Origin of the sequence: Microbacterium sp. DWRC1-3 (assembly GCF_049896645.1) — a bacterium.
Lineage (GTDB): Bacteria > Actinomycetota > Actinomycetes > Actinomycetales > Microbacteriaceae > Microbacterium > Microbacterium maritypicum.
In genome coordinates this window covers 902,635-1,011,062 of the sequence record NZ_JAFCUS010000002.1, presented here as the reverse complement: position 1 = coordinate 1,011,062, position 108,428 = coordinate 902,635, and the positions used below count along the sequence as shown (strand labels likewise).

Genomic DNA, 108,428 nt, shown 5'->3' with positions numbered 1-108,428 from the left:
AAGCTAGACGAGGATAATTTGGCATTTGACAAGTGCACGCTGTTGAGTTCTCAAGGATCGGATGCTCCCACGACCCAGCCATCACAGCCAGGCCCGAAGGGCAACTTCTCTATCTTACCCACCTCGACCCGCTTGTCAAATCGGCGCGCCGTGCGAATCGAAGATCCGCAGCGCGGCTGATGACAGCCACAGAAGAGGTGGAGTCCCCATCCTAGACGCAAGCGCCTGTTCTCTCAAGTGAGAGTGGATCGGGAGTGGTTCTCCGCTTGAGGGGGGTGAAGCTCTTGGCTCCTCCGCTTCCCTGTGGGGCGAACAAGTAATAAGTTACGTGGATCCGCGGCTTCTGGCAAATCGGGCCACACCACCCGGGCGTGTCGCTCCGACCCCGCACTCGGTTTCCGCCGGATCAGCCGAGGTTTCTGCTCCGCGCTCGCCTCAGAGTACGATCGCGCCATGCCTGCGTCCACGGATGATCGTCGCTCCCCTCGTGCATCCGCGAACGGGGAATCCGACGAAGGTGGACAGCGTCGCGCGGGTGTCGACCTGCTCGCCCGCGTGCAGCGTGAGCTCGGCCTCGCGGGCGCGGAGGTGGCCTCTCCCCCGCACCGCGCCGTCCCTCTTCCGTCCCGATTGGCCACCGCTGATCTCGCCTGGGCGAGCGTCAGCGCAGCGATGCTCGCTGCCGGGCGCTCCCCCGCTTCCCTCGATCCCGAGCGCATCGCCACGGCCTACCGGAGCGATAGGGTTCTCACCATCAGCGGCGAGGCTCCCCCTGTCTGGTCCGTGTACTCAGGTTTCTGGCGAACGTCGGACGGATGGATCCGCACCCACGGGAACTACCCGCACCATGCGGCCGGCCTGCGCGCGGGGCTGCGTCTTCGGCACGATGCCGCAGTCGACGCTGTTCGCGATGCGCTCGGAGAGCGGACGACCACGGCCGCCGTCGCCGACATCACGACCGCGGGCGGTCTGGCGGTCGCGGTCGCCGCGGAGGAGCCCGCCGTCGATCGCGCACTCCGCGAGCATCCGCTGCTCGAGCTGGTTCGCATCGACACGACGCCCGCTTCGCATGCGCCCCGGGCTACGGCGGCGTCGACGCCGCCGGCTTCGCTCCCCCTCCAGGGCATGCGCGTACTCGATCTCACGAGAGTCATCGCTGGTCCGGTCTGTTCACGCACGCTCGCCATGCTCGGTGCCGACGTGCTGCGTATCGATCCCCCACATCTGCCCGAACCGGAGTGGCAGCACCTCGACACCGGACACGGCAAGCGATCCGCGGTGCTGGACGCGCGCACGTCTCGGCTGCAGGAGTTGCTCGCGCATGCCGATGCCGTCGTACTCGGCTACCGTCCCGCTGCTCTCGACAGGCTGGGGCTGCAGCCGGAAGTGCTCGCGCGCCGATATCCGCGTCTGGTCGTCGCGCAGCTCAGCGCTTGGGGCGTGGAGAATCCCGAGCGGGCAGGGTTCGACAGCCTCGTTCAGGCGGCGAGCGGAATCTCGTTCATCGAGTCGGCGGACGGCGACCGCCCCGGTGCGCTTCCGGCCCAAGCTCTCGACCACAGCGCCGGCTACCTGCTCGCTGCGGCGGTGACCGCTTTGCTGCGCCGCCGCCCAGAGGAAGGTTCGTGGATCGTGCGCGCCTCACTCCGTCGCGTCGCGGCGGAACTGCTCGGGATGCCCCGCAGCGGAGAACCCGCAGCCGAGGTCGAGTTCGACACACGGCCGCATGTGGCGCGATTCGATGTCGACGGAACGGCTCTCGTCACCGCTCGTCCTGCGCTGGCGGGCTTCGAGTATCGGGCGCCGCACAAGTGCGGTTCGGATCAGCCCACCTGGTGACGGCGCCCGCGCATCGAGAGAACGAGGCAGAGCACGAACGTGATCGCGCCCCAGATCGCACACGCCGGCGGGAGAACCCGGTAGGCGAGGTGCTGAACGGTGAACTCCGCATCCAGCGGACCGAAGACGACGAGTCCGCCGACCCACGCGCCGACCAGGATCACGGGGAGCGAGGCCCACCATGCCACGCGCATCCAGGTCGGTGAAGACTGCACGACGGTCGGTCGCGGGTCCTGTCGACGAAGCCACAGCAATGCCCAGATGCCGATGATCGCAAGGCCGATCAGGCTCGACCCGTGCTGCAGCCACTTGAATCCGGGGAGCGGGCCCCACATCTCCTCGAGTCCGGGAATCGCCTCGACACCCCAGCGTCCCTCATGCGTGAAGAGGTCCCACACGATGTGCGAGAGCACTCCGAGCACGAACGACACGGCGAGCAGGAACGGATACGCGCGCTTCTGCCCGACGCCGACCGCCGACCGCACCGCGGCGAAACCCCTGTCATCCCAGTCGTCGGGCAGGCGCCGCGCCAGCCACAGCGGAACCAGCTCGGGAACCGCCGGACGCAGGACGACGCGCCAGATCAGGAACAACACGAACGCGAGCAGTGCGGTCCACACGACATTGCCGAACGTGTGGGTGAACGAGTAGTTCAACCCCACGCCCCGCACGAACAGCGGGAGATCGGGTGTCATCGCGCCGATCGCGATCGCCGCCGGCACCAGCGGCGTACGGATGAACGGCAGCGCGACCAGTGCGTGGCTGGGAGTGAACGGCATCCGTCTCTGCTATCCGCTGGCCGGAGACTCAGCCGAGGAAGACGCCGGCGAGGGTCTTCTTGCCGCGGCGGAGTACGGACACGCCGCCGGGAAGTGTGCCCTGAACCGTGGCTGCCTCGTCTTCGACGCGTTCGCCGTCGAGCGTGACACCGCCCTGGGTGATCGCGCGCCTCGCCTCGGAGAGGCTCGCCACGAGCCCGGTCTCGACCAGCGCCTCGACCACCGGAGTACCGGCGGCGACCGTGGCGTGCGGGAGCTCTTCGAGCGCAGTGCGGAGCGTATCCGCATCCAGTGCGGTCAGGTCTCCCTGACCGAACAGCGCCTCGGATGCCGCGATCACGGCCGCAGCCGCCTCGACACCGTGCACGGTCGCGACCACCTCGAGCGCAAGGCGCTTCTGGGCAGCGCGACGGAACGGCTCCGTGGCCACGAGCTCCGCGTACTCCTCGATCTCGGCCCTGCTGAGGAAGGTGAAGACCTTCAGACGGTCGATCACGTCGCTATCCGCCGTGCTCAACCAGAACTGGTACATCCGGTACGGACTGCACATCTCGGCGTCGAGCCAGATGGCATTGCCCTCGCTCTTGCCGAACTTGGTGCCGTCGCTGTTCGTGATCAGCGGGGTACCGATGGCATGCACCGACACTCCCTCGGAACGACGGATGAGGTCGGTGCCGCTGGTGAGGTTGCCCCACTGATCCGACCCGCCCGTCTGCAGCACGCAGTCGTACTGCCGGTACAGCTCGAGGAAGTCCATGCCCTGGAGGATCTGGTAGCTGAACTCGGTGTAGCTGATGCCCTCGTCGGAGTTCAGTCGCGCAGCGACCGCATCCTTCTTGAGCATCGTGCCGACGCGGAAGTACTTGCCGATCTCACGCAGGAAGTCGATCGCACTCAACGGTGCGGTCCAGTCGAGGTTGTTGACGATGCGGGCGGCGTTGTCACCCTCGAAGCTGAGGTAGCGCTCGACCTGCGCCCGCAGGCGTCCGACCCACTCCTCGACGGTCTCCCGCGTGTTCAGCGTGCGCTCGGCCGTGGGACGCGGGTCGCCGATGAGTCCGGTCGATCCGCCGACGAGACCGAGCGGCTTGTGGCCGGCGAGCTGGATGCGACGAAGAGTCAGCAGCTGCACGAGGTTGCCGAGGTGCAGGCTCGGCGCCGTCGGATCGAACCCGCAGTAATACGTGATGGGGTCTCCCGCGAGCAGGGCGCGCAGCGCCTCCTGGTCGGTGGACACATGGACCAGGCCACGCCACACGAGTTCGTCCCACACGTTCTCGAACGTGTGGTCGATCGCCTGGGGTGCGGTCGTCAGAGCGGGAGTTGACACGCGTTCCAGGCTATCAGCGCACCGCAGCTCAGCTGTGCGCGGCCCACCACACGAGGAACGCCGCGCTGAGCGCGATCACCCAGCTCACCAGGCTGCCGACGAGGAAGTACTCGGCACGGGCGCCGGTCTCGCCGTCGCGGGAGATCTCGGGGAAGCGGACGATGCCCTTCGCCGCGAGCATCGCGGCCAGGATCGGATAGGCCGCAGCGAGCGTGAGGATCAGGACGAGGATGCGCTCCAGGGGTCCGATGAGCCTCCCGCCCTTGAATCCGCTGCGCGGGTCGCGCGGCGCCGGCACCACCTCGGTGGCGGCGTCTCCCTCGGTGGCGGCGTCTCCCCCGGTGGCGGCGTCGCTCCCCGCATCGGCGGCCACCGCGACTTCGGCACCCACAGTGGTGGGCGCCGTCGTCGGCGCCGAAGTCGGGGCCGACATCGGGTCGGTGGGACGCCAGGTGTGCTCGCCGTCGAGCGCCGCACGCACCACGAGGTTCGAGGACTCGAGGAGGAACACCCCGGCACCCAATGCCAGCATCGCGAGATCGAAAGGGACCTCTCCGAACGGCGATCGGAGTTGCCAGGTCGCGCCGATCAGACCGACGTCGGAGCGCGCACCGAGCCAGACGACGGCGCCGACGCTCACGACGGCGAGCAGCACGGCGGGCCAGAACCCCAGCGGCGCGGCACGTTCGGTGGGCATGCACCACACCCAGAGCGCTCCGACGACGAGCGCGAGGACCATGGGCAGGAGGGCATCGCTGACGCTGCCCAGCAGCAGGAGGATGACGGCGACGGAGAGGTAGCCGATCCATCGACGCGGTGCGAACTGACGCACCAGGTCGGCCGCGCCGACCGCCAGGAGGATGAATCCGGCGACGATCATGCGCGTTCCCCTCGGAGTGCAGCGACGCCCTCGATGAGCGCCGCCGCGCCGGCGGTGCGCAGCGACTTCGAGACGCTGGGCTGCGTGATGCCTTCTTCGGCCGCGAGTTCCTGCTGCGATCGTCCGAGCAGGCGGCCGTAGGTCAGGCGCCGTTCGCGCTCGCTCATCGCACCGACCAGCTCGTCGCGGACGAGGAGGTAGGCGTTCGAGGCGGCGATCGTGCTCTCCATGACCTCATCCTGCCGGGGGGCTCCGACAATCCAGGTCCGCGTGCGTGGCACGGCACGTCCCTCGCGCGCGTGCACGGTCTCGATCGCGGCCCGAGCCGCGTACCACCCCGGTCCGTCGGCGAGCTCGCCGTGGACGGATTCGACCGGCCGCACCTCGCCCACTCCGATGCCGAACCGGAAGGCGATGCCGTCGGGCAGCCTCAGCTGGATCATCAGGAGCGACACCAGCGCGTCACCCAGGTCGAGGTAGACACCCTGCTGCTCGTCTCCTACGGTGGGCGTGAGCGGCTGCGTCGCCAGCGGGAGATCGGCTTCGACTCCGGCGATGGTGTCGTCGAGGACGCGTTGCGCGGCAGTGCGATCGTCGAGCCGCCGAGAGCCCACGATGTCAGCGAGTACCGCGATGACCATGGGATAACCGTAACACGAATAACTCTCGACTTATGCTCTATCCGGCTATATGTTGAGAACATGCCTGAATCGCACATCATCCCCTGGTCCGACGGAACCTGGACGAACGCTCCCGCCTCCCCCTCCGAACTGCCGGCCGGGTCCGAACACCTCGACGTCACGGCTGTAGAGGGCAGCGACGCCTGGCGGCACACCGCCTACGGCTTCGTGCACGACACCGAACACGCGCTGCTCGCCCCGCTCGCCGTCGGAGAGGCGATGGAGGTCTCGTTCCGCGCGCCGTGGGACGGCCAGTTCGACCAGGCAGGGGTGTTCGTGCGCATCGACGACGAGCACTGGATGAAGACCGGTCTCGAATACGCCGACGACCATCTCGGGCTCGGTGCCGTGGTCACCGCCGGCGGCTCCGACTGGTCGGTCGGTCACGTCGACGAGTGGCTCGAGAGCGAGATCACGGTGCGCGTCAGTCGCTGGGCGGACTCGCTGATCGTGCGCGCTCGCGCCGACGACGACCCCTGGCGTCTCGTCAGGGTGGCACCGTTCGACGGACAGGCCACGGCTTCGGCCGGGCCCTTCCTCGCGGCGCCGACCCGCACCGGACTCACGGTGCGGTTCACCCGATGGGAGCGGTCGGCGGCCGACACCGAGCTGCACTGAGCTGCGGGCGGCCGCCGACTCGCGCGGCTAGAGCCCGAGAGCGTGGGCGGCGGCCTGTGCGCGCGCGACGAGCTCTGCCCGCTGCTCCCCGACCCGGACCGGGGCGGTACCGCCGACGCCGGTCCGGGACGCGACCGATCCCTCGATCGTGAGGACTTCACGCACCTCGGGCACGAGATGCGGAGACACCGAGAGCAGCAGTTCGTCGGAGGCGTCCTCCAGACCGATCCCCTGCTCCTCGCATGCACGCACGAGCGCGCCCGAGATCTCATGGGCGTCGCGGAACGGCACCCGACGCTTCACCAGCCACTCCGCGACGTCGGTCGCGAGGGAGAAGCCCTGCGGTGCCAGCGCCGCCATGCGCTCGGTGTCGAAACGCAGCGTCGCGATCATGCCTGCGAAAGCGGGGAGCACGACCTCGAGCGTCTGCACCGAATCGAACACCGGCTCCTTGTCCTCCTGCAGATCGCGGTTGTACGCGAGCGGGAGGCCCTTGAGGGTGGCCAGCAGCCCCGAGAGGTTGCCGATGAGGCGCCCGGACTTGCCCCGCGCGAGCTCCGCGATATCGGGGTTCTTCTTCTGCGGCATGATGCTCGACCCGGTCGAGTAGCCGTCGTCGAGAGTGACGAAGCCGAACTCGCGGGTGTTCCAGAGGATGATCTCCTCGGACAGGCGCGAGATGTCGACGCCGGTCATCGCCGTGATGAAGGCGAACTCCGCCACCACATCGCGGGCGGCGGTGCCGTCGAGCGAGTTCTCGGCGGGGCGGTCGAGGCCCAGCTCGGTCGCCACGAGTGCGGGATCGAGACCGAGCGTGGAACCCGCCAGCGCTCCCCCGCCGTAGGGCGAGACACCGGCGCGGCGACGCCAGTCCACGAGCCTCTCGAGCTCACGCACCAGCGGCCAACCGTGTGCCTGGAGGTGGTGGGCGAGCAGCACCGGCTGCGCATGCTGCAGGTGCGTGCGTCCGGGGAGGATCGCTCCCGGGTGCGCCTCGGCCTGGGCGACCAGCGCATCGATCACCCGCAGGATGTCGCGGGCGATCACTCGCGCGTGGTCGATCAGATACATGCGCACGAGAGTGGCGATCTGGTCGTTGCGGCTGCGACCGGCGCGCAGGCGTCCGCCCAGCTCCGGACCCAGCTCGGCGATCAACGCCTGCTCGAGTGCGCCGTGCACGTCCTCATCCGTCGGCACAGGGCGCAGGGTGCCGTCGGCGACCTTGCGCGCCACGGCATCCAGGCCCTCGTGCATCCGCTGCGCCTCATCGGGTTCGAGGTACCCGGCCGCGGCGAGCGCGGTGGCGTGAGCATGCGAACCGGCGATGTCGTACGGCGCGAGGATCCAGTCGAAATGCGTGGAGCGGCTCAGCTCCACCAGCTCGGGCGAGGGGCCCGTGGCGAAGCGGGCGCCCCAGAGCGCGCCCTCGTTGGTTCCTTCGTGCGTCGAATCGCTCATCACGCGTCCTTCTTGCCGAGAAGCCAGACCAGGAGCGCCTTCTGCGCGTGCAGCCGGTTCTCCGCCTCGTCCCACACCACGCTCTGCGGACCGTCGATCACGCTGGAGTCGACCTCGTAGCCGCGGTCGGCGGGGAGGCAGTGGATGAAGATCGCCTCGGGGTCGGCCAGGGCCATCGTCTCGGGGGTGACCTTGTAGCCGCCCAGATCGCGGATGCGCGCGATCTTCTCCTCTTCCTTGCCCATCGAGACCCAGGTGTCGGTCACGACGACGTCGGCACCGGCCGCAGCCTCGACCGGGTCGGTGTAGAGGGTGATCGAACCACCGGTCTCGGCCGCACGGCGATCGGCCGCCTCGATGACATCGGCGCGAGGGGCGTAGTCCTCCGGTGAGGCGATCCGCACGTGCATTCCCGCCGTGACCCCGGCGAGGGCGTACGAGTGCGCCATGTTGCTCTGCCCATCACCGAGGAAGGTGAGCGTGAGCCCCTTCAGGTCGCCCTTGTGCTCACGGATGGTGAGCAGGTCGGCGAGCAGCTGGCAGGGGTGGAAGTCGTCGGAGAGCGCGTTGATGACCGGCACCCGAGTGCCTTCGGCCATCTCCTCGAGCCCGGACTGCGCGTAGGTGCGCCACACGATGGCGGCGACCTGGCGCTCGAGCACGCGTGCGGTGTCGGACGGCGTCTCCTTGCCGCCGAGCTGGCTGCTCGCGGTCGAGATGATCAGCGGCGAACCGCCGAGATCGGCGATCCCCACCGCGAACGAGACGCGGGTGCGCGTGGAGGACTTGTCGAAGATGACCGCGACCGTCTGGGGACCGGCGAGGCTCTTGTCGGCCCACCGATCCTTCTTCAGCTCGATGGCGAGATCGAGGATCTCGGCCTGCTCGGCGGGGGTCAGATCGTCGTCACGCAGCAGGTGGCGGGTCATGCGGATACCTTTCCGGCAACAGAGGCCTGGACGTCGGCGAGAGCGGCCGTGAACAGCTCGCGGAACTCGGCGAGCTCGGTGTCGCCGATCGTGAGGGCCGGCGCGATGCGAACCGTCTCGGGGTTGGCGGCGTTGACGATGAGGCCGCGCTCCTGGGCGGCCGCGACGACCGCACCGGCGACCGGGGCGGTCAGAGCCACACCGACCAGCAGACCGCGTCCGCGCACACCCTCGATCAGAGGCGAGTCGATGCCGAGGATCATGTCGCGCAGCTCGACGCCGCGCTTCGCGGCGTTCTCGACCAGTCCGGCACTCTCGATCTCGGCGAGCACCGCGTCGGCGACAGCGGTCGCGAGCGGATTCCCCCCGAAGGTGGAGCCGTGCGATCCGGGCGTGAAGAGGGCGCTGGCGGCGCCGAACGTGACCAGCGCGCCGATCGGGAAGCCGCCGCCGATGCCCTTCGCGAGGGTGATCGCGTCGGGAGTGATGCCCTCGTGGCTGAACCCGAACCACGCGCCCGTGCGACCGGCGCCGGTCTGGATCTCGTCCACGATCAGCAGTGCACCGTGAGCGAGGGACAGCGAGCGCGCGGCGGCGAGGTACCCCTCCGGCAGCTCGACGACTCCGGCCTCGCCCTGGATGGGTTCGACGATGAGGGCGGCGACGCGGTCGTCCATCGCCTCGTGCAGCGCCTCGATGGTCGCCGGGATGTGCTCGACACCGGCCGGCATCGGCTCGAACGGCGCACGCATCGACGCCTTCGCAGTGAGCGCGAGCGACCCCATGGTGCGACCGTGGAAGCCGTTGTCGAGCGCGAGGATGCGCGGCCGCTCGGTGCCGCCGTGCAGCCGGGCGAGCTTGAAAGCGGCTTCGTTGGCCTCGGCGCCCGAGTTCGAGAAGAACACCCTGCCGTCGATACCGGCCCCCGCGAGACGCTTGAGCCGTGCGGCCAGGGCGAGCTGGGGCGGGGTGGCGAAGTAGTTGGACACATGGGCGAGCGTGGCCGCCTGGGTCGAGACCGCCTTCACGAAGGCCGGGTGCGCGTGTCCGAGAGAGGTCACGGCGATACCCGCCAGGAAGTCGAGGTGGCGTCGGCCGTCGGCATCCCACAGGTAAGAGCCCTCACCGCGGACCAGCAGTGCGAGCCGCTCCCCTGCGTTGAGCACGAGATCGCGTGCCGCATCCTCCTGCCAGACGGTCATCCCGTCACCTCCGACTTCCCCAGGACCACTTCGGTCCCGATTCCCTTGCTGGTGAAAAGTTCGACGAGCACCGAATGCGGCACCCGTCCATCGATGATCGCTGCCGCGTCGACGCCGCCCTCGACCGCGTCGAGGCACGCCCGCATCTTCGGGATCATCCCCGACTCGAGCTTCGGCAGCATCTCGATGAGCGCTTCCGATGTCAGATGCGAGACGAGCGAGTCACGGTGGGGCCAGTCGGCGTAGAGCCCCGGCACATCCGTGAGGATCACGAGCTTGCGCGCGTGCAACGACACCGCGAGGGCGGCGGCTGCGGCATCCGCGTTGACGTTGAGCGACTGACCGGGGTGGTCGAGGTCGGGCGCGATGCTCGACACCACCGGGATGCGCCCGGCTGCGAGGTGGTCGAGCACGGGGGTCGGATCGACCTCGACGACATCGCCGACGCGTCCGAGGTCGACCTCTTCCCCGTCGATCACGACACCGCGGCGGCGTCCGCCGAAGAGGCCGGCATCCTCACCGCTGAGACCTGTCGCGATCGGACCGTGCGAATTGATCTTGGAGACGAGCTGCGGGTTGACCTGGCCGGTGAGGACCATGCGCACGACGCTGATCGCCTCGGTGTTCGTGACGCGGTAGCCGCCCTTGAACTCACTGGGGATCTCGAGACGCTGCAGCATGTTCGAGATCTGCGGACCACCGCCGTGCACGACCACCGGCATCACTCCGACATAGCGGAGGTAGGCGATGTCCTGCGCGAAGGCGTCTTGCAGCTCCTCCGACACCATCGCGTTCCCGCCGTACTTGATGACGACGATCTGGTCGCGGAACTTCTTCAGCCACGGCAGCGACTCGATGAGGGTGGTGGCCTTCTGCGCGGCGACCTCGGCCGGGGTGTCCTGGATGTCGGTCATGAGGCGTACGCGCTGTTCTCGTGCACGTAGTCATGGGTGAGGTCGTTGGTGAGGACGGTGGCCGTCGCCTCGCCGACCTTGAGGTCGATCACGAGGTGCGTCGCGCGCGGGGTGAGGTCGACCTCTTCGCGAGGACGGTCGGGACCGCCCTCGGTGCACACCCGGACGCCGTTCATCCAGACGTCCACGTCGTAGGGGTCGAACTGCGCGCTCGTGGTGCCGATCGCCGCGAGCACGCGTCCCCAGTTGGGGTCGTTGCCGAAGATCGCGGCCTTGAAGAGGTTGTTGCGCGCGACGGAGCGGCCGACCTCGACGGCGTCCTGCTCCGACACCGCGTGCTGCACCTCGATCGTGATGTCGTGGCTCGCGCCCTCGGCATCGCCCTGCAGCTTGACCGCGAGCTCCTGGCACAGCTCGGTGAGCGCTGCGGCGAAGTCGTCGAGGTCCGGCACGACGTCGGATGCGCCGTTGGCGAGGAGGGTCACCTGATCGTTCGTCGACATGCAGCCGTCGGAGTCGAGGCGGTCGAACGTCCGGCCCGTCGCGCGGCGCAGCGCCTCGTCGGCCTGAAGCGGCTCGAGGACCGCATCGGTGGTGAGCACCACCAGCATCGTGGCGAGGCCGGGCGCGAGCATCCCCGCGCCCTTCGCCATGCCGCCGATCGTCCAGCCGTCGCGGCTGATGACCGCGGTCTTCGCGACCGTGTCGGTGGTCATGATGGCGTGCGCTGCGCTCTCGCCACCATCGGCGCTGAGCTCCGCGATCGCCTGCGCGGTTCCGGCGAGCACCCTGGCCCGGAACGTCTCATCCCCGGTGCCGATGAGACCGGTCGAGCAGATCAGCACGTCGCCGGCGCTCACGCCGAGGAGCTCGGCCGCCTTCTCGGCGGTCTGATGCGTGGTCTGGAACCCGAAGGATCCGGTGAAGCAGTTCGCCCCTCCGGAGTTGAGCACCACGGCCTCCACCACGCGGTCGGCGACGGCCTGCTGCGACCAGATGATCGGGTTGGCCTTGGCCCGGTTGCTCGTGAAGACGGCGGCGCCGACCTTGCGCGGTCCACGGTTGACGACCACGGCGACGTCCGGCTTGCCGGTCGACTTGAGCCCTGCGGCGACTCCGGCCGCTTCGAATCCTGCGGGGGCGGTGACGCTCACGGCGCGACTCCGTTCACTGAGAGGGCGCGGGCTTCGGGAAGCCCCAGCGCGATGTTCATGGATTGGATGGCTGCTCCCGCTGTGCCCTTGACGAGGTTGTCGACGGCGGTGACCACGGTCACCCGGTTCGCGGCACGATCGATGGCGAGGCCGATCAACGCGGTGTTGGCGCCGAGCACGTCGGCCGTGCGCGGGAAGCGTCCCTCCGGGAGCAGGTGCACGAAGGTCTCGCCGGCGTAGGTGCTCTCCCAGGCGTCGCGGATCTGCGCGTCGGTCGCGCCATCGACGATCGGCGCGGTCGAGGTGGCGAGGATCCCCCGGGACATCGGCACCAGCACGGGGGTGAACGAGATCCGGATCCCGTCGGCGTCCGCGCCGGAAGCCGCGGCGAGCGCCTGACGGATCTCCGGGATGTGCCGGTGCGTCCCGCCGACCGCGTAGGGGTTGGCGGTGCCGAGGATCTCGCTGCCCAGGAGGTTCGTCCTGAGGCTCTTCCCCGCTCCTGACGGGCCGACGGCGAGCACCGACACGATGTCGGAGGGGTCGATCACTCCGGCGGCGACGCCCGGAGCGAGGCTGAGGCTCACGGTCGAGGCGTTGCAGCCGGGGGCGGCGATGCGCGTCGCTCCCCGGAGGTGCTCGCGCTGCTTGACCCCGCCCACGACGAGTTCCGGCACGCCATAGGTCCACGGATCGTGGAAGGCGCCGCCGTAGAACGCATCCCATGCCGAAGCCGAGGTGAGCCGATGATCGGCCCCGGCATCGATCACGAGCGGGGCATCGCCCAGAGCGTCGGTGTACTGCCCCGACTGCCCATGCGGGAGCGCGAGGAACACGATGTCGTGGCCGGAGAGGATCTCCGGCGTCGTGTCCTGCAGGGTCAGGTGCGCGAGGGAGCGCAGGTGCGGCTGGTGGTCGACGAGAGGCTGTCCGGCGTTCGAATGCGCCGTGACGGTGCGGATCTCCATGTCGGGATGATCGGCCAGGAGGCGCAGAATCTCGCCGCCTGCGTAGCCGGATGCGCCGGAGACGGCGACGGAATACGTCATGCTTCTACCTTAACGGTCGGGCCCGCGAGGAAATCGGGGCCGGGGACGGGGCCGGAGGCGGCGACACCGGCACTCGACCGCCGTGCGGGCACAGGCAGGAGGGCGGGGTCGCCTACAGTCGGCGGCCGCGGCGTCGGCGCACAGCGATGACGCTCGGAGCGAGCGTCGAAGAAGCGGTGGCGGCCGAAGGCATGTCGCGACAGTAGCGCGGCCCCGGCGGCCACCGCAAATCCGCTCCGTCATCTGAGACGCTGCGGCTCCATCGGCGCAGCGAAGAACGCCAGCTCGTGCGCGCTCGACGCCTCGAACGCCCGGCGCATGCGTGCCCGTGTTCCAGGATCCGCCTGTGCCGCGGCGTCGGCGACGTAGGCGATCGCCGTCCGTGTGGCCTCCTCGAATGCCGGATCCGCGTACGTCGCGAGCCACGAGGCGTACGGATGCCCCGCATCTCGCGCGTACTCCCCGAACTCCCCCGCGTGCAGGCGCCGCCCGAGATCGGTGTAGAGCCAGAAGCACGGGAGGACAGCGGCGATGATCTCCGCATAGGCGCCGCCGAACGCGACGGAGCGCAGATGGTCGAGGTATGCGGTCGTCGCGGGCGCCGGTTGTGCCGCGAAGGTCGCCTCACTCACGCCGTGCGCGGGGGTAAGCCATGAAGCGTGCAGCTCGAGTTCGCCCACGATCGAGCCGCGGGCGGAGTCCGCCCAGAAGGCCTGCTCGTCGGATGTCGGTGCCAGCCGGGCCGCCTCGGCGAGCACACGCGCGTACTCCCGCAGATACAGGGCGTCCTGCGCGAGGTAGAACAGGAACGGCGCGCGCTCCAGCGTCCCGTCGGCGAGCGCGCGGATGAACGGCAGCTCCTCGATCCCCGTACGGATCGCGGCGATGCCCCGCCACCATTCCGTGGCGACCTCGCCCGCCGCGGGTCGGGTCTCGGCTCCCCCACGTTCCCAGAGTCCGGCGAAGTGGTTGATCGGCCCGTGTCCACGACCCACGCGCAGTGCGTCTCCTGCGCGCAGGGACTCGCGGAGCCAGTCCCGCGCGGCGCTGACGGCATCTCCGGGCTCTTCGCCACGAGCGAGCAGGGTCGCGAGCGCGGACGACAGCGAGCAGCCGGTGCCGTGCGTGTTCCGGGTCGGGATCCGGGGAGCGATGAACTCCTGGCGCAGCCCTCGCCGCGCATCGACCAGCGCATCGGGGGCCTCGTCGCCGGGAAGGTGGCCACCCTTGACGAGCACGGCTGCTCCCACCTCGGCGGAGAGCTGCTCGGCCGCGGAGATCGCGTCGTTCCAGTCGGCGAGGTCGCGCCCGGCGAGCACCGCCAGCTCGGCGAGGTTCGGGGTCACGAGCGTCGACAGTGCGAGGAGATCGCGCAGCGCCCGTTCGGCGTCCGGATCCAGCAGTCGGTCCCCCGAGGTCGCCACCATCACGGGATCGAGCACGACGACGGGCGGACGCACGGCGTCGAGCCAGGCTCCCACCGCGCGGATGACGTCGGCGTCGGCCAGCATCCCGATCTTCACGGCATCGATCACGATGTCGTCCGAGACCGCGTCGAGCTGCGCGCGGAGGAACTCCACGGGCGGAACGTGCACCGCTCGCACTCCCCGCGTGTTCTGCGCGGTCAGCGCCGTGAGCACGGCCATGCCGTATCCGCCGTTGGCGGCGATGGACTTGAGGTCGGCCTGGACGCCCGCGCCTCCCGAGGGGTCGCTTCCGGCGATGCTGAGCACCCTCGGGACGGAGCCGCTGAGCCAGCGTCGCCGGAACTGCCGGGCGGTGGTGGCGGGATCGTCGGCGGCACACAGCGCCGAGACCACGGCGAGCCCCGCCGCACCGGCCTCACGAAGGGCCTCGGTGTCATCCATGCCGACCCCGCCGATCGCCACGCACGGCAGCGCGCTTCGCGACACGAGGCCGCGAAAGCCCTCCACGCCGAGAGGGGCAGGGTGATCCGGTTTGGTGGTGGTCGGTCGGATCACCCCGACGCCCAGGTAGTCGACCGTGCCGGAGGGCAGAGCATCGACCGCGTCGAGGTGCGCCGGGCTGTTCGCGGTGAGGCCGATCAGAGCCTCCGGTCCGAGTACCTCGCGTGCACGCAGCACCGAGGCATCATCCTGTCCGAGATGCACGCCGTCGACCCGTGCGCCGCGCTCGCGAGCGGCCACGGCGGCATCCAACCGATCGTTCACGACCAGAAGAGCGCGGCCGTCGATCGCCTGCGACAGCGCCAGCAGCTGATCGACCGTCTCGGCGTCGCTTGCGTCCTTGTCGCGAAGCTGCACGATGCGCACGCCGCCCTCGACCGCGCGGCGGACGGTCTCGACGACGCCACGGTCTCCGCAGAGCGTCGCGTCGGTGACGAGGTAGAGCGAGAGATCGGCGTTCACAGGGCACCGCCTTCGACGCGTGCAGCGGCTCGGATGTCGTCGGCGCCCACCGCGGCGAGCGCATCCAGCAGGGCGACGGCGAAGCTGCCGGGCCCTGCCGATACCGCCGCCGCTCGTTCCGCCGCGATCGTGTAGACCAGGCTCGCCGAGGCCACGGCGCTGAGCGCGTCATGCGTCGTCGCTCTGGCCGCTCCGAGGAAGGCGGCCATCACCGCACCGAGAGCGCAGCCTCCGCCGGTCACTCGGGTCAGCAGTTCGTGACCGTTGGACACGCGCAGCACCCGCTCCCCGTCGGTGATGAGGTCGATCGGCCCCGAGACCGCGACGACGCCGCCCGTGCTCCGAGCCAGCGAGAGGGCTGCATCGGCCGCGGAGTCTGTGCTGTCGGTGGCATCCACCCCGCGACCGCCCGCGCTCAGCCCCGCGAGGGCCAGGATCTCGGAGGCGTTGCCGCGGATCGCGGTGGGGCGGTGCCCGACGAGCTGATGGGCGAGTGCGGTGCGAACCGGGAGCGCGCCGATCGCGACCGGGTCGAGCACCCAGGGCGTGCCGGACGCGACGGCACCGGCGACGGCCTCCAGAGTGGCCGCGCGCTGTTCGGGCGTGGGTGTCCCCAGGTTGATCAGCACCCCGGAGGCGATGCCGGCGAACATCCCCGCCTCATCGACGATGTCGACCATCGCGGGAGCGGCACCGAGAGCCAGCAGGACGTTGGCGGTGAACCCGGTGACGACCGCGTTGGTGATGCAGTGCGTCAACGGGGGCGCTTCTCGCAGCACCCCCAGCAGGGTCGCGGCATCGCCGGCGAGGTCGTGGGTGGTTTCAGGACGCAGAAGATCGCTCATCGCGACATCCCTTCGCTAGTACGAACTAGATCAGGTTCGACGGGTCTGTTCTCAGCCGCGGATTGCGGCACCCCGTGTCACTGCTCGCAGTCTAGCGATCGGCCAGCAGAGCCTTCTCCTGCGCCCGCGTGAGTCCGGCCCGGCGCTCCCTGTCCACGCCGCGCACCCGTTCGTCGGCGACGACGCGTCGAGCGGTGTCGGCGAGGGGGCGCAGGTGTCCCCCGCTGTCGTGGAATGCGCTGTTCGAGCGGGTCATGAAGCCGGACATCTCGGGAGGAAGCCACAGCGGAAGCGAGAGCGGACCGGCCCAGTGCGCGACGCCGTGTGCTCGCAGCCACTCCTCGTCGGCGACCACCGTCTCCCCGGTGTGCCCTGCCTCCTCGCGCACGGTCTGCAGCAGTTCGGCGAGGGGATGCTCGTCCCCGATCGCGTTGACCACCCCGCTCCGCGTGGCGGCGACGATGTAGGCGGCCACGTCGTCGACGTCGATCACCTGCGCACTGCGCCTCTCGAGCGGAGGCAGCAGCACGGGCTCCTCCCCGGCTCGGGAGAATGCCGCAGCCCAGTACCCGAAGCGGTCGCTGGGGTCGCCGTCCCCGACGATGAGTCCGGGTCGCACGATGAACGCGCGATCCCCCAGCATAGTGACGGCGTCTTCGGCCGCCGCCTTCTGCGGGCCGTACTCGTACTCGTCGCCGGGGCGGGCGGCAGGATGCCGCGGCGCCGATTCATCGGCGCCGACCGTGGCATCATCGGCGTACACCGAGAGGGAGGACACGTACGTCCATCGCGCCGTGCGGTCTCCGAGAGCCTCGACCGCTGCCACGACGTGCGCGGCCTGAGAGGAGATGTCGACGACGTGATCCCAGTCCTTCCGCGCGAGCGCGGCGTAGATCCCAGGGTCGTCACGGTCGCCGGTCACGAGCACCGCTCCTGCCGGCGCGAGGCGCTCGCCCCGGGCCAGACATGTCACGGCCGCTCCGGACTCGAGCCACCTCCGGGCGATCCGCCCGGAAAGCCACCCCGTCCCGCCGAGGATCAGAACATTCGTCATGGCTCCATGCCACCAGCAACCGCTGCGGGAGGGAAGCCCTCTCCGCTCAGGGCAGAGGGCCCCCTCCGGGACAGCGCATCGCTCAGTCGCGGAGCGCTGCTCCGAATCGCTGCGCGGCGACGTCGACACCCGCGAGCTTGGCCGCGGTGGCCTCGGCCGCCGTCAGGGTGCGATCGTCGGCGCGGAATCGCAGAGCGAAGGTGAGGCTCTTGGAACCCTCCGGCACGCCGTCTCCGCGATAGTCGTCCACGAGACGCACCGACTCCAACAGTGCACCGGCTCCCTCGGCGAGGGCGGCCTGCACATCTGCGGCCGGAACTTCGGCGGGCAGTGTGAGCGAGACGTCCTGCGTGGCGGCGGGGAACGTCGACAGCGATGCGGCGACGACGCGACCACCGGCGAGCGACAGGATGCGGTCGAGATCGAGCTCGAACACGGTCGCACGCCCGGGGAGGTCGGCCCCTTCGGCCACGGCGGGGTGCAGCTCGCCGACGTAGCCGACCTCTTCGCCCGCGACCAGGAGCGATCCTGTGCGTCCGGGGTGGAGTGCCGCACGCTTGGCCTGCACGACGTCGATCTCGACGCCGGCCGCTGCCGCGATCACGCGGACGGCATCCAGCGCCTCGACGAGACCGGCGGCCTCGGCGGGGCGGCCGGGCTGGCGCGGGGCGACGTTACCGGTCAGCAGCGCCGAGATGAACCGGTGCTGCGGCGGGATGGAGGCGTTCAACTGCGCGAGGGTCTCGTCGGACGGACGCTCGCCCAGCGGCGGCACGTCTTCCGTGCCGTAATCCACTCCGGGCTCCGGCAGGAAGACGACACCCGTCTCGAAGATCGCGAGGTCGGTGAGACCCCGCGAGATGTTGCGGTGCGCGGTCTGCAGCAGGCCCGGGATGAGCGATCGACGCAGGTACGGAGCCTGCCCGTCGAGCGGGTTCGCCAGACGGATGCTCGGCAGGTGCGCGCCCGAGGCGGATCCGTGCAGGTCGTTCTGCACATCGGTGGTGAACGGGAACGACGGCGTCTCGACGAGCCCTGCTGCGGCCAGCGCATCGGCCACCCGGCGGCGACCCTGCTGGTGCGCCGTGAGTCCGCGGCCGGACGGAGGCGTCGGCAGCACCGAGGGGATGCGGTCGAGCCCGTGGATGCGGGCGACCTCCTCGGCCAGCGTCCACTTGTCGGTGAGGTCGGGGCGCCAGGTCGGCGGGATCACGGTCCAGCCGGAACCCTCCTCCGACGCGGTGACATCGGCGCCGATGGTGGTCAGTGCGCCGGTGATCTCGTCGTCGGTGTAGTCGACGCCGATGAGCCCCTGCACGAAGCCGGTGGGAAGCTCGATCTCGCTGACGAAGACCTCGGCGAACAGTGCGCCACCCTCTTCGGTGAGCGTGCCTCCGGCGAGCTCGACCATGAGGTCGGCGGCACGGCGGGCGGCGACGAAGGGGATCAGCGGGTCGACGCCGCGCTCGAAACGCTTGGACGCCTCGCTGGGCAGCTTGTGCCGGCGCGCCGACCGGGCGATGGTCGTCGGGTCGAAGTTCGCGGCCTCGATCAGCACGTTCCGCGTGGTGTCGCTCATCTCGGTCGTGCCACCGCCCATGACGCCGGCGAGGCCGATCGGGCCGGACTCGTCGGTGATGAGGAGGTCTTCGACGTGCAGCGTGCGCTCGACACCGTCGAGGGTGGTCATCTTCTCGCCGGGGTTCGCGCGACGAACGGTGATGCCGCCGGCGAGCTTGTCGAGGTCGTAGCCGTGCAGCGGCTGACCCAACTCGAGCATCACGTAGTTGGTGATGTCGATCAGCACGCCCAACGAGCGCATGCCCGCGAGGCTGAGCCGCGCGACCATCCACGGCGGCGTCGGACGCGAGGGGTCGACGCTCCGGACGACGCGCGTCACGAACTCGCTCGCGCCGATGTTCCCGCGCACGGGGGCGACGTCCTCGACGACGGTGGTGTGTCCACTGCCGGGCTGCAGCTCGGCGAAATCACGCTCAGCAGGGTCGCGGAAGGTCGCTCCGGTGGCGTGCGAGTACTCGCGGGCGACGCCGCGCAGGGAGAAGGCGTAGCCGCGGTCGGGTGTGACGTTGATCTCCACCGCGACGTCGTCGAGACCGAGCAGCGCGATCGCGTCGGTGCCGACAGGCGCATCGATGCCGAGGTCCGAGAGCACGACGATGCCGTTGTGCTCATCCCCGAGGCCGAGCTCGCGGGCCGAGGCGATCATGCCGTCGGACACGTGACCGTAGGTCTTGCGCGCGGCGATCGGGAACGGACCGGGCAGCACGGCACCGGGGAGCGTCACGACGACCTTGTCGCCGGCGACGAAGTTGTGCGCGCCGCAGACGATGCCGCGGATGCCACCGTGCTCTTCGCCGACATCGACCTGGCACCAGTTGATGGTCTTGCCGTTGGACTGCGGTTCGGCTTCGAGCGAGACGACCTGCCCGACGACCACGGGACCCGTGATGTCGAAGCGGTGCACGTCCTCTTCCTCGAAGCCGACGGTCACCAGCGCCGCGAGGACATCCTCGGGCGTGGCATCCGCTGCCAGATCGACGTACTCACGCAACCACGAAAGCGGGACGCGCATCACACCACCATCCCGTACTGCTCGCTGAATCGGACATCGCCCTCGGCCATGTCGCGCATGTCCTGGACGTCGCTGCGGAACATCAGTCCTCGCTCGATGCCCATGCCGAACGCGAAGCCGCTGTACACCTCGGGGTCGATCCCGGCGGCGCGCAGCACGTTCGGGTTGACCATGCCGCAGCCACCCCACTCGATCCAGCGCGCGCCGCCCTTGAAGGTCGGGTGCCACAGGTCGAGCTCGGCGGAGGGCTCGGTGAAGGGGAAGTAGTTGGTGCGGAAGCGCGTCTCGGCCTCGGGGCCGAAGAGCTGCTTGGCGAAGTGGTCGAGCGTGCCCTTGAGGTGTGCCATCGTGATGCCCTTGTCGATCACGAGACCCTCGAACTGGGTGAACACCGGAAGGTGCGTGGCGTCGAACTCGTCGGTGCGGTACACCCGGCCTGGGCACAGCACGTAGATCGGCACCTCGCGGTCGAGCATCGAGCGCACCTGCACGGGGCTCGTGTGCGTGCGCATCACGAGGTGGCGCGAGGTCGGGTCGACGTAGAACGTGTCCTGCTCCTGACGGGCAGGGTGGTCGACGTCGAAGTTCAGGGCATCGAAGTTGAACCACTCGTGCTCGAGCTCCGGCCCCTCCGCGATCTCCCAGCCCATGCCGACGAAGATGTCGCAGACCTGGTCCTGCAGGAGGGTGAGCGGGTGGCGCGCGCCGACCCGCGTGCGCGAGGGCACGGCGGTGATGTCGACACGCTCGGCCTCGAGTCGCGCGGCGACCTCGGCCTCGGCGAGCTCGGCCTCCTTCGCGGCCAGCGCCTGGGTCACCTGCCCTCTCCCCTGACCCACGAGCTTGCCGAACGCGGCCTTGTTCTCGGGGGCGACCTGGCGCATCGAGGCGTTCAGGACCGCGAGCGGCGATCCGTCGGCGACGTGTGCGGCGCGAGCCGCTTTCAGCTCGGCGGTGTCGGCGGCTGCGGCGATCGCCGTGAGGGCGTCGGCGACAGCGGCTTCGACCGCTTCCGGGGTGATTTCAGGAGACTCTGACACGAGAATCGAGTCTACCGGGGGCACGTGGGTCCCTTTCGCGGATCAACGCGTCTTCTCGGACCCGTCTCCCTGCAGGACGATGAGCGAGGTGTTCGTCTCGCCGCCGTGCTGACGGGGATCCGGCACCGCCGGCCCGGCCTTCGGCGAGCGCTTGGCCCGACGCTGCAGGCGGTAGGCGATGTAGGACAGCAGCAGACACACGGCCACGTACATCGATCCGCCGACGATCGCTGCGGGGATCAGCGGCGACCCGTAGGGCGCCTGGTTGCCGATCTGGTTGATGACGTAGAGGAGCTCCTGGTACGTGATGATGAACCCGAGCGCGGTGTCCTTCAGCGCGACGACGAGCTGCGCGATGATCACCGGCATCATCGCTCGCACGGCCTGCGGGATCAGGATGAAGTACATCACCCCGGTCTTTCGCAGTCCGATCGCGTAACCGGCTTCCTTCTGCCCACGGGGCAGCGATTCGATGCCGGCACGCAGCACCTCGGCGAGCACGGAGCCGTTGTAGACGATCAGGGCGATCACGACGGCCCAGTACGGCGGCATCTTCACACCGATCACGGGGAGGCCGTAGTACAGCAGCATCATCAGGATGAGCACGGGCACCGCTCGCAGCACCTCGATGATCCACCGGACGGGCTCACGCACCCAGGCATGCTCCGACAGGCGCCCGATGCCGAGCAGGAAGCCGAGGGCGATGGATCCGACCCCGGCGACCGCGAATGCGGCCAGCGTGGCCACCAATCCCTCGCCGAACCGGACCCAGACGGCGGAGAAGGTGAAGATGTTCCACTTCTCCGCAGAGAACTGTCCCGTGGCGAAGAGTCTCCACACGACCCAGCCGAGCACGGCGAGGACGACGAGGACCGTTGCGGCTCCGATGAGCCGGTTGCGGACGACGGCACGAGGGCCGGGGACGTCGAAAAGGACGGAACTCATCGCGCGATCCTCCACTTGTTCTCGAGAACGCGCTGCACCCAGGCGAGCAGCAGCACCAGCACCACGAAGACGACCATGACCCAGAGCAGCACGGCCAGAGCGTTCTCACCCTGCTCGCTCAATGACGCCCGGATGGTGCCGAGGTTGGCGACGGAGAAGCCCGCTGCCACGGTGGTGTTCTTCATGAGAGCGATGAGCACGCTCATCATCGGCGGGACGACGGAGCGCGTCGCCTGCGGCAGCACCACGTAGCGCATGACCTGTCCGAAGTTCAGGCCGATCGCTCGCGCAGCCTCGGCCTGGCCGACCGGCACGGTGTTGATGCCGGCCCGCAGCGCCTCGGCGACGTAGGTCGCGGTATAGATGCCGAGAGCGGCAACCGCCAGAGGCAGGGGGTTCACCCGCTCCCCCAGCAGGATGGGGAGGCAGAACGCGAAGAAGAACATGACGAGGGTGAGCGGCGTGTTGCGGATCCAGTTCACATAGATGCCGCCGACGGCTCGTGCGATCGGAACCGGCGATACTCTCGCGGCCCCGACGATGAGTCCGAGAACCAGCGCGATGATGCCACCGCCCAGGAACAGCACGATGGTTCCCCACAGTGCCTCTCCCCAGAGGTCGAGGTGGTCGGTGATGACTCCCACAGCTGCTCCTGTCGATTCGAGTTCTCGGATGTTCCTGCCGATGAGCGGGGCGGTCGAACATGTCGACCGCCCCGCAGGAATCAGCCGATCGGGTCGACCTCGGGCTGCGTCGCCTTGACGCCGGAGGCACCCAGGTTGTTGTCGAAGATCTGCTGCCAGATCTTCGCGCCGTCGGTGAGCTGCGTGTTGAAGTACTCGACCAGCGCGTCATCGCCCTTGGCGAGTCCGATGCCGTAGCGCTCCTCGCTGAACGGCTCCCCGACGACCTTCAGCTTGTCCGGGTCCTGGGCCGCGTAGCCGATGAGGATCGCCTCGTCGGTCGTGACGGCATCCACCTGACCGTTCTTCAGGTCCTCGACGCACTTCGAGTACGTGTCGTACTCCTTGGTCGGCACGTCGGGGTAGTTCGTCTTGATGTTCTGGATCGGCGTCGATCCGGTCGCCGAGCAGACCGTCGTCTCGGCACTCAGGTCGTCGACGCTCTTGATGTCGCTGTCGGCGCCGACGAGGAGGCCCTGACCGGTGACGAAGTAGGGACCGGCGAAGGAGATCTGCTCCTTGCGCTTGTCGGTGATCGAGTAGGTGCCGACGTAGTAGTCGATGTCGCCGTTCACGATGGCCTGCTCGCGGTTCGCGGAGGCGATCGCCTGGAACTCGATCTTCTCCGGGTCGACACCGAGCGATGCCGCCATCCAGCGGGCGATGTCGACGTCGAATCCGGTGCGGTCGCCCGTCACCGGGTCGAGGTAGCCGAGGCCCGGCTGGTCCTCCTTGACGCCGACCTTGATCGTGCCGGAAGACTCGATCCGGTCGAACGTCGGGCTGCCGTCGATGCTGACGTCGGTCAGGACGGTCCACGGGGTGCTGCTGGAGGCCTCGCCCTCGTCGCCGCCCTCCGGAGCTCCTGTGCTGGACGGCGTACCGCTGTTGCAGGCGGTGAGCGCCAGCAGCGCGGCCGCTGCGATTCCGATACCTGCCAGTGTCCGTGTGCGTCGCATGTGCGTCTCCTTCGTGTGCTGTGTGTGCAGGGTCTGTGTGGTCGGTGCGTGGACGTCAGTGCGTGAGGAGCTTCGAGAGGAAGTCCTTGGCGCGATCGCTCTTCGGATGCGTGAAGAACTCCTCGGGAGTCGCCTCCTCCACGATCCGTCCGTCGGCCATGAAGACCACGCGGTCGGCGGCCTTGCGGGCGAAGCCCATCTCGTGGGTGACGACGATCATCGTCATTCCGTCGTGCGCCAGCTCGACCATGACGTCGAGGACCTCGTTGATCATCTCGGGGTCGAGGGCGCTGGTGGGCTCGTCGAACAGCATCACCTTGGGCTGCATCGCGAGAGCGCGGGCGATCGCCACGCGCTGCTGCTGGCCGCCGGAGAGCTGGGCGGGGAGCTTGTTCGCCTGCTGCGCGACGCCGACGCGCTCGAGCAGCATCATCGCCTCCTTCTCGGCGTCGGACTTCTTGATGCCGCGGACCTTGATCGGGCCGAGTGTCACGTTCTCGAGGATCGTGAGGTGGGCGAAGAGGTTGAAGGACTGGAAGACCATGCCGACGTCCGCCCGCAGATGCGCCAGGCCCTTGCCCTCGGCCGGGAGCTCCTTGCCGTCGATGCTGATGCTGCCGCTCGTGATCGTCTCGAGACGGTTGATCGTGCGGCAGAGCGTCGACTTGCCGGAGCCGGACGGGCCGATCACGACCACGACCTCCCCCGAGTTGACGGTCAGGTCGATGTCGGTGAGCGCCTGGAAATCGCCGTAGTGCTTCTGGACGTTCTCGACCACGACGAGCGGGGTATCAGAGGTCATCATTTCTCCAAACTAGCCACGTCGGACGCGGGTCTCCAGGCACCTCGGTGAGATTTACACGTTCGTAATCACCTGATCGCGGCACCAATGCAGCTGTGCATGGGTACCCCGCGGCCCGCCCCCACGGGCCGCGGAATCGTCCTGCTGCAGCACCCCAAAGACAGTTGAGCAGCAGGCGACGATCGTTCACGATCGACCTCACAATGACAGAGGGTGGACCCCGGTGTCAGACTTCTTGAGGATTTCTTGAGCAGTCAGCCGCGCAGGTCCCGGTAGTAGTCCACGGCCCCGGGGTGCAGAGGGACGGGACCGGTGAAGATCGCCGAACGACGGTCCAGCAACGCCGCGGTGGGCACCTCCCCCGCGATGCGCAGACGCGCGTCGAACAGCCCGGCGAGCACGTCGCGCACGACGGCGTCAGGGGTCGCGGCTGCCGTGACGAGATAGTTGGGCACCGCCATCGTCGGCGCGGAATCCACGAGGCCGTAGGTCCCGGCCGGGACATCTGCCGGACGGTAGGCGTGCGAGTACCGCTCGTTCACCTCGTTGACCCACTCCTGTTCGATCGGGAGCAGGCGAACCGGCGACCTCTCGGAGAGCTCCGCCACTCCAGGGGTCGGCAATCCGCCCACCCAGAAGAACCCGTCGATCTCCCCGCGCTCCATCGCGCCGATCGACTCGCTGAGGTCGAGCTGAGGGTTGCGGACAGACCCGATGTCGACGCCGGCCGCATCCAGCACGCGGGCGGCGATCACGTTCACCCCGGAGTTCTCCGCGCCGAGCGAGATCGTGCGGCCGGCGAGATCGCCGACGTCGTCGATCTCGGAGTCTCCCCGCACCACGACCTGCACGTATTCGTCGTAGAGCCGAGCGAGGGCCTGCACCTCCAGCGGCGCGTCGAAGGCCCCGGTGCCGGCCACCGCATCGGCGGCCGCATCACCCTGCGCGAACCCGATCAGGGCCTCCCCCGAGCTGACCCGCAGCAGATTGTCGACGGATCCTGCTGTCTCCTGCGCACCCATCCTGATATCCAGCGATGCGGACAGCTCTTCGGCCAGGTGACTCCCGTAGTCGTAGTAGACGCCGGTCGACCCGCCACTGGCGATCGCGTACTCCGCATCCGTCCACTCGCTCGCACGAGGATTGCACGCGGTGAGCACCGCCAGGAGCGTGATCGCGAGCGCTCCGGCGACGAGCCGCCGCGCGAGGGCCCTCACGGCGTCGTCCCGTCATGGAGCACGAGCGCGACGGCGAGGCCGCCGCCCTTCGCCGAGGCCACGGAGAGTTCCCCGCCGACCGTCGCGAGCAGGTCGCTCGCGATGGCGAGGCCGAGCCCGGATCCGGGAGTGTCTCCGCTCTCGGCGCTGCGCCAGAAACGGTCTGTCGCCGCGGCCGCCTCCTCCGCGGTCAGACCGGGACCGTGATCGCGGACGGTGATCCGGCAGAGCCGGCCATCGCGTCGCGCACCGATCTCGATCTGCGCCCCCTCAGGGGAGAACTTCACCGCGTTGTCGATCACGGCATCCAGCGCACTCTCCACGATCGTCCGATCGGTCACGCTCATCACCGACGAATCCCCCGTGGCGCGCAAGCCGACTCCGCGCTGTGCGGCGACGTCGCGCCACGCGTCGAGGCGCCGGGCGGCGAGGGTCGCGAGGTCGACAGCGGAGATGGCCGAATCCCCGCGTCCGCCGCGCGCGAGGCCCAGCAGCGTCTCGAGGATACGGGTCATCCGTCGCCCCTCCTCCCGTGTCTCCTCGACGTCGTGCTGCCACTGCGTCCCGAGTCCGGTGGCCAGATGCTCCACGCGCAGGAGGAGAGCGTTCAAGGGGTTGCGCAGCTCATGAGAGGCGTTGAGTGCGAACTCCTGCTGGCGTGTCATCACCCGTTCGATCTCGTCGGCCATCCCGTTGAACACCTGCGCCATGCGGCGCAGCTCCGGCGGACCGTCATCCGCCGCGACCCGCGCGTCCATCTCACCCCGCTCGATCGCGACCATCGCCTCATCGAGCCGGCGCACCGGCGACAGCACCCATCGAGCGAGGCGGAACACGAGGAGCACTCCGAGCGCGATGAGCACCAGCGCGATCGCGCAGATGAGCAGGAACTGCTGCAGGATCGCGGCACGCGGCGCCTCGACGTCACCGGTGACCAGCACGGCGCCGATCACGTCTCCGTCGTCGAACACCGGCTCGGCCAGCGCCGCATCCGTGACGGTCCAGGGGAACACGACCGTTGGCTGCTCGGCCCGCCGCCCGGAGAGGGCCAGCCTGACCCTCTCGGCGTCTTCCTCAGGAAGGACCGCCGGATCCTGCTCGCCTGCGGCCCACACGCTGCCGCCGAGATCGAAGACGGTGACCTCGATTCCGTAGACCTCACGGAAGCGCATCACCTCGGCGTCGATCACCGCCGCGCTGCCGGATCGCAGAGCCTGACGCGCGCTCGTGGCGAAGTACCCGAGGTCGCCGAGCTGCTGCGTGTAGAACGCCTGCTGCACGCCGTGGGCGGCGCTCCATCCCGCAGCCCCGCCGAGCGCGGCCAGGATGGCGACGAGCGGTACGAGGAAGACGATGATCAGACGGCGCCGCATGCGTCACGACCCCGCAAGCCGATATCCGACACCACGCACGGTCTCGATGACCCCGCGGACTCCGGTCTTCTTCCTGATCGCGCCGACGTGCACCTCGAGGGAGTGCCCGAACCCTCGCCAGTCGGTGTTCCACACCTCGCGGATCAGGCGCTCCTTCGGCACAGCCACCCCCGGGTATCGGGCGAGGACCGCGACGATGTCGAACTCCTTGCGCGTGAGGTCGATCGGTGTGCCGTCGACGAGGACCTGCCGTGCGACGAGGTCGATCTCCACACCACCGTCATGCAGCAGCACACGGGCATCGGCCTCGGGTCGCATCGGTCGTGTTCTTCTGGTCACGGCCTCGATCCGGGCCAGGAGCTCGTGCACGTCATAGGGCTTGACCACGAAATCGTCGGCTCCGGCCCGCAGCCCTTTGATGCGCTCGGCGACCTGATTGCGCGCGGTCACGATCACGATCGGAACCTCCGAGCGGCCACGGATGCGGCGGCACAGGTCGACACCGTCGATGTCGGGAAGCCCGAGATCGAGCAGGACGACCTCGGTGTCCGCACCCAGCAGGTCCAGAGCTGCCGCTCCGTCCGCCGCGCGCACGGTCGCGTATCCCGATCGAGCGAGGAACGCCTCGAGCGCGCCGGCGACGCGGTCGTCATCCTCGACGATCAGAATCCTCATCGACTCCGTCTCCTGCTTCCTTCGGGGCCGAGAACTCAGCCGGCGGACGTCGCCCGCTGTGCGAAGGCGCTCTCGTAGAGGCACACGCTGGCGGCCGTCGCCAGGTTGAGGGATTCGGCACGGCCGAAGATGGGCAGCTTGAGCACCTGGTCCGCGAGCGCGAGCGCCTCGTCTTCGAGCCCGCGCGCCTCGTTGCCGAAGAGCCAGGCGGTGGGCTCTTCGAGCACGCCCTCGGCGCGTGCTTTCAGCAGATCGTCGCCCTTCACATCGGCCGCGAGGATGCGCAGGCCTGCGGCATGGGCGCGCGTGACGACATCGGCCAGGTCTCCCCCGACCGACACCGGCAGGTGGAAGAGCGACCCTGTCGTGGCGCGCACGACCTTCGGGTTGTACGGATCGACCGTGCGGCCGGTGAGCACGACGGCATCCGCACCGGCGGCGTCGGCAGCCCGGATGATCGTGCCGAGGTTCCCGGGGTCCCGCACCTCCTCGCAGACGGCCACCAGCCGTGGCGAGGAGTCGAAGATGTCGCGGACGGAAGTCGGTGTCTGCTGCACCACCGCGACCAGCCCCTGCGGGGTGACGGTGTCGGCCATCGCGTTGAGGACGTACTCGGTCACGTATTCGACATCGATCTCGGCCTCGGCGGCCTTCGCACGGATGTCGGGGTGCCTCTCCCAGCCGTTCGGCGTCGCGAACAGCTCGACGATCGCCTCGGGACGGTAGGTGAGCGCCTCGCGGACGGACTGCGGACCTTCCAGAAGGAACAGGCCCGTCTCGGTTCTCGCGCTGCGCTTGGTCAGCTTCGCGACGGCTCGGACTCGGGGCGAACGGGGGTTCTCCAGCACGATCACAGTCTAGAGAACGCGCGACTGGTTCCCGCACCATCGGGATAGGGTGCCGGGATGAGCGACAGCCCCACGGTGAACAGCACCCGCCGACGGATCACCCTCGCCGTCGTTGCCGCCGTCACGGTAGGGATCGGTCTCGTCGTTCACCTCGGTGTGAGCGGGATGATCGGCGACATCGTGGGCGATGCCCTGTACGCCGTGCTCATCTACGTGCTCGTCGCGTTCCTCGCCCCACGCCGCCCTCGTCCCGCGATCGCGGTCGTGGCATTCGTGTTCTGCGCCGCCGTCGAACTTCTCCAGCTCACCGGGCTTCCCCGCGAGTGGGCAGCCCTGTTCCCGCCGATCCGTCTCGTCCTCGGCTCGGGCTTCGATGTCCGCGACCTCGCGGTGTACGCCGGCGCGGTCGCCGTGGCGGCCCTCGTCGACGTGGTCGTCACCCGCGCATACGCCGGTTCCGGGCCGACGAACGCCACAGGGCGCCCTCCCGAAGGAGAGCGCCCTGTGTGAAGAGATGCTTACGCAGCCGACTTCGGTGCGTTGACGTCGGAGGGCAGAGCCTTCTTCGCCGTCTCGACCAGCGTCGTGAAGGTCGCCGCGTCGTTGACCGCGAGGTCGGCGAGCATGCGACGGTCGACGGTGACACCCGCGAGGCCGAGGCCCTGGATGAAGCGGTTGTACGTCATGCCGTTCTGGCGAGCCGCAGCGTTGATGCGCTGGATCCACAGACGACGGAAGTCGCCCTTGCGCTTGCGACGGTCACGGTACGAGTAGACCAGCGAGTGGATGACCTGCTCTTTGGCCTTCCGGTACAGGCGCGAACGCTGTCCGCGGTAACCGGAGGCGCGCTCGAGGATGACCCGGCGCTTCTTGTGGGCGTTTACTGCCCGCTTGACTCTTGCCATTTTCCTGTGTTCCTATTCGTGCGTTCGGTGCGCGTCAGCGACCGAGAAGCTTCTTCGCGACCTTGGTGTCAGCCTTCGACAGCACCTGGTCCTGGTTCAGACGACGGGTGCGACGGCTCGACTTGTGCTCGAGGTTGTGGCGCATCCCGGCCTGCTGCTTCTTCAGCTTTCCGCTGCCGGTGATCTTGAAGCGCTTCTTAGCACCCGAGTGGGTCTTCTGCTTCGGCATCTTCTCTTCCTTCGTATGGCGCCTTCTCAGGCGACGGTGTCAACCCGCGGTGCGGGAGTTCTGGGGGCGGGGATCACTCCGCCGGAGCTGCGGCTGCGGGCGAATCGCTCTTCGCGTCGCGCGCCGCCTGCTTCTTGTCGGCACGCTGAGCATCGCGCACGGCGTTCTGCTCCTGCTTCGCCTCGGACTTGCTCTTGAGCGGAGCCACGACCATCACCATGTTGCGACCGTCGATGGTCGGGTTCGACTCGACGGTGCCGAACTCGGCGACGTCTTCGGCGAACTTGCGCAGCAGGCGGACGCCCTGCTCGGGACGCGACTGCTCGCGACCGCGGAACAGGATCATGGCCTTGACCTTGTCGCCGGCCTTGAGGAAGCCCTCGGCGCGCTTGAGCTTGGTCGTGTAGTCGTGCGCCTCGATCTTCAGACGGAAACGGACTTCCTTGAGGATCGTGTTCGCCTGGTTGCGGCGAGCTTCCTTTTCCTTCTGGGCGGCCTCGTACTTGAACTTGCCGTAGTCCATGATCTTGACGACGGGCGGCTTCGAGTTGGGGGCGACCTCGACGAGGTCGAGATCGGCTTCCTGCGCGAGGCGCAGCGCGGCCTCGATGCGGACAACGCCGATCTGCTCACCCGCGGGGCCGACGAGGCGGACCTCGGGGACGCGGATGCGCTCATTGGTACGGGGATCGCTGATGCGGAACTCCTTAGACGATGTGATTCGGCCACCGCGATGCTGTCTGCATCACGGGCGAAATCGGAATCGTCCCCGCCCACCGGCATTCAGACGCCGGCTCCGCACCCTACCTGCCGGGTCCGTCTTGCGAACGGAGCCGGTGGAGTGCAAGACCCGGTAGCCTTGAACGGCAAGCGCGGGTGGGAAGTGAATCCTCTTTCGATCCGGAGCATGACGCTCCGGAGCCCGCCAAAGTCTAACAGAAAGCAAGGCGAAGTGACGAACCAGGCACCGGACGAGGCTGCACGTGAGCGCGAAGAGCGCTGGGCACGGCAGGAGGAGGCCGCATCGTCGGCCACCCGAGACATCGCCGATGTACCCGCTGTCGAGGTGATCACCACCGCCGCCGTGCACCTCATGAGCGCCGCAGCCGTCAAGCTCGGACTCGCCGACGATCCCGACGCCGCGGCGCAGATCGACCTCGACGAGGCGCGCAAGCTCATCAACGCTCTCGCCGGCCTCATCACCGCCGGCGCTCCCGAGATCAGTGACATGCACGCCCGCTCGCTGCGTGACGGTCTTCGTTCGCTGCAGCTCGCCTTCCGCGAGGCATCGACGATTCCCGACCCGATCGGCAAGGGACCGGGCGAGAAGTGGACCGGTCCGGTCAACTAGTCAGGGCTGCAGGATCAGGGGTTCCGCGGTGGAGGGGCCGGGGCAGGCGCCTCCGGTGTGGGTCCAGGCAATCGCCTCTTCAGCCTCGTGGATGAGGGTTCCCTGCGCGTCGAAGAGACGGATGTCGACGTCTTCCGGCGTGGACATGTCGACCATGAGGCTCCACGTCCCGTCGTCCTGACGGAACGTGGAGAACATGTTGGTCGAGGAGGTCTCGTCCTCCCCCGGCGCCGGTGAGCACTCCGCGTCCACGCAGAACTGGACGGCCGCGACCGCGGGGAATGCGCTCACGTCGACGACCGCCCCGTTGATGTAGCCGATTGCCGGGCACGCGGTGAAACAGCCCGTAGTGCCGGTCGCGGCACCACACAGGAGCGCGACCACGGCGAGGACTCGCATCAGACCGCGGAACATGCCCCGATCGTAGCGAAAGCGGTCAGGCGCTGCGGCGGAGCTTCACCGTGAGCGAATCCGCGAGCACGGCGATGCGGTCGTCGGACGCCCAGCGCTGAGCGAGGCGAGAGAGCACGGCGTCGAGCACCTCACGCTCCAGACCGTCGACGAGCTCGAGGATCACGATCAGCTCAGGGCCCCGGAGCCGTGCGTCGGGATCGCCCGCGGCCACCGCCACGTCGATCACGGCCAGTTCGTGCGCCACGCTCTCCTGGAGCGCGGTGAACACCTCGGTGGAGAGGAAGCTCGGCTCCCAGCGGTGCTCCTGAGCGATCGCCCACACCGCGGGGCGCCGGATGACGAACTCGGTCTCGGAGGTCGGGTCGAGCACGATCAGGTCGGTGTCTTCCGCGGAGGCCGCCAACGCGGCGCGGACCGCCTCGACCGGAATCGGTCGCGCGGTCGGATCCCAGGCCTGCATGGCCTGGACGGAGGAGAAGACCGGCTGCACGCGGCGTCCGTCGGGAGCCGCCACCGTCACGATGGACAGCTCCTGCGTCTTGTCGACGGTGAGTCCGTTCGGCGCGACGCCCTCGTCGCCCTTCTCCGCGATGAGCGGCACCAGCACCCGCGCACCCCGGAAGGCGTCGACCACCTCAGCCTGGCTGCCCTGTCCCGCACGGAAGCGAAGGATCGCGGCCAGGAGAGCGGGGTCTGCGGAGCCGTCGTCCCCCGCGTGCGGGTTCGACTCGAAGCTGCGCCCCTCCCAGGGGACGCCGGCCGAATCGCCGTGGTTGTGCGACTCGGGCCCGCAGGCGTGCGCGTCAGTCTCCTGCGACATCCAGTGCCTCAGCCAGCGTGAACGCGCCGGCGTAGAGTGCCTTGCCGACGATCGCTCCCTCGACGCCCAGCGGCACGAGCTCACGGAGCGCGGCGATGTCGTCGAGGCTCGAGATCCCACCGGATGCGACGACCGGCTTCGGGGTGCGCGAGGTGACCTCACGCAGCAGTTCGAGGTTCGGGCCGCGGAGCGTGCCGTCCTTCGTGACGTCGGTGACGACGTACCGGCTGCAGCCGGCGTCCTCGAGTCGCTCGAGCACCTCCCAGAGGTCACCGCCCTCCTTGGTCCATCCGCGGGCGGCGAGAGTCGTGCCCCGCACATCGAGGCCGACTGCGATGGCCTCGCCGTAACGACCGATCACGTCGGCAGCCCACTCCGGGTTCTCCAGCGCCGCGGTGCCCAGATTGATCCGGGTGGCGCCGCTCTCCAGAGCCGCCTCCAGCGTCGCGTCGTCGCGGATACCGCCCGAGAGCTCGATGTTCACGCCCTTGAACTGCTTGATGACCTTGCGCAGGATCGGCGCATTGCTGCCGCGGCCGAATGCGGCGTCGAGGTCGACGAGGTGGATCCACTTCGCACCCTGCGCGGCCCACTCCCCCGCTGCATCCAACGGGTCGCCGTAGCTGGTCTCGGTGCCGGCCTCGCCCTGGGTCAGGCGGACGGCCTTGCCCCCGGCGACATCGACCGCGGGAAGGAGCGTGAGCGAGGGGGACTGCGCGAAGTCGTTCATGGGGTCCTTGGATCGGGAAGCTCTTCGGCCCGGTGCGGGCACGAGAACCGAGGGTAGTCCGCCGGACGGCGGGGAACAAAACGGATGACGCCTGCCGGCGTCGTCAGAGGCTCTGGACCCAGTTGCGCAGCAGCTGGATGCCGGCCTCGCCGGACTTCTCCGGGTGGAACTGCGTCGCTGAGAGCGGGCCGTTCTCGACCGCGGCGAGGAAAGGATCCCCGTAGGTCGTCCAGGTGAGGACGGGCTCGGGGAACGGCGGGATGACGTCGAGCTCCCAGGACTGCGCGGCATAGGAGTGCACGAAGTAGAAGCGCTCCTGCTCGATGCCTCGGAACAGCACGCTGTCGGTACCCGGCTCGACCGTGTTCCAACCCATGTGCGGAAGCACCGGTGCGTTGAGCTGGGTGACGGCCCCCGGCCATTCGCCGAGGCCCTCGGTGTCGTGGCCGCGCTCGACGCCGTGCTCGAACAGCACCTGCATCCCGACGCAGATCCCGAGCACGGGGCGACCGCCGGCCAGACGACGATCGATGATCTCGTCTCCGCCATGGGCGCGCAGGGCATCACGCACGGCCTGGAAGGCACCGACACCGGGCACGACGAGACCGTCGGCCTCGAGAGCGGTGGCGCGGTCGCGTGTCAGCACGGCATCCGCACCGGCGGCCACGAGCGCCTTGACCGCCGAATGGACGTTGCCCGACTCGTAGTCGAACACCGCGATGCGAGGTGCTGCGCTCACAGCGCACCCTTGGTGGAGGGGACGCCGTCGACGAGAGGGTCCAGCGCCTTGGCCTGACGGAACGCACGGGCGAACGCCTTGAACTCCGCCTCGGCGATGTGATGAGGGTCGCGTCCGCCGAGCACGCGCACGTGCACCGTCAGAGCCGCGTTGAACGTGATGGCCTCGAACGAGTGACGCACGAGCGAGCCCGTGAAGTGCCCGCCGATGAGGTGGTGCTCGAACCCGGCGGGCTCACCCGTGTGCACGAGGTAGGGGCGACCGGAGATGTCGACGACGGCCTGAGCGAGCGCCTCGTCGAGCGGAACGAGCGCGTCACCGTAGCGGGAGATGCCGGACTTGTCGCCGAGGGCCTCGAGAATCGCCTGGCCGAGCACGATCGAGACGTCTTCGACAGTGTGGTGCGCGTCGATGTGCGTGTCGCCGGACGCGCGCACGGTCAGGTCGGTGAGCGAGTGCTTGGCGAACGCGGTGAGCATGTGGTCGAAGAACGGTACCGACGTGTCGATGCGACTCGCACCGGTGCCGTCGAGATTCAGCTCGAGCTCGACGGTGGACTCCGACGTGCTGCGCACGCGGCTCGCTGTGCGCGGGGTCAGTGCGGGGGTGCTCATGAAGCCGATCCTATCGAGGCCAGGGCGTCGAGGAACGCGGTGGTCTCGGCCTCGGTTCCGGCACTCACCCTCAGGTGGCCGGGGATGCCGACGTCGCGCACGAGCACGCCGCGGTCGTAGAGCTGCTGCCACGTCGCCTTCGGGTCGGCGACTCCGCCGAACAGCACGAAGTTCGACCACGTCTCGTGCGGCTGATAGCCGAGCGCCTCGAGGGTGGCCGTGATCCTGTCGCGCTGTTCGACGATCTCCTCGACCATCCCGAGCATGACGTCGGCGTTGCGCAGTGCCGCGATGGCCGCTGCCTGGGTGAGGGCGCTCAGGTGATAGGGCAGACGCACCAGCCGCAGCGCGTCGATGAAGGCCGGATCCGCCGCGAGATAGCCGACGCGAGCGCCCGCGAACGCGAACGCCTTGCTCATCGTGCGCGAGACGGCGAGTCGCGGACGCCCTTCGAGCAACGTCAATGCGGACACCGCGTCGCGGGGAGCGAACTCCTGGTAGGCCTCGTCGACGATCACGATGCCCCGAGCCGCGTCGTAGACGGCTTCGACGACGTCGAGCCCCAGCGGCGTGCCGGTGGGGTTGTTGGGCGAGCAGAGGATCACCACGTCCGGGTCGGCGGCCCGCACCTGCTCGGCGGCCTCCTCCGGCGTGATCGTGTAGTCGGGCTGCCTGGTGCCGGCGATCCACCGCGCCCCGGTCCCCTGGGCGATCAACGGGTACATCGAGTACGTGGGTGCGAAGCCGAACGCCGTGCGCCCCGGCCCGCCGAACGCCTGCAGGATGTGCTGGAGCACTTCGTTGGACCCGTTGCCCGCCCAGATTTGTTCGGGGGTGAGCCCGTGCCCCAGATACTCGGCGAACGACTCACGAAGGGTGCTGAACTCCCGGTCGGGGTAGCGGTTGACGTCGCGGATCGCCACGGCGATGTCGTCGAGGATGTCGCTGGCCACTTCATCCGGGATCGGATGTGTGTTCTCGTTCACGTTGAGCGCGATCGGAAGGGGCGCCTGCGGAGCGCCGTACGGCGTCAGTCCGCGAAGATCATCACGTAGCGGGAGATCGTTGAGGGAGAGGGTCACCCTTCCCATGTTAAGCGGCGCCCCGAGTCGATGACGCAAAGTTGCTGCCGCGACGCTGCGGCAGGATCAGTTCACGTACTGGGCCGGGATGGCCAGTGTCTGACCGATCTGGAGCTCGCCGCCACGCAGCAGGTTCATCCGGCTGATCTCACCGATCACGTCGCGCGGGTCGGCGTCGGGGGCGACGCCGGTCGCGATCGACCAGAGCGTGTCGCCCGGCATGACCGTGACGGTCTCGACGCTGACGGCCGCGGCGTCTGCGCCCGAGGCGATCGCACTGCCACCGCTGAGCGCGGCGAACGCGATGCCGACCGCGAGCGGCACAGAGGCGAAGGCCAGCAGCACGGCGCGGCCACGCGTCGTCAGTCGGAGTCGCGTCGAAGGACGGGTCGACGCCGGAATGACTGCTGCGGTGCTGAAGCTGATGCTGCTCATGTGGTGCTCCTTAGCCTGTCCCGGAGCCGTGAAGCCACCGGGGAAGTTGGCGTAGCGTTCGCATTCCCGCCTCGGCCGGGAGCCGTGAATGCGAAGCTACGTACCGAAGATATCTTCGAGTTCGAACATCTGTCAAGTATTCTTCGAAACCCCACCGACGATTAGGCCGACACGCTCGAACAGATCTTCCAGATCGGCCCGATTCTCGGATACGGTTTCGATAAGGACACCCCACCACGGGCCTCCGACATTCGAAGAGGGACGTCGGATCACGCACTGAAGGAGCACCATGAGCGAGAACTCTGCCCCCGAGTCGGAGGCACCGCGCACGCGCCGCCGGAAGAGCCTCAGCCCGAAGCAGATGGCGATCCTCGAGGTCATCCAGAACTCGATCGCGCACCACGGCTACCCCCCGAGCATGCGCGAGATCGGCGACGCCGTCGGCCTCAAGTCCCTCTCCAGCGTCACCCACCAGCTCGGACAGCTCGAGCTCAGCGGCTATCTGCGCCGCGACCCCGGGAAGACGAGAGCCATGGAAGTGCTCATCGATCTGCCTGGCACCAGCACCGAGAGCCCCGCCGACGTGGCGACCCCGGTCGGAGACGCCGCGCTCGTCCCCCTCGTCGGGCGCATCGCAGCCGGCGTGCCGATCACCGCCGACCAGCAGGTCGAGGAGATCTTCCCCCTCCCCCGCCAGCTGGTGGGCAAGGGCGACCTCTTCATGCTCAAGGTCTCCGGCGAGTCGATGATCGATGCCGCCATCTGCGACGGCGACTGGGTCGTCGTCCGCTCCCAGAACAGCGCCGAGAACGGCGAGATCGTGGCAGCGATGCTCGACGGCGAGGCCACCGTGAAGGTGCTGCGTCGCCGCGACGGCCACACCTGGCTGCTCCCCCGCAACTCCGCGTTCGAGCCCATCCTCGGTGATGAGTCCGTGATCCTCGGCAAGATCGTGGCAGTACTGCGCGCGGTCTGAGACGAGACGGCACGATGAAGCCCCTCCCGGGAGCCGGGAGGGGCTTCGTGTCGTCGGGCGACGGATCAAGACCGCGATGCTCCCGTCCTGACGCACAGGCGTCCGCCTTCGACGCCTAGGCTCGAAGCATGTCGTCGTCCCCCTACGGTTCCTGGCCCTCGCCCTTCTCCGCGGCCTCCGTCGCGGCCTCCTCTCCGCGCATCGACGGAGCCCGCTTCGTCGGTGCGGAGATCTGGTGGGGTGAGTCGGTACCCGCCGAGAAGGGACGCGTGACGGTGCGGAGTTCTTCCGGCTCCGAGATCCTCCCCGCCCCCTGGAGCGCGCGCTCTCGCGTGCACGAGTACGGCGGAGGCGCCTGGACAGCCGATGAGCACGGCACGCTGTTCTTCGTCGACGCAGGAGACCAGCGGGTGCGCCGCCTGAGCGTCGGAGCCGAACCCGTCGCCCTTACCGCCCCGGGCCCCTCGCACGGCGGTCTGCGCGTGCAGAACGGCCGCCTGCTGGCCGTGCGCGAAGACCTCTCGACCACGCCGCACATCCGCTCGGTCGTCGAGATCCCGCTCGATGGATCCGCCGCCGAAGACCCGTCCGCGATCAGGGTGATCGTGCAGGGAGACGGCTTCTTCGCCCACCCCGCCCTCTCTCCCGACGGCACCCGCGCAGCATGGGTCGGCTGGGAGCGAGGACGGATGCCGTGGGAGGACGCGCACGTTCAGGTCGCAGAGGTCCCCGGCGGGACGCCGCACACGATCCCCTCGCGGGCGGCGCTGCAGCCCGAGTGGCTCAGCGACGCGGAACTAGTCTTCGCCGACGATCCCGACGGTCGCTGGGCTCTGCAGCGCATCACACTCGACGGGGTGACTCCCACCGGGCCGGCGCGACCGTTCGCCCCTGCCGGCGCTCCTGTCGATGCCGACACCGGCTACGGGCTGTGGGTGCTCGGCAACCGCTGGTACCAGCCGCTCGACGACGGCCGCATCGTCGCCGTCCGTACGAACGGCCGCGACGAGGTCGTCGTGATCGATGCCGACGGCGGCGTGAGCGTGATCGACCTCCCCGGTGACGGCCACGTGAGCATCGATGCCGTCGACGGCACCAGGGTGCTCCTCTCCGGCAACGGCTCTCGGGCGACGGCGGGCCTGTGGTGCGTCGACATCGAATCCGGCGAGTTCATCGCCGTGCGCGGCGGCGAGCCGGTCGATCCGGAGTGGATGCCCGCGTCCATCCCGATCGAGATCGAGGGTCCCCGCGGCGCGGTGCACGCATTCGCCTATCCTCCGGCCAACCCCGACACGTCGGCGCCCGACGATGAGCGCGCACCCTACGTCGTGCTGGTGCACGGCGGACCGACGGCGCACGTCACCGGCGCGGCGTCCGCGGCGATCGCCTTCTACACGAGCCGGGGCATCGGCGTGCTCGACGTGAACTACGGAGGATCCACCGGCTACGGCCGCGCCTACCGCGAGCGTCTCGACGGCCAGTGGGGCGTGGTCGACGTCGATGACGTGATCGCGGCCGCCCGCGGACTCGCCGACGCCGGACTCGCCGACCCCGCCCGCATCGCGATCCGCGGCGGTTCGGCAGGTGGCTGGACCGTGCTGTCGGCGCTGGTCCGCGGTGGTGCCTTCGCCGCCGGGATCAGCCGCTACGGCGTGGCCGACCTGCGCATGCTGGTGGCGGAGACGCATGACTTCGAGGCGTCGTACATCGACGGCCTGGTCGGACCGCTCCCCGAGTACGAGCATCTGTACATCGAGCGTTCGCCGCTCACCCACACCGATCGCATCGATGTGCCCGTGCTGCTCCTGCAGGGTGGGGAAGACCGCGTGGTTCCGCCGTCGCAGTCCGAGGCGATCCGCGATGCGCTCGCGACCCGCGGCATCGACCACGAGTACGTCCTGTACCCCGCCGAGGGGCACGGCTTCCGCAGCGCGGAGACGATCGTCGACGCCCTCGAACGGGAGCTGAGGTTCCTCGGCCGCGTCTTCGGGTTCGAGCCGCGCCTGTGAGGGCCGGGGACTACTCCCCTACGCGGTTGCGCAGCCGCATGGCGCGGTCGGCCTCGCGGGTGTCCTGACGCTCGCGCAGGGTCTGGCGCTTGTCGTATTCGCGCTTGCCCTTCGCGAGAGCGATCTCGACCTTGGCGCGACCGTCCGAGAAGTAGAGCTTCAACGGGATCAGTGTGTATCCGCCTGCTGACACCGCGTGCGCGATCTTGGCGATCTCCTCGCGGTGCAGCAGGAGCTTGCGGATGCGCTTGGCCGAGTGGTTGGTCCAGTGCCCCTGCGAGTACTCGGGGATGTGCACGGAGTCGAGGAAGACCTCGTTCCCCTTGACGAACGCGTAGCCGTCGCTGAGGTTGGCGCGTCCCTGACGCAGTGACTTGACCTCGGTGCCGGTGAGCACCATCCCCGCTTCGTACGACTTCTCGATGGTGTAGTCGTGACGTGCGCGACGATTGGTCGCGATGACCTTCTCTCCGCGTTCCCTGGGCATGATGCTCTCCTGTTGCCGTGATGAGCTCGATCGATCGATCCGACCGAGCAGCCTTTCAGGCTATCAGGTACGCAGCCAGCGTCGGATCGCGAAGCCGGCCGAGAGCGCGGCGAGGATGACACCGATGCCGATCAGCACGGGAACCACGAGCGCGGCATCCTGCATCGTCACCCATGTCGTGATGAACGGAACCCGGCCCCGAAGGTAGCCGTTCACTCCGAAGTGCACGCCGGCCACGACCGCGGCGCTGGCCAGGGCGGAGCCGAGGAAGGCCGCGAACACGCCTTCGAGGACGAACGGTGTCTGGATGAAGCGGTTGGACGCTCCGACCAGGCGCATGATGCCGATCTCCTTGCGTCGGGCATACGCCGACAGCCGGATGGTGGTTCCGATCAGCAGGGTGGCCGCGATGAGCATGAGGACAGCGATGCCCACCGCGATGTATGTCGCGACGGTCAACGCGGAGAACAACGGCTCGAGGTATTGGAGCTGATCCTTGACCTGCTCCACACCGGCCTGTCCGCTGAACGCCTCGGCGAGCACCTGCGACTGGCCCGGGTCCTTCATGGTGACGAAGAACACCTCGAAGGCTTGGTCGGGCGTGAGTACGCTCGCCTGGTCGGCGCCGAGCTGATCGACGAGCTTGGCGTAGGTCTCTTCCTTGGTGTCGAACGTCATCGAGCTGATGAGCGGCTTGAGCGCGTCGCCCTCGAGCTGTGCACGGACGGCGGCGACCTGCTCCTCGCTCGCGGCGCCGTCGAGGCAGGTCTCGGATTCCGAGACCGCCGAGCACATGTACACCGCGACCTGGGCGCGTTCGGCCCAGTAGCCGCGCATGACGCCGATCTGTCCCTGCATCAGGATCGCCGCACCCACGAACGTCAGGGAGACGAAGGTGACGAGCACGACGGAGATCACCATCGAGATGTTCCGCCGGAGCCCGCCCAGGGCTTCGGTCAGGATGAGTCCGATTCTCATGAGGTCGGGCCCACTTCCTCGTCGTCTTCATCGGAGAGGCCGAGGCGATCGGCGACTCCGAGCTCGGCGACGTCGACCGTCGGCAGCGTGATGGGGTGTGTTCGCGGGCGGATGACCGCCGGAGGTTCGACGGCGGCGGGAGGCTCCACGACGTTCGCGGCAGAATCAGCGGCCTGCGAACGTGCGGGCTCGGGGGGCTCGACCGTGCGCGGGGCCGGGGGAACCACGGTCTCCCCGTCGCGGTCGACCGCGGCCGCGGCCTTGCGCTGCGTGCTGAGCTCCTCCGCCAGGGCGGCACGCACCATGGAGAGGTCTGCGGTCTGACGCTGTACTTCCTGCACGGCGGTGAGCGCGGCCGCTGCCGCGGCCCCACGCACCTCCTCCGGGACGAGGCGCGGGATGTTGGAGGTGTCGCCGTACCCGCCGTGCACCTCATCGCGAACCATCTCGCCGTCACTCAGCTCGATCACGCGGCGCTGCATCTGGTCGACGAATCCGGCTTCGTGGGTGGCCATCAGCACGGTGGTGCCGCCGGCATTGATGCGGGCGAGCAGCTGCATGATGTCGACCGAGGTGGCGGGGTCGAGGTTTCCGGTCGGCTCGTCGGCGAGCAGCACCTGAGGACGATTGACCAGAGCGCGCGCGATCGCGACGCGCTGCTGCTCGCCGCCGGAGAGCTCGTGCGGCATCCGCTTCTGCTTGCCGTCGAGACCCACGAGCGCCAAGGCCTCCGGAACAGCCTGCTGGATGAAGCCGCGCGACGAACCCGTCACCTGAAGCGTGAAGGCGACGTTCTGGTAGACGGTCTTCGACGGCAGAAGTCGGAAGTCCTGGAAGACCGACCCGATGTGGCGGCGGAAATACGGCACCTTGCGGTTGGCGAGCGCCCGCAGGTCTCTGCCGAGCACAGCGACCCGCCCCGTCGTCGGGACGTCTTCGCGCAGGATCAGGCGCAGACAGGAGGATTTGCCGGAGCCCGAGGCGCCGACGAGGAAGACGAACTCCCCGCGCTGCACTTCGAAGTCGACACCGGAGAGGGCGGGCTTCGACGTCCCGCGGTAGCGTTTCGTGACGTTCTCGAACCGAATCATGGCGCTACGAGCCTAAGCGCGGGCTCTCCCCTGGCCGCGAGCGACACCCCGCACGACGCTTCCGTCCTCCGACCGGATGGGGATTGCTCCCCATCCACGACCCACTTCCACGTCGCCTGCCACTGCTATACATGAAGATGTCGGCTGCAGGAAGTGGCCGCCGAATTCTTTCAAGGGGGACCCATGACTACGCCCGCAGGATGGTACGACGACGGATCCGGTCGACAGCGCTGGTGGGACGGCCAGCAGTGGACCGAGCACTTCGCCCCGGAGACCACCGATGCCCCGGCCGTCTCCGAGGAGCAGGTCGTCGTCGAGGAGCAGGTCGCCGAGACCCCATCGATCGATGACACCGTCGTCCGTCCGTCCGACGAGACGCCGATCTCCCCCGAGTCGCCGGATCCGTCGCAGACGGCTTCCGCAGGTCTCACCGCTCAGGATGTGAATGATGCTCCCGGGGCGACGGCGGCGACGACCCCGCTCAGCGACGACCTCGGCGCATACTCCGCCCCTGCGGCTCCCGCCTACCCGGTCGGCGCAGCCGCGCCGTCGTCGGATTCCTACCCGGGCGCCGCGCCGACCTACCTCGGCAGCACGACGGGCTACCCCGCCGCCGCCGCATACGGGCAGCCCGGTCCCGAGGAGCCGAAGAAGGTGTCGGTCCTCGGACTCGTCGGACTCGGGCTCGCGGCGCTCGGCACGATCCTGGTCTTCATCCCGGTGATCGGCTTCATCGGCTTCTTCCTGCTCGCCGCCGGGTTCATCGTCTCCCTCGTCTCGGTCTTCCTCAAGGGGAAGAAGTGGCCGGGCATCACGGGGCTCATCCTCGCGGTCGTCGGGACGATCATCGGCATCGTGATGTCGTTCGTCTACCTCTTCGCCTTCGCGCAGGGAGTGAGCGAAGAGATCGACAGGATGCCCACCTCTTCTCCGTCGATCGAGGCGACCGCGCCGAGCGAGACCGAAGGAACCGACGGCACCGAGGGAACCGATGCCGGCGTTCGCCCGACCGCTCCCGAAGTGGCTCAGGGACTCACGGCGATCCTCGCTTCCACCGGAGCCGAGGGATACACCGAGCCTCAGATCTCCTGCCTCGCGGACCTGTTCGTCGCCTCCGACCTCGACAACGCGACGCTGCGCACGATCGCCGAGAGCGATGGCGCGCTGACCGACACCGATGCCCTGTACGGCTTCGCCGAGGTGCTCGGGGACACGGACGCGGTCGCCGCGTGCTTCACGCCCTGACCACCGCAGAGTGACGTCGAAGGCCTCAGGAGCATCGCGCTCCTGAGGCCTTCTTCGCGCGGTCGTCCTGTCATTCGACACAGGGCGCCCAGCGCCGCTACCGTCGTCATGACGGCCACACCGCTGAGGATCGGCCGGCGTAGCGAGAATGACCTCACCACGCATTCGCCGACCGAGAAAGACACACGGGGAAGCCTGATGACAACACCTGCCGGCTGGTACGACGACGGCTCCGGGAACCGACGGTGGTGGGACGGTCTGCAGTGGACCGAGCATGTCGTCACGGGGAGGCCGGCGCCTAGCGACGAGTCGACAGCGTCTGAACCGACAGTGCAGGAGCCGACGGCTTCCGAACGGGTGCCGGAGGCTCCTGTGCCGGCCGCACCCATCACCCCGCCCGCCGACGCCGAACCGGCACCCTTCGTCCCGCCGTACACGCTCGCGGGCCAGATGCCCGCGCCCGCTGCGACCACGTCCCCTGCCGGTATGACGTATCCGGCATACGGCGGATACCAGGCGGCGTCGTGGCCGGTCGCACCGTCTCCGCAGCCCGCGACCGGAGTGCCGGTGGTGGGGATCATCGGACTTGTCGCCGTGGTCATCGGCGTCGTCTGCGCCTGCTTCCCGGTGATCGCGATCGCGGGTTGGGCGCTGCTCGCCGTGGGCTTCGTGATGTCGCTGATCTCGCTCTTCCTGCGCGGACGGAAGTGGCCTGGCATCACCGGACTGGTCGTAGCCGTCGTCGGCGCGGTGCTCGCCGCCGCGGTCTCTTTCCTCGTGCTGGCGACGTCGTCGATCACGGAGAACGGCGACAGTCCGTTCGCCGCTCCCGGCGATCGCCCGTCGTCCGACGGCGATTCCTCCACCGGACGCGAGGATCCCTCCACCATCGAGGGTGCGGAGATGGTCCCCTTCGAGGAGCTCGAGGTCGGCGACTGCCTCCCGCTGGTCGAATACACCGACGACGACGTGATCTTCGATCTACCCGTCGTGCCGTGCGAGCAGCCCCACACCGACGAGATCTACCTCATCTTCGACGTCGAAGACGGCGAGTTCCCCGGGGACGACGCCCTGGGCGTCACGGCGTCGGACGGCTGCCTCGCGGCGTTCGAGTCGTACGTCGGCGTCTCCTACGACGTCTCCGAGCTCGATTTCTACTACTACCAGCCGACGAAGTCATCCTGGAACCACGCATCGGATCGCACCGTGCAGTGCATCCTCTTCAGCTACGAGGAAGTGACCGGAACCCTCAAGGGCGCGAACTACTGACCGACCACGCACACGAAGAAGGCCCCGGATCTCTCCGGGGCCTTCTTCGTGAACTCAGTCCTCGATCTTGCGCTTGCGCCAGCGGATGCCCGCCGAGATGAAGTCGTCGAGGTCGCCGTCGAACACGGCCGCCGGGTTGCCGGACTCCTGTCCGGTGCGGAGGTCTTTGACCAGCTGCTGGCCGTAGAGGAAGTACGAGCGCATCTGGTCGCCCCAGCTCGCGGTGATGTTGCCCGCGAGCTCCTTCTTCTTCGCCGCTTCCTGCTCCTTCTGAAGGAGCAGGAGTCGCGTCTGCAGCACACGCATCGCGGCGGCGCGGTTCTGGATCTGCGACTTCTCGTTCTGCATCGACACGACGATGCCGGTCGGGAGGTGGGTGAGGCGCACGGCCGAGTCGGTCGTGTTGACCGACTGCCCACCGGGGCCGGAGGAGCGGAAGACGTCGACGCGGATGTCGTTCTCCGGGATGTCGACCTCGGTGGCCTCTTCCATCAGCGGGATGACCTCGACAGCGGCGAACGACGTCTGGCGCTTGTCAGCGGAGCCGAACGGGCTGATGCGGGCGAGGCGGTGGGTTCCGGCCTCGACCGAGATGGTACCGAAGGCGTAGGGCGCATCGATCTCGAAGGTCGCAGACTTGATGCCCGCACCCTCCGCGTAGGACGTGTCCATGACCTTGACGGGGTACTTGTGACGCTCGGCCCAGCGCAGATACATGCGCATCAGCATCTCGGCGAAGTCTGTGGCGTCGTCGCCGCCGGCGCCGGAGCGGATCGTGATGATCGCGGCGCGCTCGTCGTACTCGCCATCGAGGAGCGTCTGCACCTCGAGCTGGTTGATGAGGTCGGTGAGAGCGGCGAGCTCGGCGCGGGCTTCCTGCGCGGAGTCCTCATCGCCCATCTCGTTGGCGAGCCCGATCAGGACCTCGAGGTCATCGAGACGCTGAGCGATGCCGGTGATGCGGGCGAGCTCGGACTGGCGGTGGCTGAGTGCGCTGGTCACCTTCTGCGCGTTCTCGGTGTCGTCCCAGAGGTCGGGGGCACCGGCCTCCTCGCTGAGACGCGCGATGTCGTCGCGGAGACGGGAGACATCGACGACCTCGCTGATGTCGCCGAAGGTGTGCCTGAGCGCCTGGATTTCGGCGGAGAGATCTAGTTCGAGCATGACACCTCAGCCTAACGTGCCGCCTGCCCGCGCGGGGACCCCGTCGTCGGAGACCTTTCCGCAACGGGAGTAGCGTGAAGCTGTGAGCAGTGCTTCGACGGTCCTTCGACAGTTCGGGCCCATGGTGTATCTGCCGACGATCCTCTTCGCCCTCGGCGAAGGCGCCGTGATTCCGCTCATCCCGGTGCTCGCCGCATCCATGGGCGCCGACGTGGCGTTCGCCGCCCTCGTGGCCTCCGCCCTCGTTATCGGTCAGTTGTGCGGCAATCTTCCTGCCGGCTGGGCCGTGGGCAAGATCGGCGAGAGGTACACGATGGTCATCGCCGGCGTGATCGCCATCGTCGCCGGACTCGGAATGGTGTTCGCGCCCTCGCTCGGCGTGCTGGCGGCCTCGGTCTTCCTCCTCGGGATCTGCGCGGCGGCCTTCGGTCTCGCCCGGCACGCGTTCATGACCACTCGCGTGCCGGTCGACTTCCGTGCGCGTTCGCTCTCGCTGCTCGGCGGCAGCTTCCGACTCGGCATCTTCATCGGCCCCTTCGTGGCCGCGGGGCTCCTGCAGCTGTTCGGGAGCGAGAGTGCGGCGATCTGGTTCTTCCTGGGCTGCCTGGTGGTCATGGTCGTGCTGGTGCTCTTCGGTCCCGACCCCGAGAAGATGATCCCGCCGGTACCGTCGACCACTCACGAGCGCTATCTGGAGGACTCCGGCGAGGCGGTGAGCGGGTCGATCCCGACGATCGAGCGCCTGGGCATCTTCCAGACCATGTGGCGTCAGCGCGCGGTGCTCGGCCGGCTCGGGCTCGCCGCCGCGTCGCTCTCCGCGGTCCGCTCGGCGCGACAGGTGGTGCTACCGCTGTGGGGACTGTCGCTGGGATTGGATGCCTCGACCATCGCCCTCGTGGTCGGCGTCTCGGGCGCCATCGACTTCGCGCTCTTCTATGCGAGCGGCCAGGTGATGGACCGCTTCGGCAGACTGTGGGCGGCGATGCCGGCGATGGTTCTCATGGGCGCCGGGTTCCTCGCCCTGTCGTTCACGCACGACGTGGATGCGGCGGTTCTGTGGTTCGGCATGTTCGCCGCCGTCCTCGGTGTCGGCAACGGCCTCTCGAGCGGCATCCTGCTGACCCTGGGCGCCGACGTCGCCCCGAAGCGGGAACCCGCGGCGTTCCTCGGATCCTGGCGCACGCTCACCGATGCGGGCGGGGCGATCGCTCCGCTGCTCGTCTCGGCCATCACGGCTGTCGCCGCCCTGCCGTTCGCGGCGGCCGCGATGGGCGTGGTCGGCCTCGTCGGCGCTCTGGGCTTCCTGCGGTGGATCCCGCAGTTCGTCCCGCGGGAGCGACCGGAATCCGGCGACGACTCCTCTGAGGGGGAACAGGAATGACCCAGGCTCTGGAGGCGGATGCCCACCGACTGGTCTCGACCTTCGTGCCCCGATCGGAACGAGACCGTGCAGCGCAGGCCGACTTCGCGTCGTTCTTCGCGGCAGAGGGTGGCCCGGTGCATCGGGAGGCAGGACCCGATCACCTCACCGCGTCGTGCGTGGTGTTCGACGCATCACTGCAGCACACGCTGCTCGTCTTCCATCGCAAGGGGCAGTTCTGGGTGCAGCCGGGAGGCCACGTCGAGCACGGCGATGATTCGGTCGTGGCGGGAGCTCTGCGCGAACTGCGCGAGGAGACGGGCATCGTGGTGGAGCCGACGCCCGCCCCTCTCGCCTACGACCTCGACCACCATGGGCTTTCCTTGCGCTTCGGCGCCTGCGCCTCGCACCTCGACATCGGCATCGCGGTCGTCGTCGACCGTGAGTCCGCGCTGACCGTGAGCGAGGAGTCGGAGGACGTGCGCTGGTGGCCGGTCGACGCCCTGCCCGCCGAGGTGCCGCCGCAACTCGTTCCCCGGCTCGACGGACTGCTCACGCAGCTGCGCGACCCTCGCTGAGCCGAGGCAACTGTCATCGCAGGGCCGTGCGGCTGGTGGCGGTCGATTCCAGCGGGACGCCGTCGGGCACGAACACGGACACCAGCGGCGGATGCCATTCCGCGGCGACGGTCACCCGGGCGGTGACGCCGTCGGGCGTGCCCGCGGCGGTGAGCGACGCCTCGCCCGGCAGCGTGCTCATGAGAGCGTCGGCCTGTTCCTCGACGCCGGCATCGGTCAGCTCGGCCCGCACGCTGTCGTCGTACACCGCCAGGGTGAAACCGTCCGCTCCGGCGAGCGCGGCGGAGTCGGCGAGTGCGTCCAACCGCTTCTGGGCGATGTAGAGATCGGTGGCGCAGACGCACACGAAGATCACGGCCAGAGCGAGCAGTACGTAGCCGAGAGTGAGCAGCAGCACGCTCCCCTCCTCCTGGTCGCCGACCGCGCCGTGAGCTGTTCGGGCCTGCCCCCTCATCCCGTCCCCCACAGCCGTGACACCTTCTGCACCGCTTCGGCCTGCACAGGGACGGCCGTCGAACGGTCGAGTCCGAGCACCTCCGGCACCAGCGGCAGCCGCACCCGCGTGGTGACGGTGACGACGATCGTCGTGCCGGCCGACGGGCACTCCGCTGCGGGCGGCGCGCAGGAGAGCATCACATCGACCGCGTCCTCATCGAGGCCGTACTCGTCCACGATCCCTGCGAGAACCGCGTCGCTGCGGTCCGCCGCGGTCGCAGCGTCTGGCGCTCGCGCGATCACGCGGGCGATGTGCCGTGCTGCCGCTTCCGCCCCGAAGGTCTGCTCCTGGATCGCTCCGAGCGCGATGACGAGATAGATCAGCGGCACCAGAAGGATCACCCCCACCGCGATGAACTCCAGGGCGGCCGATCCCTCGTCATTCTTCCCCGAAAGTCTCGGCAGGTGCATGAGCCTCCACCTCCATCGCGAGGGGAAGGCCGATCAGTCCGAGCAGCGGAAACGTCGTGCGGACCCGGACGTCGACCGTCTCGTAGGGCGGGGCGCCGGAGACGCCGATTTGGATGTCCTCGGCGTAGTCCGCGCCGACCGCGCGGGAGATGACGTCTCTGGTGCGTTCGATGCCCTCCTCCGGGGTCGTATCGGCGAGAGCCGCGTGGTAGGCGCCTTCGACGGCGGCGTCGTGCACCACGTTGCGCACGTACACCGCGAACGCGAGCTGCAGCACAGCGAGCGTGAGGGCGGTGAGGAGCGTTCCGACGAGCACGAACTCCACCGGGCTGGAGCCGCGATCATCCGCGCAACCACTCCGGTCGTCCATGTCAGAGCCCCGAGACCCTCTGGATCGCCTGCTCGAACAGCGAGGTCAGAGCGGGACCGGCGACGGCCCAGATGAGCACCACCAAGCCCGCGGTCATCAACGTGACGAGCACCCATCCGGGAACGTCACCCGCTTCGTCGTCGATGAAGGCGCGGAACCGGGTCTTGACGTCATGCCACCGGCGTCGCCGGTGCTCCTGTGTTCGTGCGGTCATGGTGGTCCTTTCGTCGGGCGGTCAGCCGATGCCGAGCCGGAGGATGAAGAGTCCCGGATACACGGCGAAGAGCACCGAGAGCGGAAGGATCAGGAAGACGAGCGGGAGGAGCATCAGGATCTCTTTGCGCCCCGCCTGCTCGATCAGTACGCGCTTCGCATCTTCGCGTGCATCGCCCGCCTGTGCATGCAGGACGGCGGCGAGCGGGGCACCGTGCTCGAGCGCAGCGATCACCTGGTCGACGACGCGAGACAGTCCGGGAAGCTGCAGCCGTCGCGCCATCTCGTTCAGCGCATCGGCCAAGGGGGATCCGGTGCCGACCGCGAGCACCACCTGGCGCAGCTCGGCGGTGAGCTCACCCGACCCCACATCGGCGACCCGGCGCAGCGAATCGAGGAACCCCTCACCCGCGGAGAGACACAGAGCCAGGAATTCGAGCGTCGTCGGAAGCTCATCGGTGAGCCGCGCCCGGCGGGACCTGGCGCGCGCGGAGAGCTGCACGTCGTATGCGGCGGCGGCCGCCGCGCCGCAGAGCAGCGGCATCGCGCCCGTCGGCACTGACAACCGGCCAGTCACCGCCAGCACGGTCAGCACAACCGCGCCCACACCGATCCCGGCGAGACCCCACCCCAGCTGCCGCCCGCGGAACGCAGCCGGGTCCGTGCGCAGACCCGCCTGCGCCAGCCGCTGCCGGAGAGCCTCTCCCCCGCCGAGCATCCTCTCGAACCCGCTTCGCGCGCGCTCCCACAGCGTCCGCCCGCTCGCTGGCAGTGCTCCCGCAGCGGGAAGAACCCCGCTGGGCAGCTGATCATCGGCGACGACGTCGCGCACGTAGGGCCCGATCCGCACGGCCAGAGATGCCGCCCTCCACCGCGGGAGGGCGGAGAGGATGCTCATCACTCCCGCGGCGAAGCCACCCCCGATCAGGATGGCGCTCGCGAGGACCGAGATCGCGCTCATCCGAACCACCGCCGAGGCTCGGGAAGCCGGCCGATGCGGACCATGACGTGGAAGGCGAGGACCGACACCGCCGCCCCCAGACAGATCACGATCACGCCTTCGGGAGTGCCGTATGCCGCAGCGCCCTCAGGTCGGAGCACCAGCAGACCGAGGATCACCCACGGCGCGACGGCTCCGAGAACCGCGGCACCGCGGATCCACGACTGCCGCGCCTCGACCTCGCCCCGGAGAGCCGCATCCGCCCGCACCGAGCTCGACAGGGCGCGCAGCACACTGATCAGTTCCGTGCCGCCGACCTGACGCGCCATCCGCAAGGTCTCGGCGATGCGATCGCCAATGGGGTCGGCCAACGTGGACTTGAGCCGATCGAGGCTCGACTCGAACCTTCCGCTCGCCCGCAGATCTCTCGCGAAGACGATGAACGCCGGCCTGAGCATCTTCGGTGCGGACTCCGCCAGACTCGCCACCGCGTCGGGGAGCGACAAGCCCACGCGGATCGATGCGATCAGGAGATCGCAGACGTCCGGCCAGAGCTGTCGCCGCAATCGTCGCAGTCGCGTGCGGCGCCCTCGGAGGAGCATGATCGGCGCCGCCGCCCCCGCAAGGCCTGCCAGTACGGAGAGCACGGCGATTCCGGTCAGAAGCCACACCACGGACGCCGCGACCAGCCCGGCCGCGATGATGACGGTGAGAAAGACACGTCGCGAGAGCCCGTCGAACCCCGCCTCCTCGATCAGACGGACGAGCCGACCCTGTCGCGGGAGCGGTTCGGCCTCGTCCGACAGGGGCCACATCCATGGCGAGAGGCACAGGAGCACACCCGCAGCGAGGACAGCGCCCACGAGCACCGTCACGATGCGGCCTCGATCGGACGCAGGTCCCCGCGCTCCCTGCCGAAATCGTCGCTCTGCCGGGTTCGCGCCCGGTAGACCGACCTCGTGCGCACCTTCCCCTCGTCGATGTCGCCTGTCGGAGCGATGATCTCCTGCACGTGTCGCCGTCCTGCCCGATCTCGGACGCAGTGCACGACCAGATCGATCGACGCGGCGAGCGCCGGTGCGATGAATGCACGATCGATGTTCCGTCCGGCCAAGAGCGGGAGGATCGTGAGCTTCTCGATGGCTTCGGTCGCCGAGTTCGCGTGCACGGTGCACGCCCCGGGTACGCCGGTGTTGAGCGCGAGCACGAGATCAAGGGCTTCGGCGTCGCGGACCTCGCCGACGACGAGACGGTCGGGGCGCATGCGCAGCGCCTCCTTCACCAGTCGACGCAAGGTGATCTCCCCGGTCCCCTCGAGACTCGCCTGGCGCCCCTGGAGCGAGACGAGATCTGGCCCCTCCACGGCCAGTTCGAACGTCTCCTCCACGGTGACGATGCGCTGCGTACCGGCGCAGGAGGCCAGCAGCGCGCCGAGCATGGTGGTCTTGCCCGCGTGCGTCGCACCCGAGACGATCACGCTGCGGCCGTCGTTCATGGCGGTCGTCAGCAGCTCCGCGACGTCGGTCGGCATCATCCCCTGCGCCGCGAGCGCGTCGAGGGATCGATACTTCGGCAGGAACTTGCGGATGTTGACGGCCCAGGAGCCGCGCACCACATCGGCGATCGCCACGTGCAGACGGGATCCGTCCGGCAACGAGGCATCCACGAACGGCTGGCTGATATCCACCCGCCGGCCGGTCGACTGCAGCATGCGCTCGACGATGTCGCGCACCGCGACATCGTCGAGACGAAGGCCCGTCCGCTCTGCCTCGCCCTCGCGGGCGATGTGCACATGGCCGGATCCGTTCAGCCAGATCTCCTCGATCTCCGGATCGTCGAGCAGCGGCTGCAGCGCACCGAATCCGCTGAGCGACGCCATGACCTCTCTCACGCACGCCGCTTCATCGTCGATCAGCGCCTCGCCGCGAGCGAGGGCGAGATCGTCGTGGCGGCGAACCTCGGCGTGGGTGATGCGCCAGGCCGCCTGCGGATCGATCGACGGGTCGATGCCCTCGGCGCGCAGACGCGACCGCACACGGTCGGCGACAAGGGCGGACGGATGACTCACCCAGGCATCCTCGCAACAATCGCCCTCCGCCCTCCGAAGTTATCCACAGCCGCTCTGGCGCGCCCGAGCGCTCAGGGGGAGACCGACTGCGGGCTGATCCCCAGACAGGCGGTTTCGACGATCAGTAGACTGTTTCCACCGCGCGGGAGTGGTGGAATTGGCAGACACGCAGGATTTAGGTTCCTGTGCCCCAGGGCGTGTGGGTTCAAGTCCCACCTTCCGCACGAGAGACGACGGCATCCTTCTCGGGTCGCCACGACATCGCTCTGTTCTACCGCCGACCATTCACGACCGACGGGACTCCCCCTGTGCTCGAAACCATGCTGCACGCGCCGACCGCTCTCATCCCCTGGCTCGACCCTGCGACGATCATCGGGACCGCCGGGCCGTGGGCACTGCTCGTGGTGTGCTTCATCATCTTCGCCGAGACCGGCCTGCTCGTCGGGTTCCTGCTCCCCGGCGACACCCTGCTCATCATCGCGGGGCTCCTGACACACACCAGCAACGTGTTCGGCGTGAACATCTGGGTCGTCTCGCTCCTGATCGCTCTCTCGGCCTTCGTCGGCGGCGAGGTCGGCTACCTGATCGGCCACAAGGGCGGGCCGGCGGTGTTCGAGCGCAAGGAGTCGGGCCTGTTCAGCAAGAAGAACGTGGAGCGCACGAACGCATTCTTCGAGCGCTTCGGCGGCCTCACGGTCATCCTGGCCCGTTTCGTGCCCATCGTGCGCACCTTCGCGCCGGTCGCAGCCGGAGTGGGCCACATGCCGTGGCGCCGCTACTCGCTCTACAACTTCATCGGTGCCATGATCTGGGGCTTCGGCCTCACGATGGTCGGATACCTCATCGCCTACATCCCGTGGGTGCGCGATCTCGTGGTCGAGTACATCGATGTGATCCTGCTGATCGCTGTCGGTGGCACGGCTCTCGTCACGCTGTGGCACTACTTCTCCGAGCGCCACAAGGCCAAGAAGGCCGCTGCGGCAGGCGAAGACGTGGTCACCGACGCCGAGGAGGCACAGGAGCTCGTGCTCGACGCCGACGTCTTCGACCGTTCTCCCGACCTGGACGGCGACGGCAAGCACTGATCGCGCATCGGGGCCGACTCCTCGGCACCCTATGATCACCCCGCGTTCTTGGCGCGCTCTTCCTTCGACCGCGCCACGCTCGCGCGCAGCGCTTCCATGAGGTCGATGACCTCGCCGCCCTCTGCCGCCTTCTCGGTTTCACCGAAGGTCTCGGCCACGTCGAACGTGTCGCCCGCCTCGATCTTCGCGTCGATGAGGGTGCGCAGTTCCTTCTGGTACTCGTCGACGAACGCCTCGGGGTCGAAGTCCGCCGAGTAGCTGTCGACGAGGGAGGCCGAGAGCTCCAGCTCCTTCTTCGAGATCCGCACGTCCTCGTCCAGCGCCGGGAACGCGGCTTCGCGCACCTCGTCTGCCCACAGGAGCGTCTGCAGCACGAGCACCTTCCCTCGCACCCGGAGCGCGGCGAGGCGGGTCTTCTGCCGCAGGGTGAAGCGCACGATCGCGGTGCGGTCGGTCTGCTCGAGGGTCTTCCTCAGCAGCACGTAGGCCTTCGGTGACTTCGAATCGGGTTCGAGGTAGTACGGCTTGTCGAGTGTGAGCAGATCGACCTGGTCGGACGGCACGAACTCGACCACGTCGATCTCCCGGCTCTTCTCCGCCGGAAGCGCCGCGAGGTCGTCTTTCGTCAGCACGACGGTCTGGCCCTCATCGACGTAGGCGCGATCGATGTCCGCGTAGGCCACGGTCTCGCCGCACACCTCGCAGGTGCGCTGATAGCGGATGCGTCCGCCGTCCTTCTCGTGCACCTGATGCAGCGGCACGTCGTGGTCCTCGGTCGCGGAGTACACCTTGACCGGGACGTTCACGAGCCCGAACGTCAGTGCGCCCTTCCAGATCGTCCTCATCACACCAGTAGACACCAGCCGCAGCCGTCACGACCAGCCCCTTGACCACCCGACCCCTCGACCACGCGGACCCTTGACTACGCTGGCCCCATGGTCACAGAAGGGCAGATCGTGCAGGTCGACGGCCGACGCCTGCGTGTGACCAACCTCGACAAGGTCGTGTATCCCGCGACCGGCACCACCAAGGGCGAGATCATCGCCTACTACACGGCCATCGCTCCGCTCCTGCTCCCCCTCCTCGACGGCCGCCCCGTCACCCGCAAACGCTGGGTGGAGGGCGTCGGGAGCGCGGAGGCCCCGGCTGACGCGTTCTTCACGAAGCAGATCGAACCGGGCGCGCCGTCGTGGATCCCCCGTCAGGCGATCCAGCACTCGGACGGCCCCAAGGAGTATCCCCTCGTCCAGGACGTCCCGACCCTCGTCTGGCTCGCGCAGGTCGCCGCCATCGAACTGCATGTGCCGCAGTGGCGCTTCTCCCCCGAGGGCCTTCCCGGCAAGCCCGATCGGCTCGTGCTCGACCTCGACCCCGGGGAGGGGGTGGGGCTGGAGCAGTGTGCCGAGGTCGCCCGCATCGCCCGCGTCATCCTGTCCGACATGGGGCTCGACCCCCTGCCGGTCACCAGCGGCAGCAAGGGCATCCACCTGTACGCATCACTGCCCGGCGAGCAGACGAGCGACGAGGTCTCGACCGTCGTCAGAGAGCTCGCGCGAATGATCGAGAACGACCACCCCGACCTCGCCACCAGCGTCATGGCGAAGGCGGTCCGTGGCGGCAAGGTGTTCCTCGACTGGAGCCAGAACAACGGCAAGAAGACCACGATCTCGCCCTACTCGCTCCGCGGCCGTGCGCAGCCCTGGGTGGCTGCTCCTCGCACCTGGGACGAACTCGACGACCCGGGCCTCGCCCAGCTCGACCTCGATCAGGTGCTCGCCCGCGCGGCCGCCGGCGTCGACCCCCTCGCGACGCTCCACCCGCCCGAGACCGCTGCGCTCCCGCAACCGGCGAAAGCCCGACGCTCCCACCGGTATCCCCAGAGCTCTCCCGCGCCCGCCTCCCCGCCGATCCCGGCATCGGTGGCGCCGATGCTCGCCGAGAGCGGCTTCCCCGGGGTCGCCCGCGCTCTGAGCGACCCCTCGTGGGTCGAGGTCAAATGGGACGGCATCCGCGCGATGGGCACCTGGGCGAACGGGCGGATGCTGCTGCACGCACGCAGCGGAATCGACATCACCGCCCGCTACCCCGAGCTCACAGCCGACGGAGCGCCCTTCCTGCCGGTCGCAGACGCGATCGTCGACGGGGAGATCGTCGCCTTCGACCCCCACGGCCGCCCGAGCTTCTCCCTCCTCCAGAATCGGATGCACCTCACCCGCCCGCGAGAGATCGAGCGCGAGGTGGTGCGCACCCCCATCGTCTACATGCTGTTCGACCTGCTGCGTCTCGACGGACACGACCTCACCGGCATGCCTCTGCGGGAGCGTCGCACACTGCTCGAGGATGTGATCGCCGACCTCGACGCCCCCGTGCAGATCCCTCCCGTGTTCGACGACGTCGACGCGGCACTCGCTGCAAGCAGGGAGTTCGGGCTCGAGGGCGTCGTCGTCAAGGATCCGATGTCGCGGTACCGCCCGGGGCAGCGCTCCCCCTCCTGGCTGAAGCTCAAGCACACCAGGATGCAGGAGGCGGTGATCGTCGGGATCCGCCCCGGCAAGGGCGACCGGGAGAGCACGCTCGGGTCTCTCCTGCTCGCCGTGCCCGACCCGAACCGAGGTGGGGGCGGCCTGCGCTACGTCGGACGCGTGGGGACCGGATTCACCGACCGCATCCTGCGCGATCTGCTCACGCGACTCGAACCGCTGCGGGTGGACGCCGCACCGCTCGACGGAGTACCCGCCCCGGATGCCTCCGACGCCCTCTGGGTGCGGGCGGAAGTCGTCGGCGAGGTCGAGTTCGCGAACTGGACTCCGGACGGCGTGCTCCGTCATGCCCGCTGGCGAGGTCTGCGCCCGGACAAGAGCCCGAACGAGATCTCCGTCGAGGCCTGAGGCTCGATCGAGCAGATCAGGCGTGGTGCGGCTCGCAGTCCGACTGCTCGGCCGGCTCGATTTGGAAGGTGGAATGCTCCACGTCGAAGTGATCGGCGAGGCACGCCTGCATCTCGGTGAGCAGTTGGGCTGAACGGCCGTCGGCGAACAGCGCCGGCTCGATGCTGACGTGGGCCGTGAACACGGGTGCTCCGCGTGTGAGCTGCCAGACGTGCACATCATGCACGCCGACGACGCCCTCGTATCCGAGAAGGTGGGTACGGATCTCGCTCACCGCCGTGCCCTTCGGCGCGGACTCGGCGAGAACCGAGAACACCTCCCGCAGCAGGGCGATGGCCCGAGGGATGATCATCGCCGCGATGAACAGCGACGCGATGGCATCGGCCGGCATCCATCCGGTGACGAGGATGACCACCGCTGCCACGATGACCGCCACAGAACCGATCAGATCGCCCATCACCTCGAGGTAGGCACCGCGCACGTTGATGCTGGTGCGCTGCGCGCGACTCAGCAGCCACATCGACACGGCATTCGCGAGCATTCCCACCACCGCGACGATCAGCATGAGGCCGCCGGCGACCTCGACCTCTCCCGGATCGATGAGTCGCCCGATGCCCTCGATCGCGACCCAGGTCGCGAGGGCGATCAGGATGACGGCATTGATCAGCGCACCGAACACCTCGGCGCGCTGATATCCGAAGGTGCGCCTGTCATCCGCCGGGCGCGCGGCGACAGTCGCGGCGATGAGAGCGATCACGAGGCCGGAGGCGTCCGTGAACATGTGTGCCGCATCGGCGAGCAGCGCGAGAGAACCGGAGAGCAGCGCGCCGACGATCTGGACGAGCATCACCGTCGCGGTGAGGGACAGCGAGATCGCGAGCAGGCGTCTGCTGCTCGCGGAGCGGATGCCGCCGGGGGCGGGTGCGTGATCGTGCATGCCCCCAGGCTAGACCGGGACGACGGCCCGGAAGGCCTGTTCCGGCTAGTCGGGAAGGGTAACGATTCTCAGCTTCAGCAGCGGTTTCTCGCGACCGAGAGCCGAGCGCGCTCAGAGCGCGGCGAGCAGCGGAACCAGTTCGGCGAAGGCGCGGGCGCGGTGGGACTGCGCCTGCTTCTCCTCGGAGGTGAACTCGCCCACCGACCGCTCCTCCCCCGCGGGCTGACCGTCCGGGACGAAGATCGGGTCGTACCCGAAGCCGCCCGCTCCCGTTGCCGCGTGGGCCAGGCGTCCCGGCCAGCGTCCCTCCACGACCTGCTCACGGCCGTCCGGCAGCACGAGGGCGATCGTGGAGGTGAAGTGCGCGGCCCGGTGCGGGTCCGCGATGTCACGCAGCTGGTCGAGCAGCAGCTCGAGGTTCGCCGCGGCGTCCTTCTTCTGACCGGCCCAATAGGCCGAGAACACCCCGGGAGAGCCGCCGAGAACGTCGACGCAGATGCCGGAGTCGTCGGCGAGAGCCGCGAGTCCGGTGTGAGCGGCGGCCGCCCGTGCCTTGATCAGCGCGTTCTCGGCGAACGTCACGCCGTCTTCGACCGGCTCGGGACCGTCGTAGCCGACGACCTCGAGATCGGGACGGGCCTGCGCCACGATCTGCTGGAGCTCCGCGACCTTGTGCGGATTGTGCGTCGCGAGCACGATCCGCATGGTCACTCCCCTGCCAGTGCGGCGAGCTGCGCGCCCTTCAGGTCGGCGCATCCGGCCAGACCGAGCTCGAGCAGCGCGTCGAGCTCCCGCTTGTCGAACGGAGCGCCCTCGGCCGTTCCCTGGACCTCGACGAAGAGTCCGCGGCCGGTGACGACGATGTTCATGTCGGTCTCCGCGCGTACATCCTCGACATATGCCAGATCGAGCATGGGCTCGCCATCGATGATCCCCACGGACACGGCGGCGACCGAATCGAGCAGCGGCGTGGAGTTCTTGCCGATGAACTTCTTCTCCCGGCCCCACTCGATGGCATCGGCGAGCGCCACGTACGCACCGGTGATGGCCGCCGTGCGCGTGCCACCGTCAGCCTGCAGCACGTCGCAGTCGATCACGATCGTGTTCTCGCCGAGCGCCTTCGTATCGACGACGGCACGCAGGGCGCGACCGATCAGGCGCGAGATCTCATGGGTGCGACCGCCGATGCGGCCCTTGACGCTCTCCCGGTCGTTCCGGCTGTTCGTGGCCCGCGGGAGCATGGAGTACTCGGCCGTGACCCATCCCTTGCCCTTACCGGTCAACCAGCGCGGAACGCCGTTGGTGAAGGAGGCGGTGCACAGCACCTTGGTGCCGCCGAAGCTGATCAGTGCGGATCCCTCGGCGTGCGCACTCCAGCCCCGCTCGATGGTGATCTCACGCAGCTGATCGGTGGAGCGGCCGTCGACGCGGACGATTTCGGACATGTGCTTCTCTCAGGTCGGGGTGGCGGATCGAGTCGGAGCGACTCGATCCGGATTACTCGAAAGCGTTCTCGGGAAGAGTGATCACGCCGGTCTGGACGAGCTGCACGTCGCGGACCTCACGGCCCATCAGACGGTTGGCCAGAGCGGTGAAGTCGTCGGTCGACGCTCCGGTGGCCTCGTAGACGTAGCTCGCGGTGGCATCCGGCGAGGCGAGCAGGTCTCCGCGGACGAGCTGGCGATAGACGTCGCCGGCGGTCTCGTCGTCGCTGGAGACGAGCGTGACGCCCTCTCCCATGACGTAGCTGATGGCGCCGCGAAGGAACGGATAGTGCGTGCAGCCGAGCACGAGCGTGTCGACGTCAGCATCGCGAAGAGGGGCGAGATACTCCTCAGCCACGGCGAGCACCTCCGGAGTCCCGGTGATCCCGGCCTCGACGAACTCGACGAAGCGCGGGCAGGCGGCGGTGAAGACCTGCAGCCTCTCGTTGACCTCGAGCATGTCCTGGTAGGCGCGTGAGCCGATGGTGCCGACCGTGCCGATCACGCCGACGCGCCCGTTGCGGGTCGTGGAGACCGCGCGGCGCACCGCGGGACCGATCACCTCGACGACCGGGATGTCGTAGCGTTCACGAGCATCGCGGAGCATGGCGGCCGAGGCGGTGTTGCACGCGATCACCAGCATCTTCACGCCCTGCTCGACGAGGGTGTCGAGCACCTCGAGAGAGTAGCGGCGCACGTCGGCGATGGGCTTGGGGCCGTACGGCGAGTGCGCGGTGTCGCCGATGTAGACGAACGACTCACGGGGCAGCTGGGCGCGGATGGCCCGCGCCACCGTGAGCCCGCCGACACCGGAGTCGAAGATCCCGATCGGCGCGTCGTTCATGACTCCCCAGCCTACCTGCGCGGGAGCTGCCGCGCGCATCAGCACGCTCACTAAACTGAGCGCATGACCACGTCGACGGCGCTGCTCACCGACCGCTATGAGCTGACGATGCTCGCCGCCTCCCTCCGGGACGGGACGGCATTCCGCCCCAGCGTCTTCGAGCTGTTCTCCCGGCGTCTGTCCGGGGGCCGACGCTTCGGTGTCGTCGCCGGCACCGGCCGCCTGCTCGGTCTCCTGCGCGACTTCCGCTTCGGTGACGACGAGCTGCGGTTCCTCAGAGACCAGAACGTCGTCGATGCGTCGTCGATCGCTCACCTCGAGGACTACCGGTTCTCGGGAACGATCCGCGGCTATCGCGAGGGTGAGCTGTACTTCCCCGGCTCCCCCATCCTCACCGTCGAGGGCACGTTCGCCGATGCCGTCGTACTCGAGACGCTCGCCCTGAGCGTGCTCAATCACGATTCCGCCGTCGCGACCGCTGCCTCTCGCATGAGCATCGCCGCCGGTGAGCGTCCGCTGGCAGAGATGGGATCACGACGCGCAGCCGAGCGCTCGGCCGTCGCCGCCGCCCGGGCTGCCTACATCGCCGGCTTCGGCGCCACGAGCAACCTCGAGGCCGGGCGAAGCTGGGGCATCCCCACCATGGGCACGGCCGCCCACTCCTGGACGCTGCTGCACGACTCCGAAGAGGAGGCGTTCCGGTCGCAGGTCGAGAGCATGGGCATCGGAACGACGCTGCTCGTGGACACGTACGACATCCGCACGGGCGTCGAGACCGCCATCCGGGTCGCCGGCACGGAGCTCGGCGGCGTGCGGATCGACTCCGGCGACCTCCCCATCGTCGCCGGAGACGTTCGCGCGCAGCTCGACGAGCTCGGGGCGACGTCCACTCGCATCACGGTGACCAGCGACCTCGACGAGTATGCGATCGCCGCCCTGGCCGCATCGCCGGTCGACGCCTACGGTGTCGGAACGTCGGTGGTCACCGGATCCGGGTATCCGACCGCGAGCATGGTCTACAAGCTCGTGGCACGACAGGATGCCACCGGATCCTGGATCGGTGTCGCGAAGGCATCGGCGGACAAGGCGTCGCACGGTGGTCGCAAGGCCGCTTTCCGGACCCTGGTGGACGGCGTCGCCACCGCCGAGACGGTCGTCGTCTCCGATGGTTTCGAAGAGCTCGACACCGCGGCGGAGCATCCCGACGGCCGCCCGCTGCAGGTGACCTTCGTCGAGGCTGGTGACATCGACTCGAGCTACGAAGGCGTCGAGGGCACGGCAGCCGCGCGGGCGCACCATCTGCGCGTGCGCGAAGAACTCCCGGTGCGCGCTCTCGCGCTCAGCAAGTCCGACCCGGCGATTCCCACCGTGTACGTCGAAGGAGACTGAGGTCAGCCCATCATCGACTCGTAGATCTCCTTGCACGTGGGGCAGATGGGGAACTTCTCCGGGTCGCGGCCCGGGGTCCACTTCTTGCCGCACAGTGCCCGCACCGGCTTACCGGTGATCGCGGACTCGAGGATCTTGTCCTTCTTCACGTAATGCGAGAAGCGCTCATGGTCGCCCGGTTCGAGATTCTCCTCACGGAGGAGCTCTTCCAGTTCGCGATCAAGCGTTGCCACGCCGCCCTGATCGGGGCTGTCCAGCGGAGTACTCATCCCGTGAGTCTAGCGGCGTCGAATGCCTCGTGGGCGGTCGTCACGCCGTCTCGACGAACTCCATCAGGCGCTCCCCGCTGCGCTCGAAGATGCGACCGCCGATGACCGCCCCCGCGGCCAACACCGCGAGGCCGCCGAGGAGCCCGACCCAGAAGGTCGCCGGGGCGTATGCGGAGCCCTCGAGCATCGTGGCCGCGAACAACCAGATGGTGGGGGCGCTCAGCACGATCGCTCCGAGGAACGCCGCTGCGGGACCGTATGTGCCTCGGGACGTGGGCCGTTGCGGCTGCTGGAACGGGCTGTCACCGGGTCGCGAGACCGCGTACGGGGCGACGACCGAGACGATGCTCGAGATACCCAGAGCGCAGAAGAGCAGGCTCGCGGCCACGCCGCCCATCGGCAGCAGCAGGCTCCAGTTGCCGACGAGGAGGAGCGACAGGGGAACCGCGATCGCGAGCACCGGAATCGCGACGAGAAGGACCGGCACCAGGCGTCCGAGACGGTCGGGAAGACCCCGGACGCCACTGGCCACGTGGGTCCACAGCGCCGTCGAGTCGTAGGCGACGTCGTTGTGCGGCAACCAGCCGAAGAACAGCGCCATCACGGGCACGGGCACGAGCGCTGCGACCTCCAACGGGACACCGGCGACGATGAGCGGAAGCACGGTGAGGACACCGGCCACCGGCACCACGATGATGTTCATGATGTAGCGACGGTCGCGAAGCCAGTAGACGAGGCTTCGAGCCGCGATCGCACCGAAGGCGTTCGACGGCAGCAGACCGAACCAGCCGAGGCCCGTGCGCTCCCTCAGCGTGACCGGACGCTCCGTCGTCGTGAGCAGACGCCGCACGAGCCAGGCCCATGCGATCCCGAGCAGAACGACCGTGAGGACCGCGATGACGCCGCTGACCCACGCCGAGGCGGTCGCCCCGGCTGCGGAGTCGAAGAGGAACGCGGGCGCCGCGGCGAACGGGCTGAAACCGAAGACGCTCGAGAGCGTCGCGAGCGACGGCGGCACGAGGCCGTCCCAGCGGAGCGATCCGAAGAACACCGCGACGGGGAACGCGATCACGATCAGCGCGAGCGCGAACAGCGCCGTGAGCTCTCGGGATCGGCGCTCCGGAAGAAGCAGAGCGTTGAGCGCCATACCGATCCTCGAGACCAGCATCGTCGTGATGACACCGATGATCGTCATCAGCACCGCCAGCGGCCAGGGAGTCCCTGCTCCGATCGCCACGATGCAGACGCTGATGTAGACCGCGAGAAGCGCCAGGCTGGGCACGCTGATGAAGGCGGCCAGCGTGAGCACCCAGGGCATCTGCCGCTCATCGACACCGAAGACCGCGAACCGTCGGGGGTCGAGCTGGTCGACGGCACCGACGAGGATCGGGCCGACGAGGAAGCCGATGAGGAGGGCGGCCCCGCCGAGCACGGTGACTGCGCGTGCCACCGGTACCGGGGCCGCCGCGAGGCTGAACACGGCGATGCACACCACGGCGGTGACGGCGATGACCGCCGCGAGCGAGATGAGCGTCCGGATCCGACGATCGCCGCGAACAGAGCCCAGCAGCAGCGCGAGCCTCAGCCGGAGAACGTATGCAGCCACTCGAGCCCCTCCACCTCTCCGCTGGAACCGGCGAGCTCGACGAAGCGCGCCTCGAGAGTCTGACCCGCGCGGACCTCGTCGATCGTGCCTTCGGCGAGAACCTCTCCGCCGACGATGATCGCGACGCGTGAGCAGACACGCTCGACCAGATCCATGCCGTGGCTCGACAGGATCACGGTGCCGCCGTGCGAGACGTAGGCGCGGAGGATATCCAGGATGACCGCCGAGGAGACAGGATCCACCGACTCGAACGGCTCATCGAGCACGAGCACGCGCGGCGAGTGGATCATGGCCCCGGCGAGCATGATCTTCTTCGTCATGCCGGCCGAGTAGTCGGAGACGACGCGGCTGAGGGCATCGCCGAGATCGAAGGCTCGCGCGAGGTCGGCGGCGCGCTTCTCGATCACATCCGCCGCGAGGCCGCGCAGCAACCCGTAGTAGTAGAGCAGCTGACGACCGGTGAGACGGTCGAAGGTGCGCAGCCGATCAGGCAGCACGCCCATCAGCCGCTTCGCCGCCAGCGGCTGCTTCGCCTGATCGATGCCGCAGATGACGACGCTGCCCGCGTCGGCGCGCAGAAGCCCGGCGACGATCGAGAGTGTCGTGGTCTTACCCGCGCCGTTGGGACCGACGACCCCGTAGAACGAGCCGGCCGGCACGGTCAGGTCGATGCCGTCGACGGCTCTGTTGTCACCGAACTGCTTGACGAGACCGCGAATGCTGATCGCCTCGCCGGCGGAGCCGGCATCGTGGGGATCCACGACCCCGGAAGCCGCATCGTCGGACTCCGCCACCGCCGCGGCGATCTCGACGGAACCATCGGGTTCGACTGCGGCAGCAGCCTCCGCAGGCCCGGCATCGACAGGATCGGCCTCGACGGGTTCCGAGGCGACGGTCGCTTCCGCGACGGCCGCGGTCTCGACGACGGCGGGCTCGACGACGGCGGGCTCGACGGCCACGGTATCGACGACGGTGACCTGCTCGATCGCCGCGGGAGTGGAATCGGCCGTCGGGGTGAGTTCCACCGCGGGAGCCGTCTCGACGGTCACCGGCTCGATGACGGGAGTCGCTTCCGGCGCCGCCGTGGCGGTGTCTGCCGCGGCCTTCGCCGCCGCATCGGCAGCCTTCTTCGCCGCGGCCGTCTTCGCAGCCGCCGCCTTCGCGGCCGTGGTCTTGGCCGCCGTGGTCTTCGCTGCGGCCGATCGCGCAGTGGACTTGGACGCCGCTGCCTTGGTCGCCGCCGTCCTCGCCGCTGCCGTCTTCGCGGCGGTGGTCTTGGCCGCGGTGGTCTTCGCCGCGGTGGTCTTCGCCGCCGCCGTCTTCGCCGCGGTGGTCTTCGCTGCCGCCGTCTTCGCTGCTGCCGTCTTCGCCGCAGTCGTCTTCACCGCGGTGGTGGTCTTCGCGGCGGCCGTGTTCTTCGCGGCGGCCGAGCGTGCGGCTGTCGTGCTGCGGGGGGAGCTCGTGGTCGACGACGGCTCACTCGTCTGGCCGGGCATCGCCTTCACCAGCGGTTCCACCACCACTTCCGCTGTCGGCGCCGCCTTCTCCGCAGCAGCCTTCGTGGCTCCGGTCTTCGCCGCGGATGCCTTTGCCGCAGCGGGCTTCCTCGCGGCGGAGGCCGTGGTCGTACGCGTGGTCGCCGGGCGCTTCGCGGCCGGCCTCTTCGCCGCCGGCTTCTTCACAGCCGGCGCGGACGAGGTCTCATCGGCGGCCGGTGCCGCGGTGGGGGTCTGCTTCTTGGCCGGCGCGCGCTTCGCCGACGTCTTCTCTTGCGCGATCTCGGTTTGGTCCACCTGGGCGGTGCGGTCGTCAGGGGAGGCAGTCACCGTCCTACGGTATCAACGGGTGGCTGTACGCCAAGGCCGCCGCGCAATAAACTGCCCTCGGATCGCGCAGATCCGCCGAGATCTCGAGGCGATCGGAACCCTGTGCATCCGGTGTGTAGTCGATCACGAAATGACAACAGGGGCCTCCTCACCCCGAGGTTCCCAGGCGGAATCGATACCATGACAACGGCACGACGAAGTGTCTGGTCGGTTAATCGACCGTGAACACAACTTCCTTTAGGAGCACTCGTGACTCTTCAGACCGTCATCCTCGCCGCCGGAATGGGCTCGCGCCTCGGCCGCGCGCTGCCGAAGCCGCTCACCGAACTGAGCGACGGCCGCACGATCATGGGCCAGCAGCACGACAACATCCGCGCCGCTTTCGGTTCCGACGCCCGCATCACCACCGTGGTCGGCTACCGCGCAGAGACCATCATCGACGCGTTCCCCCAGGTGAACTACGTCCACAACGAACGCTACGACGAGACCAACACCTCGAAGAGCCTGCTGCGGGCCCTCGGTGCGACCGGTCGCAGCGGAGTGCTGTGGATGAACGGAGACGTCGTCTTCGACCCGATGATCCTCGGCCGCGCGCTCGAGTACATCGAGCGCGACCAGTCCTTCGTGACGGTGAACACCTCCAAGGTCAGCGATGAAGAGGTGAAGTACACGGTCACGGCCGAGGGCTTCATCAACGAGCTGTCCAAGACCGTCAAGGGCGGTCTCGGCGAGGCCGTCGGCATCAACTACATCTCGTCCGCACACAAGAAGGCGTTCATGCGTCAGCTGCAGCGTGTCGAGGACCAGGACTACTTCGAGCGCGGTCTCGAGCTCGCGATCGCCGAAGACGGCCTGCTGCTCGAGCCGATGGATGTCTCCGACCTGTACGCGGTCGAGGTCGATTTCGCCGAAGACCTGGAGCGGGCGAACCTCTTCGTCTGATCGCCGGTCACGAAAGCCCGGTCCCTCCGAGGGACCGGGCTTTCGGCGTTTTCGCGGACTGGCTCCATAGGATCGCAGCATGGCTCCCAAGGTGCACAAGATCCATTCGCTCCCGGACGACGCCCCGTGGGACAAGGGGGTGCCTCCCACCGGATCGGCGGAGCATCCGATGATGGTGCGCGGCCTCGACCGCGTGCTGTCGATCCAGCGACCGCTCGTGCTGGCGCACATCCGGAGCATCCGCCTGCGCAATCCGCAGGCCTCGCCGGCCGAGATCATCCGCATCCTCGAGCGTCGCTACCTGGCGGCCGTGACCACCGGTGGAGCCGCGGTCGGCGCGACCGCTGTCGTCCCGGGCATCGGCACGGGTGTCACGCTCGCACTCTCCGGCGTGGAGACGGTCGGCTTCGTGGAGTCCACAGCTCTGTTCGCGCAGTCGGTCGCCGAAGTGCACGGGATCGCGGTCGCGAACCCGGATCGCGCCAGAGCGCTGGTGATGACGCTGATGCTCGGCAAGGAGGGCGTCGACCTGGTCGGACAGCTCGCCGGGCAGGTGGCAGGGCGCGGCGGGAGCAGATCGTCGTACTGGGGCGAGCTCGTCACGAAGTCACTCCCCCGCGCCGCCGTCGGACCTCTCGTCGACCAGCTCAAGAGCATGTTCGTGAAGCAGTTCGCTGCCAAGGGCGGCGCGTCGGTCATCGGCAAGGCCCTCCCGTTCGGGATCGGTGCCGCGATCGGAGGCGCGGGGAACAACATCCTCGGCCGCCGCGTGCTGACGACGTCCCACAAGGCCTTCGGTGCCGCCCCGATCGACCTTCCCCTCGAACTGGAACCCGTGCCCGGCGCCGAGAAGCTGGAGCTGCGGGTGCTGCGTGGCGCCCGCTACGCCGGCAATGCGGTGGCGGGAGCGGCCGGTACGACCGTCCGCGGGGTGGAGTGGGCGGGACGCAAGGCCCGCTCGATCGGCCGCCGCCCCAAGACCGACCCGGAACTCGAGTCCGGTGAGCCCGAGGGCTGAGCGCACCTCGCCAAAGGATCGGCCGACCCGTTGTGGCGAGCATCCAACAGCCGGAGGCGAGCCGACGATAGGGTGGAATCCGTGACGGACAAGCCCGACCTCTTTACCACCGCCGGCAAGATCGCGGATCTGCGCGCTCGCTATACAGAAGCCGTCGTCGACGCGGAAGCGAAGGCGAAGGAGAAGCAGCACGCGAAGGGCAAGATGACCGCCCGCGAGCGCATCGAGCTGCTCGTCGACCCCGGGAGCTTCGTCGAGTTCGACGAGTATGTGCGCCACCGCACCACGGCCTTCGGCATGGATCGTTCGCGACCCTACGGCGACTCGGTCGTCACCGGCGTGGGCACGATCAACGGCCGCACGGTCGCGGTGTACTCGCAGGACTTCTCGACCTTCGGCGGTTCGCTCGGCGAGGTCGCCGGCGAGAAGATCATCAAGATCATGGAGTTCGCCCTCGCCGGAGGGATGCCCTGCATCGGAATCCTCGACTCCGGTGGCGCGCGCATCCAGGAGGGCGTCGTCGCCCTCGGCAAGTACGGCGAGATCTTCCGCCTGAACACCCGTGCATCCGGCGTCATCCCGCAGATCTCCATCATCATGGGCCCGGCTGCGGGCGGAGCGGTGTACTCCCCCGCCCTCACCGACTTCGTGATCATGGTCGACAAGACCAGCCAGATGTTCGTCACCGGCCCCGACGTGATCAAGACCGTCACGGGCGAGGACGTGGGCATGGAAGAGCTCGGCGGTGCGTACACGCACAACACCCGCTCGGGCGTCGCGCACTACCTCGCTGAGGATGAGGACGACGCGATCGACTACGCGCGCACGCTGCTGAGCTTCCTCCCGGACAACAACATGGCGGAGCTGCCGTCGTACGAGAGCGCCTTCGAGTTCGAGACCACCGACGCCGATCGCACGCTCAACACGATCGTCCCCGATTCGACGAATCAGCCGTACGACATCCACACCGTCATCGAGCATGTCGTCGATGAGGGCGACTTCCTCGAGGTCCAGCCGCTGTTCGCGCCCAACATCGTGATCGGATTCGGACGCATCGAGGGCCGGTCGGTGGGCATCATCGCCAATCAGCCCTCGCAGATGGCCGGCACCCTGAACATCGAGGCCGGAGAGAAGGCGAGCCGGTTCGTGCGCTTCTGCGACGCCTTCTCGATCCCGATCGTCACGCTCGTGGACGTGCCCGGCTATCTGCCCGGCACCGACCAGGAATGGACCGGAGTCATCCGCCGTGGCGCGAAGCTGCTCTACGCCTACGCAGAGGCCACCGTGCCCCTCGTCACCGTGATCCTGCGCAAGGCCTACGGCGGCGCATACATCGTGATGGGCTCGAAGCAGCTGGGCGCGGATGTGAACCTCGCGTGGCCGACAGCGGAGATCGCGGTCATGGGTGGCCAGGGCGCCGTCAACATCCTGTACCGCGGCGAGATCAAGAAGGCCGAGGAGGCCGGTGAGGACGTCGCCGCCGTGCGCACCCGGCTCGCAAACGAGTACACCTACAACGTGGCGTCGCCCTTCCTGGCGGCAGAGCGCGGCGAACTCGACGGCATCATCGAGCCGGCGAACACCCGCGTCTCGATCGCCAAGGCGCTGCGCGCTCTGCGCGGCAAGCGTGCGGAGCTGCCTCCGAAGAAGCACGGGAACATCCCGCTGTGACCGCGCAGAACGCTCAGGACGGCACACCGGCCCCGGAGACCCCGGAGGCGCCGATGCTCGACATCACCCGCGGGGCGGCCACCGAGGAAGAGCTCGCCGCGCTCATCGCGGTGATCAGCGAGGCCTATGCGACGGAGGCGGCTGCCGCCGTCGCCGACGAGCCGTCCGTGTCGGCATGGACGCGGACGCAGCGACCGCTGCGACGCCCGCTTCGTCGCGACATCCCCTGGGGGCGCTTCTCCGGCTGACCGCCGCGCGCAGCTGCGGGACTCAGGCGTCTCGAAGGAATCCGACTACGTCTGCGTGATCCGTGAACCCTCCGCCTCACGAATCACGCAGACGATCGTCGCAGGACCCCCAGCGCCCTGCTCGGCGACGTTCCCCGTCGCCGCCTCGCCCTGCCCTGTGCAGGATGGGGCGTGTTCACCCCGACTCGGACCGGGACCGCTTCCCCCCTGCATGCCACGGTGCCGAGCATGCGGAGAGAGGGCGCAGTTCCGTGTTCCGACGATGAGGGAACCCTAAATATTACATCGATTAGACTTATGCCCGCAAGCCCTGATCCGTCGACGGCAGAGACCGGGACGGCGTCTCGGATCAGCTGTCGAGCAGCAGATCCGAGGCACGGGGACTGAGGACCGAGTCGAGGACCACGCACCCGGCACCCACCGCACCGACGTCGTCCCCCACCACCGTGCCATCGACAGGAAGCGTGCGCACCGCGCGCGTCGCACTGGCACGATCGAGCCTGGCGGGGATCTCCCGCAGGTACACGTCGGCGAGCCGAGCCCAGAAAGGCCCGCCGAACACGACCCGATCCACGTCGAGCATGTTGGTCAGCGCCGCCGTCAGCACGGTGATGTGCGCAGCCGCCTGTCTCAGCACCTCGACAGCCGCTTCATCGCCCTCGGCCGCTCGCTCGCACAGCCGACTGAATCTCTCATGCACGGCGGCGACGTCGCTCGCCTGGCGGTCGTCGCCGAAGACACCCGCACGCTCCGCCTGTTCGACGATCGCCTGCGGGGTGCAGACGACCTCGACGCACCCGCGGGACCCGCACGAGCAGGAGGGCCCGTCCGGGTCGACGATGATGTGCCCGATCTCGCCGATGTTGCGCGTGCTGCCACGCACCGCCTCCCCGTCTCTGGCCAGGGCCGCGCCGATCCCGGTGCCGAGGTAGACGAAGACGAACGAGTCGTCGGCCGACTCGCGTCGAGTCCACAACTCCCCCACCGCGGCAGACGTCGTGTCCTTCTCCAGCACCACGGGCAGCCCGGTGGCCTCCGCCAACACCTCGCGCAGCGGAACACGGTGCCAGCCGACGAGCTTCGGGGGATCGATGACCGTGCCCTTCTCCACGTCGAGCGGGCCGGGGGCCGCGACCCCCACCCCCGCGATCCGCGAGCGATCCACACCCGATCCCACGATCAGGGCGTCGATCGTCGTTGCCATGGCCTCGACGATCCGGTGCGGATCCTCGGCGGGCGTGCGCACGCTCAGGCGTCGAACGATGGCACCCGACAGGTCGAGCAGCACGAATGTCATGAGGGCGGGGTCGAGGTGCACTCCCACCGCGAAGCGGCTGTCTGCGACGAGCCTCAGGGTGACGCGCGGCTTGCCAGGCCCGTTGATCGTGCGCCCGGCCTCCCTGATGAACCCGTCATCGAGGAGCCTCCGGGTGATGTTCGTGACGGTCTGCGCCGAGAGCCGGGTCGCCGTCGCGAGCTCGATCCTGCTCAACCCCTCGCCGGACTGGCGGATGGCCTCGAGGATCACGGACTGGTTGAAGTCACCCATACGCGGGAGATTGGTGCCACGACGCGTTGCCATCGTCCAATGATCCACCATCGAGGCGGATTCTTGTCCCCCAAAATACCTACAGACAATGTTTGCGCAAGCCATCAGACTGAGGGAGACGCTTCGCGTTCGGCTGGTCTCTCTGTCCCAGGGTAGACAGACGCTGATCGGCCACCAGCGGACGGTTTTCGGGTAACTGTCCGCACGGAGAGGGGCAGGCGGATTCGCCGCCCCTCTCCCACTCTCATCATCCTCGACTCCGGTCGCCTCCCCCGGCCGGGGCCGAGGACGTTCGCGAACCGCGTCAGAGGACCGGCATTCAGCGCGGGATCTCGTGCCAGAGGTCGACCGCATCATCGTCGCCGGACGATCGCGAACCGGCGCGGCCGACCACGGTCACCGCGATACGAGGGTCCGGTGACGAGCGGATGATGAGTCGAGACGTCTGCGCCCGGCTGAGCACCACCGCCAGTTCGTCTCGGATCGCTTTGCGGCGCGCCTCGTCGATACCGTCGAAGCCGCCCTCATCGAACACGGTGACGACCACGCCGCGCCGTCGCGCCGCCTCGATCGCGTTGCGCACCGCGTCGTTGAGGAGGTCGGCTCCGCGCAACTCGTCGCGCAGCCGCCCCTCGGCGAGACGTGCATCCAGACGTTCCTGATCGTTCAGCGCGCCCCTCGCCGCCACGACCCTGCTGAGGACCGGGCCGGCGACGGCCAGGGCGAACTGCGTGCGAAGACGCCGCTCACGCTGCCGGACCCGCTGCGTGGCGTGCCATGCGGACACCGCCTGCTGGATCTCTGCGAGACGCTCGGTGTCGCGCACCGCCCGGTCCCAGAACATCACGAGCAGTCGCGCGACGGCCACCCACATGATGGAGCCGACCAGCCCGAGGTTGAGCGCCACGACGAAGCCCAGCGACGCGGACGCCGCCACCACGAGCACCACGAGCACGAGCCAGCCGATCAGGGACCGCCGGCGAACGACGCACACGATGCCGAGCAGGCCGAGAGCACCGATGTACCAGGTCGCGAAAGGGGCGGTGCGATCCGCCGGTTCGAGCGAGAAGGTGACGAGCACGGGGATCACCGCACTCGCCAGCAACGCGAGGATCGCCGACCACATCGGCATCTTCACCGAGGCGCCGTCGCCGAGGATCGCGATGTTCACGACCACCAGGTACACGGCGATCGCGAGGACCATCAGCAGCGGAGCGGTCGGCTGCTCGATCCACCAGATCCCGCGGGCGACGAAGTACAGTGCGAAACCGACGGCGAGAGAGGTGGCGACGCTGCGCACGGTGCGGTTCACGAGCGCACCCATCCCAGCGTCACGGTGGTGCCGTGCTCGTCGGAGACGATGTCGGCCGTGCCGGCGACGCCCGCCATGCGCGCGAAGATCGACGCGCGGATCCCGAGGCGGTCGGCACCGATCGAGTCGACATCGAAACCCGACCCGGTGTCCGAGACCGTCACGACGACCCCTTCGTCTGCATGCCCCTCGACAATGATGTGGAGCCCGCGCCCGTTGGCATGCGACACGGCGTTGCCGATGGCCTGCCGCGCGGCGAGCACCAGCGCACGAGCCGCCCGCCCGGGGAGGAGGCCGATTCCTCCGCGCTCCTCGACGATCGCGTCGGCACCGAGCTCGGACAGGGCCCGACGCAGCTCGACGACGATCTGCGCCGTGCCGACGGGCTCATCGCTGCCCTCCTGTGCGACGGCGGCCTCGGTGTTCGCAAGGCGGGTGAGAGCCTCCCGCGCCATGGCGACGGCCAGTTCCTCCGCACGCTCACCCTCGGCCCTCTCGGCGGCGATCAGCGCGGCGAGGACGCTGTCATGCATCAAGGCGGACATCGCCGCCCGCTCCTCTTCCGCTGCGGCCGCTGCGGCAGCCGTCGAGTACGAAGCCACCGCCTGCCCCCTGGCCTCGTCCACGCCGGCGGCGACGGAGCGGAACATCCAGCCGAGCGAGACGATGACGACACCGAGGATGAGGGTGAACGACACATCGAACGCGGTCGTCACCCAGAACTCACGGGAGAACTCCCCCTGGACGAGGCGCACGTAGCCGTAGACGAACGGCATCCCGGCAGCCCACGCGAACTGGAGCCACAGCGGGAACGCGAGCATGGCCGCGACGACACCGACGTTGACCAGGAAGAAGATCCAGGGCTGGTCTCCCGCGCCCTTGTCCGAGGGGTCGACGACGGTCGGCCAGGCGGCGAGCGCGAGGACGTAGACCACGGCGAAGATTCCGGAGAAGGTGCGAACACCCCGGCCCACCACACAGGCCAGCAGCATCGCAGCGAGCGGCACGAACACCACGATCAGCGTCACCAGGTGCGCAGGATCCGCTGCGGACAGGGAACCCATCGCGGAGATCAGGGCCTGCGCTCCGAGCACGGCCGAACCGATCGCGACGACGATCGCGAGGATCCGTTCCATGCGCTTGCCGGTGAAGCGCTCGTACGCCGTCTCCGTGCTGCCGGGAGAGGGGATCTTGCTCCAGGCGTCGCGGATGCTCAGCGGCTCAGCGGCCACCGGGTGCCTCGTCAGCCGTGACGATCCCGTCCTCCATCGCTCGGCGCAGGAGATCGACCTTCGTCGGCGCGGGGCGCCCGACCTCGACGTACTTCACGCGGATGCGGGTGATGTTCTCCTTGGCGGTGGAGTAGGCAACGCCCAGCTTCTCGGCGACGGCCTTCAACGGCAGGCCGGTCGCATACAGGCGGAGCACCTCGCGCTCCCGTGTGGCGAGCTGCGCATCGGCGAAGGCGCGGTCTCCGTCGACGGCGCTCGCCCACTCGACGTTGTTGAGGGCCTCGCCCTGCGCCACGGTGCGGATCGCATCGAGGACGTCGTCGAGGGCGGAGGACTTGCTCACCACTCCGGCGGCACCGGCAGCGAGCGCCTCGCGCACGGCGGCCGGCCGATCGGCGACGCTGTGGATCACGACGCTCGCACCGTCGTTCACGAGGGAGGTCACGTTCTCGGTCACGGTCGTCCCGTCGCCGAGAGTGAGATCGAGCACGACGACCTCGGCAGGCGCCGCCGCGGTGGCGCGGCGCCATTCGAGGTACGACACGACGGTGCTCCCGGAGAAGACGACGGTCTGCGAGTCACGCGCGCACGCGGCCTCGAGACCGAGGCGAACGGACTCGTGATCGTCGATGAGTGCGACCGTGCTCATCCCCTCAGCCTACTGAGTCCCCCGACGAGCCGAGGATCGCTCACCGGGTGAGCAACGCGACGACCTCGAAGTGATGCGAGTGCGGGAACAGATCGAAGCCACGAAGGCGATCCACGTTCCATCCGAGAGTCCGGAAGGTGCCGAGATCGCGAGCGAGGGCCACCGGATCGCACGCGACATACGCGATGGCATCCGGCGCGAGCGCGTGAATCGCCTCGACCACCTGACGACCGGCACCGGCGCGCGGGGGATCGAGGACCACGGCTCCTGTGCGCCCGCGCTTCTGCGTGGCCAGGAAACGATCGACGCGCGCCGTCACCGCATTCACCTCGAGGGGAGCGAGGTTCGCGGCCGCGTGCTGGGTGGCGCGGGCGCTGGACTCGACCGTCACGATGTCGGTGCCGCCGAGATCGGCGAGTGTCGCGGCGAACAGACCGACCCCTCCGTACAGGTCGTAGTGCGACTTCTGCTCGTCGACGTGCCCGTCGAGGATCCCGTAGACGGCGGCATCGAGCACTGAGGCCGCGCGCGGGTGCACCTGCCAGAAGCCCGTGGAGTCGACCTGGAAGCGCCGGTCGTTGACCATCTCGTGGATGACCTCGGGAGTGGGACGCTTGCGGAAGCCCCTCTGCACCCGTGGTGCGCGCTCGGTCTCCTCGCGACGGATGATGCGCACCGTGCCGTCGGCGGGCTCGACGAGTTCGATGCGACCAGGGGCCTCGCCCTGCAGTGCGAGTGCCGCTTCGGCGATCGCCGGCCGTGCGAGCGGGTGCGAGGTCACGGGGACGACGCGGTGGCTGCGAGCGGCGAACGGCCCGGCCACTCCCGTGTCGTCGACGTGCAGGGTGACGCGCGTGCGCCATCCGAGGCCGTCGCCCGACTCCACGGACTCGATCTCGGGGGCCGCGAGGCCGCTGCCCGCGAATCGGTCCAGCGATTCGGTCAGCACACGCCGCTTGAGATCGCGCTGGTGGTCCAGATCGATGTGGCCCAGGTCGGCGCCGCCCGGGCGGTCCGCCGGATCACGGGAGACGTCGGCCTCCGCCCACACGTGCGGGCGGCGGTGCTCCGAGGCCTCGAGCACCTCGATTGTCTCCGCCCTCCAGAAGCTGCGGGTCGACGCATCAGCGCCCTCCTGCGGGGCGATCACGCGGGCACGCACGCGCTCACCGGGGATCGCATCGGAGACGAAGACCACGCGTCCCTCGTGGCGGGCGACGAAGGTGCCCCCGTGTGCGATGCCGGTGATGTCGAGTTCGAGCACGTCGGCTGGGGAGGAAGTCATTCTTCGAGGATACGGTGGTGGACATGCGCGTCTGCCTCGCCTCCACCTCCCCCGCCCGACTCATGCTGCTCCGCCAGGCCGGCATCGAACCGCTCACGGTGTCGCCGGATGTGGATGAGGACGCCGTCGCCGCCGCCGCAGAGGCGGAACGAGGCGCATCCCTGCCGCCGGCGGAACTGGTGCTGCTGCTCGCCCGTGCGAAGGCCGCGGCCGTCGCGCACGGTCTCGCCGACGAGGGCACCTTCGACGGCCTGGTGATCGGCGGGGACTCGATGTTCGCCCTCGGTGGGCGGGTGTACGGCAAGCCCTACACCCCGGAGGAGGCGACCAGGCGCTGGCAGGAGATGCGTGGAGCGACGGGCATCCTGCACTCCGGGCACTCCGTGTTCCGGGTCGCTCCCGGATCAGAGCCCACCGAAGCCACCGCCGTCGCCGAAGCCGCCGTGACGTTCGCGCACGACGTGAGCGACGCGGAGATCGCCGCGTACGTCGCCTCCGAAGAGCCGCTGCACGTGGCAGGGGCCTTCACTGTCGACAGCCTGGGCGGCGCCTTCATCACGCGGGTGGACGGCGACCCCTCGACGGTCGTCGGCATGTCGCTGTCGACCGTCCGCCGCCTGGCGGCCGAGCTCGGTGTCCGCTGGACGGACCTCTGGTCGTAGACTCCCCTCCACGTTTTCTCGACTTTCTTGTGGGGAGTCGTCAAAGGGATCGGGATCGTTCTCGCTAGGCTGGCAAGCATGCCTGCTATCGCCAAGGTGCTCATCGCCAACCGCGGCGAGATCGCCGTCCGCATCATCCGCGCCGCCCGGGACTCCGGAATCGCCTCGGTCGCCGTCTACGCCGACCAGGATCGCGACGCTCTGCACGTCCGCCTCGCCGACGAGGCCTACGCCCTCGGCGGCTCGACCAGTGCCGAGACCTACCTCCAGATCGAGAAGATCCTCTCGATCGCCCGCCGCGCCGGTGCCGACGCGGTGCACCCGGGATACGGGTTCCTCGCCGAGAACGCCGAGTTCGCTCGCGCCATCATCGGTGCGGGGATGACCTGGATCGGCCCGTCGCCCGAGGCCATCGAGGCGCTCGGAGACAAGGTGACCGCGCGTCACGTGGCAGAGAAGGTCGGCGCACCTCTCGCCCCCGGCACTCCCGGTCCCGTGGAAGGCGCCGACGAGGTCATCGCCTTCGCGAAGGAGTTCGGTCTGCCGATCGCCATCAAGGCGGCCTACGGGGGCGGCGGACGCGGCCTCAAGGTGGCGCGTGAGCTCGACGAGGTCGCCGAGCTGTTCGAATCCGCCACCCGCGAGGCCGTCGCCGCTTTCGGACGCGGCGAGTGCTTCGTCGAGAAGTACCTCGACAAGCCGCGTCACGTCGAAACGCAGTGCCTGGCCGACGCCGAGGGCAATGTCGTCGTCATCTCGACGCGCGACTGCTCACTGCAGCGCCGCCACCAGAAGCTCGTCGAGGAGGCCCCCGCCCCCTTCCTCACGCAGGAGCAGAATGACCTCCTCTACTCGGCGTCGAAGGCCATCCTCAAGGAGGTCGGCTACGTCGGCGCCGGCACGTGCGAGTTCCTCATCGGCGCCGACGGCACGGTGTCGTTCCTCGAGGTGAACACCCGCCTGCAGGTCGAGCACCCGGTCTCCGAAGAGGTCACCGGCATCGACCTGGTGCGCGAGCAGTTCCGCATCGCGGCCGGCGGCACCATCCACTACGACGACCCGAAGCCGCAGGGGCACTCGATCGAGTTCCGCATCAACGGCGAGGACCCCGGTCGCGGATTCCTGCCCCAGCCCGGCCCGATCCACGTCTTCAAGACGTTCGGGGGTCCCGGCATCCGGCTCGACTCGGGCGTCACCGCCGGCGACGCGGTCTCGGGTGCGTTCGACTCGCTTCTGGCGAAGATCATCGTGACGGGCAAAGACAGGGCGGAAGCACTGGAGCGCTCGCGCCGCGCGCTCGACGAGTTCGAGGTCGCGGGGCTCCCCACCGTCATCCCGTTCCACCGCAAGGTCGTGCGCGATCCCGCGTTCACCGCGGAGAACGGCGAGTTCGGCGTCTTCACGCGCTGGATCGAGACGGAGTTCGTCAACGACATCCCCGCGTGGGACGGCGAGCTCGAGGCGCCGACGCCTGCGGAATCGCGTCACACGGTCGTCGTCGAGGTCTCCGGCAAGCGTCTCGAGGTGAGCCTGCCCGATCGCGTCGCGGTCGCGGCCGGCACCGCCGGGCGCCCTGCCGCCGTCCCGCCGTCGCGCCGCAGCCACGCCACCACCGCCAACGCCGGAGCATCCGGTGACGCGGTCAAGTCGCCCATGCAGGCCACCGTCGTCAAGATCGCCGTCGCCGACGGACAGCAGGTCGTCAAGGGCGACCTGGTCGTCGTGCTCGAGGCCATGAAGATGGAGCAGCCGCTGCAGGCGCACAAGGACGGCGTGGTCGGCAACATCAACGCGGATGCCGGCGCCACGGTCTCCGCAGGACACCAGCTGCTCACGATCAGCTGACGCACCGCATCGACGCGAAAGGCGCCCCACCGAGGTGGGGCGCCTTTCGCATGTCTGCGTGGATCAGGAGATGTTCACGAGGTGCATCGCCCTGCTCGCATCGGTGATGCTGCTGGACAGCGAGGGGTACGCCGCGAAGACCCGGGAGACCTGGTCGACCGTGAGACGGCGCTCGACGGCGACCGCGATCGGGTAGATCAGCTCCGAGGCCTTGGGAGCGACGATCACGCCGCCGATCACCGTGCCCGATCCCTTGCGCGCGATGAGCTTGACGAAGCCGTCCTTGATGCCCATCATCTTCGCGCGCGGGTTCGCCGCGAGCGGGAGCTTGTAGACCAGGCCGTCGGCCACGCCGTCCTCGACGTCCTTCTCGCCGTAGCCGACCGTGGCGATCTCGGGCGCGGTGAAGATGTTCGAGGTGATCTTGATCTGCTCGAGCGGGATCACGATGTCGCCCAGGGCGTGGAACACGGCCGTGCGGCCCTGCATCGAGGCGACGGAGGCCAGCGGGAAGAAGTTCGTGCAGTCGCCGACGGCGTAGACGTTGGGGACCGAGGTGCGCGCGACGCGGTTCACACGGACGTGCCCCGACTCGTCGAGCTCGACGCCGGCCTCCTCCAGACCGATGCCCGCGGTGTTCGGGATCGACCCGACCGCCATGAGGCAGTGACTGCCGTCGACGGTGCGTCCGTCGGACAGCGTGACCGTGACGCCCTCGTCGGTGACCTCGACCCGGTCGGCGCGGGACTTGGAGAGCACCTGCATCCCCCCGCGCTTGAACACCTTCTCGAGAACGGCTGCGGCATCCTTGTCCTCGCCGGGGAGCACCTGCTCGCGACTCGAGACGAGCGTGACCTTCGCCCCCAGGTTCATGTAGGCGGAGGCGAACTCCGCACCCGTGACACCGGATCCGACCACGATGAGGTGCTCGGGAAGGGCCTTCATGTCGTACAGCTGGGTCCAGGTCAGGATGCGCTTGCCGTCGGGCTTGGCCGAGTCGAGCTCGCGCGGCGAGGCGCCGACGGCCACGACGATCGTGTCGGCCTCGACCCGGTCGAAGTCGGTGCCGCCCTGGCCCGTCGACACGATGATCGCGGTGGGCCCCTCGAGGCGGCCGTGTCCGGACAGGATGCGCACCCCGGCTTCGAGGAGCGTGGCGCGCATGTCCTCGGACTGCTGACCCGCCAGTGCGAGCAGGCGCTTGTTCACCGCGGCGAGGTTGATCGCGATCTCCGGCTTGAGCGGCCTGGAGTGATCGCCCTTCGCGTAGAAGTTCACACCGAGGTCGCTCGCCTCGGAGATGGCGACGGCGGCATCGGCGGTGGCGATCAGGCTCTTCGAGGGCACAACGTCCGTGAGGACGGCGGATCCGCCGACTCCCACGCGCTCGACCAGGGTGACCTCGGCCCCCAACTGGGCAGCCGCGAGGGCCGCCTCGTAGCCGCCGGGACCGCCGCCGAGGACGGCGACGCGCTGAGTGCGCTCGAAAGTGGTGGAAGACATGGAATCCATTCTCGCGCAATCCTGGCACCCGAGCCTGCACCTTCCTAGAGTGGATCCATGCCCGAAACGCACAGCAACCCCCTCGACGACCCGACCGCGAACCCGTTCGAGGTCGCCGCGCAGGCCGCAGCCGACATCGCACGTCTGACCGGTGTCGAGAAGCACGACATCGCCCTCACCCTCGGCAGCGGCTGGGGCAAGGCCGCCGACATCATCGGTGAGACCGTCGCGACGATCCCCGCGACCGAGGTCACGGGCTTCTCCAAGCCCGCGCTCGAAGGCCACGTCGGCACCCTGCGCAGCATCCGCACCCCCGACGGCAAGAACGTGCTCGTCATCGGTGCACGCACCCACTACTACGAGGCTCACGGTGTGCGTCGCGTGGTGCACAGCGTGCGCACCGCCGCCGCCACCGGCGCCAAGATCATGGTGCTGACCAACGGCGCCGGCGGCATCCGCGAGACGTGGACGCCCGGTCAGCCCGTGCTCATCAGCGACCACATCAACCTCACCGCGGACTCCCCGCTCGAGGGCGCCACGTTCGTCGATCTCACGGACCTCTATTCGAAGCGCCTGCGCGACGTCGCCCGCACCGTCGATCCGACGCTCGACGAGGGCGTCTACACGCAGTTCCGCGGCCCGCACTACGAGACCCCGGCGGAGGTGCAGATGGCCAAGCACATCGGCGGTCACATCGTCGGCATGTCGACCGCGCTCGAGGCGATCGCCGCCCGCGAGGCCGGCATGGAGATCCTCGGCTTCTCCCTCATCACCAACCTCGCCGCGGGCATCCAGCAGACCCCGCTCAGCCATGGCGAGGTGATCGAAGCCGGACGTGAGGCCGAACCCGTGATCTCCGCGCTCCTGGCGAGGGTGGTCGAGGCCCTGTGAACGAGGAGCTGCTCGCGCAGGCCAGAGCCTGGCTGCGACAGGACCCGGATCACGAGACGCGCGACGAGCTGGCCGGTGTGATCACCCGTGCCGCCGCCGGCGACGAAGGGGCGATCGCCGACCTGGAGGACCGTTTCCGCACGCGGCTCGCGTTCGGGACCGCCGGTCTCCGCGGCGAGCTCGGTGCCGGCAGCAACCGGATGAACCGGGTGCTCGTCGCGCAGGCCGCCGCCGGCTTCGCCGCCTACCTGCGCGAGAAGTCCGACGGACGCCCGCCGACAGTCGTCGTCGGCTACGACGGACGCCGCAACTCCCGCGTGTTCGCGACGGACTCCGCCGAGCTGTTCGCCGGGGCAGGTCTGCGCGCGATCCTGCTCCCCCGGCTCCTCCCGACGCCCGTGCTCGCTTTCGCCGTGCGCCACTTCGGAGCCGATGCCGGCGTGATGGTGACCGCGAGCCACAACCCGCCGAACGACAACGGCTACAAGGTCTACCTCGGCGGCGGCGACCACGGGTCGCAGATCGTCGCCCCCGCAGACGCCGAGATCGCCGCGCACATCCAGCGCACGGCCGACGCGGGATCCGTCGCGACGCTCCCGCGCTCCACGGACTACGAGACCGCCGGTGAAGAGGTCGTCGAGGCCTACATCGCCGCGACCGTCGCCGTGGCCCCGGCCCCGGCGGGCACCACGGGGATGCGGTGGGTGTACACCGCGATGCACGGGGTCGGCTGGGAGACGCTGTCGCGCATCGTGAAGGATGCCGGCTACCCCCAGCCCTTCGTCGTCGACGAGCAGCTCACCCCCGATGCCACGTTCCGCACCGTCTCGTTCCCGAACCCCGAGGAACCGGGAGCGATGGATCTCGCCTTCGCGAGGGCCCGCCGGGTCAAGGCCGACTTCATCCTGGCGAACGACCCCGATGCGGACCGCCTGGCCGTTGCCGTGCCCGATGCCTCGACAGCGGACGGATGGCGACGTCTCACCGGCAACGAGGTCGGTCTCCTGCTCGGCGCACGGGCTGCCCGCGCGGCGGCAGGAACCCCTGGTGCATCGCTCGCGTGCTCCCTCGTCTCCTCCCCCGGTCTCGGTGCCGTCGCGGCGCACCACGGACTCGACTTCCACGAGACCCTCACCGGGTTCAAGTGGATCTCGCGCGCCCCCGGCATCGTCTTCGGCTTCGAGGAGGCACTGGGCTATCTCGTGAACCCGGAGACCGTGCGCGACAAGGACGGCGTATCGGCCGCGGTCGCCATCCTCGGCCTCGCCGCGGAGGCACGCGACCGGGGAGCCACGCTCGTCGATCTGCTCGATGAGCTCGGAGAGACCTACGGGCATTTCGCGAGCGGCCAGGTGTCGGTGCGCGTCGAGGACCTCGCGGTCATCGGCAACGTGATGCTCGCGCTGCGCACGCTTCCTCCGACGCACATCGCCGGACGTTCGATCGCCTCCGCCGAGGATCTTCTGCAGGCAGCGCCGGGCCAGCCGTCCGGCGACGTGCTGCGGTACCGTCTCGTCGACGGATCACGGGTGATCGTGCGCCCCAGCGGCACCGAACCGAAGCTCAAGGTCTACATCGACGCCCGCGCGGAGTCGGCGGAGAGTGCGCGCGAGGCGGTCGCAGAGCTCGAAGCCGGAGTCCGCGCCCTGCTCGACGAGCGTTCCTGAGCATGCCCGTCCGACACCTCGTCGTCAGCGCGCACAACGGTGCGCACGCCCGACCGGTGGCCGAGCTGGTACGACTCGCGCAGTCCCACACCGCTCCGGTGACCCTCCGCACGGGCGACGGCACGATCGTCGACCTGACCAGTGTGCTGGCGGTCATGGACCTCGGGATCGCCTCGGGGGATTCGGTCGTGCTCGAGACGGCGCCCTCAGCGACGGCTGAGGCCGTTCTCGATCAGCTCGCGGAGGTGCTCGCTCCCCGCGGATGACGGGTGACCGCGGTCAGCCGTCGATCACGGAGACGAGCTCGTCGAGGAACGCCTCGAAGGTCGTCCCCTTCCGGACGATCCGCTGCACGCTCTCGCGCTCACTGAACACTTCGACCAGCTGCTCGAACACGGTCTGGAACGCCGCACGATCGCTCTCGCTGAAGGCCGCGAGCGCGACGACCTGCACGCGTCCTCCGCCCCACGCCGCAGAGCCGTCGGCGACGCCGATGGCGATGGCGGTGCGGCTCGCGGTCATCTGGAGCGCGTGCGGGACCGCGAGCGCATCCGTGAAGGCGGTCGAGGACATCCGCTCGCGCACGATGGTGTTCTCGACGTAGTCCTCGCCGATCAGCCCCGCCTGGACGAGGAGCCCGCCGAGGCGTCGGATGATCGCCTCCTCCCCCTCGTCCGGCAGCGGGAACACGTAGGCGTCGGCCAGGAAGTAGCGGGCGAGCTCACCCCTAAGGCGCGTGAGACGTCGTCCCCGACGCACCCGAGCCGCCGCCTGCTGGATGCGGTCGACGTCGGCGTCGGTCAGGAACGGCTGGATGCGCACGAAACGGTCGCCGGAGGACCCAGGTTCGATCGTGCTGAGCACGAGGTCGGTGTCGAACGACGACCAGTCGGGGTCGACGTTCGTCACGACGGTCGTGACCTCGATCGCCGAGCCCAGCGAGCGGTCGACGCTGGAGCGGAGCAGCTCGTGCAGCTCGTGATACCCCGGGCAGACGATCGTGGCGGTGAGGATCGACTCCGCCTTCCGACTGCGTTCGAGGCGCCCGCCCACGTGCATCGCGATGTACGCGATCTCATCGTCGTGGATGGGCGTGCCGACGCGGTCGTGCAGGCCGCTCGCGATCGAGACGGCCACCTCGAAGATCATCGGGTAGGTGGTCTTGAGCGACCGGGTGAGCGGGTTGCGGGTGAGGGCGCTCTCCTCGGCTCGCCGCAGCAGGTTCTGCACGTGGACCGCGAGGCGGAGGACGAACGTCTCATCCACGAGGTCGACCTGGAAGTCTTCCGCGGCTCGTGCGATCTCCGCGCGCACGGCCGCCTCGACGGCCGGATCCACACCGCTGCGCGCGACCTCGCGCGTCGCATCCTCTCCCGGCGCGACGATGCGGGTGAGGACCAGGGAGGCGAGATGGCCGCTGTCGCCCTCGCCGAGGACCACGGAGAAGTGCTCGAAAGCAAGGCGGGCGATGACGGTTCCGACGCGCGGGATCTCCTCGCGAGTACCCGCCGGGCTCGACTCCAGGGTGTGCCCCGCCGCGACCCGCTCCGCCGCGATGGCGATGTGCAGCAGCACGTCGGAGATCGCGAGCTCGTTCACGTAGTAGCCGAGCTCGCCGAGCTCGCGCACCAGTGACGACTTGAAGGGTCCGACCGCGCTCGCAGCGACCGCGGAACCGGAGAGCGCGCGGCGGAATGTCTCGGGATGGAAGGAGGCGTCATCCATCTCGTCATGGGCGAGTCTGCTCAGAAGACGACGCTGCGCCGTCTCGTTGCCTCGCAGCCGCACGGTCTCGCGCTCTCGCTCGAGCACCAGATCCGTCCCGTCGAGCAGACCGCGCACGCGCACCAGGTCGGCCTCGAGCGTCGCCTCGCTGACGTGCAGATCCTCGGCGGTGTCGAACACGTCGATCCCTCCGTGCTCGTCGAGCAGGAGGCGCACCAGCGTGTGCAGGCGGTCGCGCGGTGCGGACTCTCCGCTCTGACGCATCCGCAGCGCGCCACGGGCACCGGATCCGGCGCGATAGCCGGCAGGGCCCGACTCGATCACCGCAGCCCCGGGAGCGCGGGCGTTCAGCGCCGCGACATAGGAGCGGATGCTGCGCGGCGTCACCCCCATGAGGTCGGCGAGGCTCGCGGCCGTCGCCCAGCCCTCCTGACGCAGCAGCGCCGCGAGGAGCTGGTCCTGGCGCTGGCGCGACATGGTCCTCCCCTTCCCGCGTGCTGACCGCACTGTCTCGACGTGTTCTCCATGATGTCAGGTGCCCTGCGTCCGCGGGCGGAAGAGCCTGTTCCGCAGGGGCGGAAAGGAACGTGTTGGCGCCGACCCCTCGGCGGTTCCCAGACTGTTCTCAGGAAGGGTGGGCATCGATGAGGATTCTCGTGGTGTGCGGTGCGGGCGCATCGAGCACGTTCGTCGCACAGCGGCTGCGCCGCGCGGCAGCCGCTGCCGGTCTCGATTGGGAGACGGCAGCGGGCATGGAGTCCTCCGTCGCCGGCTCCGCTCACGACCTCGTCCTCGTCGGCCCGCACCTGGCCGAACGCCTCGCCGCGATCCGCGACCAGGCGAGCGCGCCGGTCGCCGTGCTGCCGGACGACGTCTTCGCCGACCTCGACGGCTCACGCACCCTCGTCTTCGCCCGATCGATCCTCGCCGCTGACGGCGAAACCCCGAAAGGAACATCATGACCGCCACTCGCACCGTCCGGATCGGCTCCTCCCACGGACTGCACGCGCGCCCCGCGAAGCTCTTCGCGCAGGCGGCCAAGGACTCCGGCATCGCCGTGACGATCGCCAAGGATTCGGGCAAGGCCGTCAACGCCGCCAGCATCCTCGGGGTCATCGCGCTGGCGATCGAGCACGGTGACTACGTCACCCTCACGGCCGACGGCGACGGTGCCGAGAACGTGCTGGACACGCTCACCGAGCTCCTCACCACCGACCACGACCAGGACGCCGCCGGATGAGCGAGCTGCGCGGGGTGGGGATCGGCCTCGGGGTCGCCCAGGGACCGATCGTCCGCATGGCGGAGGCGATGCCCGCCCCGGAGAACACTCCCAGCACCGCGGGTGCGGATGCCGAACGCGCCAGGGTGCGCGACGCCGTCTCGATCGTCGCGAGCGAGCTCAACGAGCGCGGGGAGGCCGCGGGAGGATCCGCGCAGGAGGTCCTCGAGGCACAGGCGATGATCGCCGAGGATCCGACGCTCCAGGACGAGGTCGACACCCGGATCGACGCCGGAGCGACGGCGGAGTGGGCCGTGCACGATGCGTTCGCCGGCTTCCGCGCCACGCTCGAGGCCGTCGGCGGCTACCTCGGCGAGCGCGCGGCCGACCTCGACGACATCGCACAGCGTGTGCTCGCCCGCCTTCGTGGCGTCGAAGCCCCCGGCGTGCCGAACCCGGGACACCCGTTCGTCCTGGTGGCGCGCGACCTCGCCCCCGCCGACACCGCGCTCCTCGACCTGGACCAGGTGCTGGCGCTCATCACGACCGACGGCGGACCCACCTCTCACACCGCGATCCTCGCGAGGGAGAAGGGCATCGTCGCGATCGTCGGCGTCGCCGACGGCGAGATGCTCACCACCGGCGAGACCGTGATCGTGGACGCGGCTAGCGGCGTCGTCACGCGCGAGCCGACGGAGGACGAGAAGGCGCGCGCCACGGAGCGCGCGGCTGCTCGCCGGTCGGCCGATTCCGCCCCACCGACTCCCGGCGCCCTCGCCGACGGCACGCCTGTCGCGCTGCTCGCGAATCTGGGGAAGCCCGCAGACGCGGCCGATGCGGTCGTTCGGGGGGCCGAGGGCGTCGGGCTGTTCCGCACCGAGTTCCTGTTCCTCTCCGCGGCGCAGGCGCCGACGATCGCCCAGCAGCGCGAGTCGTACCGCGAGCTGCTGGCGGCGTTCCCCGGCAAGAAGGTCGTGGTCCGGATGCTGGATGCCGGCGCCGACAAGCCGCTGGCGTTCCTCAACGACGCACACGAGGAGAACCCGGCCCTCGGTCTTCGTGGCCTGCGGGCGCTGCGCGCGAGCGAGGACATCCTGCGCGAGCAGCTCACCGCTCTCGCCGAGGCCGATGCGTCCACCGAGGCCGACCTGTGGGTGATGGCGCCGATGGTGGCCACCGTCGAGGAGACGGTGTACTTCACGACCCTCGCCCGCGAGTACGGGCTGAAGACGGCCGGCGTCATGGTCGAGATCCCGGCGAGCGCGCTGCTCGCCGACCGCGTTCTCGCTCACGCCGACTTCGCCTCGATCGGCACCAACGACCTCACGCAGTACACGATGGCGGCCGACCGCATGCTCGGCTCGGTCGCCGGCTTCCAGGACCCCTGGCATCCTGCCGTCCTGCGCCTCGTGCGCGAGGTCGGCGATGCGGGCGCGCGTCTCGGCAAGCCCGTGGGCATCTGCGGCGAAGCCGCAGCCGACCCGCTGCTGGCCGTCGTGCTGGTCGGGCTCGGCGCGACCAGCCTCTCGATGGCCCCGTCGGCGCTGGCCGATGTGCGACACGCGCTGTCCGAGCGCACCCCGTCCGAGGCGCGGAGCCTCGCTGCGGCCGCCCTGGCTGCCGACGATGCCTCCTCCGCCCGAACCGCCGTGGCAGCTCTCGCCGCGGAACTCCCCCTCCACAAGAAAGAGACGACATCATGACGACGACGTCACCTGCCGCCACCAGACCCGGCGGCCTCCGCGTAGGAGTGCAGCGCTTCGGCACATTCCTCTCGGGCATGATCATGCCCAACATCGCAGCCTTCATCGCCTGGGGCTTCATCACGATGCTCTTCATCCCGAAGGGCTTCTTCGGCGCGGAGAGCCCCTTCGGCTGGCACTGGGCCGGTGTGGCCGAGATCGTCGGCGGTGGCGGCGATTCCGCCGTCATCGGCTGGCAGGGCGCCATGACCGCAACCGCCGAGGCAGCCGACGGCAACATCCTCGCCTACGTCGGCCTCGTCGGCCCGATGGTCACCTACCTGCTCCCGCTGCTCATCGCCAACACGGCCGGCCGTATGGTCTACGGCGAGCGCGGCGGTGTCGTGGCCACGATCGCCACCGTCGGCGTGATCGTCGGAACCAACATCCCGATGTTCCTGGGCGCCATGATCATGGGCCCGATCGCTGCGTGGATCATGAAGAAGGTCGACAGCATCTGGGACGGCAAGATCCGTCCCGGCTTCGAGATGCTCGTGAACAACTTCTCCGCCGGCATCCTCGGCATGATCCTCGCGATCGTGGGCTTCTTCGCCTTCGGTCCCGTCATGCTCGGTATCAGCGCGGCTCTCGGCGCGGCCGTCGACTGGCTCGTCGCGCTGCAGCTGCTGCCGCTCGTGTCGATCATCGTAGAGCCGGCGAAGGTGCTGTTCCTCAACAACGCCATCAACCACGGCGTGTTCACCCCGCTCGGCATCGAGCAGGCGGCGGAGACCGGCAAGTCGATCCTGTTCCTCATCGAGGCGAACCCCGGCCCCGGCCTCGGCCTGCTGCTCGCCTTCACGTTCTTCGGCGTCGGCGCCGCCAAGGGATCCGCACCGGGCGCGGCCATCATCCAGTTCTTCGGTGGCATCCACGAGATCTACTTCCCGTACGCCCTGAGCAAGCCGACCACGATCCTCGCCCTCATCGCGGGTGGCGCGGCCGGAGTCACCACGAACATGGTCCTCGGCGGCGGTCTGGCCTTCCCGGCAGCGCCGGGCAGCATCATCGCGGTCACGTTCGCAGCCCTCGGGGCCGGCGTCGGCAACCTGGTGGTCGTGTATCTGTCGGTGCTGATCGCCGCCACCGTCACCTTCCTCATCACCGGCGTGATCCTGCGCGCGTCCCGCAAGCGCGACCTCGAGGCCGAGGGTGACACCTTCGGCGCCGCGATCGCACAGACCGAGGCGAACAAGGGCAAGTCGTCGGCAGCCATGGATGCGCTGCGCTCCTCGACGTCGAGCACGACCGCCGAGGCCGTTGCCACCCCGAGCTCCACGGCGGTCGCGACCGCGCCGATCGAGCGCATCGTGTTCGCGTGCGATGCCGGCATGGGATCGTCCGCGATGGGCGCCAGCGTGCTGCGCAACAAGCTCAAGAAGGCCGGCATCGAGGACATCACGGTCACCAACCAGGCGATCGCGAACCTCGACGGAACGGCCGACGTGGTGATCACGCAGCAGCAGCTCACCGAGCGCGCCACCGCGAAGTCGCCGAACTCGGTCCACGTGTCGGTCGACAACTTCATGAACTCGCCCAAGTACGAAGAGGTCGTCGAGATGGTGCGACAGCAGCGAAAGGAAAGCGAATGAGCGTTCTCACCCCCGAACAGGTCCGCATCCACCCCGGAGGCGCATCGCGGGACGAAGCTCTCCAGGAGGCGACCGACATCCTCGTCGCCGCCGGAGCCGTCACCCCGGCCTACGTCGACGCGATGCGACAGCGCGAGGAGACCGTCTCGACCTTCATGGGCAACGGGCTGGCGATCCCGCACGGCACCAACGATGCGAAGGATACGATCCTCGCCTCCGCGCTCTCCGTCGTCCGCTATGACGGCGGTGTGGACTGGTCCGGCGACCCGGCCACGTTCGTGATCGGCATCGCCGGAGTGGGCGACGAGCATCTGGAGATGCTCTCCCGGATCGCGATCCTGTTCTCGGAGGAAGACGATGTGGCACGGCTCTCCGCGGCGAAGACCTCGGAGGAGCTCTACGCCCTCCTCTCGGAGGTGAACGAAGGATGAAGGCGGTCCACTTCGGGGCGGGCAACATCGGGCGCGGATTCGTCGGTCTGCTGCTGCGCGAGGGCGGGTACGAGGTCGTGTTCTCTGACGTCGCCGATGCGCTGGTCGATGCGATCAACGCGGTCGACTCGTACACCGTGCACGAGGCCGGCCCCGGAGGGACCGATCAGGTCGTCACCGGATTCCGGGCGGTGAACAGCCGGACGGACCCCGCCGTCGTGGCCGAGGAGGTCGCATCGGCCGACGTCGTCACCACAGCGGTGGGGCCGACCGTGCTGCGCTTCGTGGCCCCGTCGATCGTCGCGGGGCTCGCCTTGCGCTCCCCCGATGCCGCACCTCTGCAGGTGATGGCGTGCGAGAACGCGATCGGCGCCACCGATCTGCTCCGCCGTGAGATCGTGACGGCCGCAGGACCGGATGCCGAGACTCTGCTCGCCCGAGCGGTCTTCGCGAACACGGCGGTGGACCGCATCGTCCCGGCGCAGCCGGAGGGGTCGGGCGTCGACGTCACGGTCGAGCCCTACTTCGAATGGGCCATCGAGTCGGGACCGTTCGGTGCGAACCTGCCGAACATCCCCGGTGCGCACTTCGTCGACGATCTGGCCCCGTACATCGAGCGCAAGCTGTTCACGGTGAACACGGGCCATGCGGCTACCGCGTACTTCGGAGCCCGCGCCGGCATCGAACGCATCTCGGATGCTCTGGCGGACCCCGCCATCGCGGCGAGCGTCTCGGCGGCTCTCGAGGAGACGTCGGCGGTTCTGGTCGCCGAGCACGGCTTGGACCCGGACGATCTCGCCGGCTACCGTGCGACGATCCTCGACCGGTTCCGCAACCCCGCGCTCATCGACACCGTCCAGCGCGTCGGTCGCCAACCGCTGCGCAAGATCTCCCGGCACGAGCGCTTCGTGGGTCCTGCCGCCATGGCCGCGGAGCGCGGCCTGCCCACCGAGGCTCTGGTCGCGGCCGTCTCGGCGGCGCTCGAATTCGACGACCCGGCGGACGAGCAGTCGGTCGAGCTGCAGCAGTTGCTGCGGACCGAGGACCCTGACGCTCTCACCACGAGGACGACGGGCCTCGACCCCGAGCATCCGCTGTTCCGCTCGGTCCGCGACGCCGTCGCCGCCCGGCAGCACGGCCTCGAGGTCGCCTGACCCACAGCTCATCCACGCCCCCGCGCTGCCGATACGATCGGTGGGCGGGGGCGTTTTTCGAGCACGACGATGTGCGGGGAGCCAGATGAACAGATATGCCGTGATCGGCGCGGGGCCGTCGGGCCTCGCCGCAGCACGTGCGTTGCACACGCGCGGGATCACCGTCGACGGTTACGAGGCGTCGCACGGCGTCGGCGGGCTGTGGGACATCACCAACCCCCGCAGCACGATGTACGAATCCGCACACCTCATCTCCTCGCGCACGACCACCGAGTTCGCCGAGTTCCCGATGCGCTCTCGCGTCGACTACCCCGGTCACCGGGTGCTCAAGGAGTACTTCGACAACTACGCGGAGCACTTCGGACTCGCCGAGCTGTTCCGGTTCGACACCAGGGTCACCCGCCTCGAGCCGCGCGACGGCGGCTGGGACCTGACCAGTGCCGGCCCCACGGGGAACGAGACCCGCTGGTATGCCGGAGTCGTCCTCGCGAACGGGACGCTCGCCGAGCCGAACGTGCCGACGTTCACCGGGGAGTTCAGCGGCGAGCTGCTGCACACGAGTGCCTACAAGTCGCCCGAGCAGCTGAAGGACAAGCGCGTGCTGCTGATCGGCGCAGGCAACTCCGGCTGCGACATCGCGGTGGATGCCGTGCACCATGCGGTCTCGGTCGACATGAGTGTGCGGCGCGGGTACTACTTCGTACCCCGCTACCTGTTCGGCAGGCCCAGCGACACCCTCAACCAGGGACGCCCACTGCCGGCGCGCATCAAGCAGGCGGTCGACAGCCGCGTGCTACGGGCCTTCACGGGTGACCCCGTGCGGTTCGGGTTCCCCCGGCCCGACTACCGCATCTACGAGTCGCACCCGATCGTGAACACACTGATCCTGAATCACCTCGGGCAGGGCGACCTGCGCATCCGGCCGGACATAGCCCGATTCGAGGGGACGACGGTGCACTTCCGCGACGGCAGCGCCGACGACTACGACCTGGTGCTGCTCGCCACCGGGTACACCCTCGACTACCCGTTCGTGGACAGGGAGCACCTGCACTGGCGCGGCGCCTCGCCCCGGCTGTTCCTCAACGTCTTCCCCGCATCGTTCAACGGCCTCTACGTGATGGGCATGATCGAGGCCTCCGGCATCGGCTGGCAGGGCCGCTACGAACAGGCCGAGCTGCTCGCGGCCTACCTCTCCGCCGTCGAGGAGGACCCCGCGCGCGCCGCCCGTTTCCGCGAGCGGGTGACCGGAGCACCCTGGCCCGATGTGACCGGCGGCTACCGCTACCTGGGCCTGGACCGGATGGCGTACTACGTCAACAAGGACGCTTACCGGGGCGCTGTGCGACGCGAGAAGATGGCGCTGGAGGTGTCGGCGTGAACGTCGACGACGTGGTCCTGTCCTTCACGCCGGGCACACTCACGATCCTCAACGTCGTGCTCGGCCTGATCATGTTCGGCATCGCCCTCGACACCTCGCCGAGCGACTTCCGCGTCGTGGCGAAGCATCCGAAACCGTTCGTGATCGCGATCCTCGCACAGCTGCTCCTGCTGCCGATCGCCACCTTCGCACTCACCCTCGTGCTTCCCGTGCCGCCGTCGATGGCGCTGGGCATGCTCCTGGTCGCGTGCTGCCCACCCGGGAACATCTCGCAGGTGCTCACTCACCGCGCCGGCGGCAATGTCGCCCTCTCGGTCTCGCTCACGGCGGTCGGGAATCTGATCTACATCTTCGCGATGCCGCTCAGCATCACCTTCTGGGGATCGCTGCACCCGACGGCACGCACGCTGCTGCGTGACGTCGCCGTCGATCCCTGGCGCATGCTGCTCGAGGTCCTGCTCATCGTGGGGCTCCCGTTCGCGCTGGGACTGCTGCTGCGTGCCGGCGCTCCGCGGTTCAGCGCCCGTGTGCAGCCGTTCGTGAAGTGGTTCAGCCTCATCGCGCTGCTCGGGTTCATCATCGCCGCGCTCGTGGGCAACTGGGCGGTGTTCGTGCAGGTCCTCGGCATCATCCTGATCGTGGTCGCGGTGCACGACGCTGTCGCCCTGGCCCTCGGCTACGGCACAGCGGTGATCGGCGGGCTCGGCACCCGCGAGCGCAAGGCCATGACGTTCGAGGTCGGCATCCGCAACGCCGGCCTCGGCCTTGGGCTGGTGTTCCTGTTCTTCGACGGGCTCGGAGGCATGGCCGTCGTCGCCGGCTGGTGGGGCATCTGGGACATCATCGCCGGCCTCGTGCTCGCCGGGCTCTGGGCGCGGCACACCAGAAGACGAACTTGCTCCTCGTCCGGCGACGCGAGCGGCCGCACGAAGGCGGAGGCTGCCTGATGCCGCGCGTGCTCATCACGGGAGGAAGCGGGTTCCTCGGTTCGCATGTCGCCGCGGCCCTCGCGGCCCGCGACGACGTCGAGCTGGTCGTCTGCGGCGATCTTCGACACGGGGTGCCTCGCGACGGCATCATCGACGAGACGCTGGATGTGACGGACTCAGCCGGCCTCGCCCCGCTCCTGCGACGGCACGCGATCGACACAGTCGTGCATCTGGCAGCCATCGTCAATCCCGGTCGCGATGTCGAGCAGGAGTATCGCGTCGATGTCACCGGGTCCGCGAACGTGCTCGCCGCGTGCGTGGAGGCAGGTGTCCGGCGGATCGTGGTCTCCAGCTCCGGGGCCGCCTACGGCTACCATGCGGACAACCCCCGGTGGATCGACGAGGAACAGCCTCTGCGCGGCAACGACGCCTTCCCGTACGCGCGGCACAAGCGCCTGGTCGAGGAGATGCTCGCGGAGCACCGGGCTGCCCACCCCGAGCTCCAGCAGGTGGTGTTCCGCATCGGCACGATTCTCGGGCCGACCGTGCAGAACCAGATAACGGCGCTCTGGGATGGACGACGGATACTCCGGATAGCCGGATCCGCATCGCCCTTCGTCTTCATCTGGGTGGATGACGTGGCTGCGGCGATGGTGCGCGCGGCGACCGACGGCCCACCGGGCGTCTTCAACGTCGCCGGAGACGGATGCCTGACCGTTACCGAGATCGCCGAACGCCTGGGGAAGCCGCAACTCGTCCTCCCGGCGTGGGCGTTGTCGGGGGCCCTGCGCATCGGGCGGATGCTGCGTCTCACGGAGCACGGACCGGAGAAAGTCCCCTTCTTGCGGTACCGGCCGGTCCTGGCCAACGGAGACCTCAAGAGGGTGTTCGGCTACACCCCGCTGCGCACGAGCAGGCAGGCCTTCGAGGAGTACCTCCGCACGCACCCCACGATCGCCCGGGAGAGACGCCGGGCGCAGTAGCGTGGAGCCATGCAGAAGAAGCGTGGACGCCGGATCCTGAAGCGTGTTCTGTGGAGTGTCGCGATCGTGCTGGTGCTCGCCGTCGGCGGCGTGCTCGCGTGGTCGCAGATCGGCGTCATGGCCGCCGAGCCGGAACCGCTCGCGGCCGTGCGAGAGAACCCGGCGATCACCGTGACCGACGCGGACGAGGGCATCGTCCTCGCCCCGGCCGACGGCGCGTCGGAGCGCGGACTGGTGTTCATCCCCGGAGCCAAGGTCGACCCCTGGGCATACGCCGCGATACTGCAGGGGCTCGCAGAGGACGGGGTCACCGTCGTGATCACCCGACCCTGGCTGAACCTGGCGTTCTTCGATCCGCGCGGCCTCGATGCCTTCACAGCTGCGGCCCCCGACGTCGATGTCTGGAGCGTCGGCGGTCATTCCCTGGGCGGCGTACGCGCCTGCCAGCTCGCCGCCGATGCCGATGCGCTCGTGCTGTTCGCCTCCTACTGCGCGAACGACCTGTCCGAGAGCGGGCTCCCCGTCCTCAGCCTGTCCGGAAGCGAGGACGGGTTGTCCACCCCGGAGAAGATCGCCGACGCACGGGACCAGCTGCCCGCCGACGCCGACATGGTCGAGATCGACGGCGCTTCGCACGCCTCCTTCGGCGACTACGGCCCGCAGGACGGGGACGGCACTCCCACGATCTCTCGCGAGCAGATGCACGCAGAGGTCACGCGTCTCACCGAGAGCTTCCTCGCGCCGCTCGCCCCGTGAGGGTCACTCCCCCGCCGTCCCGAGGATCGGGTCGAGCAGCGGATGCAGGTGCCGTGTGCGCAGAACCGATGCCGCAGCTCGGGCCCCTGCTTCAAGTGCGGCGGTGAGGTCCGCCCCGTCGAGACGCGCATCGAGCACGCCGGCCAGGAAGGCATCACCGGCGCCGTTCGTGTCGACGACCTCCACGGACGCAGCCGGAACTCGGTGCAATTCTCCGTTCCCGTCGATCGCCACCGCCCCGTCGGCGCCCAGGGTGCACACGGCGAGGCCGGCCCCCGCCGCGATGCGTGAGCGCAGGAACGCGACCGGGTCATCGAGGCGGTCCGCATTGCAGAACACGGCGTGAGCGGCGTCGAGGAACGGCCGGTGGAAGGGCGCAGTACCGTCGTAGTCGTGCACGTCCACCCAGATCGGAGTGCCGGTCGCTCGAGCGACCGGCAGCAGCCGCAAGGGCTCCGCCGCGAGATCGAGCACGATGGCATCGGCCGCCGTCATCTCGTCGCGCACCTCTTCGTCATGCTCTCCTCGCGTCTCCTGCGGCGTCGACAGGTACAGCGACACGCGCTCCCCCGCCCGCGTCATCAGGTTCAGATGCCGTTCGGTGATGCCGTCGCTCCACCGCGTCCGCACACCGGAGGCACGCAGGGCTTCGCGGATGCGTCGGCCCTCCGCGTCCGTCCCGGTGATGCCATGGAGCCGCGTCGTGCGGCCCAGTGCGGTCAGGCTGAGCGCTTTGCCGGCGCTGGTCCCGCCGACCGTCTCCCACGTGTCCTCGGCGAACTGCATGTGCGGCTCCGGTTCCGGCAACCGATCGAGCACGACGATACGGTTCCACGACGCGGGGCCGACGATGAAGACGGACGCGGGTTCGGAGGCGGGAGGCATGACACCATCCTGCCGTGCGGTCCCCTCAGCCGATGCGGGAGACCAGCGCGTCCAACCCCATGCCGTAGTCGATGCGCACCACGGGAAGAGCGAGCTTGTCCGTGCCGATCTTCACGTATCCGGGTTCGATGGTGCGACCCATCTCGTAGCCGGCCTGGGCGACGCCCTGCTTGGTCGTGTCGTTGTAGTGCCCGTAGGGGTACGCGACCACCTGACCCACGCCGAGGATGTCGGCCGAGGTCGTGAGGTCGGCCGCGATCTGATCGGCGCTCCAGTTGACCATCCGGCCCTTGCCGTTGTCGCCGGCCTGGTGCATGTCGTGGGTGTGCGAGCGGCGCTGCACGTAGATCGACGGCGCCGGATCCTGCCGATAGGCCGTGATCATGAACGACGTCGAGAGCACCTTGTATTTGTCGACGACCGGTACCGCGAGGTCGAACCACGTCTGATCGGCGTCGTCGTCGGTGATGATCACGCTCTTCGCCGGCAGCGAGAGCCGTCCGTCGATGAAGGCGCTGAGCTCATCCCACGTCGGCAGATAGAAGCCCGTGGTCGCGATGTGGTTCATCTGCGCGTCGAAGTCTCCGATGTACGCGTAGTTGCCGCGCAGCCAGCCCTTCTCGCCCTCGGGGTCGGCCGTGAACTGGTGGTACATGAGGATGGGCACCCGCACGTCTTCCGCGGCGTTCTCCTCCGGCGTCTTCCAGGCGGCGAAGAGCTCGACCTGCTGATCCACGCACACCACGGGGTCGGCGCCGTTCACGCGGGCTGCGACCGCGAAGGCTCCCGCATCAGCCGCGCTCGGGTACCAGCCGGCGAATACCCGGCCGTCGAGCTGCGGGATCGGCAGTCCCTGATACAGAGATTCCTGGAACTGCAGCATCGGCTCCGCAGGAGCACCTTCGCCCGTGAACGTGACCGCACACGCACGCGGGTCGTTCGCGTCCGCCACGATCTGCTCCGCCGGCGTCAGCGGATGCTCGATCGCCTCGGACTGCGCCTTCGGGACCGTGTTCTCCGGCGTGCGGGTGAACCACACGAACGCGGCTGCCGCTCCTCCGACGACGACGACCGCCACGGCGGCGCTGATGATGATCGCGGCGCGCGAGCGCCGCTTCCCCCCGGAAGCCATCATCAGGCGTCGAAGCCCTCGGCGATCATCTCGACGAGCTCCTCCCGCTCCTCGACCGGGAGGAATGCTGCGGCTGCGGCGTTGAACTGGAACGTCTCGAGGTCGTCGAGATCGTACTCGAACGCCTCCACCAGCAGCGCGAGCTCACGGGTGAGAGAGGTGGCGCTCATGGTGCGGTTGTCGACGTTCACGGTGACCGCGAATCCGAGCTGGTACAGCAGGTCGAAGGGGTGATCCACCATGGTGTTGCCCCACGCGGCGATCGCACCGGTCTGCAGGTTCGACGACGGCGAGAGCTCGAGCGGGATCTCACGGTCGCGGACCCAGCGCGCGAGGTCGCCGAACTGCACCTGCACCTCGTCGCCCTCCTGCGTGATGACATCCAGGTCCTCCGCGATGCGCACACCGTGTCCGAGCCGCAGTGCGCGTCCGTCCAGCAGAGCCGAGCGGATGGAGGCGGGGCCTGCCGCCTCTCCCGCATGCACCGTGACGGGGAAGAAGTTCTCGGCGAGGAAGTCGAACGCCTTGCGGTGGTTCGACGGCGGGAAGCCGTCTTCGGGACCGGCGATGTCGAAGCCCACGGCGCCGCGGCCGCGGAAGTCGACCGCGAGCTCGGCGATCTCGAGGGCACGGTCGGTGTGCCGCATGGCGGTGATCAGCTGGCCGACACGGATGCTGCGTCCCGCGCGGTCGGCGGCATCCTCGCCTTCCTCGATGCCCTGCTGCACGGCTTCCACGGTCTGCTCGAGGGTGAGGCCGCGAGCCAGGTGCTGCTCGGGAGCCCAGCGCACCTCGCCGTAGATCACGCCGTCGGCCGCGAGGTCCTGCACGAACTCGCGCGCCACCCGGGTGAGGCCTTCCTGCGTCTGCATCACCGCGGTCGTGAGGTCGAACGTCTTGAGGTACTCGACCAGCGAGCCGGAGTCGCTCTGCTTCGCGAACCACGACCCGAGAGCAGCCGGCTCGGATTCCGGCACCTCCAGGCCGATCGCGTCCGCGAGCTCGATGATCGTGGCGGGCCGCAGCGCGCCGTCGAGGTGGTCGTGCAGCGAGACCTTGGGCAGGCTCCGCAGGGAGACGCCCTGAAGCGTGACGTCGCCGTTCGCATCGATCGACATGGTGATCCTCTCGGTCGCGGATGTGCTCAGTTCAGGCTAGCGGTCGAAGGTCACGCCGTGATGCGCTCGCGGACGATAGGACCGGTGACCGGAGCCTCGTCTCCGATCGCCCAGGAGCCCTCGAGAGCGTCGAGCGCCCTGCCGAATCGGGCGTCGTCCGCGGCGGAGAGCGTGAAGAGCGGCTGGCCGGCGACGACGCGGTCACCCGGCTTCGCGTGCAGATCGATGCCCGCCTCGAAGATCACCGGGTCCTGTGCCCTGGCGCGCCCCGCACCCAGACGCCACGCGGCGACGCCGAACGGGAGGGCGTCCATGCGCGTGACGATGCCATCGGCCGGTGCGAGCACCTGGTGGGTCTCGCGAGCCGTCGGAAGAGCGGCATCCGGGTCGCCGTCCTGGGCGCGGATCATCGCCTTCCAGGTGTCCATCGCGCGTCCGTCATCGAGGGCAGCCTCCACGTCGGCATCCGGCTGCCCGGCGAGGGCGAGCATCTCGCGTGCCAGGGCGATCGTCAGCTCGCGCACATCCGACGGTCCGCCGCCGGCGAGGATCTCGACGGACTCCCTGACCTCGTTGGCGTTGCCGATCGCGAGCCCGAGCGGCACATTCATGTCGGTCAGCAGCGCCGTCGTCGCGACACCCGAGTCGGTGCCGAGCGCGACCATCGTGCGTGCCAGCTCGCGGGCGCGATCGATGTCCTGCATGAATGCGCCGGATCCGAACTTCACGTCGAGCACGAGAGCGTCCGTGCCCTCGGCGATCTTCTTGGACATGATGCTCGATGCGATCAGCGGGATCGCCTCGACCGTGCCGGTGACGTCGCGGAGTGCGTACAGCTTCTTGTCCGCGGGGGCGAGCCCGGAGCCGGCCGCGCAGATGACCGCGCCGACGTCGCCCTGCATCTGCGCGAACATCTCCTCGTTGCTGAGAGCGGCGCGCCATCCGGGGATCGACTCGAGCTTGTCGAGCGTGCCACCGGTGTGGCCGAGTCCACGACCGCTCAGCTGCGGAACGGCCACGCCGAACGAGGCGACCAGCGGCGCGAGGGGCAGAGTGATCTTGTCACCCACGCCACCGGTGGAGTGCTTGTCGACGGTGCGCTTGCCGAGAGAGGCGAAGCTCATCCGCTCCCCCGAGGCGATCATCGCGTCGGTCAGCACGCGGATCTCATCGCGCTCCATGCCGCGCTGGAAGATGGCCATCGCGAACGACGCCATCTGCGCGTCGGAGACGTAGCCGCGCGTGTAGGCGTCGACCATCCAGCGAAGCGCGGGCTCCGGCACGGCACCGCCGTCGCGCTTGGCGCGGATCACATCGATCGCGTCGAACGGTTCGATGGCTCCCTGAGCCTGTGCAGCGGTCATCGTGCTTCCTCCAGGTCGCGCGGCCCGAATGCGTCGGGCAGCACCTCGTCGATCGTGCGGATGCCGGAGACGGTCTCCAGCAGCATCCCGGGCATCGCGTGCTCGAACAGCAGCTGGCGACAGCGTCCGCACGGCATGATGGTCTGCCCCTCGTTGTTGACGCACACGAACGCGACGAGCTGGCCGCCGCCGGACATGTGCAGGTCGCCGACCAGAGCGCACTCGGCGCACAACGTCACGCCGTAGGAGGCGTTCTCGACGTTGCAGCCGGCCACGATGCGGCCGTCGCTGACCAGGGCGGCCGCACCCACGCGATAGCGGGAGTACGGCGCGTACGCCTTGGTCATGGCGTCGGTTGCGACCTGGCGCAGTTCATCCCAGTCGATGTCCGTCATTGCGATGTTCTCTCTTCCCTGCAGGGCTACGACTTGATGTAGGGCTTGCCGTCGGCGGCAGGCGCCTTGATCTGCCCGGCGAACCCGGCGACCGCGAGCAGCGTCACCACGTAGGGCAGCATCAGCATGAACTCACCCGGGATGGGCGTCTTCAGGATCGACAGCAGGTTCTGCAGGTTGGTGGCGAATCCGAACAGCAGCGCCGCGAGCGTCGCGCGGATCGGGTCCCAGCGTCCGAAGATCACCGCGGCAAGGGCGATGAAGCCGAGCCCGGCCGTCATGTCCTTTCCGAACTGCGGGACCGAGACCAGGGTGAAGTACGCGCCGCCCATGCCTGCGATCGCGCCGGCGAGCAGCACGTTCCAGAACCGGGTCGGGTTCACCTTGATGCCCACGGTGTCCGCAGCCTGCGGGTGCTCACCGACGGCACGCAGCCGCAGACCCCACCGGGTGCGGTAGAGGCCCCAGGCCACGACGCCGACGGTGATGAACATCAGGTACCCGATGAACGTCTGGTTGAACAGCACCGGTCCGATGATCGGGATGTCGCTGAGCACCGGGATCTCGACGCGCGGGAAGCGCACCGGCCTGTTCAGCGTCGCCTCGTTCGGAGCGAGCAGAGCGCCGTACAGGAAGCCGGTGAGTCCGGTGACGAGCACGTTGAGCACGACACCGACGATGACCTGCTCGACGAGGTACTTGATCGCGAATGCGGCGAGCACACTCGCCACCAGGACGCCGCCGATCATGGCGCCGACGAGACCGACGAACGGGTTGCCCGTGATGCTCGACAGGAGCGCCGCGGAGAACGCGCCCAGGAGCAGCTGCCCTTCGATCGCGACGTTCACGACGCCGGCACGCTCGCCGATGACGCCGCCGAGAGCTCCGAAGACCAGAGGCACCGAGAGCGAGACCGCACCGAACAGCAGGCTCGTGACCGGCACGAGTCCGCCGGCGGCCGCCCAGACGAGGAACGCGAACACGGCCAGCACGCTGAACGCGATCACCAGCCACAGCGAGGGCGCACGGTAGGTCCATGCCCGAAGGAACGCCCCCACCGTCAGCACCACGAGGATGCCGATCACGACCCAGAAGGTCGAAGCCGTGGGCAGCGCCACGTCCGGCAGCGCGAGCGCCGAGGACTGGTCGGAGAGGCGGAACGTGCTGGTGCCGTCGCGCGGCACGAACAGGAACAGCAGCGCGAGGAGCACGGTGGCGCCGGCGAGGACGATCGGCGCCTTGAGGTGCCGTTCCTTCACGGTCGCCAGCTGGACCGTGCCGTCGGCGGCCTGAGTCTGCACGAGGGACATCATGCCGCCACCGCCTTCTTCGCGGCCTTGGCTCTGAGCCTGGCCGCCTTCTCGATATCGGTCTTCGGGAGGAAGAACACCGCGCGCAGCAGCGGCGGCGCGGCGATGAACAGCACCACGAGCGACTGCACGACGAGCACGATGTCGACCGGGATGTCCTGCGCCTGCATGGAGAAGGAGCCTGCCTTGAGCGCGCCGAACAGGATGCCGGCGGCGAACGTGCCCCAGGCGCGACTGCGGCCGAGGAGGGCGACGGTGATCGCGTCGAAGCCGATCCCGGCATCGATGGTCTCGGTGACGCCCGTGGTGACCGCGCCCTGGATCTGGTTCATGCCCGCGAGACCGGCGAGGCCACCGGCGAAGAGCATGGCGTAGACGTAGACGCGCTGGACGCTGATGCCCGCGGCGCGCGCGGCGTGCGGGTTCTCCCCCACGGCGCGCATGCGCATGCCGAGCGACGAGCGCTCGATGAGCCACCAGACGAACAGTGTCGCCACGATCACGATCACGAAGCCGAGGTCGAGCAACGGGAACTGCGGTCCGAGCAGCGTCGGGAACTGGGCGCTCTCCGGCGTCGCCGATCCGAGCGCCTGGTTCGTCCCCGGCTTCTGCAGCAGACCCGGGGTGCGGATCATCCACAGCAGCAGGTAGTACGCGATGTAGTTCAGCATGATCGTGAGGATCACCTCGTGCGCACCCGTGCGCGCCTTGATGAGTCCCGCGATCGCGCCCCAGAGCGCACCGCCCGCGATGCCGGCGATGAGCGTGACCGGGATGTGCAGCCAGATCGGCAGGTCGAGCGAGAACGTCAGCAGTGCGGCGACGGCCACACCGATGAGCATCTGGCCGCGAGCACCGATGTTGAACAGGCCGACGCGGAATGCCAGCGCCACGCCGAGGCCGGCCGCGATGAGCGGCGCCGCGAAGCCGAGCGTGTTGGTCAGCGGTCGGATCTGCGCCGCGAAGTCCGCGCCGCGGGCGTTGAAGATCGCTCCGCGGACCAGGGCCTCGTACCCGTTGTAGACGGCGTTCCACGCGGCGGCGAACGTATCACCGGGCTGTGCGAAGAAGTAGACGGATGCTTCCAGCACGTCTTCGTTCGTGAAGGCGATCAGGACGCCGCCGACGATGAGTGCCAGCACGATCGCGAGGATCGTGGTGACCGCATTGCCGCGGAGGATCTCTTTGAGGATGACGTTGCCGCGCGGGGGCGGCGGCACATCGGAGGGGTCGCGCGGGACCGTGCCGGTGCTCGTACTGAGCTCCTGCGGCGGAATCCCCTTGGTCACATCTCCTGCGCCGGGTGTCGCTCCGCTCACGCGGCCACCTCCCCTTCGGCCGCTCCGGCCATCATGAGTCCGAGCGTCTCCCGAGGCGTGTCGCCGGGGACGATGCCGACGATCGTGCCGCGGTACATGACCGCGATCCGATCGGCGAGAGCTGCGACCTCGTCGAGCTCCGTGGAGACGACGATCACGGGCACACCCGCGTCGCGCGTCTCGATGATCCGCTTGTGGATGAACTCGATCGAGCCGACATCGACACCACGGGTGGGCTGCGCCGCGACGAGGAGGCGCAGATCGCGGCTCATCTCCCTGGCGATGACGACCTTCTGCTGGTTTCCGCCGGACAGCGTTCCTGCGGCCGTCTCCGGACCCTGGGTGCGGATGTCGTACTCCTTGATGCGCGCACGGGCGAACTCGTCGAGCACCGAGCGCCGCAGTGTTCCCGCGCGACTGAACGCCGGGTCGTCCGAACGGTCGAGGATCAGGTTCTCCGCGACGGAGAAACCGGCCACCAGGCCGTCTTCAGTGCGGTCTTCCGGCACGAAGCCGACTCCGGCGTCGAGGATCGCGCGCACGCTCTTGCCGACGAGTTCGTTGCCGTCGAGCTCGATGCTGCCTTCGACGCGGGCGGCGAGGCCGACGATGGCCTCCACGAGCTCGGTCTGGCCGTTGCCCTGGACACCCGCGATCGCGAGCACCTCTCCCGGTCGGACGGCGAAGTCGACACCATCGACGACGATGGCCCCGGTGGGAGTGAGCACGCGCAGTCCCTTGACTTCGAATCCGCCCTCGCCCAGGCGCGGCGGTTCCTTGTGCACGGTGAGCTCGACGGCTCGGCCGACCATGAGCGAGGCGAGCTCGCCGTTGGTCGCGGTCGGGGACGCCTCGCCGACGACGCGGCCGAGACGGATGATGGTGATCTTGTCAGCGACCTCGCGGACCTCGCGCAGCTTGTGCGTGATGAACACGATCGCCGTGCCCTCGTCGCGCAGCTGGCGCATGATGCTCATCAGCTCGTCGGTCTCCTGCGGCGTGAGCACGGCCGTGGGCTCGTCGAACACGAGAACCTTCGCGTCGCGCGACAGCGCCTTGATGATCTCGACGCGCTGCTGCACGCCGACGGGAAGGTCTCCGACGAGGGCGTCGGGGTCGATGTCGAAACCGAAGCGGGCGGCGACCGATCGCACGTGCTCTCGCGCCTTCGCGATGTCGAGCGTGCCGAGGGCCTTGGTCTGTTCGTGTCCGAGCATCACGTTCTCGGCCACGGTGAACACCGGGACGAGCATGAAGTGCTGGTGGACCATGCCGATCCCCGCAGCCATCGCGTCACCGGGACCGCGGAAGCGCTGCACCTCGTCATCGAGGAGGATCTCGCCCTCGTCGGCCTGATACAGGCCGTAGAGCACGTTCATGAGGGTGGACTTGCCTGCGCCGTTCTCACCGAGGAGCGCGTGGATCTCACCCGGTTCGACCACGAGATCGATGTGGTCGTTGGCAACGAGGGTGCCGAATCGCTTGGTGATGCCGCGAAGTTCGAGCTTCATATCTGCACCTTATCCAGAAGAGTTGTCCAGGAGAATCATCGTCCGTCCACGACACGGGGCGAGTGGCATCCTGCTCACCACTCGCCCCGTGCGGGAACTGCGACGGAATTACTTGGAGGTCGGGGAGTTCGGGGACTCCACCTTGATGTCGCCGGCGATGATCTGCTCCTGCAGAGCCTTGAGCTCGTCGGTCAGACCCTCCGGCAGCTTCGACTCGAAGTCACCGAAGCCGGAGAGCTTGACGCCCTCGTTCTCGAGCGTGCCCACGTACGGGGCCGGGTCGAACTCGCCCTTGGCCGCAGCCAGGGTCGCGTCCTTCACGGCGACGTCGATCGCCTTCATGATCGAGACGAGCGTGATGCCGGCCACCTCGGGGTCGGCGACGGCGAGGTCGCTGTCGACACCGAGCATCAGGGTGTCCTTGCCGCTGTCGGCGATCGCCGCAGCCGCGCTCTGGTAGACGGGGCCGCCAACCGGGAGGATGACGTCGACGCCCTGGTCGAGCACACCCTGTGCGGTCTGCTTGGCGGTGTCGTTCGCGTCGAAGCCGCCCGTGAACGAGCCCTTCTGCGTGGCCTCGTCCCAGCCGAAGACCTCGACCGCAGCGGACTTGTCCTCGTTGTACTTCTCGACACCGAGCTGGTAGCCGTCCATGAACACGGCGACCGACGGGATCTGCATTCCGCCGAACGTGCCGACCTTGTTCACACCGCTCTGGGCAGACCACGATGCGGCAGCGTAGCCGCCGAGGTATGCGGCCTGAGCCGTGTCGAAGACGAGGGGCTTGATGTTCGGGGCATCGACGGTGCCGTCGAAGTCGTTGTCGGCCCAGTCGTCGATGATCGCGTAGTCGATGTCGGGGTTCGCGAGAGCGGACTCGACCGTGGCGGCGGACAGCTTGAAGCCGACCGAGACGATGAGCGAGCAGCCCTCGGAGACCGCGGTCTCGAGGTTCGGCGCGTAGTCGTTGTCATTCGCCGACTCGAACTCGAGGGGCTTGATGTCCAGCTCCTCGGCGGCGCTGTCCATGCCCTCCTTGGCGGACTGGTTGAACGACTTGTCGTTCCATCCGCCGGCGTCGGAGACGAGGCAGGGAAGGAAGTCGGAGGCGACCGGCTCGCCGGAGCCGGCGGGCTTGTCTGTCGGTGCCTGGCCGCAACCGGCGAGTGCGAAGACGACGCCAGCGGCGACGGTGACGCCGAGCAGCTTCTTGGTGGTGGAGATGGTCAACTGATGCCTCCCTCAACGAAACCGCGGCCATCGCGGATCGATCAAAGTTACCTACTGTTTCGGCTTTTGTGCACGCCCGCCCCGCATGTGCTGGCCAATGGTTACCAAGCTGAAATCAAGACAGCCGATGAGCGTGAGAGCGTGCTCATCGGAGCAGGCATCAGAGCACGTCTCCGCGACCGGTGAGCTTGAGCGACTCGACCACGCCCTTGACCCGCTGCGCGTGCTGCACGGTGGTGACCAGCAGCGCGTCGGGGGTGTCGACCACGACGATGTCCTGCACCCCCACCAGGCTGATCACGCGCGAGGTCTGGCTGACGAGGATTCCGCTCGCGCCGTCGGTGAGAACGCGCGCGTTCGGGCCGAGAACGGCGAGATCGTTCTTGCGACCGTTGGTGATGAGCTTGGTCAGCGAGGCGAAATCGCCCACGTCGTCCCAGTCGAAGTGGCCGGGGACGACGGCGAGGCGTCCGCGGCGGGCGGCGGGTTCGGCGACCGCGTAGTCGATCGCGATCTTCTTCAGGCGCGGCCAGATCCGATCGACCGCCGGTCCTCGACGATCGCGGTCGTCCCATGCCTCGGCGAGTTCGAGCAGACCGGCGTGCAGTTCGGGCTCGTTCACGGCCAGCTCCTCCAGCAGCACGCTGGCCTTGGCGATGAACATGCCCGCGTTCCAGAGGTACCCGCGATCAGCGATGTAGGACTTCGCCGTCTCGAGATCAGGCTTCTCCACGAAACTCTCGACGAGAGCGGCCTCGCGCGCGCCTTCGACCACGAGCTCGGGCCCCATCTTGATGTAGCCGAAACCGATCGCCGGCTCGGTCGGCGTGATGCCGATCGTGCAGATGTACCCCTCCCGCGCCACCTCGACGGCGTCGCGCACCGCGAACTCGAACACGCGTGTGCCGCGGATCACGTGGTCCGCGCTGAACGAGCCGATGATCACGTCGGGATTGCGGCGGTGCAGAATCGCCGCGGCGAGTCCGATCGCCGCCGCCGACTCGCGCGGCTCGGACTCCAGGAAGACGTTCAGGTCGGGGATGCCGGGCAGCTCCGCCTCGACGGCCGCGCGATGGGCACGGCCGGTGACGACGGCGATCCGGTCCGCCCCGGCGAGCGGGACGAGCCGATCCCAGGTGTCGCGCAGCAGCGAGTGCCCGGACCCTGTCAGGTCGTGCAGGAACTTCGGTGCGTCCGCCCGGGAGAGCGGCCACAGCCTGCTGCCGATGCCGCCGGCGGGAATGACTGCGTAGAAATCCTTGATGGGTGCGCTCACCCTGCCAGGGTAGCCGCAGAGGACGAGCCGACATCGAGAGACTTAGGCTCCCCTTCGTCGCTCCCAGTGATCTGACAGGAATAAGATGGACAGCGATCGGGCGTGCCTGAGACTTCGCCAGGCTCACACTTGAACGAGAGCAGTGCACGCGACCGAGTCACATCGATCCAGGGAGGACGACCGTGTCCACAAGCGCCCGCTTGACACCGTCGATTTCGGAAACCACGTCCAAGACCCCACGCGGCACCCTCTATCGGGGTCGCGAAGGCATGTGGTCGTGGGTGCTTCACCGCATCACCGGAGTCGCCATCTTCTTCTTCCTGTTGGTGCACGTGCTCGACACGGCGCTGATCAGGGTGTCGCCGGAGGCGTACAACGCCGTCATCGGCACATACAAGAACCCGGTCATGGCCCTCGGTGAGGTCGTGCTCGTCGCCGGCATCGTGTTCCACGCGATGAACGGCCTGCGCATCATCGCCGTCGACTTCTGGTCGAAGGGCGCCAAGTATCAGCGTCAGCTGTTCTGGGGCGTCCTGCTGGTGTGGGGCATCATCATGGCCGGCTTCGTGCCCCGCCACCTGATGCTCGCGTTCGCCGGGTTCGGAGGGGGACACTGATGTCTGCACAGACCATGGCGACCGCCCCGGTGCGCCGCCGCCGCGGAGTCAACCTCGAGAAGTGGGGCTGGATCTTCATGCGCGTCTCGGGCGTCGTGCTCGTCGTGCTGATCTTCGGCCACCTCTTCGTCAACCTCATGGTGGGCGAAGGCATCCACGCCCTCGACTTCGCGTTCATCGCCGGCAAGTTCGCCACGCCGTTCTGGCAGTGGTGGGACGTGCTGATGCTGTGGCTCGCACTCATCCACGGCGCCAACGGCATGCGCACGATCGTGAACGACTACGTGACGAACAGCACGGCGCGCAAGGCGCTGGTCTGGGCGCTCGGGCTGGCCGCCGGCCTGCTCATCATCCTCGGCACGCTCGTGGTCTTCACGTTCGACCCGTGCCTGGGTGTGACCGAGGACAGCGTCCTCTGGTCCGAATGCGCCGCGATCGTCGGGAACTAGAAGAAGGCATACGAGAAGTGACTACCGAGACGCAGGATTCCGTCGTCCGTGACGGCGTGCACTACCACCAGTTCGACATCGTCATCGTGGGAGCCGGTGGGGCGGGCATGCGTGCCGCCATCGAGGCGGGCCCCGGGGCGAAGACCGCCGTGATCTCCAAGCTCTACCCCACGCGCTCGCACACCGGTGCGGCGCAGGGCGGTATGGCGGCGGCCCTCGCGAACGTCGAAGAGGACTCCTGGGAGTGGCACACCTTCGACACCGTCAAGGGCGGTGACTACCTCGTCGACCAGGACGCGGCCGAGATCCTCGCGAAGGAGGCCATCGACGCGGTCATCGACCTCGAGAACATGGGCCTCCCCTTCAACCGCACGCCCGAGGGCAAGATCGACCAGCGCCGCTTCGGCGGGCACACCGCAGAGCACGGCAAGACCCCGGTCCGCCGCGCCTGCTACGCCGCCGACCGCACCGGCCACATGATCCTGCAGACGCTGTTCCAGAACTGCGTCAAGCTCGGCATCAACTTCTTCAACGAGTTCTACGTCCTGGATCTGCTCACGGTGAAGGACGCCAACGGCAAGACCCAGGTCTCGGGCGTCGTCGCCTACGATCTCGCGACCGGCGAGCTGCACGTCTTCCAGGCCAAGGCCGTGATCTTCGCGACCGGCGGTTTCGGCAAGATCTTCAAGACGACCTCGAACGCGCACACCCTCACCGGCGACGGCGTCGGCATCGTGTGGCGCAAGGGACTCCCCCTCGAGGACCTGGAGTTCTTCCAGTTCCACCCGACCGGCCTCGCCGGTCTCGGCATCCTCCTCACCGAGGGCGCACGAGGAGAGGGCGCGATCCTGCGCAACGCCTCGGGTGAGCGCTTCATGGAGCGCTACGCCCCGACCATCAAGGACCTCGCCCCGCGCGACATCGTCGCCCGCTGCATGGTGCAGGAGGTCCTCGACGGCCGTGGCGCCGGTCCCCACAAGGACTACGTGCTGCTGGACTGCACGCACCTGGGAGCCGAGGTTCTCGAGACCAAGCTCCCCGACATCACCGAGTTCGCCCGTACGTACCTCGGCGTCGACCCGGTCGTCGAGCCCGTGCCCGTGATGCCCACCGCGCACTACGCCATGGGCGGCATCCCGACCAACAACGACGGCGAGGTGCTCGCGGACAACACCACCGTCGTCCCCGGCCTCTACGCCGCCGGCGAGTGCGCCTGCGTCTCGGTGCACGGCGCGAACCGCCTCGGCACCAACTCGCTCCTGGACATCAACGTCTTCGGCAAGCGCGCCGGCCGCAACGCCGTCGAGTACGTCAAGACCGCCGAGTTCGTGCCGCTCCCCGAGAACCCGGCGGCATTCGTGTCGGGCATGCTCGAGGACCTGCGCAACAACCAGGGCACCGAGCGCATCGCCGTGCTCCGCAAGACCCTGCAGGACGAGATGGACAAGGGCGCGCAGGTCTTCCGCACGCACGATTCCCTCCAGCACGTGCTCGGCGTGATCGCCGAACTGCGTGAGCGATACAAGAACGTCCACGTCGACGACAAGGGCCAGCGGTTCAACACCGACCTGCTCGAAGCCGTCGAGCTGGGCTTCCTCCTCGACATCGCCGAGGTCGTCGTCTACGCCGCGCAGAACCGCGAGGAGAGCCGCGGCGGACACATGCGCGACGACTTCCCGAAGCGCGACGACGAGAAGTACATGAAGCACACCATGGCCTACCTGACCGGTGACCCGCACTCCTCCACGCCGAGCGATCACATCAAGCTCGACTGGAAGCCGGTCGTCTTCACGAAGAACGAGCAGGGCGAGTTCAACTACCCGCCGATGGAGAGGAAGTACTGAGCATGTCGACCGCCATCGCAGAGGCACCTGCCGACACGACCGAGGAGACCGGCATCCAGTCCTTCGTCGTCACGTTCAACATCCGCCGGTTCAACCCGGAGGTCGACGCCGAGCCGCACTGGGTCGACTACGACGTGGAGCTCTACTCCACCGACCGTGTGCTCGACGCCCTGCACAAGATCAAGTGGGAGGTCGACGGCTCCCTGACCTTCCGCCGCTCCTGCGCCCACGGCATCTGCGGCTCCGACGCCATGCGCATCAACGGCCGCAACCGCCTCGCCTGCAAGACGCTGATCAAGGACCTCGACATCTCGAAGCCGATCTACGTCGAGGCGATCAAGGGCCTGCCGCTGGAGAAGGACCTGGTCGTCGACATGGAGCCGTTCTTCGCGTCGTACCGCGAGGTGCAGCCGTTCCTGGTCGCCAGCTCCGTGCCGGAGAAGGGCAAGGAGCGCGTCCAGTCCATCGCCGACCGCGAGATCTTCGACGACACCACCAAGTGCATCCTGTGCGCCGCGTGCACCTCGTCCTGCCCTGTGTTCTGGACCGACGGGCAGTACTTCGGCCCGGCCGCGATCGTCAACGCCCACCGCTTCATCTTCGACTCCCGCGATGACAACGCAGCGGTCCGCCTCGACATCCTCAACGACAAGGAAGGCGTGTGGCGCTGCCGCACCACCTTCAACTGCTCCGAGGCATGCCCCCGTGGCATCGAGGTCACCAAGGCCATCGCCGAGGTCAAGCAGGCCGTGCTCCGCGGGCGTCCCTGACGACGCTTCTGCAGTCACATGCGAACAGGCGGTCCCTTCGGGGGCCGCCTGTTCGCGTATCCGCCACCACTCTCCTCGCCCCCACCTCTTGGGTAGGGTGGGGAGGTGTCCGAACCCGATGGCTCCGAGGCCGAGTCCGGTCGCCTCGATGCGGCCGTCGAGCGCGCGACCGCACTGACACAGCGCACCCTCGGTCTGTTCCCGGTGCGGGTCTGGCGCCACTTCCTGCAGCACAACGGATTCCTCCTCGCTGCGGGCGTGAGCTATCAGGCGCTGTTCGCGATCTTCGCGGCGATCTATCTCGTCTTCGCGATCGCCGGGCTCTGGCTCGGTGGCAGCGAGGAGGCGGTGGATGGCCTGATCGCCATGATCAACCGCTACATCCCCAATCTGATCCTCCCCGAAGGCGGTGTCTTCACGCCCGCACAGGTGCAGGAGATCGCGGTGAACACCACGGGGCTGCTGAGCGTGACCGGTCTGATCGCCCTCGGCACCGTGATCTGGACGGCCATCGGATGGGTCACGTTCTCGCGTCGGGCGACGAGGGACATCTTCGGCCTGCCGCCGGACCGGCGCAGCTACGTGCTGCTGAAGGCCAGGGACCTGCTGGCGGCCGTGATCTTCGGTGTCTCTCTCGTCGTCGGCTCACTGCTCAGCTCCGCCAGCGCGGCGGTGCTGAGCTGGCTCCTCAGCCTGCTGGGGTGGGACTCCGGCTCCGACGGGATCAACATCAGCATCCGCATCGGCACCGTGCTGGTGTCGTTCGCCCTGATGTCCGGGGCGCTGGCGGCGATGGTGCGCTTCCTGACGGGAACGTCACTGCACTGGCACGTGATCTGGCCGGGGGCGCTTCTCGGCGGCGGCGCGATGACCATCCTCCAGTACGGGGCCGGATTCCTGCTGAGCTACACGCCCTCCAACCCACTGCTCGCCACGTTCGCCATCTTCATCGGTCTCCTGCTGTGGTTCCGCGTGAACGGGGTGGTGATGCTGGTGGCGTCCTCCTGGATCGCTGTCGCCGCGCAGGATCGCGATCTGCCTCTGTTGACGCTCACGGATGCCGAACGCCGCGTGACCGAGTATCAAGCGCTGTTGACGGCGGCGCGCATCCGGGTGCGCAAAGCCCACGCCGCCCGCGAGAGTGCGCCGTGGTACCGCGCCTGGGCTGCGGAGAGGGCCGTGCGCGACGCGGAGCAGGAGCTCGCGGACCTCGAGGCCTCTCCTCCCCCACCCGACGACCCGCGCGGCCCGCTGGCCCAGCGCCTGCT

At 68.8% G+C, this 108,428-nt stretch carries 106 protein-coding genes, 1 tRNA gene and 1 riboswitch (1 of these 108 running past the window's edge); of the genes, 38 read left to right on the top strand and 69 right to left on the bottom strand.

Annotation, left to right across the window (positions count from 1 at the left end; all coding sequences use genetic code 11):
* Positions 1 to 453 precede the first annotated feature (453 nt).
* Entirely contained in the window at positions 454 to 1,839 is a 1,386-nt protein-coding gene (locus ACP699_RS17540) for a CoA transferase (RefSeq protein WP_426172554.1), read from the top strand.
* Here ACP699_RS17540 and ACP699_RS17535 read toward each other — a convergent pair.
* Genes ACP699_RS17535 through ACP699_RS17520 form a run of 4 tightly spaced genes read right to left on the bottom strand, consistent with a single transcriptional unit; the run spans position 1,824 to position 5,469 of the window.
* Positions 1,824 to 2,618, bottom strand: a complete 795-nt coding sequence (locus ACP699_RS17535; protein WP_400644891.1) for a DUF4184 family protein — start codon at positions 2,616 to 2,618, stop codon at positions 1,824 to 1,826. The genes ACP699_RS17540 and ACP699_RS17535 overlap by 16 nt on opposite strands.
* A 28-nt stretch (positions 2,619 to 2,646) precedes the next feature.
* Positions 2,647 to 3,948 (bottom strand): tyrosine--tRNA ligase, encoded by a 1,302-nt coding sequence (gene tyrS, locus ACP699_RS17530; RefSeq protein WP_426172551.1) that lies wholly within the window; start codon positions 3,946 to 3,948, stop codon positions 2,647 to 2,649.
* A gap of 28 nt (positions 3,949 to 3,976) precedes the next feature.
* Positions 3,977 to 4,828 (bottom strand): hypothetical protein, encoded by an 852-nt coding sequence (locus ACP699_RS17525; protein ID WP_426172549.1) that lies wholly within the window; start codon positions 4,826 to 4,828, stop codon positions 3,977 to 3,979.
* Entirely contained in the window at positions 4,825 to 5,469 is a 645-nt protein-coding gene (locus tag ACP699_RS17520; RefSeq protein ID WP_055877828.1) for a SatD family protein, read from the bottom strand. The genes ACP699_RS17525 and ACP699_RS17520 overlap by 4 nt, the downstream gene beginning before the upstream one ends.
* Positions 5,470 to 5,529: 60 nt before the next feature.
* Between ACP699_RS17520 and ACP699_RS17515 the strand changes: the two genes are divergently transcribed.
* Positions 5,530 to 6,126, top strand: coding sequence for a DUF1349 domain-containing protein (locus tag ACP699_RS17515; RefSeq protein WP_426172547.1), 597 nt, complete (start codon positions 5,530 to 5,532; stop codon positions 6,124 to 6,126).
* 27 nt (positions 6,127 to 6,153) lie between these two features.
* On the opposite strand, the gene argH is transcribed toward ACP699_RS17515, so the two are convergent.
* The 19 genes from argH to ACP699_RS17420 form a co-directional block, all read right to left on the bottom strand.
* On the bottom strand, positions 6,154 to 7,584 hold the full coding sequence (argH, locus tag ACP699_RS17510) for an argininosuccinate lyase (RefSeq protein WP_426172545.1): 1,431 nt from the start codon (positions 7,582 to 7,584) through the stop codon (positions 6,154 to 6,156).
* Positions 7,584 to 8,513 carry an ornithine carbamoyltransferase gene (argF, locus tag ACP699_RS17505; RefSeq protein WP_017828583.1) on the bottom strand — a complete coding sequence of 310 codons (930 nt, stop codon included), beginning with the start codon at positions 8,511 to 8,513 and terminating at the stop codon, positions 7,584 to 7,586. Before argF ends, argH begins: the two co-directional genes overlap by 1 nt.
* Positions 8,510 to 9,715, bottom strand: coding sequence for an acetylornithine transaminase (locus tag ACP699_RS17500; protein WP_055877819.1), 1,206 nt, complete (start codon positions 9,713 to 9,715; stop codon positions 8,510 to 8,512). Before ACP699_RS17500 ends, argF begins: the two co-directional genes overlap by 4 nt.
* Positions 9,712 to 10,629 carry an acetylglutamate kinase gene (gene argB, locus ACP699_RS17495; protein ID WP_017828581.1) on the bottom strand — a complete coding sequence of 306 codons (918 nt, stop codon included), beginning with the start codon at positions 10,627 to 10,629 and terminating at the stop codon, positions 9,712 to 9,714. The genes ACP699_RS17500 and argB overlap by 4 nt, the downstream gene beginning before the upstream one ends.
* On the bottom strand, positions 10,626 to 11,783 hold the full coding sequence (gene argJ / locus ACP699_RS17490; protein ID WP_055877816.1) for a bifunctional glutamate N-acetyltransferase/amino-acid acetyltransferase ArgJ: 1,158 nt from the start codon (positions 11,781 to 11,783) through the stop codon (positions 10,626 to 10,628). The genes argB and argJ overlap by 4 nt, the downstream gene beginning before the upstream one ends.
* Entirely contained in the window at positions 11,780 to 12,832 is a 1,053-nt protein-coding gene (gene argC, locus ACP699_RS17485) for an N-acetyl-gamma-glutamyl-phosphate reductase (RefSeq protein ID WP_426172541.1), read from the bottom strand. The genes argJ and argC overlap by 4 nt, the downstream gene beginning before the upstream one ends.
* A 239-nt stretch (positions 12,833 to 13,071) precedes the next feature.
* Entirely contained in the window at positions 13,072 to 15,222 is a 2,151-nt protein-coding gene (locus ACP699_RS17480) for a bifunctional hydroxymethylpyrimidine kinase/phosphomethylpyrimidine kinase (RefSeq protein WP_426172539.1), read from the bottom strand.
* The gene (gene thiM, locus ACP699_RS17475; RefSeq protein WP_426172537.1) at positions 15,219 to 16,067 is read right to left on the bottom strand and encodes a hydroxyethylthiazole kinase; all 849 of its coding nucleotides are present in this window, start codon (positions 16,065 to 16,067) and stop codon (positions 15,219 to 15,221) included. The genes ACP699_RS17480 and thiM overlap by 4 nt, the downstream gene beginning before the upstream one ends.
* Positions 16,058 to 16,152: riboswitch (TPP riboswitch) on the bottom strand. Its footprint overlaps the gene before it by 10 nt.
* A 6-nt stretch (positions 16,153 to 16,158) precedes the next feature.
* Positions 16,159 to 17,121 carry an NAD-dependent epimerase/dehydratase family protein gene (locus tag ACP699_RS17470; protein WP_151487215.1) on the bottom strand — a complete coding sequence of 321 codons (963 nt, stop codon included), beginning with the start codon at positions 17,119 to 17,121 and terminating at the stop codon, positions 16,159 to 16,161.
* Positions 17,122 to 17,203: 82 nt separating this feature from the next.
* Entirely contained in the window at positions 17,204 to 19,714 is a 2,511-nt protein-coding gene (gene pheT, locus ACP699_RS17465; protein ID WP_426172534.1) for a phenylalanine--tRNA ligase subunit beta, read from the bottom strand.
* The gene (pheS, locus tag ACP699_RS17460) at positions 19,714 to 20,754 is read right to left on the bottom strand and encodes a phenylalanine--tRNA ligase subunit alpha (protein ID WP_055877798.1); all 1,041 of its coding nucleotides are present in this window, start codon (positions 20,752 to 20,754) and stop codon (positions 19,714 to 19,716) included. Before pheS ends, pheT begins: the two co-directional genes overlap by 1 nt.
* A 42-nt stretch (positions 20,755 to 20,796) precedes the next feature.
* Complete coding sequence (locus ACP699_RS17455; protein WP_055877961.1) at positions 20,797 to 21,699, bottom strand: amino acid ABC transporter permease; 903 nt, start codon at positions 21,697 to 21,699, stop codon at positions 20,797 to 20,799.
* On the bottom strand, positions 21,696 to 22,343 hold the full coding sequence (locus ACP699_RS17450; RefSeq protein WP_288967728.1) for an amino acid ABC transporter permease: 648 nt from the start codon (positions 22,341 to 22,343) through the stop codon (positions 21,696 to 21,698). The genes ACP699_RS17455 and ACP699_RS17450 overlap by 4 nt, the downstream gene beginning before the upstream one ends.
* An 80-nt stretch (positions 22,344 to 22,423) precedes the next feature.
* Positions 22,424 to 23,341, bottom strand: coding sequence for a glutamate ABC transporter substrate-binding protein (locus ACP699_RS17445; RefSeq protein ID WP_055871044.1), 918 nt, complete (start codon positions 23,339 to 23,341; stop codon positions 22,424 to 22,426).
* A gap of 55 nt (positions 23,342 to 23,396) precedes the next feature.
* Positions 23,397 to 24,146: an amino acid ABC transporter ATP-binding protein gene (locus ACP699_RS17440; RefSeq protein ID WP_371861286.1), complete on the bottom strand. Its 750-nt coding sequence runs from the start codon at positions 24,144 to 24,146 to the stop codon at positions 23,397 to 23,399.
* A 251-nt stretch (positions 24,147 to 24,397) separates the two neighbouring features.
* The gene (locus tag ACP699_RS17435; RefSeq protein WP_426172530.1) at positions 24,398 to 25,360 is read right to left on the bottom strand and encodes a TAXI family TRAP transporter solute-binding subunit; all 963 of its coding nucleotides are present in this window, start codon (positions 25,358 to 25,360) and stop codon (positions 24,398 to 24,400) included.
* The gene (locus ACP699_RS17430; RefSeq protein ID WP_426172528.1) at positions 25,357 to 26,733 is read right to left on the bottom strand and encodes a sensor histidine kinase; all 1,377 of its coding nucleotides are present in this window, start codon (positions 26,731 to 26,733) and stop codon (positions 25,357 to 25,359) included. The genes ACP699_RS17435 and ACP699_RS17430 overlap by 4 nt, the downstream gene beginning before the upstream one ends.
* Positions 26,734 to 26,736: 3 nt before the next feature.
* Positions 26,737 to 27,408, bottom strand: coding sequence for a response regulator transcription factor (locus tag ACP699_RS17425; RefSeq protein WP_055877792.1), 672 nt, complete (start codon positions 27,406 to 27,408; stop codon positions 26,737 to 26,739).
* 35 nt (positions 27,409 to 27,443) lie between these two features.
* Positions 27,444 to 28,256 (bottom strand): TrmH family RNA methyltransferase, encoded by an 813-nt coding sequence (locus ACP699_RS17420; RefSeq protein ID WP_426172525.1) that lies wholly within the window; start codon positions 28,254 to 28,256, stop codon positions 27,444 to 27,446.
* A gap of 57 nt (positions 28,257 to 28,313) precedes the next feature.
* Here ACP699_RS17420 and ACP699_RS17415 point away from each other — a divergent pair, with 57 nt between their 5' ends.
* The gene (locus ACP699_RS17415) at positions 28,314 to 28,766 is read left to right on the top strand and encodes a DUF2809 domain-containing protein (protein ID WP_288967726.1); all 453 of its coding nucleotides are present in this window, start codon (positions 28,314 to 28,316) and stop codon (positions 28,764 to 28,766) included.
* 8 nt (positions 28,767 to 28,774) lie between these two features.
* On the opposite strand, the gene rplT is transcribed toward ACP699_RS17415, so the two are convergent.
* The 3 genes from rplT to infC form a co-directional block, all read right to left on the bottom strand.
* Complete coding sequence (rplT, locus tag ACP699_RS17410; protein WP_017202428.1) at positions 28,775 to 29,161, bottom strand: 50S ribosomal protein L20; 387 nt, start codon at positions 29,159 to 29,161, stop codon at positions 28,775 to 28,777.
* A 34-nt stretch (positions 29,162 to 29,195) separates the two neighbouring features.
* Positions 29,196 to 29,390 carry a 50S ribosomal protein L35 gene (gene rpmI / locus ACP699_RS17405; protein ID WP_017828564.1) on the bottom strand — a complete coding sequence of 65 codons (195 nt, stop codon included), beginning with the start codon at positions 29,388 to 29,390 and terminating at the stop codon, positions 29,196 to 29,198.
* A 73-nt stretch (positions 29,391 to 29,463) separates the two neighbouring features.
* Positions 29,464 to 30,087 carry a translation initiation factor IF-3 gene (gene infC, locus ACP699_RS17400; RefSeq protein ID WP_127482140.1) on the bottom strand — a complete coding sequence of 208 codons (624 nt, stop codon included), beginning with the start codon at positions 30,085 to 30,087 and terminating at the stop codon, positions 29,464 to 29,466.
* 255 nt (positions 30,088 to 30,342) lie between these two features.
* Between infC and ACP699_RS17395 the strand changes: the two genes are divergently transcribed.
* Positions 30,343 to 30,741: a DUF1844 domain-containing protein gene (locus ACP699_RS17395; protein WP_017828562.1), complete on the top strand. Its 399-nt coding sequence runs from the start codon at positions 30,343 to 30,345 to the stop codon at positions 30,739 to 30,741.
* Here the strand turns inward: ACP699_RS17395 and ACP699_RS17390 are convergent, their stop codons facing one another.
* From ACP699_RS17390 to ACP699_RS17360, 7 genes are all read right to left on the bottom strand, one after another.
* The gene (locus tag ACP699_RS17390) at positions 30,742 to 31,155 is read right to left on the bottom strand and encodes a hypothetical protein (RefSeq protein WP_426172521.1); all 414 of its coding nucleotides are present in this window, start codon (positions 31,153 to 31,155) and stop codon (positions 30,742 to 30,744) included.
* Positions 31,156 to 31,177: 22 nt separating this feature from the next.
* Positions 31,178 to 31,975: an SseB family protein gene (locus ACP699_RS17385; RefSeq protein WP_055871027.1), complete on the bottom strand. Its 798-nt coding sequence runs from the start codon at positions 31,973 to 31,975 to the stop codon at positions 31,178 to 31,180.
* Positions 31,959 to 32,705 (bottom strand): bifunctional 1-(5-phosphoribosyl)-5-((5-phosphoribosylamino)methylideneamino)imidazole-4-carboxamide isomerase/phosphoribosylanthranilate isomerase PriA, encoded by a 747-nt coding sequence (priA, locus tag ACP699_RS17380; RefSeq protein WP_017828559.1) that lies wholly within the window; start codon positions 32,703 to 32,705, stop codon positions 31,959 to 31,961. Before priA ends, ACP699_RS17385 begins: the two co-directional genes overlap by 17 nt.
* Positions 32,706 to 32,808: 103 nt before the next feature.
* On the bottom strand, positions 32,809 to 33,444 hold the full coding sequence (gene hisH / locus ACP699_RS17375) for an imidazole glycerol phosphate synthase subunit HisH (RefSeq protein WP_426172518.1): 636 nt from the start codon (positions 33,442 to 33,444) through the stop codon (positions 32,809 to 32,811).
* Positions 33,441 to 34,058 (bottom strand): imidazoleglycerol-phosphate dehydratase HisB, encoded by a 618-nt coding sequence (gene hisB / locus ACP699_RS17370; RefSeq protein WP_055877783.1) that lies wholly within the window; start codon positions 34,056 to 34,058, stop codon positions 33,441 to 33,443. The genes hisH and hisB overlap by 4 nt, the downstream gene beginning before the upstream one ends.
* Positions 34,055 to 35,140, bottom strand: coding sequence for a histidinol-phosphate transaminase (locus tag ACP699_RS17365; RefSeq protein WP_055871018.1), 1,086 nt, complete (start codon positions 35,138 to 35,140; stop codon positions 34,055 to 34,057). Before ACP699_RS17365 ends, hisB begins: the two co-directional genes overlap by 4 nt.
* Before the next feature lie 66 nt (positions 35,141 to 35,206).
* Positions 35,207 to 35,575 (bottom strand): LysM peptidoglycan-binding domain-containing protein, encoded by a 369-nt coding sequence (locus ACP699_RS17360; protein WP_426172515.1) that lies wholly within the window; start codon positions 35,573 to 35,575, stop codon positions 35,207 to 35,209.
* Positions 35,576 to 35,864: 289 nt separating this feature from the next.
* Here ACP699_RS17360 and lexA point away from each other — a divergent pair, with 289 nt between their 5' ends.
* On the top strand, positions 35,865 to 36,551 hold the full coding sequence (lexA, locus tag ACP699_RS17355; protein ID WP_017828554.1) for a transcriptional repressor LexA: 687 nt from the start codon (positions 35,865 to 35,867) through the stop codon (positions 36,549 to 36,551).
* 128 nt (positions 36,552 to 36,679) lie between these two features.
* A complete protein-coding gene (locus ACP699_RS17350) occupies positions 36,680 to 38,560 on the top strand; it encodes a S9 family peptidase (protein WP_426172512.1) in 1,881 nt (626 codons plus the stop codon).
* 10 nt (positions 38,561 to 38,570) lie between these two features.
* Here the strand turns inward: ACP699_RS17350 and smpB are convergent, their stop codons facing one another.
* The 3 genes from smpB to ftsE form a co-directional block, all read right to left on the bottom strand.
* A complete protein-coding gene (smpB, locus tag ACP699_RS17345) occupies positions 38,571 to 39,047 on the bottom strand; it encodes an SsrA-binding protein SmpB (RefSeq protein ID WP_017828552.1) in 477 nt (158 codons plus the stop codon).
* 63 nt (positions 39,048 to 39,110) lie between these two features.
* Entirely contained in the window at positions 39,111 to 40,025 is a 915-nt protein-coding gene (gene ftsX / locus ACP699_RS17340) for a permease-like cell division protein FtsX (protein WP_017828551.1), read from the bottom strand.
* Complete coding sequence (ftsE, locus tag ACP699_RS17335) at positions 40,022 to 41,116, bottom strand: cell division ATP-binding protein FtsE (RefSeq protein ID WP_426172509.1); 1,095 nt, start codon at positions 41,114 to 41,116, stop codon at positions 40,022 to 40,024. The genes ftsX and ftsE overlap by 4 nt, the downstream gene beginning before the upstream one ends.
* 183 nt (positions 41,117 to 41,299) lie before the next feature.
* Here ftsE and ACP699_RS17330 point away from each other — a divergent pair, with 183 nt between their 5' ends.
* Together ACP699_RS17330 and ACP699_RS17325 are read left to right on the top strand one after the other, a co-directional pair.
* Entirely contained in the window at positions 41,300 to 42,361 is a 1,062-nt protein-coding gene (locus ACP699_RS17330; protein WP_426172507.1) for a DUF2510 domain-containing protein, read from the top strand.
* 198 nt (positions 42,362 to 42,559) lie between these two features.
* Complete coding sequence (locus ACP699_RS17325; RefSeq protein WP_426172505.1) at positions 42,560 to 43,630, top strand: DUF2510 domain-containing protein; 1,071 nt, start codon at positions 42,560 to 42,562, stop codon at positions 43,628 to 43,630.
* A 54-nt stretch (positions 43,631 to 43,684) separates the two neighbouring features.
* Here the strand turns inward: ACP699_RS17325 and prfB are convergent, their stop codons facing one another.
* Positions 43,685 to 44,794, bottom strand: a complete 1,110-nt coding sequence (prfB, locus tag ACP699_RS17320; protein ID WP_017828547.1) for a peptide chain release factor 2 — start codon at positions 44,792 to 44,794, stop codon at positions 43,685 to 43,687.
* A 121-nt stretch (positions 44,795 to 44,915) separates the two neighbouring features.
* On the opposite strand from prfB, the gene ACP699_RS17315 reads away from it, so the two are divergent.
* Both ACP699_RS17315 and ACP699_RS17310 read left to right on the top strand, forming a co-directional pair.
* Entirely contained in the window at positions 44,916 to 46,175 is a 1,260-nt protein-coding gene (locus ACP699_RS17315) for an MFS transporter (protein ID WP_426172573.1), read from the top strand.
* Entirely contained in the window at positions 46,172 to 46,732 is a 561-nt protein-coding gene (locus ACP699_RS17310) for an NUDIX hydrolase (protein WP_426172502.1), read from the top strand. Before ACP699_RS17315 ends, ACP699_RS17310 begins: the two co-directional genes overlap by 4 nt.
* 13 nt (positions 46,733 to 46,745) lie before the next feature.
* On the opposite strand, the gene ACP699_RS17305 is transcribed toward ACP699_RS17310, so the two are convergent.
* From ACP699_RS17305 to ACP699_RS17275, 7 genes are read right to left on the bottom strand one after another with little or no spacing between them, the layout of a single operon-like run.
* Positions 46,746 to 47,129 carry a hypothetical protein gene (locus tag ACP699_RS17305; RefSeq protein ID WP_235563400.1) on the bottom strand — a complete coding sequence of 128 codons (384 nt, stop codon included), beginning with the start codon at positions 47,127 to 47,129 and terminating at the stop codon, positions 46,746 to 46,748.
* A gap of 53 nt (positions 47,130 to 47,182) precedes the next feature.
* On the bottom strand, positions 47,183 to 47,638 hold the full coding sequence (locus ACP699_RS17300) for a hypothetical protein (protein ID WP_055870988.1): 456 nt from the start codon (positions 47,636 to 47,638) through the stop codon (positions 47,183 to 47,185).
* Entirely contained in the window at positions 47,607 to 48,008 is a 402-nt protein-coding gene (locus tag ACP699_RS17295) for a TadE/TadG family type IV pilus assembly protein (RefSeq protein WP_055870985.1), read from the bottom strand. The genes ACP699_RS17300 and ACP699_RS17295 overlap by 32 nt, the downstream gene beginning before the upstream one ends.
* Before the next feature lies 1 nt (position 48,009).
* Complete coding sequence (locus tag ACP699_RS17290; protein ID WP_055870983.1) at positions 48,010 to 48,222, bottom strand: hypothetical protein; 213 nt, start codon at positions 48,220 to 48,222, stop codon at positions 48,010 to 48,012.
* Between the two features lie 21 nt (positions 48,223 to 48,243).
* Positions 48,244 to 49,182, bottom strand: a complete 939-nt coding sequence (locus ACP699_RS17285; protein ID WP_055877755.1) for a type II secretion system F family protein — start codon at positions 49,180 to 49,182, stop codon at positions 48,244 to 48,246.
* Entirely contained in the window at positions 49,179 to 50,036 is an 858-nt protein-coding gene (locus ACP699_RS17280; RefSeq protein WP_055870978.1) for a type II secretion system F family protein, read from the bottom strand. Before ACP699_RS17280 ends, ACP699_RS17285 begins: the two co-directional genes overlap by 4 nt.
* Entirely contained in the window at positions 50,033 to 51,229 is a 1,197-nt protein-coding gene (locus ACP699_RS17275) for a CpaF family protein (RefSeq protein WP_426172498.1), read from the bottom strand. Before ACP699_RS17275 ends, ACP699_RS17280 begins: the two co-directional genes overlap by 4 nt.
* Positions 51,230 to 51,371: 142 nt before the next feature.
* Between ACP699_RS17275 and ACP699_RS17270 the strand changes: the two genes are divergently transcribed.
* Positions 51,372 to 51,453 (top strand) — tRNA-Leu (locus ACP699_RS17270).
* A 96-nt stretch (positions 51,454 to 51,549) separates the two neighbouring features.
* Positions 51,550 to 52,314 carry a DedA family protein gene (locus ACP699_RS17265; protein WP_426172571.1) on the top strand — a complete coding sequence of 255 codons (765 nt, stop codon included), beginning with the start codon at positions 51,550 to 51,552 and terminating at the stop codon, positions 52,312 to 52,314.
* A gap of 35 nt (positions 52,315 to 52,349) precedes the next feature.
* Here ACP699_RS17265 and ACP699_RS17260 read toward each other — a convergent pair whose 3' ends face one another.
* Positions 52,350 to 53,159 carry a Ku protein gene (locus tag ACP699_RS17260; RefSeq protein ID WP_141386254.1) on the bottom strand — a complete coding sequence of 270 codons (810 nt, stop codon included), beginning with the start codon at positions 53,157 to 53,159 and terminating at the stop codon, positions 52,350 to 52,352.
* A gap of 90 nt (positions 53,160 to 53,249) precedes the next feature.
* Between ACP699_RS17260 and ligD the strand changes: the two genes are divergently transcribed.
* Complete coding sequence (gene ligD, locus ACP699_RS17255; RefSeq protein WP_426172495.1) at positions 53,250 to 55,202, top strand: non-homologous end-joining DNA ligase; 1,953 nt, start codon at positions 53,250 to 53,252, stop codon at positions 55,200 to 55,202.
* Between the two features lie 16 nt (positions 55,203 to 55,218).
* Here ligD and ACP699_RS17250 read toward each other — a convergent pair whose 3' ends face one another.
* The 4 genes from ACP699_RS17250 to murI all read right to left on the bottom strand — a co-directional run bounded on the left by ACP699_RS17250 (position 55,219) and on the right by murI (position 58,467).
* A complete protein-coding gene (locus ACP699_RS17250; RefSeq protein ID WP_055877749.1) occupies positions 55,219 to 56,139 on the bottom strand; it encodes a cation diffusion facilitator family transporter in 921 nt (306 codons plus the stop codon).
* Positions 56,140 to 56,250: 111 nt separating this feature from the next.
* A complete protein-coding gene (rdgB, locus tag ACP699_RS17245; protein ID WP_270410542.1) occupies positions 56,251 to 56,844 on the bottom strand; it encodes an RdgB/HAM1 family non-canonical purine NTP pyrophosphatase in 594 nt (197 codons plus the stop codon).
* Positions 56,845 to 56,846: 2 nt separating this feature from the next.
* The gene (gene rph / locus ACP699_RS17240) at positions 56,847 to 57,584 is read right to left on the bottom strand and encodes a ribonuclease PH (protein WP_055870952.1); all 738 of its coding nucleotides are present in this window, start codon (positions 57,582 to 57,584) and stop codon (positions 56,847 to 56,849) included.
* A gap of 52 nt (positions 57,585 to 57,636) precedes the next feature.
* On the bottom strand, positions 57,637 to 58,467 hold the full coding sequence (gene murI, locus ACP699_RS17235) for a glutamate racemase (protein ID WP_055870948.1): 831 nt from the start codon (positions 58,465 to 58,467) through the stop codon (positions 57,637 to 57,639).
* Positions 58,468 to 58,530: 63 nt separating this feature from the next.
* On the opposite strand from murI, the gene ACP699_RS17230 reads away from it, so the two are divergent.
* A complete protein-coding gene (locus ACP699_RS17230) occupies positions 58,531 to 59,856 on the top strand; it encodes a nicotinate phosphoribosyltransferase (protein ID WP_426172491.1) in 1,326 nt (441 codons plus the stop codon).
* 2 nt (positions 59,857 to 59,858) lie between these two features.
* Here the strand turns inward: ACP699_RS17230 and ACP699_RS17225 are convergent, their stop codons facing one another.
* Genes ACP699_RS17225 through ACP699_RS17215 form a run of 3 tightly spaced genes read right to left on the bottom strand, consistent with a single transcriptional unit; the run spans position 59,859 to position 63,557 of the window.
* Positions 59,859 to 60,125, bottom strand: coding sequence for a DUF3039 domain-containing protein (locus ACP699_RS17225; RefSeq protein ID WP_017828506.1), 267 nt, complete (start codon positions 60,123 to 60,125; stop codon positions 59,859 to 59,861).
* A 40-nt stretch (positions 60,126 to 60,165) separates the two neighbouring features.
* Positions 60,166 to 61,731 carry a hypothetical protein gene (locus ACP699_RS17220; RefSeq protein ID WP_426172489.1) on the bottom strand — a complete coding sequence of 522 codons (1,566 nt, stop codon included), beginning with the start codon at positions 61,729 to 61,731 and terminating at the stop codon, positions 60,166 to 60,168.
* Positions 61,707 to 63,557, bottom strand: coding sequence for an ATP-binding cassette domain-containing protein (locus ACP699_RS17215; RefSeq protein ID WP_426172487.1), 1,851 nt, complete (start codon positions 63,555 to 63,557; stop codon positions 61,707 to 61,709). The genes ACP699_RS17220 and ACP699_RS17215 overlap by 25 nt, the downstream gene beginning before the upstream one ends.
* A gap of 249 nt (positions 63,558 to 63,806) precedes the next feature.
* Between ACP699_RS17215 and ACP699_RS17210 the strand changes: the two genes are divergently transcribed.
* The 4 genes from ACP699_RS17210 (at position 63,807) to ACP699_RS17195 (ending at position 67,436) form a co-directional block, all read left to right on the top strand.
* Positions 63,807 to 64,499, top strand: a complete 693-nt coding sequence (locus tag ACP699_RS17210; RefSeq protein ID WP_055870939.1) for an NTP transferase domain-containing protein — start codon at positions 63,807 to 63,809, stop codon at positions 64,497 to 64,499.
* A 79-nt stretch (positions 64,500 to 64,578) separates the two neighbouring features.
* Positions 64,579 to 65,517, top strand: a complete 939-nt coding sequence (locus ACP699_RS17205) for a hypothetical protein (protein ID WP_426172484.1) — start codon at positions 64,579 to 64,581, stop codon at positions 65,515 to 65,517.
* Positions 65,518 to 65,598: 81 nt separating this feature from the next.
* Entirely contained in the window at positions 65,599 to 67,188 is a 1,590-nt protein-coding gene (locus tag ACP699_RS17200; RefSeq protein WP_373695445.1) for an acyl-CoA carboxylase subunit beta, read from the top strand.
* Positions 67,185 to 67,436 (top strand): acyl-CoA carboxylase epsilon subunit, encoded by a 252-nt coding sequence (locus ACP699_RS17195; protein ID WP_229778879.1) that lies wholly within the window; start codon positions 67,185 to 67,187, stop codon positions 67,434 to 67,436. The genes ACP699_RS17200 and ACP699_RS17195 overlap by 4 nt, the downstream gene beginning before the upstream one ends.
* Before the next feature lie 349 nt (positions 67,437 to 67,785).
* Here the strand turns inward: ACP699_RS17195 and ACP699_RS17190 are convergent, their stop codons facing one another.
* The 5 genes from ACP699_RS17190 to ACP699_RS17170 form a co-directional block, all read right to left on the bottom strand.
* Positions 67,786 to 68,985 carry an ROK family transcriptional regulator gene (locus ACP699_RS17190; protein WP_127483367.1) on the bottom strand — a complete coding sequence of 400 codons (1,200 nt, stop codon included), beginning with the start codon at positions 68,983 to 68,985 and terminating at the stop codon, positions 67,786 to 67,788.
* A 319-nt stretch (positions 68,986 to 69,304) separates the two neighbouring features.
* A complete protein-coding gene (locus ACP699_RS17185) occupies positions 69,305 to 70,297 on the bottom strand; it encodes a hypothetical protein (RefSeq protein WP_229778878.1) in 993 nt (330 codons plus the stop codon).
* A complete protein-coding gene (locus tag ACP699_RS17180; RefSeq protein WP_426172481.1) occupies positions 70,294 to 71,529 on the bottom strand; it encodes an ATP-binding protein in 1,236 nt (411 codons plus the stop codon). Before ACP699_RS17180 ends, ACP699_RS17185 begins: the two co-directional genes overlap by 4 nt.
* Positions 71,519 to 72,178 carry a response regulator gene (locus ACP699_RS17175; protein ID WP_055870922.1) on the bottom strand — a complete coding sequence of 220 codons (660 nt, stop codon included), beginning with the start codon at positions 72,176 to 72,178 and terminating at the stop codon, positions 71,519 to 71,521. Before ACP699_RS17175 ends, ACP699_RS17180 begins: the two co-directional genes overlap by 11 nt.
* Before the next feature lie 40 nt (positions 72,179 to 72,218).
* A complete protein-coding gene (locus ACP699_RS17170; protein WP_426172479.1) occupies positions 72,219 to 73,463 on the bottom strand; it encodes a class I SAM-dependent RNA methyltransferase in 1,245 nt (414 codons plus the stop codon).
* A 23-nt stretch (positions 73,464 to 73,486) separates the two neighbouring features.
* On the opposite strand from ACP699_RS17170, the gene ACP699_RS17165 reads away from it, so the two are divergent.
* Complete coding sequence (locus ACP699_RS17165; protein ID WP_055877951.1) at positions 73,487 to 74,125, top strand: Maf family protein; 639 nt, start codon at positions 73,487 to 73,489, stop codon at positions 74,123 to 74,125.
* A 78-nt stretch (positions 74,126 to 74,203) separates the two neighbouring features.
* Positions 74,204 to 75,970 (top strand): acetyl/propionyl/methylcrotonyl-CoA carboxylase subunit alpha, encoded by a 1,767-nt coding sequence (locus ACP699_RS17160; protein ID WP_426172477.1) that lies wholly within the window; start codon positions 74,204 to 74,206, stop codon positions 75,968 to 75,970.
* Positions 75,971 to 76,033: 63 nt separating this feature from the next.
* Here the strand turns inward: ACP699_RS17160 and ACP699_RS17155 are convergent, their stop codons facing one another.
* The gene (locus tag ACP699_RS17155) at positions 76,034 to 77,482 is read right to left on the bottom strand and encodes an NAD(P)H-quinone dehydrogenase (protein ID WP_055870910.1); all 1,449 of its coding nucleotides are present in this window, start codon (positions 77,480 to 77,482) and stop codon (positions 76,034 to 76,036) included.
* Between the two features lie 48 nt (positions 77,483 to 77,530).
* Between ACP699_RS17155 and ACP699_RS17150 the strand changes: the two genes are divergently transcribed.
* The 3 genes from ACP699_RS17150 to ACP699_RS17140 are packed head-to-tail and all read left to right on the top strand — an operon-like array spanning position 77,531 to position 80,297.
* Positions 77,531 to 78,364: a purine-nucleoside phosphorylase gene (locus ACP699_RS17150; protein ID WP_017828488.1), complete on the top strand. Its 834-nt coding sequence runs from the start codon at positions 77,531 to 77,533 to the stop codon at positions 78,362 to 78,364.
* The gene (locus ACP699_RS17145; protein ID WP_426172474.1) at positions 78,361 to 80,031 is read left to right on the top strand and encodes a phospho-sugar mutase; all 1,671 of its coding nucleotides are present in this window, start codon (positions 78,361 to 78,363) and stop codon (positions 80,029 to 80,031) included. The genes ACP699_RS17150 and ACP699_RS17145 overlap by 4 nt, the downstream gene beginning before the upstream one ends.
* Before the next feature lie 2 nt (positions 80,032 to 80,033).
* A complete protein-coding gene (locus tag ACP699_RS17140) occupies positions 80,034 to 80,297 on the top strand; it encodes an HPr family phosphocarrier protein (RefSeq protein ID WP_017828486.1) in 264 nt (87 codons plus the stop codon).
* Positions 80,298 to 80,310: 13 nt separating this feature from the next.
* On the opposite strand, the gene ACP699_RS17135 is transcribed toward ACP699_RS17140, so the two are convergent.
* Positions 80,311 to 82,233 (bottom strand): BglG family transcription antiterminator, encoded by a 1,923-nt coding sequence (locus ACP699_RS17135; protein ID WP_426172472.1) that lies wholly within the window; start codon positions 82,231 to 82,233, stop codon positions 80,311 to 80,313.
* Between the two features lie 167 nt (positions 82,234 to 82,400).
* Here ACP699_RS17135 and ACP699_RS17130 point away from each other — a divergent pair, with 167 nt between their 5' ends.
* The 10 genes from ACP699_RS17130 to ACP699_RS17085 all read left to right on the top strand — a co-directional run bounded on the left by ACP699_RS17130 (position 82,401) and on the right by ACP699_RS17085 (position 91,940).
* Positions 82,401 to 82,718: a PTS sugar transporter subunit IIB gene (locus ACP699_RS17130; RefSeq protein ID WP_141386267.1), complete on the top strand. Its 318-nt coding sequence runs from the start codon at positions 82,401 to 82,403 to the stop codon at positions 82,716 to 82,718.
* Positions 82,715 to 82,996, top strand: coding sequence for an HPr family phosphocarrier protein (locus tag ACP699_RS17125; RefSeq protein ID WP_055877714.1), 282 nt, complete (start codon positions 82,715 to 82,717; stop codon positions 82,994 to 82,996). The genes ACP699_RS17130 and ACP699_RS17125 overlap by 4 nt, the downstream gene beginning before the upstream one ends.
* A complete protein-coding gene (ptsP, locus tag ACP699_RS17120; protein WP_426172469.1) occupies positions 82,993 to 84,678 on the top strand; it encodes a phosphoenolpyruvate--protein phosphotransferase in 1,686 nt (561 codons plus the stop codon). Before ACP699_RS17125 ends, ptsP begins: the two co-directional genes overlap by 4 nt.
* On the top strand, positions 84,675 to 86,309 hold the full coding sequence (locus ACP699_RS17115) for a PTS mannitol transporter subunit IICB (protein ID WP_426172467.1): 1,635 nt from the start codon (positions 84,675 to 84,677) through the stop codon (positions 86,307 to 86,309). The genes ptsP and ACP699_RS17115 overlap by 4 nt, the downstream gene beginning before the upstream one ends.
* Complete coding sequence (locus ACP699_RS17110; RefSeq protein WP_426172465.1) at positions 86,306 to 86,740, top strand: PTS sugar transporter subunit IIA; 435 nt, start codon at positions 86,306 to 86,308, stop codon at positions 86,738 to 86,740. The genes ACP699_RS17115 and ACP699_RS17110 overlap by 4 nt, the downstream gene beginning before the upstream one ends.
* On the top strand, positions 86,737 to 87,894 hold the full coding sequence (locus tag ACP699_RS17105) for a mannitol-1-phosphate 5-dehydrogenase (RefSeq protein ID WP_426172463.1): 1,158 nt from the start codon (positions 86,737 to 86,739) through the stop codon (positions 87,892 to 87,894). Before ACP699_RS17110 ends, ACP699_RS17105 begins: the two co-directional genes overlap by 4 nt.
* Before the next feature lie 85 nt (positions 87,895 to 87,979).
* Complete coding sequence (locus ACP699_RS17100; RefSeq protein WP_426172461.1) at positions 87,980 to 89,272, top strand: flavin-containing monooxygenase; 1,293 nt, start codon at positions 87,980 to 87,982, stop codon at positions 89,270 to 89,272.
* Positions 89,269 to 90,219, top strand: coding sequence for a bile acid:sodium symporter family protein (locus ACP699_RS17095; RefSeq protein WP_426172459.1), 951 nt, complete (start codon positions 89,269 to 89,271; stop codon positions 90,217 to 90,219). The genes ACP699_RS17100 and ACP699_RS17095 overlap by 4 nt, the downstream gene beginning before the upstream one ends.
* Positions 90,219 to 91,184: an SDR family oxidoreductase gene (locus ACP699_RS17090; protein ID WP_055877701.1), complete on the top strand. Its 966-nt coding sequence runs from the start codon at positions 90,219 to 90,221 to the stop codon at positions 91,182 to 91,184. The genes ACP699_RS17095 and ACP699_RS17090 overlap by 1 nt, the downstream gene beginning before the upstream one ends.
* Before the next feature lie 9 nt (positions 91,185 to 91,193).
* Positions 91,194 to 91,940, top strand: a complete 747-nt coding sequence (locus ACP699_RS17085; RefSeq protein ID WP_055877698.1) for an alpha/beta hydrolase — start codon at positions 91,194 to 91,196, stop codon at positions 91,938 to 91,940.
* 3 nt (positions 91,941 to 91,943) lie between these two features.
* Here the strand turns inward: ACP699_RS17085 and ACP699_RS17080 are convergent, their stop codons facing one another.
* From ACP699_RS17080 to ACP699_RS17035, 10 genes are all read right to left on the bottom strand, one after another.
* The gene (locus ACP699_RS17080; protein WP_055877695.1) at positions 91,944 to 92,825 is read right to left on the bottom strand and encodes a carbohydrate kinase family protein; all 882 of its coding nucleotides are present in this window, start codon (positions 92,823 to 92,825) and stop codon (positions 91,944 to 91,946) included.
* A gap of 25 nt (positions 92,826 to 92,850) precedes the next feature.
* Entirely contained in the window at positions 92,851 to 93,960 is a 1,110-nt protein-coding gene (locus ACP699_RS17075; protein ID WP_426172456.1) for a polysaccharide deacetylase family protein, read from the bottom strand.
* Positions 93,960 to 95,075, bottom strand: a complete 1,116-nt coding sequence (locus ACP699_RS17070; protein ID WP_017828472.1) for an adenosine deaminase — start codon at positions 95,073 to 95,075, stop codon at positions 93,960 to 93,962. Before ACP699_RS17070 ends, ACP699_RS17075 begins: the two co-directional genes overlap by 1 nt.
* Positions 95,076 to 95,125: 50 nt before the next feature.
* Complete coding sequence (locus ACP699_RS17065; protein WP_017828471.1) at positions 95,126 to 96,439, bottom strand: thymidine phosphorylase; 1,314 nt, start codon at positions 96,437 to 96,439, stop codon at positions 95,126 to 95,128.
* Positions 96,436 to 96,834 (bottom strand): cytidine deaminase, encoded by a 399-nt coding sequence (locus ACP699_RS17060; protein ID WP_426172453.1) that lies wholly within the window; start codon positions 96,832 to 96,834, stop codon positions 96,436 to 96,438. The genes ACP699_RS17065 and ACP699_RS17060 overlap by 4 nt, the downstream gene beginning before the upstream one ends.
* Positions 96,835 to 96,860: 26 nt before the next feature.
* Entirely contained in the window at positions 96,861 to 98,144 is a 1,284-nt protein-coding gene (locus ACP699_RS17055) for an ABC transporter permease (protein ID WP_017828469.1), read from the bottom strand.
* Positions 98,144 to 99,463 carry an ABC transporter permease gene (locus ACP699_RS17050; protein WP_055870872.1) on the bottom strand — a complete coding sequence of 440 codons (1,320 nt, stop codon included), beginning with the start codon at positions 99,461 to 99,463 and terminating at the stop codon, positions 98,144 to 98,146. The genes ACP699_RS17055 and ACP699_RS17050 overlap by 1 nt, the downstream gene beginning before the upstream one ends.
* Positions 99,460 to 100,974 (bottom strand): ABC transporter ATP-binding protein, encoded by a 1,515-nt coding sequence (locus ACP699_RS17045; protein ID WP_017828467.1) that lies wholly within the window; start codon positions 100,972 to 100,974, stop codon positions 99,460 to 99,462. The genes ACP699_RS17050 and ACP699_RS17045 overlap by 4 nt, the downstream gene beginning before the upstream one ends.
* A gap of 108 nt (positions 100,975 to 101,082) precedes the next feature.
* Positions 101,083 to 102,204, bottom strand: a complete 1,122-nt coding sequence (locus ACP699_RS17040; protein ID WP_055877675.1) for a BMP family lipoprotein — start codon at positions 102,202 to 102,204, stop codon at positions 101,083 to 101,085.
* 160 nt (positions 102,205 to 102,364) lie between these two features.
* Positions 102,365 to 103,480 (bottom strand): mannose-1-phosphate guanylyltransferase, encoded by a 1,116-nt coding sequence (locus ACP699_RS17035; protein WP_017828465.1) that lies wholly within the window; start codon positions 103,478 to 103,480, stop codon positions 102,365 to 102,367.
* 182 nt (positions 103,481 to 103,662) lie between these two features.
* On the opposite strand from ACP699_RS17035, the gene sdhC reads away from it, so the two are divergent.
* The 5 genes from sdhC to ACP699_RS17010 form a co-directional block, all read left to right on the top strand.
* Positions 103,663 to 104,097, top strand: a complete 435-nt coding sequence (gene sdhC / locus ACP699_RS17030; RefSeq protein ID WP_074731658.1) for a succinate dehydrogenase, cytochrome b556 subunit — start codon at positions 103,663 to 103,665, stop codon at positions 104,095 to 104,097.
* Entirely contained in the window at positions 104,097 to 104,546 is a 450-nt protein-coding gene (locus tag ACP699_RS17025) for a succinate dehydrogenase hydrophobic membrane anchor subunit (RefSeq protein ID WP_055870856.1), read from the top strand. Before sdhC ends, ACP699_RS17025 begins: the two co-directional genes overlap by 1 nt.
* Positions 104,547 to 104,563: 17 nt before the next feature.
* Positions 104,564 to 106,390, top strand: a complete 1,827-nt coding sequence (gene sdhA, locus ACP699_RS17020) for a succinate dehydrogenase flavoprotein subunit (RefSeq protein WP_426172448.1) — start codon at positions 104,564 to 104,566, stop codon at positions 106,388 to 106,390.
* Between the two features lie 2 nt (positions 106,391 to 106,392).
* Positions 106,393 to 107,160, top strand: a complete 768-nt coding sequence (locus ACP699_RS17015) for a succinate dehydrogenase iron-sulfur subunit (protein ID WP_017828462.1) — start codon at positions 106,393 to 106,395, stop codon at positions 107,158 to 107,160.
* Positions 107,161 to 107,265: 105 nt separating this feature from the next.
* A protein-coding gene (locus tag ACP699_RS17010; protein ID WP_426172446.1) for a YihY/virulence factor BrkB family protein crosses the window boundary here: on the top strand, positions 107,266 to 108,428 show its 5' portion. The gene runs 46 nt beyond the window's last position; 1,163 of the gene's 1,209 nt are visible here — the first part of the coding sequence; the start codon lies at positions 107,266 to 107,268; its stop codon lies off the right edge, out of view.

Bases quoted from the DNA above. Each gene is read 5' to 3' on its own strand.
- ACP699_RS17540 (WP_426172554.1), top strand. From the start codon at position 454: ATGCCTGCGTCCACGGATGATCGTCGCTCCCCTCGTGCATCCGCGAAC.
- ACP699_RS17535 (WP_400644891.1), bottom strand. From the start codon at position 2,618: ATGCCGTTCACTCCCAGCCACGCACTGGTCGCGCTGCCGTTCATCCGT.
- ACP699_RS17525 (WP_426172549.1), bottom strand. From the start codon at position 4,828: ATGATCGTCGCCGGATTCATCCTCCTGGCGGTCGGCGCGGCCGACCTG.
- ACP699_RS17520 (WP_055877828.1), bottom strand. From the start codon at position 5,469: ATGGTCATCGCGGTACTCGCTGACATCGTGGGCTCTCGGCGGCTCGAC.
- ACP699_RS17515 (WP_426172547.1), top strand. From the start codon at position 5,530: ATGCCTGAATCGCACATCATCCCCTGGTCCGACGGAACCTGGACGAAC.
- argH (WP_426172545.1), bottom strand. From the start codon at position 7,584: ATGAGCGATTCGACGCACGAAGGAACCAACGAGGGCGCGCTCTGGGGC.
- argF (WP_017828583.1), bottom strand. From the start codon at position 8,513: ATGACCCGCCACCTGCTGCGTGACGACGATCTGACCCCCGCCGAGCAG.
- ACP699_RS17500 (WP_055877819.1), bottom strand. From the start codon at position 9,715: ATGACCGTCTGGCAGGAGGATGCGGCACGCGATCTCGTGCTCAACGCA.
- argB (WP_017828581.1), bottom strand. From the start codon at position 10,629: ATGACCGACATCCAGGACACCCCGGCCGAGGTCGCCGCGCAGAAGGCC.
- argC (WP_426172541.1), bottom strand. From the start codon at position 12,832: ATGACGTATTCCGTCGCCGTCTCCGGCGCATCCGGCTACGCAGGCGGC.
- thiM (WP_426172537.1), bottom strand. From the start codon at position 16,067: ATGAGCGATCTTCTGCGTCCTGAAACCACCCACGACCTCGCCGGCGAT.
- ACP699_RS17470 (WP_151487215.1), bottom strand. From the start codon at position 17,121: ATGACGAATGTTCTGATCCTCGGCGGGACGGGGTGGCTTTCCGGGCGG.
- pheT (WP_426172534.1), bottom strand. From the start codon at position 19,714: ATGCGCGTCCCGCTTTCGTGGTTGCGTGAGTACGTCGATCTGGCAGCG.
- ACP699_RS17455 (WP_055877961.1), bottom strand. From the start codon at position 21,699: ATGAGTTCCGTCCTTTTCGACGTCCCCGGCCCTCGTGCCGTCGTCCGC.
- ACP699_RS17445 (WP_055871044.1), bottom strand. From the start codon at position 23,341: ATGCGACGCACACGGACACTGGCAGGTATCGGAATCGCAGCGGCCGCG.
- ACP699_RS17440 (WP_371861286.1), bottom strand. From the start codon at position 24,146: ATGATGACCTCTGATACCCCGCTCGTCGTGGTCGAGAACGTCCAGAAG.
- ACP699_RS17430 (WP_426172528.1), bottom strand. From the start codon at position 26,733: ATGCGGCGCCGTCTGATCATCGTCTTCCTCGTACCGCTCGTCGCCATC.
- ACP699_RS17425 (WP_055877792.1), bottom strand. From the start codon at position 27,408: ATGAGGATTCTGATCGTCGAGGATGACGACCGCGTCGCCGGCGCGCTC.
- ACP699_RS17415 (WP_288967726.1), top strand. From the start codon at position 28,314: ATGAGCGACAGCCCCACGGTGAACAGCACCCGCCGACGGATCACCCTC.
- rplT (WP_017202428.1), bottom strand. From the start codon at position 29,161: ATGGCAAGAGTCAAGCGGGCAGTAAACGCCCACAAGAAGCGCCGGGTC.
- rpmI (WP_017828564.1), bottom strand. From the start codon at position 29,390: ATGCCGAAGCAGAAGACCCACTCGGGTGCTAAGAAGCGCTTCAAGATC.
- ACP699_RS17390 (WP_426172521.1), bottom strand. From the start codon at position 31,155: ATGTTCCGCGGTCTGATGCGAGTCCTCGCCGTGGTCGCGCTCCTGTGT.
- ACP699_RS17385 (WP_055871027.1), bottom strand. From the start codon at position 31,975: ATGTCGCAGGAGACTGACGCGCACGCCTGCGGGCCCGAGTCGCACAAC.
- priA (WP_017828559.1), bottom strand. From the start codon at position 32,705: ATGAACGACTTCGCGCAGTCCCCCTCGCTCACGCTCCTTCCCGCGGTC.
- hisB (WP_055877783.1), bottom strand. From the start codon at position 34,058: ATGAGCACCCCCGCACTGACCCCGCGCACAGCGAGCCGCGTGCGCAGC.
- ACP699_RS17360 (WP_426172515.1), bottom strand. From the start codon at position 35,575: ATGAGCAGCATCAGCTTCAGCACCGCAGCAGTCATTCCGGCGTCGACC.
- lexA (WP_017828554.1), top strand. From the start codon at position 35,865: ATGAGCGAGAACTCTGCCCCCGAGTCGGAGGCACCGCGCACGCGCCGC.
- ACP699_RS17350 (WP_426172512.1), top strand. From the start codon at position 36,680: ATGTCGTCGTCCCCCTACGGTTCCTGGCCCTCGCCCTTCTCCGCGGCC.
- smpB (WP_017828552.1), bottom strand. From the start codon at position 39,047: ATGCCCAGGGAACGCGGAGAGAAGGTCATCGCGACCAATCGTCGCGCA.
- ftsX (WP_017828551.1), bottom strand. From the start codon at position 40,025: ATGAGAATCGGACTCATCCTGACCGAAGCCCTGGGCGGGCTCCGGCGG.
- ftsE (WP_426172509.1), bottom strand. From the start codon at position 41,116: ATGATTCGGTTCGAGAACGTCACGAAACGCTACCGCGGGACGTCGAAG.
- ACP699_RS17330 (WP_426172507.1), top strand. From the start codon at position 41,300: ATGACTACGCCCGCAGGATGGTACGACGACGGATCCGGTCGACAGCGC.
- ACP699_RS17325 (WP_426172505.1), top strand. From the start codon at position 42,560: ATGACAACACCTGCCGGCTGGTACGACGACGGCTCCGGGAACCGACGG.
- prfB (WP_017828547.1), bottom strand. From the start codon at position 44,794: ATGCTCGAACTAGATCTCTCCGCCGAAATCCAGGCGCTCAGGCACACC.
- ACP699_RS17315 (WP_426172573.1), top strand. From the start codon at position 44,916: ATGGTGTATCTGCCGACGATCCTCTTCGCCCTCGGCGAAGGCGCCGTG.
- ACP699_RS17310 (WP_426172502.1), top strand. From the start codon at position 46,172: ATGACCCAGGCTCTGGAGGCGGATGCCCACCGACTGGTCTCGACCTTC.
- ACP699_RS17300 (WP_055870988.1), bottom strand. From the start codon at position 47,638: ATGCACCTGCCGAGACTTTCGGGGAAGAATGACGAGGGATCGGCCGCC.
- ACP699_RS17295 (WP_055870985.1), bottom strand. From the start codon at position 48,008: ATGGACGACCGGAGTGGTTGCGCGGATGATCGCGGCTCCAGCCCGGTG.
- ACP699_RS17290 (WP_055870983.1), bottom strand. From the start codon at position 48,222: ATGACCGCACGAACACAGGAGCACCGGCGACGCCGGTGGCATGACGTC.
- ACP699_RS17285 (WP_055877755.1), bottom strand. From the start codon at position 49,182: ATGAGCGCGATCTCGGTCCTCGCGAGCGCCATCCTGATCGGGGGTGGC.
- ACP699_RS17265 (WP_426172571.1), top strand. From the start codon at position 51,550: ATGCTGCACGCGCCGACCGCTCTCATCCCCTGGCTCGACCCTGCGACG.
- ACP699_RS17260 (WP_141386254.1), bottom strand. From the start codon at position 53,159: ATGAGGACGATCTGGAAGGGCGCACTGACGTTCGGGCTCGTGAACGTC.
- ligD (WP_426172495.1), top strand. From the start codon at position 53,250: ATGGTCACAGAAGGGCAGATCGTGCAGGTCGACGGCCGACGCCTGCGT.
- ACP699_RS17250 (WP_055877749.1), bottom strand. From the start codon at position 56,139: ATGCACGATCACGCACCCGCCCCCGGCGGCATCCGCTCCGCGAGCAGC.
- rdgB (WP_270410542.1), bottom strand. From the start codon at position 56,844: ATGCGGATCGTGCTCGCGACGCACAATCCGCACAAGGTCGCGGAGCTC.
- rph (WP_055870952.1), bottom strand. From the start codon at position 57,584: ATGTCCGAAATCGTCCGCGTCGACGGCCGCTCCACCGATCAGCTGCGT.
- murI (WP_055870948.1), bottom strand. From the start codon at position 58,467: ATGAACGACGCGCCGATCGGGATCTTCGACTCCGGTGTCGGCGGGCTC.
- ACP699_RS17230 (WP_426172491.1), top strand. From the start codon at position 58,531: ATGACCACGTCGACGGCGCTGCTCACCGACCGCTATGAGCTGACGATG.
- ACP699_RS17225 (WP_017828506.1), bottom strand. From the start codon at position 60,125: ATGAGTACTCCGCTGGACAGCCCCGATCAGGGCGGCGTGGCAACGCTT.
- ACP699_RS17205 (WP_426172484.1), top strand. From the start codon at position 64,579: ATGGCTCCCAAGGTGCACAAGATCCATTCGCTCCCGGACGACGCCCCG.
- ACP699_RS17190 (WP_127483367.1), bottom strand. From the start codon at position 68,985: ATGGGTGACTTCAACCAGTCCGTGATCCTCGAGGCCATCCGCCAGTCC.
- ACP699_RS17175 (WP_055870922.1), bottom strand. From the start codon at position 72,178: ATGAGCACGGTCGCACTCATCGACGATCACGAGTCCGTTCGCCTCGGT.
- ACP699_RS17170 (WP_426172479.1), bottom strand. From the start codon at position 73,463: ATGACTTCCTCCCCAGCCGACGTGCTCGAACTCGACATCACCGGCATC.
- ACP699_RS17165 (WP_055877951.1), top strand. From the start codon at position 73,487: ATGCGCGTCTGCCTCGCCTCCACCTCCCCCGCCCGACTCATGCTGCTC.
- ACP699_RS17160 (WP_426172477.1), top strand. From the start codon at position 74,204: ATGCCTGCTATCGCCAAGGTGCTCATCGCCAACCGCGGCGAGATCGCC.
- ACP699_RS17155 (WP_055870910.1), bottom strand. From the start codon at position 77,482: ATGGATTCCATGTCTTCCACCACTTTCGAGCGCACTCAGCGCGTCGCC.
- ACP699_RS17150 (WP_017828488.1), top strand. From the start codon at position 77,531: ATGCCCGAAACGCACAGCAACCCCCTCGACGACCCGACCGCGAACCCG.
- ACP699_RS17140 (WP_017828486.1), top strand. From the start codon at position 80,034: ATGCCCGTCCGACACCTCGTCGTCAGCGCGCACAACGGTGCGCACGCC.
- ACP699_RS17135 (WP_426172472.1), bottom strand. From the start codon at position 82,233: ATGTCGCGCCAGCGCCAGGACCAGCTCCTCGCGGCGCTGCTGCGTCAG.
- ACP699_RS17130 (WP_141386267.1), top strand. From the start codon at position 82,401: ATGAGGATTCTCGTGGTGTGCGGTGCGGGCGCATCGAGCACGTTCGTC.
- ACP699_RS17125 (WP_055877714.1), top strand. From the start codon at position 82,715: ATGACCGCCACTCGCACCGTCCGGATCGGCTCCTCCCACGGACTGCAC.
- ptsP (WP_426172469.1), top strand. From the start codon at position 82,993: ATGAGCGAGCTGCGCGGGGTGGGGATCGGCCTCGGGGTCGCCCAGGGA.
- ACP699_RS17115 (WP_426172467.1), top strand. From the start codon at position 84,675: ATGACGACGACGTCACCTGCCGCCACCAGACCCGGCGGCCTCCGCGTA.
- ACP699_RS17110 (WP_426172465.1), top strand. From the start codon at position 86,306: ATGAGCGTTCTCACCCCCGAACAGGTCCGCATCCACCCCGGAGGCGCA.
- ACP699_RS17105 (WP_426172463.1), top strand. From the start codon at position 86,737: ATGAAGGCGGTCCACTTCGGGGCGGGCAACATCGGGCGCGGATTCGTC.
- ACP699_RS17100 (WP_426172461.1), top strand. From the start codon at position 87,980: ATGAACAGATATGCCGTGATCGGCGCGGGGCCGTCGGGCCTCGCCGCA.
- ACP699_RS17090 (WP_055877701.1), top strand. From the start codon at position 90,219: ATGCCGCGCGTGCTCATCACGGGAGGAAGCGGGTTCCTCGGTTCGCAT.
- ACP699_RS17085 (WP_055877698.1), top strand. From the start codon at position 91,194: ATGCAGAAGAAGCGTGGACGCCGGATCCTGAAGCGTGTTCTGTGGAGT.
- ACP699_RS17080 (WP_055877695.1), bottom strand. From the start codon at position 92,825: ATGCCTCCCGCCTCCGAACCCGCGTCCGTCTTCATCGTCGGCCCCGCG.
- ACP699_RS17075 (WP_426172456.1), bottom strand. From the start codon at position 93,960: ATGATGGCTTCCGGGGGGAAGCGGCGCTCGCGCGCCGCGATCATCATC.
- ACP699_RS17070 (WP_017828472.1), bottom strand. From the start codon at position 95,075: ATGTCGATCGATGCGAACGGCGACGTCACGCTTCAGGGCGTCTCCCTG.
- ACP699_RS17065 (WP_017828471.1), bottom strand. From the start codon at position 96,439: ATGACCGCTGCACAGGCTCAGGGAGCCATCGAACCGTTCGACGCGATC.
- ACP699_RS17060 (WP_426172453.1), bottom strand. From the start codon at position 96,834: ATGACGGACATCGACTGGGATGAACTGCGCCAGGTCGCAACCGACGCC.
- ACP699_RS17055 (WP_017828469.1), bottom strand. From the start codon at position 98,144: ATGTCCCTCGTGCAGACTCAGGCCGCCGACGGCACGGTCCAGCTGGCG.
- ACP699_RS17045 (WP_017828467.1), bottom strand. From the start codon at position 100,974: ATGAAGCTCGAACTTCGCGGCATCACCAAGCGATTCGGCACCCTCGTT.
- ACP699_RS17025 (WP_055870856.1), top strand. From the start codon at position 104,097: ATGTCTGCACAGACCATGGCGACCGCCCCGGTGCGCCGCCGCCGCGGA.
- ACP699_RS17015 (WP_017828462.1), top strand. From the start codon at position 106,393: ATGTCGACCGCCATCGCAGAGGCACCTGCCGACACGACCGAGGAGACC.